Origin of the sequence: Pseudomonas sp. R2-7-07, from assembly GCF_003852355.1 — a bacterium.
GTDB lineage: Bacteria > Pseudomonadota > Gammaproteobacteria > Pseudomonadales > Pseudomonadaceae > Aquipseudomonas.
Genome location: NZ_CP027759.1, coordinates 4,521,185 through 4,635,914, shown reverse-complemented (window position 1 = coordinate 4,635,914; position 114,730 = coordinate 4,521,185). Strand labels below are relative to the sequence as shown.

Below are 114,730 nucleotides of genomic sequence, written 5' to 3'. Positions count from 1 at the left end.
GCGGTCATGGTAGTGGCCAGCAGCGAGGTGGTACCAAATCGCACATGGGTGCGGGTGATGGTCTCGAAGGCCTCGACGCCTTCCATGATGTCTTTGCCGCCGCCGCCGTGCACATGCAGGTCGATAAAGCCGGGCAGCAGGTAGGGCAGGTCGTTGTCGGCCGGATTGCAAGGCGTGCCTTCGATGGCGACGACCTTGCCGTGCTCGTGCACCAGGCGGCCGCGGATCCAGCCGCTGGGCGTAAGGATGTTGTCTTCGGACATGGGCAGTTCTCTAAAGCCGCGACGCGGCGGCAAGTCTTACCTACGCAGCTCTGCGACAAAGTCGTAGTAGTCGTTGCGGCAATAGGTGTCGGTGATTTCTATGGGGGTGTTATCCAGCGTGTAGCCGACCCGGGTCATCAGCAGCATGGCGGTGCCGGGGGCGATGCCCACCAGCTTGGCGAATTCATCCGATGCGTTGATCGCCTGTACATGCTGGAGGGCGCGGACGATGGGCTTGCCGATACTGTCGAAGTATTCGTACAGCGAGCTGCCCAAGGCCTGCGGCTGTGGCAGCACCGAAGCGGGAACAGCGGTCATTTCAATGGCCATGACCGTGTCGTCGGCTTTGCGCAGGCGCTTGAGACGCGCCACTTTGTCATTGGTCGACAGGCACAGGCGGATCAGTTCTTCATGGGTCGGCGGGGTGATGTCGCGTTCAAGCCATTGGGAGCCGGGCACAAAGCCCTTGAGGCGCAGCATCTCGCTGAACCCCGACAGACGCGACAGCGGCTGTTCCAGGCGTGGCGTGATAAAGGTGCCGGAGCCCTGGCTGCGGCGGATCAGGCCCTGCTCAAACAGCACTTCCAGCGCTTTGCGGGCGGTGACTCGAGAAATGCTCAACTGCTCGCTGAGCGCACGCTCCGACGGCAGGGCTTGCTCGGATGTCCACTGGCCGGCATGGATCGCCGCTTCGAGCTTGCGCGCCAATTGCAGGTACAGCGGCGTGGATTGTTTGTCGTCGGGGCGCAGGGCCAGAATGGGATTCATCTGTCAGGTTTCCGATGCGGTTATTGGAGTGTTGTCGCCCGGTATGGGTCGAAAATTAATACCACTTAAATACCATGTCAATGCAGCCACAACGGTGCATTCAATGGATTAAGGCACCGCAACGGTGCCTGGCACAAAGTGGTATTAGAAAGGTCTTCATAGCGCGCACGACGGCGCAGCCCGCACGGTGAACTGGTATTCACCGGCAGGTGCTGCTCGGGGCAGGAAATATTTTCGAATTATTTTACGAGTGGTCGCAGATCAGGGCCGAATCTCGATCAGGGTGCCGTCCTTGACCAGGCTCCAGACCTCACGCATATCCACATTGCGCATGCCGATGCAGCCGTCGGTCCAGTCCAGGGTGTGGAACCACTGTTCCGGGTAATCCTCGGTGTCCGGGGTGCCGTGGATCATGATCATGCTGCCCGGTTTGACCCCTTCGCGGCGGGCGCGGGCGGCGTCGCTGATATTGGGGTAGGAGATGTGCATGGCCAGATTGAAGCGCTCGCTGGTCTTGCGCCAGTCGATCCAGTAGAGGCCTTCGGGCGTGCGGCGGTCGCCCTCGAACAGCTTGTGGCCCTTGGGGTTTTTACCCAGGGAAATGCGATAGGTCTTGAGGGGCTTGCCGTCGTTGATCAACTGCAGTTGGTGGGCGGATTTGAGCACCAGGACTTTTTCGACGGTTTTGCCGCCGAGCGTTTCCACCGTGGAGGCCGAAGACAGGGTGGCGAACGACAGGCAGAGAAGAGCAAGCAACCAACGCATTGAAACGGTTTCCCTTTGGCGATGAGTGGCCGGCTTGTTATTGGGCGGGCTTGGACAGGGGTGGCACCGACTCGCTGCGTACCGGGAACAGCTGTTGCCGACGGTCAGCGAAGAAGCATTCTAAGGTACGCCCGACCGTGCGGAAAGCCAGCTCGGACCAAGGGATATCGGCTTCGGCGAACAGCTTCACTTCCAGGCTTTCCTGGCCCGCGGCGAAGTCCAGGTCGACCAGCTCGGCGCGATAGAAAATATGCACCTGGCTGATGTGCGGCACGTCAATCAGCGTATAGAGGCTCAGGTTGCGCACGCGGGCGCAGGCTTCTTCCAGGGTCTCGCGCATGGCGGCCTGGGCCACGGTTTCGCCGTTTTCCATAAAGCCTGCGGGCAGGGTCCAGTAACCCAGGCGCGGCTCTATGGCGCGGCGGCACAGCAGCACTTGGTCGCCCCATACCGGCAGGGTACCGGCGACGATATTGGGGTTCTGGTAGTGAATGGTCGCGCAGTGATCGCAGACATAGCGCAGGCGTGCGTCGCCTTCGGGGATGCGTTGGGTAACCGGTTTACCGCACTGGCTGCAGAAGTTCATGCTGGGGTTCCTGGAGAGTGGGCCTATCTTGGCTTGGCAGGCAGGGCGCTGCAAGTTGTCGTTTAGCGACATGCCGCTGGTTTTGGGGTTGGGCGCCCGCCCGCTTTGGTGCATGATGCAAGGTAGCCAACAGACCGAGATGACTCATGCTGGACGAGCTACTTCGCCGGGTAAGCAATCACACTCCCCACACCCTGGAGACTGACGGGCGTTTCCCCGAGGCCGCGGTGCTGGTACCCATTACCCGCAGTGACGAACCCGAGCTGATCCTGACCCTGCGCGCCAGCGGCCTGTCGACCCACGGTGGCGAAGTGGCCTTTCCCGGCGGGCGCCGCGACCCCGAAGACCCGGACCTGATTTTTACCGCCCTGCGCGAAGCCGAAGAAGAGATCGGCCTGCCGCCGGGGCTGGTCGAAGTCATCGGGCCGTTGAGCCCGTTGATCTCCCTGCACGGCATCCGCGTAACGCCGTACGTGGGCGTCATCCCCGACTACGTCGAATACCTGGCCAACGACGCCGAGATCGCAGCGGTATTCAGCGTGCCGCTGGATTTTTTCCGCCAGGACCCGCGCGAGCACACCCACCGCATCGACTACCAGGGCCGCAGTTGGTATGTGCCGAGCTATCGGTTCGGCGAATACAAAATCTGGGGCCTGACGGCAATCATGATCGTCGAGCTGATCAACCTGCTCTATGACGATGCCAAGATCAGCCTGCACCAGCCACCCAAGAGCTTCATCAATATCTAAGCCGTCGTTTGAATGGCAAGCCGTGAGGGAAAACCATGAAATACCGCCTGGGCGATGCCTGCGTCGAGACCCATCCACAGAGCTGGGTGGCGCCCAATGCCACGCTGGTGGGCAAGGTCAGGCTGGAGGAGGGCGCCAACGTGTGGTTCAACGCGGTATTGCGTGGCGACAACGAACTGATCCTGATCGGCAAGAACAGCAACGTGCAGGACGGCAGCGTGATGCACACCGACATGGGCTACCCACTGACCCTCGGCACCGGCGTGACCATCGGGCATAACGCCATGCTGCACGGCTGCACGGTGGGCGATTACAGCCTGATCGGTATTAACGCGGTGATCCTCAACGGCGCAAAGGTCGGCAAATATTGCATCATCGGCGCCAATTCGCTGATCGGCGAAGGCAAGGAAATCCCTGATGGCTCGCTGGTGATGGGCTCGCCGGGCAAGGTGGTGCGTGAGCTGACCGAGGCGCAGAAGCGCATGCTTGAAGCCAGTGCCGCGCACTATGTGCATAACGCGCAGCGGTATGCGCGTGACCTGGTTGAGCAGGCAGAATGAGTGCGGTTGAACGCCCGGTCGCCTCGCCGTGCGTGAGCATTTGCGCGCTGGATGATGACGATATTTGCATCGGCTGCCAGCGCAACGTGGATGAGATTACGCGCTGGAGCCGCATGGACAATGCCGAGCGCCGGGCGGTGCTGGGGTTGTGTCATGAGCGGGCGGTGGCGAGTGGTGTGGTGTGGATGATGCCCAAGCGCTCGGGTGGCTGATCGATTGCTATCGGGGGCAAGTCCCCTCCCACACTTGAATGTATTCACAGATCAAAATGTGGGAGGGGGCTTGCCCCCGATGAGGCCTTCCCAAACAACACATTTCCAAATCTTATCCACAGGTCCATCCCCCATGCTCTTCCTGGTCGCCTACATCAGCAGCGTCGTGCTGATCAACTTCGCCTTTTCCACCGCGCCGCACCTGGACGTCATCTGGTCCGCCTGGGGCGGCCTGGTGTTTATCCTGCGTGACATGGTGCAAACCCGCTTCGGCCACGGCGCGATCATCGCCATGCTGGCGGCGCTGGTGCTGTCGTATATCACCTCCGACCCGTCCATCGCCCTGGCCAGCGCCACGGCCTTTGCGGTGTCCGAATGCATCGACTGGCTGGTGTTCAGCATCACCCGGCGCCCGCTGCACGACCGCCTGTGGATAAGTTCGGCGCTGAGCATTCCCCTCGATACGTTTATCTTCTTCGGCTTGATCGGTGCGCTCACGCCGGCCGTGGCGGGCACGGCGCTGGTGTCGAAATTCGCCGGTGTCACCGTGGTGTGGCTGATCATGGCCTGGCGCATCCGCCGGCGCGCCGTCGCCAATTGAGGCCAACCTGTGCAGTTCATGTAAAATGCCGGCCTTTCTCCCCCTGATCCGCTCCCCTGAGGACCTGAGATGACCCGAATCGGAACTCCATTGTCGCCAACCGCGACCCGCGTTTTGCTGTGTGGCTGCGGTGAGCTGGGCAAGGAAGTGGTAATCGAACTGCAACGCCTGGGCGTTGAAGTGATTGCCGTGGATCGCTACGCCAATGCGCCGGCCATGCAGGTTGCGCACCGTAGCCATGTGATCAACATGCTCGATGGCGCCGCATTGCGCGCCGTGATCGAGGCGGAGAAGCCGCACTTTATCGTGCCGGAAATCGAAGCCATCGCCACCGCTACCCTGGTCGAGCTGGAAGCCGAAGGCTTCACCGTGATCCCGACCGCGCGTGCCACATCGCTGACAATGAACCGCGAAGGCATCCGTCGCCTGGCCGCCGAAGAGCTGGATCTGCCGACCTCGCCGTACCACTTCGCCGACACCTTCGAGGACTACAGCAAGGCCGTGCAAGACCTGGGCTTTCCCTGCGTGGTCAAGCCGGTGATGAGTTCCTCGGGCAAGGGCCAGAGCCTGCTGCGCAGCGCGGACGATGTGCGCAAAGCCTGGGATTACGCCCAGGAAGGCGGCCGTGCGGGTAAAGGCCGAGTGATCATCGAAGGCTTTATCGACTTCGACTACGAAATCACCCTGCTGACCGTGCGCCACATCGGTGGCACCACTTTCTGTGCGCCCGTCGGCCACCGGCAGGAGAAGGGCGACTACCAGGAATCCTGGCAGCCCCAAGCCATGAGCCCGATTGCCCTGGCCGAATCCGAGCGGGTTGCCAAAGCGGTGACCGAGGCCCTGGGTGGTCGTGGTCTGTTTGGCGTGGAACTGTTCATCAAGGGTGATCAGGTGTGGTTCAGCGAAGTGTCGCCGCGCCCGCATGACACCGGCCTTGTGACCCTGATATCGCAGGACCTGTCGCAGTTTGCGCTGCACGCTCGCGCCATCCTGGGGCTGCCGATCCCATTGATCCGTCAGTTCGGGCCTTCGGCGTCGGCGGTGATCCTGGTGGAAGGGCAGTCGACGCAGACGGCATTCGCCAACCTCGGCGCGGCCTTGAGCGAGCCGGATACGGCGTTGCGTCTGTTTGGCAAGCCTGAGGTCAATGGTCAGCGCCGCATGGGCGTGGCGTTGGCGCGGGATGAGTCGATTGAAGCGGCTCGAGCCAAGGCGACCCGGGCTTCCAAGGCGGTTGTAGTAGAGCTGTAACCTCAGCTTGATCGTTCCCACGCTCCGCGTGGGAATGCCTCTTGTGACGCTTTGCGTCATGCTTTGGGACGCAGAGCGTCCTGGGCTGCATTCCCACTCAGAGCGTGGGAACGATCAGTCAGGCCACCCTGTTCAAATCATTATCCCGCGTCTCTTTCAGGCACAGCACCGCAATCAGACTGAGCAACGCTGCCGCCGACACATACCCACCGACATAACTCAGCCCGCCCATCGCCACTAGCTTGGTCGCGAAGAACGGTGCCGCCGACGCCCCCACGATCCCACCCAGGTTATACGCCGCCGACGCGCCGGTATAACGCACGCGGGTCGGGAACAGTTCCGGCAGCAGCGCGCCCATCGGCGCGAAAGTCACGCCCATCAGGAACAGCTCCAGCGCCAGGAACAGCGCCACGGCCCAGGTTGAACCGTGGGTCAGCAGCGGCTCCATGGTAAAGCCGGACAGGATTGCCAGCACCGCGCCGACAATCAGCACCGGCTTGCGCCCGTAGCGGTCGCTGGCCAGCGCTGCCAGCGGCGTCGCCAGGCCCATGAACAGCACTGCGAAGCACAACAGGCCGAGGAAGGTTTCACGGCTGTAGCCGAGGGTCGACACCCCATAGCTCAGGGAAAACGCCGTGGTGATATAGAACAGCGCATAGCACACCACCATCGACGCAGCGCCCAGCAGCACCGGCAGCCAATGCTGGCTGAACAGTTCCACCAGCGGCACTTTCACCGGTTTTTCCTTGGCCACGGCATTGGCGAACACCGGCGTCTCGTGCAGCTTGAGCCGTGCGTACAGGCCCACCATCACCAACGCCGCGCTGAGGATGAACGGAATGCGCCAGCCCCAGCTGCGGAACTGCTCGTCGTTCAGGCTCATGGCCAGGATCAGGAACAAGCCATTGGCCGCCAGGAACCCGATCGACGGGCCCAGTTGCGGGAACATGCCGAACCAGGCGCGCTTGCCCTTGGGGGCATTCTCGGTGGCCAGCAATGCCGCGCCGCCCCATTCCCCGCCCAAGCCCAGGCCTTGGCCGAAGCGCAATACACACAACAGAATCGGTGCCCAGGCGCCAATGCTGTCGTAGCCCGGCAGCAAGCCGATCAGGGTGGTGCACACGCCCATCAACAGCAGGGAGGCCACCAACGTCGACTTGCGGCCGATACGGTCGCCAAAGTGGCCGAACAGCGCCGAACCCAGTGGGCGCGCTATGAACGCGATACCGAATGTCAGGAACGACGCGAGCATCTGTGCGGTGCCGGACGTTTGCGGGAAGAACACCGGGCCGATGACCAGTGCCGCAGCCGTGGCGTAGATATAGAAGTCGTAGAACTCAATGGCGGTGCCGACGATGCTCGCGGTGGCCACACGGGCCGTCGAGTTGGTCGGGGCGGCGGTTGCGGCCTCGTTATACGTGGTGCTCATGGCAGTATCCCGGATTGGTCATTGCGCGTTTGGACGCGGATTATTATTGGTCGAACACCCATGGATCAGGGTTGTGCGCGGGGTGGCTCGGGATGGGAGCAAACACCGCTCGGACAGGGTGAAGCGCTGCCTGGACGCGCTGAGTGCGGGTAGCACGCGGTCGGGCGGGGGCTTGGGTAAGCCGCAGGGATTATAGGAAGGGGTTTGGAATTACAACAAGTGGTTGGAGCGCCACAATTCAAATGTGGGAGGGTTATGCGGCTATTGGCACGTGGCTGGTATGCCAGATCAGCACCTTGCTCACCCGGTTGTCCTCGGTCTCGAGGATTTCCAGGCGGTAGCGGCCGATTTTCAGGCATACCGCGCAGTCCGGAATAGTCTCCAGCGCTTCGGTCACCAGGCCGTTGAGGGTCTTGGGGCCGTCGCTGGGCAGGTGCCAGCCCAGGCTTTTGTTCAGTTCGCGGATCGAGGCAGCGCCGTCGATGATGTAGCGGCCATCGGGTTGGGCTTCGACATGGGGGTTATCCACCGCCTGGTCGCTTTCGAATTCGCCGACGATTTCTTCGAGGATATCTTCCAGGGTCACGATGCCCAGCACTTCGCCGTACTCGTCCACCACCATGCCCAGGCGCCGCTGCTGCTTGTGGAAATTCAGCAGTTGCAGCTGCAGAGGCGTGCTCTCCGGTACGAAGTAGGGTTCGTGACAGGCGGCGAGCAGCGCTTCCTTGGTCAGGCTGGCATCGGGCAGCAGATGCTGGACCTGCCGGGTGTTGAGCACCGCTTCGACCTGGTTGATATCGCTGTGGAACACCGGCAGCCGCGTGCGCTGGGAGGTGCGCAGTTGCTCGATGATGTCTTCGATCGTGTCATCCAGGTTGATGCCGTCCACGTCGCTGCGTGGCACCAGGATGTCGTTGACGGTGATGTTGTCCAGTGCATGGATGCCCGGCATGCTGGGCATGCGCTCTTGGTCGGCGTCGTGCTGCGGCTCGTCGTCGTGGTCGGACGAAGGTTCGTCGCTCTTTTTCACTATGCCCGGCTTGCGCGCGAACGGGCGCAGCAACAGCAGGCTGATGCCATTGAGCAACCAGGCGGCGGGATAGAGGATTTTCAGCGGCACGCCCAGCAAGGCGTTACCGAAGCCCAGTATGGCCTGCGGATAACGGGTAGCCAGGGCGCGGGGCAGGTAGTCGGCGAGGATCAGCAGCAACGCGCACGAGATCAGCCAGCCGAGCCACGGCCCGTTCTGGGCCCAGGCATAGATCGCCAGCAGCGTGCAGAGAATCACGACGGCTGCGCGACACAGGCTGTTGCACAGGATCAGGCTGTGGCGCGGGAAGCTCAGGCGCGTGGCGGCCTTGTCGCCCTGGCGTGTGCCGGGGCGCAGGGCCAGCAGGTGTTGTTGCGCGGCTTCGATGGCGGTAAACAGTGCCGCCCATAAAATCAGCAGGGCAATTACGGCGAGCATCGGCCCAAGGGGCAAGTTGTCCATGATCGCCGCCCGTCAGATATGCAGGATGTATTCGCGAACCAGCTTGCTGCCGAAATAGGCCAGCATCAGCAGGCAGAAACCGGCCAGGGTCCAGCGGATGGCCTTGTGCCCGCGCCAGCCGAGGCGGTTGCGGCCCCACAGCAATACGCTGAACACCACCCAGGCCAGGCAGGCCAGCAAGGTTTTGTGCACCAGATGCTGGGCGAACAGGTTTTCGACGAACAGCCAGCCGGAAATCAGCGATAGCGACAACAAGGTCCAGCCGGCCCACAGAAAACCGAACAGCAGGCTTTCCATGGTTTGCAGCGGCGGGAAGTTCTTGATCAGCCCCGACGGGTGCTTGTGCTTGAGCTGGTGGTCTTGCAACAGCACCAGCAGCGACTGGAACACCGCGATGGTGAACATGCCGTAGGCCAGGATCGACAGCAGGATATGCGCGAGGATGCCCGGCTCTTCATCGATCACCTGGACGGTGCCGGTGGGCGCGAACTGCGCCAGCAGCACCGTGAGCATGCCCAGCGGGAATAAAAGAACGAGCAGGTTTTCGACCGGAATCCGGTAGCACGCCAGCAGCGTCAGTGCGATCACGGCGGCGGCGATCAGGCTGGCGGCGCTGAAAAAATCCAGGCCCAGGCCAACCGGGGTCAGCAGGTGGGTGAACAGACTGGCCGCATGGGCCAGCAGGGCCAGCACGCCAAGGCCGACCAGCAGACGTTTGTCCGCTTTAGTGCCTTGGGCCAGACGAGAGCCCTGATAGAGAGTCGCAGCGGCATACACGATGGCGGCGGCGAGGCTGGGTAGCAAACTGGGTGACAAGGGGAGCATAAATCCTGATAGGCAAGCCCGAAAGGCGCTGAGTTTGGCACACACCTGCGCTGCACGAAAGACTCCTGGGCCAGACAGCGGGTGTGCATGGACGCAGTCTTCGCTATAATCCGCGACCTGCCCACGCCGCAGGCTCGCCGAGCGCTGTTTTTAATAGCGATTTACCACAGCCTGGGCCGCCATTACCTCGGTCTACCAATGCATTTCGATGAATAGGGCCTGAAAGGATCGCGCATGTTTGAAAACTTGACTGACCGTCTCTCGCAGACGCTGCGCCACGTAACCGGCAAGGCCAAGCTGACCGAGGACAATATTAAAGACACCCTGCGTGAAGTGCGCATGGCGTTGCTGGAGGCCGACGTGGCCTTGCCGGTGGTGAAGGACTTCGTCAACTCGGTCAAGGAGCGTGCGGTCGGCACTGAAGTGTCGCGCAGCCTGACCCCGGGCCAGGCGTTCGTGAAGATCGTCCAGGCCGAACTCGAAAGCCTGATGGGCGCGGCCAACGAAGATTTGAACCTCAGCGCCGTGCCACCGGCCGTCGTGCTGATGGCTGGCCTGCAAGGTGCGGGTAAGACCACCACCGCCGGCAAGCTGGCGCGCTTCCTTAAAGAGCGCAAGAAGAAGTCGGTGATGGTGGTATCGGCCGACGTCTACCGTCCGGCCGCGATCAAGCAGCTGGAAATGCTCGCGGGCGAAGTGGGCGTGACCTTCTTCCCGTCGGACCTGAGCCAGAAGCCGGTTGATATCGCCACTGCGGCTATTAAAGAAGCCAAGCTGAAATTCATCGACGTGGTCATCGTCGATACCGCCGGTCGCCTGCACATCGATGAAGAGATGATGGGCGAGATCAAGGCGCTGCATGCCGCGATCAACCCGGTCGAGACGCTATTCGTGGTCGACGCCATGACCGGCCAGGATGCCGCCAACACCGCCAAGGCCTTCGGTGACGCACTGCCGCTGACCGGCGTGATCCTGACCAAGGTCGACGGCGACGCCCGTGGCGGTGCCGCGCTGTCGGTACGCGCCATTACCGGCAAGCCGATCAAGTTCATCGGTATGGGCGAGAAGAGCGAAGCGCTCGAACCGTTCCACCCGGAGCGTATCGCCTCGCGTATCCTCGGCATGGGCGACGTGCTCAGCCTGATCGAACAGGCTGAAGCCACGCTCGATAAAGGCAAGGCCGACAAACTGGCCAAAAAGCTGAAGAAGGGCAAGGGCTTCGACCTCGAAGACTTCCGCGACCAGCTGCAGCAAATGAAGAACATGGGCGGCCTCGGCGGCCTGATGGACAAGCTGCCGAACATCGGCGGCGTGAACCTGGCGCAAATGGGCAACGCCCAGGGTGCGGCAGAGAAGCAATTCAAGCAGATGGAAGCCATCATCAACTCCATGACCCCGGCCGAGCGCCGCGACCCTGAGCTGATCAGCGGTTCGCGCAAGCGTCGGATCGCTATGGGATCCGGCACCCAGGTGCAGGACATCGGCCGCTTGATCAAGCAGCACAAGCAGATGCAGAAGATGATGAAGAAGTTCTCCGCCAAGGGCGGCATGGCCAAGATGATGCGCGGCATGGGCGGTATGTTGCCCGGCGGCGGTATGCCGAAAATGTAAAGTATTCGAGCACAAGCCTTGGCTTGCGCTCCGACCCACAGGGATGTGGGATCTCCAGCAAACCCGCCGTTGGCGGGCGCTGACTTGCCGTTTTAACCGACGGCTCTATAGCAGATCTGAATGGCACGCTGATAGGCGCCGGAAAAAGACATTTGCAAAAGTCCGGATATTCCTTAGAATATGCGGCCTTTCGGGCACCTATGCCCGCTGTGCATTTAGATTTGCAGCACCGACTACAGGAACGATGTTCACATGCTAACAATCCGTCTTGCCCTTGGCGGCTCCAAAAAGCGCCCGTTTTACCACTTGACCGTAACCGACAGCCGCAACCCGCGCGACGGTTCGCACAAGGAACAGGTTGGTTTCTTCAACCCTGTTGCTCGTGGTCAAGAAGTTCGTCTGTCCGTGAACCAAGAGCGCGTAGCCTACTGGCTGAGCGTTGGTGCACAGCCATCCGAGCGCGTTGCAAAGTTGTTGAAGGACTCGGCTAAGGCCGCAGCCTGAGCAATATGAACGCGACGCCAGCTGTTGCTGATGATTTGATCGTTATCGGCAAGATTTACTCTGTTCATGGCGTTCGCGGCGAAGTGAAGGTGTATTCCTTTACTGATCCGACTGAAAACCTGTTGCAGTACAAAACCTGGACGCTCAAGCGCGAAGGTAGTGTGAAACAGGTCGAGCTGGTCAGTGGACGCGGGAACGACAAGTTCCTGGTCGCAAAGCTCAAGGGTCTTGATGATCGTGAAGAAGCACGTCTTCTGGCCGGTTATGAGATCTGCGTGCCGCGCAACCTGTTCCCTGAATTGACCGACGGCGAGTACTACTGGTACCAGCTGGAAGGTCTGAAGGTTATTGATCAACTCGGGCAATTGCTGGGGAAAATCGATCATCTTCTGGAAACCGGCGCCAATGATGTAATGGTGGTCAAGCCTTGCGCTGGCAGCCTGGATGATCGCGAACGCCTGTTGCCCTATACCGGGCAGTGCGTGTTGGCCGTCGACCTGGCAGCGGGCGAGATGAAGGTGGAATGGGACGCGGACTTCTAAGCGTGGCTACTTTGCGCATTGAAGTGATCAGTTTGTTTCCCGAGATGTTTTCCGCCATCAGCGAGTACGGCATCACCAGTCGGGCGGTGAAGCAGGGGCTGTTGCAGCTTACCTGTTGGAACCCGCGAGACTACACGACGGATCGGCATCACACTGTGGACGATCGCCCATTTGGCGGTGGTCCGGGCATGGTGATGAAGATCAAGCCCCTGGAAGACGCGTTGGTTGAGGCCAAGGCCGCCGCCGGGGAGAAGGCGAAGGTAATTTACCTGTCCCCTCAAGGCCGTCAGCTGAAACAGGCTGCGGTACGCGAACTGGCAAATGAGGAAGCACTGATCCTGATTGCCGGCCGCTATGAAGGCATTGACGAGCGGTTTATTGAAGCTCATGTCGATGAAGAGTGGTCGATTGGGGACTATGTCCTGTCTGGCGGTGAGCTGCCGGCGATGGTCCTGATAGATGCGGTTACACGACTGCTGCCTGGAGCTTTAGGGCATGCGGACTCTGCGGAGGAAGATTCCTTCACGGATGGTTTGCTGGATTGCCCGCACTACACCCGTCCGGAGGTGTATGCGGATCAGCGTGTTCCCGACGTATTGCTAAGTGGCAATCACGCACACATCCGGCGTTGGCGTTTACAGCAGTCCCTTGGTCGGACCTATGAACGACGCGCCGATCTTCTGGAAAGCCGCTCGCTTTCTGGAGAAGAGAAGAAGCTGCTCGAGGAATACATCCTCGCGCGGGACGATAGTTAACAACGTATCGATGGTAGGTCCATTGACTTACCTTAGGAGCACAGCATGACTAACAAAATCATCCTTGCACTCGAAGCAGAGCAGATGACCAAAGAGATCCCTACCTTTGCCCCGGGCGACACCATTGTCGTTCAGGTGAAAGTGAAGGAAGGCGACCGTTCGCGTCTGCAAGCGTTCGAAGGCGTGGTAATCGCCAAGCGTAACCGTGGTGTGAACAGTGCTTTCACTGTTCGTAAAATCTCCAACGGTGTTGGCGTAGAGCGTACTTTCCAGACCTACAGCCCGCAGATCGACAGCATGGCTGTGAAACGTCGCGGTGACGTACGCAAAGCCAAGCTGTACTACCTGCGTGACCTGTCCGGTAAAGCAGCTCGCATCAAGGAAAAACTGGCTTAAGTCCAGCTTCCCGATGCAGAAAGAAGCAGCCTACGGGCTGCTTTTTTGTGCCTGCGATTTGTGCAGTGCGCCCTGCTAGGCCTGACCAGGCTGAATGACTGCCAGTAATGTCCATCCCGCCAGCGGTTTCATATCGCTCTCTGGCGTGACCACATGCACCCAGCCGCTGCTATCGCGGGCAAACAGCAGTGTCGCCCGTTCCCCGTGCAGTGCCTGATAATCGCTCCAGCCAAACCCATCGGTCAGGTGGGTGGTATACAGTTCGGCGCCTTGCCCCAACAGGCTGGCAAGCTTGGTGTAGCTCAGCGGCTGGCTGCCCAGCAAGTGCCCGCGATGCTCGCCGCTGGCCCGGTGCTTGTCGGTGCGACGGCTTTCCTGGCTGTTGGCCAAGGCGAACAGGCGATGCCCGAAGTCATGACGAAAGCGCATGGTGGCCAACGTATTCAACTCGCCGGAAGGGGAAAGCGCGAGCAAATGCCCGAGACCGACCAGGTCCAGATGCGACTCGGCATGCTGTGATGCCGGGTTGCCGAAGTAGGTCGGCAGCCCTTCCATGCGGCTGGCCCGAATGTTTTCCCAGCTCGAATCGGTCAGCAGCACTCGGCTGCCAAGCTGTTGCAGGGCTTTGCCGAGGATGCGTGCCGGGCCGTTCGCACCGACGATCAGAAAGCCGCTTGGCGCGGGCTCGGCTACTTTCAGCAAGCGGGCCAGAGGACGCGCAGTCGCGCTTTGCAGCACCACCGTGCCGATAATCACCGCAAATGTCAGCGGCACCAGCAACAACGCACCTTCGTGGCCGGCCTCATCCAGGCGAATCGCAAAAATGGCCGACACCGCCGCGGCCACAATCCCGCGCGGGGCGATCCAGGCCAGCAGTGCGCGCTCGCGCCAGTTCAGTTTCGAGCCGACGGTGGATACTGCAACGTTCAGCGGGCGCGCAATGAACTGAATGATCAGCAGCAGAATCAGTACGAACGGCCCTAGGGCGATCAATGCGTTCAGGTCCAGGCGCGCTGCCAACAGAATAAACAAGCCGGAAATCAACAGTACGCTGAGGTTCTCCTTGAAGTGCAGGATGTGACGCACGTCCACCCCCTTCATGTTGGCCATCCACATGCCCATCAGGGTCACCGCCAGCAGGCCGGACTCATGCATGACCTGATTGGAGGCGATGAACACCCCCAGCACCGCCGCCAGGGTGGCCAGATTATGCAGGTATTCCGGCAACCACTGGCGGCGCATGACCAGGCCCAGCACCCAGCCCCCGACAATCCCGAACAGGCTGCCGCAGAGGATGACGCCGCCAAAGGTCAGCAGGCTGTGACTCAGGCCATCGCCCGAAGCACTGGCGATGATGAAGCTGTAGACCACCACGGCCAGTAGCGCACCGATGGGGTCGATGACGATGCCTTCCCAGCGCAGGATGTTGGCAATGGACGCCTTGGGGCGTACCACGCGCAGCATCGGCACGATGACGGTCGGGCCTGTGACCAGCGTCAGGGTGCCGAACAGCAGCGCCAGCAGCCAGTCGAAACCCAACAGCCAGTGGGTTGCCAGGGTGATCACCGCCCAGGTCGTCAGCGCGCCGAGGGTCACCAGTCGGTGCACCACGCTGCCGATTTCCTTCCATTCCGACAGATGCAGCGTCAGGCTGCCCTCAAACAGGATCAATGCGACGGCCAGCGACACTAATGGCATCAGCAATGGGCCGAACATTTCCTGCGGGTCGAGCCAGCCGAGTACCGGCCCCGCCAGAATTCCGCTCAATAACAGAAACAGAATCGCCGGCAACTTCAGGCGCCAGGCCAGCCATTGGCAGCCGAGCGCGGCCACACCGATACCGCCGAAAGCCAACAAGATCTGTTGTTCGTTCATTAAAGCTTCCTGTTCCTAGAAGTAGCGGGCTATGAAAGACTGGTGGCCCTTGCCACAGTTCACTAAATAAAATGGCGCCAAGCCCCTTGCCGCGTCGCCTGAGTAACCATGCCTGCCATTGACCACCCGCTGATCGACCGCTTCCTTGACGCCCTTTGGTTGGAAAAAGGCCTGTCGGACAACACTCGCCAGGCTTACCGCAGCGACCTGGCCCTGTTCAATGGTTGGTTGCAGGAGAAAAACCTGGAGTTGATCAATGCCGGGCGAGAGCTGATCCTCGATCACTTGGCCTGGCGCCTCGAGCAACATTACAAGCCGCGATCCACCGCGAGATTTCTCTCCGGTGTGCGCGGCTTTTATCGCTATCTGTTGCGTGAAAAACTCATCGCGATCGATCCAACTCTACAAGTCGATATGCCGCAATTAGGTAGGCCTCTTCCTAAATCTTTGTCGGAAACTGATGTGGAGGCTCTGTTGGCCGCGCCGGATCTCAGTGAAGCCATCGGCCAGCGCGATCGCGCCATGCTCGAAGTGCTCTACGCCTGCGGGCTGCGGGTGACCGAGTTGATCAGCCTGACCCTGGAGCAGGTCAACTTGCGCCAGGGTGTGTTGCGGGTGATGGGCAAGGGCAGCAAGGAGCGCCTGGTGCCGATGGGTGAGGAAGCGATTGTGTGGGTCGAGCGTTACATGCGCGATGCGCGCAACGAATTGCTCGGCGGCCGCCCCAGTGATGTGCTGTTTCCCAGCCTGCGCGGCGAGCAGATGACCCGCCAGACCTTCTGGCACCGCATCAAGCATCAGGCCAAGGTAGCCGGGATCGGCAAGACGCTGTCGCCGCACACTCTGCGCCATGCATTCGCCACGCACTTGCTCAACCATGGCGCGGATTTGCGTGTCGTGCAGATGCTGCTCGGGCACAGTGACCTGTCCACCACGCAGATTTACACCCATGTCGCGCGGGCGCGCTTGCAGGATATGCACGCCAAGCACCATCCGCGCGGCTGAAAAATCCCAATTTACCCTGCCACGGGCTGCCCTGCGGCCCAACTGTGGTAGGCTTTGTCGGTTCGCCAAGGCGACGGTCACACCCCCATTTTCCAATCGGCGTACCTGCACCGTCCCTGCATCTGCCTTCAGGAGTTCCCATGCGCTTGACCCAGATTATTGCCGCCGCAGCCATTGCGTTGGTTTCCACCTTTGCCGTCGCTGATGACGCAGCCGAGCAGGCCATTCGCAAGAGTCTGGTCAACCTGCAGCTCGACACCCCCATCGAAAGCATCAGCGCCAGCCCGATGGCCGGCCTGTATGAAGTCAAGCTCAAGGGCAGCCGCGTGCTGTACGCCAGTGCTGACGGCCAGTACATCGTTCAGGGCTACCTGTTCCAGCTCAAGGACGGCAAGCCGGTCAACCTGACCGAGAAAGCCGAGCGCCTTGGCGTGTCCAAGCTGATCAACGGTATTCCCGTGGCTGAAACCGTGGTGTACCCGGCAATCGGTGAAACCAAGACCCACATCACGGTGTTCACCGACACCACCTGCCCGTACTGCCACAAGCTGCACGCCGAAGTGCCTGCGCTGAACAAGCTGGGGGTGGAAGTGCGCTACGTCGCGTTCCCGCGCCAGGGCCTGGGCTCGCCGGGTGATGAGCAGTTGCAAGCGGTCTGGTGCTCGGCCGACAAGAAGGCGGCCATGGACAAGATGGTCGACGGCAAGGAAATCAAGGCGGCCAAATGCGCCAACCCGGTTTCCAAGCAGTTCGCCCTGGGCCAGTCCATCGGCGTGAACGGCACACCGGCCATCGTTTTGGCCGACGGCCAGGTGATTCCGGGCTACCAGCCGGCACCACAAGTTGCCAAACTGGCACTGGGTGCCAAGTAAGCATTTATCGTCGAGCCTTTGACGAGCATGGCCCGCCGAACCGTCGGCGGGTCATTAATTGAGAGCCGCAGTTGTGCGGCTGTGTTCCACGGCCGGCCTTGAGTCGGCCGTTTCATGGGGAGTTCTTCAGTGAAACCGGTCAAAGTAGGCATCTGTGGGTTAGGGACCGTCGGTGGCGGCACCTTCAACGTACTTCAGCGTAACGCTGAAGAAATTTCCCGCCGTGCAGGGCGCGAGATTGAAGTGGCGCAGATTGCCACGCGTTCGCCAAAGCCTCAGTTCGAAACGACCGGTATTGCGATTACCCACGATGTGTTCGCCGTGGCCACCAACCCTGAAATCGATATCGTCATCGAGCTGGTGGGCGGCTACACCGTGGCCCGCGAGCTGGTGCTAATGGCCATCGACAACGGCAAGCACGTGGTCACCGCCAACAAGGCGCTGATCGCCGTGCACGGCAACGAGATCTTCGCCAGGGCGCGTGAGAAGGGCGTGATCGTGGCATTCGAAGCGGCGGTGGCCGGTGGCATCCCTGTGATCAAGGCGATCCGTGAAGGCCTCTCTGCCAACCGCATCAACTGGGTGGCCGGCATCATCAACGGCACCGGTAACTTCATTCTCACCGAAATGCGCGAGAAGGGCCGTACCTTCGAAGACGTGTTGGCCGAAGCCCAGGCCCTGGGTTACGCCGAAGCCGACCCGACCTTTGACGTGGAAGGCATCGATGCGGCCCACAAGCTGACCATCCTGGCGTCCATTGCCTTTGGTATCCCGCTGCAGTTCGACAAGGCTTACACCGAAGGCATCACCAAGCTGACCACCGCCGACGTGAACTACGCCGAAGCCCTGGGCTATCGCATCAAGCACCTCGGTGTGGCGCGCAGCACCCCGGCCGGTATCGAATTGCGTGTGCACCCGACACTGATCCCGGCCGACCGCCTGATCGCCAACGTCAATGGCGTGATGAACGCGGTGATGGTCAACGGTGACGCCGCCGGTTCCACGCTGTTCTACGGCGCCGGCGCCGGCATGGAGCCGACCGCTTCATCGGTGATCGCCGACCTGGTGGACGTGGTTCGCGCCATGACCAGCGACCCGGAAAACCGCGTGCCGCACCTGGCCTTCCAGCCGGACTCGCTGTCGGCCCACCCGATCCTGCCGATCGAAGCCTGCGAAAGTGCCTACTACCTGCGCATCCAGGCCCAGGATCATCCGGGCGTGTTGGCCCAGGTGGCCAGCATCCTGTCGGAGCGCGGAATCAACATCGAATCGATCATGCAGAAGGAAGTCGAGGAGCAGAACGGCCAGGTGCCGATGATCCTGCTGACCCACCGCGTGCTCGAGCAGCATATCAACGATGCCATCGCTGCACTGGAAGCCTTGCAAGGTGTAGTGGGCCCGGTCGTTCGTATCCGCGTCGAGCACTTGAACTAACCGATTGTTCCAGGGGCCCCGAGCGTTCGGCGGCCCCTGTTCGAGAATGTTTTAGAGGAGCCAGTCATGCGTTACATCAGCACCCGCGGCCAGGCACCGGCCCTGAATTTCGAAGACGTTCTGCTGGCAGGCCTTGCCACCGACGGCGGCTTGTACGTGCCGGAAAACCTGCCGCGCTTCACCCAGGAAGAAATCGCTTCCTGGGCCGGCCTGCCGTACCACGAACTGGCGTTCCGGGTGATGCGCCCGTTCGTCACCGGCAGCATTCCGGATGCGGACTTCAAGAAGATCCTGGAAGAAACCTACGGCGTATTTTCCCACAGCGCCATCGCGCCCCTGCGCCAGCTGAACGGCAACGAATGGGTGCTTGAGCTGTTCCACGGCCCCACCTTGGCGTTCAAGGACTTTGCCCTGCAATTGCTCGGTCGCCTGCTGGACTACGTGCTGGAGAAACGCGGCGAGCGCGTGGTGATCATCGGCGCCACCTCCGGCGACACCGGCTCGGCGGCCATCGAAGGGTGCAAGCACTGCGAAAACGTCGACATATTCATCCTGCACCCACACAAGCGTGTGTCGGAAGTGCAGCGTCGCCAGATGACCACCCTGTTTGGTGAAAACATCCACAACATCGCCATCGACGGCAACTTCGATGACTGCCAGGAAATGGTCAAGAACAGCTTCGCCGACCAGAGCTTCCTCAAAGGCACCCGCCTGGTGGCGGTGAATTCGATCAACTGGGCGCGGATCATGGCCCAGATCGTCTACTACTTCCACGCTTCCCTGCAGCTGGGCGGGCCGGCGCGTTCGGTGTCGTTCTCGGTGCCGACCGGCAACTTCGGCGATATCTTCGCCGGCTACCTGGCACGCAACATGGGCCTGCCGATCAATCAGTTGATCGTCGCGACCAACCGCAACGACATCCTGCACCGCTTCATGAGCGGCAACCAGTACGTCAAGGAAACCCTGCACGCCACCCTGTCGCCGTCGATGGACATCATGGTCTCGTCGAACTTCGAACGCCTGCTGTTCGACATGCACGGTCGCAATGGCGCGGCGCTGGCCGAGCTGATGAACAGCTTCAAGCAAGGTGGCGGTTTCAGCGTCGAGCAAGAGCGCTGGACCGAAACCCGCAAGCTGTTCGACTCCTTGGCAGTGGACGACGCGCAGACGTGCGAAACCATCGCTGAAGTCTACGCCCAGACCGGCGAGCTGCTCGACCCGCACACCGCCATCGGTGTGAAGGCCGCCCGCGAGTGCCGTCGCAGCCTGGATATCCCGATGGTGATCCTGGGCACCGCGCACCCGGTCAAATTCCCGGAAGCGGTGGAGCAGGCCGGTGTCGGCAAGGCCTTGGAGCTGCCCAAGCACCTGACTGATCTGTTCGAACGGGAAGAGCGTTACACGGTGTTGGCCAACGACCTGAAGGCGGTGCAGGCGTTTGTCAGCCAGCATGGCAATCGGGGTAAGCCGCTGTAAGGCGCACCGCATAGACAAAAACGCCGCTTTCCCTTCCCAGGGTCAGCGGCGTTTTTTTGTTTCTGGCAGGCCCGCCAGTAATATCATCTACGTGAGTAGCTTATGGGCCAGCGCCATTACCGTGCCAACAGCCGTAAAGAAGCCTATTGCGATGCCCACGGGGTACCAGAAGATCTCACGGGTTATCTTGTGGACTTCAGCATTGAACTTGCGTTGTTCGGCATAGATGCGTGATATGTCCGCGTGAATTTTCTCGATCGACGCTTGTTGTTCATTGTGTTCCAGCATCCTCTTCATCCTTTGTGATAAGGGGCTCATGACATGCACTCTGCCCGCACGGCAGGGTGATCAGCGCTCACCGAGTATAGGATTCACTCCTGGCCTGCGCGCTCGGCGTACCCCAGAACCGCAACCCATTGCGTAAGCAGTTATGTGCTGCCGTTTTTTACCTGTCATGTTGCAAGCGCATGCTGGACACGTCATCCCCGCACAACCCTTGAAAGACGAAAAAGCGAACTTTCCTACGTTACGACCAGTCACTTAGGAGAGACGCAGCACCCGTTGAAACGATTGTTCCCGAACTATTGAGTGGTGATCGAGATGGAAAGTATCAGCCTGTTGCTCGAAGAAGCACTGAGCCCTTATCTGGTTACGCTGACCACCTCTGGTGTGCAGGGCGAATGCCTGGTGACCGTGAAGAACCCCGGTGGCGCCATCATGGTCGAGCGCGAAGTCAACCGCGCTCAGCTGACCGACAAGCGCGCGCTGGTGGATGTGGTGGATTGTCTGCTGCGCGATTTGAAAATCGCTGAAGGTCGACTCGAGCCCTCGGTTATCGCAGCCTTGCGAAATGCCGCCATGACGCGAACCCCGGTCTGCGCATGAAGAATTATTTATCCTTCGAAACTTCCTACAACACGGCCGGTCAGAGTTTGTAACAGCAAGAGCAAACATTGTGCTCCGGTGTTTGTGGCTTGTTGTACTGGTCTTTGTAGATCACGTTTAACCCCGAGTTGTCTCCCCACTCCTCGGGGTTTCTTTTTGTCTGGGATTTGGCACAGCGCGCCCTGCGAACGCAAACGGGTCATGGCTGGCGCGCAGTATTCGTTGAATGCCCTCGCCATCGGTTAGACTGGTCGCCTTTCCTTGTCCTAGAAGCCCGTTCATGGCCCAGCCGTCCACGACCTACAAATTCGAACTCAATCTCACCGACCTCGACCGTTCGGTGTACGAGAGCGTCAAACAGACCATCGCCCGTCACCCTTCGGAAACCGAAGAGCGCATGACCGTGCGCCTGCTGGCCTACGCCCTCTGGTACAACGAGCAATTGGCGTTCGGCCGTGGCTTGTCGGACGTCGACGAGCCGGCCCTGTGGGAAAAGAGCCTGGATGACCGGGTGTTGCACTGGATCGAAGTCGGCCAGCCGGATGCCGACCGCCTGACCTGGTGCTCGCGCCGTACCGAACGTACCAGCTTGCTCGCGTATGGCAGCCTGCGCGTGTGGGAAGGCAAGGTCGTGCCGGTGGCGAAAAATCTGAAAAACGTGCACATCGCCGCAGTGCCCCAGGAAATCCTCGAGGTTCTGGCCAAGGACATGCCGCGCGTGATCAAGTGGGATGTGATGATCAGCGAAGGCACGATCTTCGTCACCGATGACCGTGGCCAGCATGAAGTGCAGCTGGAATGGCTGGTTGGCGGACGTGATTGAACATGTGGGAGGGGGCTTGCTCCCGATAGCGGCGGATCAGTCACAACATCATTGACTGACACTCAGCTATCGGGAGCAAGCCCCCTCCCACATTTAATCTTTATAGCGTTTGAACTGTCGTTTTAACCCTTGTATCAGTAGAGAAGTTATCCCCACCGTATGCGTATCGAACCCCGTCCCTTGCCCGCCGTCCTGCCTTTCCTCGGTGAATTGCCACCGCTGCTGACCCGTCTCTACGCCGCGCGCGGGGTGCAATCGGAAGCCGAGCTGGACAAGAGCCTGGCGCGGTTGATTCCCTATCAGCAGCTCAAGGGCATCGATGCCGCTGTCGACCTGCTGGTCACGGCGCTGGAGCAGCGCCAGCGCATCCTGATCGTCGGTGACTTCGACGCCGACGGCGCTACCGCCAGCACCGTCGGCACACTGGGCCTGCGTTTACTCGGTGCGGCCCACGTCGATTACCTGGTGCCCAACCGCTTCGAATATGGCTACGGCCTGACGCCGGAGATCGTGGCGGTGGCGCTGCAGCGCGAGCCGCAATTGCTGATCACCGTGGATAACGGCATCTCCAGCGTCGAAGGCGTGGCGGCGGCGAAGGCGGCGGGGTTGAAGGTGCTGGTGACGGATCACCACTTGCCGGGCGATGAACTGCCGGCGGCGGACGCAATCGTCAATCCGAACCAGCCGGGCTGTACCTTCCCCAGCAAGGCGCTGGCCGGTGTCGGCGTGATCTTCTACGTGTTGATGGCCCTGCGCGCGCGCTTGCGCAGCCTGGGCTGGTACGACAACAGCCCGCAGCCGAACATCGGTGAACTGCTCGACCTGGTGGCCCTGGGCAGCGTTGCCGACGTGGTGCCGCTGGACGCGAACAACCGCATCCTCGTCCATCAGGGCCTGGAACGTATTCGGGCCGGTCGAGCGCGGCCGGGGATCAAGGCGATCCTTGAAGTGGCCAAGCGCGACCATGCCCGTATCACCTCCACCGACCTCGGTTTTATCCTTGGCCCGCGCCTGAATGCGGCCGGGCGCCTGGATGACATGAGCCTGGGCATCGAATGCCTGCTCACCACGGACATTGCCGCCGCACGGGAAATGGCCGCGCAACTGGACGGCATGAACCAGGACCGCAAATCCATCGAGCAAGGCATGCAGCGCGAAGCCCTGGCCCAGCTCAAGGATTTGCCGGTCGAATCGATGCCTTATGGCTTGTGCCTGTTCGACCCGGAGTGGCACCAAGGGGTGATCGGGATCCTGGCGTCGCGCATGAAAGAGCGCTATTTCCGTCCCACCATCGCGTTTGCCGATGCCGGTGACGGCCTGCTCAAGGGCTCCGGGCGTTCAGTACAGGGCTTTCATATCCGTGACGCGCTGGCGGTGGTTGCCAGCCAGCATCCCAACCTGATCGCCAAGTACGGTGGTCACGCGATGGCGGCTGGCCTGACCCTGCCCGAAGTGAATTTTCCGTTATTTGCCCAAGCTTTCGATGCCGAAGTGCGTCGGCAACTGCGCGAAGAAGACCTCACCGGTCGGCTGCTCTCCGACGGCACCCTGGCGGTGGAAGAGTTTCACCTGGAACTGGCCCGCGCACTGCGCCATGCCGGCCCGTGGGGGCAGCACTTTCCCGAGCCATTGTTTCACGGCGTGTTCCAGTTGGTGGAGCAGCGGGTGGTCGGCGAGCGGCACTTGAAGGTGGTGCTCAAGAGCGAATGTGGCTCGGTGAAGCTCGATGGCATTGCGTTTGGGGTCGACCGTGAAGTCTGGCCGAACCCGACGGTGCGTTGGGTGGAGCTGGCCTACAAGCTGGACGTGAACGAGTATCGCGGGAATGAAACGGTGCAGTTGATGATTGCGCATATCGAACCGCGTTAGAACCAACTGACACCGGGATACAAATGTGGGAGGGGGCTTGCTCCCGATAGCGGTGGATCAGTCACAGCATCATTGACTGACAGTCAGCTATCGGGAGCAAGCCCCCTCCCACATTTGGTTTTGTGTACTGCTTATTCGGCTTTGGCCTGATGCTTGACGATGATATCCACCAACCGCTTGGCCAGCGCCGGATAGTTCTCATCGAAGTGATGCCCGCCGGGCAGCTTCATGGCTTCGCCCACGGCGGTCTTGTCGGTGCAGCCGCTCTCGTCGACTTCCTCGGCGCCGTAGATGCACACCACTTTGTCTGCTGGCAGCTTGGCCATTTCCGGGCCGGTAGCGGCTTCTTTGCCGGCGTTGCCCAGCCAGCCTTCCACTTCAATCTCAAAGCTGCCGGTGCGGGCGAAGGCCAGCAGGATGATTGCGTCGACCCGTTGCTGTTCGTTTGCCGGCATGCGGTTATAGATGGCCGGCAGGACGTCGGCGCCAAACGAATAACCGGTCAGGACGAAGCGCTTGGTGCCCCATTTCTGCCGGTAGTGCTGCATCAGCTCGGAAAGGTCCTTGGCGCTTTGTTCCGGGGTCTTGTGCTGCCAGTAGTAGCGCAGGGTGTCGATGCCGACCACGGGGTAGCCGATCTTCGCCATCTCGCCGGCCACGTCGCGGTCCAGGTCACGCCAGCCGCCGTCACCGGAGAGGAACAGGGTCACGGTGTCCTTGGCCTGGCCTGCGGGCACTTCCACCACCGGAATCGCCAGGCCGCCGTTGTCCGAACCTACCAGTTGCTTGCGCAACTCGTTGTTCAGCACTTGCGGGTAATGAATGTCGTAGTCGCTGATGCTGGTAGTGGCACGCGGTGTGTCGCGTACGAAACTGGCGCTTTCATCGTCAGGGTTGTCGTTCCATGCCACCAGCCAGTTGCCATGGGCGGCGGTTTTCGGCAGCGGGTCGTTGCAGCCTTCCTGTTTCAGGGCGAAGCCGACGGAGATGGCGTTGGCCTTGTCGTCGGTCTGTGTGGCCAGCCAGCGCCAGGCGAGCGCCGCGCCAGGGCCGATGCCGCTGACCAGGGTCGCCGGGCCTTTAAGCTGGGCCAGGGCGCTTTGCAGCGCTTGCTCCTGCAGAGTGCAGTCATCTTTAGGCAGCACCACTTGCACGATCTGCGCCGAGCCGCCCTGGCTCAGGGCGACCAATTGGCTGTCGGTGAGGGTTTCGTCGGCCATCACGGCTACCGCCACGCGGGCTTTGGCGGCGCTGGCCGGAGTCACGCGGGTCATCATCGAACCGTCGGCCTGGGGCAATTGCTCCAGTGTCGGCTGTGGGGCAGGGCGGTTCCAGTACCAATAGCCGCCGCCCAGGATCAGCGCGAGCAGCACAACAAAGGCCAATACATACCGCCAGGAGCGTCGAATCATCAGCGTTTCACCAATCCAGTCAAGCCGCCCGCGATCAGGGCGGCGGTATCGGCCAGTGCCACCAGCGGATCAAGTCCTGCGGGCACGGCCATGTAACGGGGTTCCCAGTCAGGCTGGAACTTGTCTTTGAAACGGCGCAAACCTTGAAAGTTATACAGTTGCTCGCCACGGCGGAACACCATCGAGCCCAAGCGTTGGGTCAGTGGCGCGCCACGCCGTGGTTGCAGGCCCGACAACGGCACCATGCCGAGGCTGAAGCGGGCGTAGCCGTGGTTCTTATAATGTTGAATCAGGCCGACCATCATGAATTCCATGGTCAGCTTCGGCGCGTCCGGGTGGGCGCGCATCAGGTCGAGACTGGCCAAGTCATGGTTGTACGTCTCGAGCAGGTTGGCGAAGGCCACCGGGCGCCCTTCGAAGCGAATGATCGCGATCCGAAAGTGCTTGAGGTAGTCGTCGCTGAAGCGGCCCAGGGAGAAGCCTTTTTCACGCACATTCTTACCGGTTAGCCAGGCGTCCGAGATAACTTTTAATTCATCCATCGGCGCCGTGCCCGGCTCGCAGATCTCCAGGGACAAGCCGTCCCGGGTGCCACGGTTCCAGGTGTAGCGCAAATCCTTCATCTCTTTGCCCTTGGCTTCCAGGTCAAAGCGTTTCAGGTCGACCCGGGCTTCTTCGCCCAGCTTGATCGCAGTGAGGCCAATATCCATGTAGTACGGCAGGTTCTCGGCGCGCACCTGATAGAACACTGGCCGTGCGTGGTGAATGTCGCACAGGTCGCGGAACTGCCAGATCATCTCGGCGCGCGGTTGAGTCGGGCCGATCGGATCATACAGCGCCACCAGGCTGCGCCCGCGACGGGCGTACATCAGGAAGGCTTCATCGTTGGGGTGGAACAGCAACGCCTTGTCACCGGTCAGCGCCAGGCCGCCGTCGGGTTGGGAGGAGGCCATCAGGATCTTGCTGGCGCGTTCCAGCTCATCCGGGGTCGGCAGGTGGATCACCGGGCGCGCGGTACGCAGCAGCCAGGTCAGCGACACGATCACCAGCAATACGGCGGCACCCAGCAAGGAACGCAAGCCGCGCGGGGCGTTGGCATCGAGGGTGAACTGCCACCAGAGTTGATGGCTGTAAGGCACGTCCTGATAGGCAAACAGCAACAGCCAGATCGACGCGCCCAATACGCAGACGCTGGCCACCAGGTACAGCGGCGAGAAGGGCAGTTCGGTCAGGCGGCTGGCGCGGTAGAACGAGCGCCGGAAGATCGCCAGCAGCACGGCGGTCATGGTCATCAGGCTGGCTTCTTCCCAGTCGAAGCCCTTGAGCAGTGAGAGCAGGGCGCCGACCAGCAGCAGCACCATGGTCAGCATCCAGGCGGCTGACAAACGTCGACGCAGGCCTTGGGCCAGCAATAGGCACAGCACGCCGATCAGGCTGGCACCGAAGTGCGACGCGTCAATCAGGCGGTGGGGAATCAGGAAGCCGATGTTTTCCAGGCGTGAATCGATCTCCGGCGTGGCGCCGGAAAACAGCAGGACCACGCCGGACAAAAAAACCAGTACGGCCAGCACCGGTGCCGCAAGGCCGGATGCGACGCGCAGGCTCTGCTGAGTCTGGAACAGGCGCTGGGCCTCGTTGATCAGCAGGAAGATACAGGCGATCAACAGCGGCAACACCACGTAGATCATCCGGTATAAGAGCAGGGCAGCAGCCAGTGGCGCAGCGCCGAGGGTGTCGGCGAAGGCCGCCAGCAGGATCGCTTCGAAAACCCCCACGCCTCCCGGTACATGGCTGAGCACGCCGGCGGCCAGGGCCAACAGGTACACCAACAGGAATGGACCGAAAGGCGGTGCTTCGGGCAGCAGCATATAAAGGACAGCGGCGGCGGCGGCGACGTCCAGCGCGGTGATGACCAGTTGCAGGAACGTCAGGCGACGGCCAGGCAGGCGCAGGGTGCGGCGCCCGGCCTTGACCAGCAGGTTATCCGGGTAAGGTTGTTCCGGCAGGCGACGGCGATAGATACCGATGCACAGCATTGCCGACAACAGCAGCACCGCACCGGCGACACCGCCCAGCAGGCTCTGCGGTAAATGCAGGTAGGTCGATGCCGCCGGCAGGTTGCTCAGCGTAGCCAGCGCGGCCAGTGGCGGCAGCGCGCAGCCCAGCGCCAGGCTGGCGAACACGGTCATGTGGGCGACTTCCGACGCACCAATGCCGTGGCGTGCATATAAACGATAGCGCACCGAGCCGCCCGAGAGCATCGACAGGCCGATAGCGTTGCCGATGGCAAAGGCAGTGAAGCCGCCCAGGGCCAGGGTCTTGGCCGGCAGTTTCACACCGGCGTAACGTGCGCCGGAGAATTCATAGCCCAACAGAATGATGAAGCCGGCCACCGCTGCCGCGAACGCGCCGAGCAAGGCCGGTTTAGGCACCTCCAGGATCGAGTCGTGGAGCGCGTAGAGGTCGAGTTCCAACAACAGGTGTCGGCAGGCGATCAGGGCAATTGCAAACAGCAGCAACGTAACGGCCAGGCCGATGGGCTGACGGTATTTGCTCAACAGATCCAGCCAACGCAAACGGGTGGGTGCGATCGGTTGTTCCGCTGTGACAGTGTCATGTGGTTCAGACGAGTTGGCGCGCATCAATCACCTCGTGGATTGTGCGCGACAGGATGGAGGTATCCAGCCAAGTTACCAATCCCTATGGACAAAATAATTACAAATATTAACGCGGATCACCGAGTGGGGCGACTGCGGCCATTGGTCGTAGAAGGTAGCGCTTGAGCATCGAGCATAGCGTGCAATGGGATGGACTCTACAAACCGTCTACGGTTTCATGAAAGATGCCATGCCATTGTTTCAGAAGAACTTTTTCACCGGATACAAAAAAGGCCACTCTTTCGAGTAGCCTTTTTTGATGTTTGGTTGCGGGAGCCGGATTTGAACCGACGACCTTCGGGTTATGAGCCCGACGAGCTACCAGACTGCTCCATCCCGCGTCTGTGGGCGGCATTCTACAGTCCAGCGACGAGGTGTCAACCGTTAATGAGTCGATGGCTCAAATTAACGCTGATTTATTCAAAATCAAGGCCTTCGCTTTCATTGTAGGAGCGAGCTTGCTCACGAAAGGTGTCAACGATAACGCAGCGCTTCAGGTAGCCAGCGGTGTGTTGAAGTTTTTCGCGAGCAAGCTCGCTCCTACAGGGAGGGAGGTAAAACAGGCGCGCACAAAAAAGGCCACTCTTTCGAGTAGCCTTTTTTGATGTTTGGTTGCGGGAGCCGGATTTGAACCGACGACCTTCGGGTTATGAGCCCGACGAGCTACCAGACTGCTCCATCCCGCGTCTGTGTGTCGGCATTCTACAGAGGAACGCGAGCGTGTCAACCCGAAAATGGATGAAAAGCGCTTGTGGTTCAATCGGTTAGCTCTCCAAGGCGAGCGTGGTAGGGGCGCGGAGCCAGTCGGGCCGAGGCTTTCAGCTCTATTGGCGGGCCGAATTCGATTGAGAAAACAAATTCATCTGCGATATTTCGTACCGCTCAGGCAGAAGATTCAAACTACTGGTGCTATATACAGGGGTGAATGCGATACTGGCCACCCGTTGGTCCACACCCCGTTTATATGACGCAGCGCAAAATCATCCACGTCGACTGTGATTGCTTCTACGCCGCCATCGAGATGCGCGATGACCCGAGCCTGGCGCAAAAACCCTTGGCTGTCGGTGGCTCGGCAGACCGGCGGGGGGTGATCGCTACGTGCAATTATGAAGCGCGGGCGTACGGGGTGCGCTCGGCGATGTCATCCCGTCACGCGTTGAAGTTGTGCCCGGACCTGACGATCGTCAAGCCGCGCATGGATGCCTATAAAGAAGCGTCGAAGGAAATCCAGACGATCTTTCGCGACTACACCGACTTGATCGAGCCGTTGTCGCTGGATGAAGCCTACCTCGACGTGTCCGACAGCCCGCACTTTGGCGGCAGTGCCACGCGCATCGCCCAGGACATTCGCCGGCGTGTCTCCAATCAATTGCACATCACCGTGTCTGCGGGCGTGGCGCCCAACAAGTTTCTGGCCAAGATCGCCAGCGACTGGAAAAAACCCAACGGCCTGTTTGTGATTACCCCGGATCAGGTCGAAGATTTCGTCTCCCAGTTGCGGGTGAGTAAGTTGCATGGGGTCGGCAAGGTCACTGCCGACAAGCTGGCGCGCCTGGGCATTGAAGATTGCCTGCAATTGCGGGAGTGGAACAAGCTGGCGCTGGTGCGCGAATTCGGCAGTTTTGGTGAGCGCCTCTGGAGCCTCGCCCGTGGGATCGATGACCGCGTGGTGCAGAATGACAGCCGGCGGCAATCGATCAGCGTGGAAAATACCTACGATGTGGACTTGCCGGATCTTTCAAGCTGCCTGGCAAAGCTGCCCGAACTCATGGACACCCTGGCCGGGCGCATGGCGCGTATCGACAGCAGCTACCGGGCGGGCAAGCCGTTCGTGAAGGTCAAGTTTCATGACTTTACCCAGACCACTTTGGAGCAGGCCGGGGCAGGGCGGGACCTGGAGAGTTATCAACAGCTGATGACCCAGGCGTTCAACCGGGGTGGGAAGCCGGTGCGGTTGTTGGGGATTGGCGTGCGCTTGCTGGATTTGAGCAGCGGTAACGAACAGCTCGAGTTTTCCTGGTAGACACCGGAGCAAATGTGGGAGGGGGCTTGCTCCCGATTGCAGTGTGTCAGTCAGTACATCTGACACTGACACACCGCTATCGGGGGCAAGCCCCCTCCCACATTTGATCTCCAGCAGGCTTCAGATTTCAGCGTGCGCCAGGGTCTGCGACTAACCGCCCGGCATCCTTGGCCAGCGCCTGCAAAAACTCCTGCTGCAACTCCGGGTCATTGCGCGTCAGTTCAATCAGGCTTTGCTCCAGTTCGCTGGCTTCTTCTTCCAGGCCCAGCTCCGAGAGGCGCTTGACCCGGTGTACCCACTGGTTGACTTCGTCGTCTTCCAAATCGTCGTAGATCAGGCCATGGGCTTCCAGCAATTTTCCGCGCAGGGTGCTGCTGATCGCCAGGGTCGAATCCGTGTGCACGTCGTCCTGGCCGTCTTCCACGCTGATCTTCAAGGTGGTGATGCGGTTCAGGTCCTGTTCGGCAAACGGACTGTCCAGCAGGTTCAGGCGCAGGACGCCGTCGCGGTCGGTGGTCAGTTCATGGGTCTGCTTGCCGGCGGTGACCTGTACCGGGCGTTCGCTCCAGGGCAGGCTCGAATACTCCAGGCGCTTGTCACGCTGGACTTCATCGATGCCCGCGAGGTTCTGCTGCGCACGGCCGTGGGATTGCACGTTCATGAACGGGTTAATGCCGTCCACGCCGTAGCTCAGCCAATCGCGGGTCATGCTGGCGGGCAGGTTGCCGAGGGCGAAGATGTTCACCACATTGGCCCCCGCACCAGCCACCAGCGCCACGGCACCCAGGGGCATCTCGTAGAGTTTGCGCCAGGGCTGATAGGGCGTGTAGCGGTCGTAACGCCGAGTGACTTCGAATTCGGTGACTTCAAAGGTCTTTTGCTCGTGAATCCGAACCCGACGTTGCGGCAGCTCCAGCACTTTGGGCTCACCTACATCGATCTGCAGGCTGTGGTCGAGCAACTTACGCTCGACCCGCTCCTCGTGCTCACTGCGTTGCGACATCTGGTTGGCGCAGCCGCTGACCAGCAGGGCGCCGCACAAGGCGGCGCCCCCCAAGGCTCTGGTGTTTCGCTTGAACATGACTTCTCTTGATCTGGTTTTCAGCGACGAATACGCGCCTGAAGGAAAGACAGCACGTCAGCCACCGGCAACGGTTGGGCCTCGGCTTCGGTCCGGCTCTTGTATTCCAGATTGCCATCGGCCAGGCCGCGGTCACTGACCACGATCCGGTGGGGGATGCCAATCAGTTCCATGTCGGCGAACTTGATGCCCGGGCTGGTTTTCTTGTCCCGGTCATCGAGCAGCACTTCAAAACCGGCGGCCGTCAGTTCGGCATACAGTTTGTCGGTGGCTTCGCGCACTTGCTCGGTTTCATAGCGCAACGGCACCAGCGCAACCTGGAACGGCGCCAGGGCGTCGCTCCAGATGATGCCTTTCTCGTCGTTGTTCTGCTCAATGGCAGCGGCGACCACACGGGACACACCAATGCCGTAGCAGCCCATGTCCAGGGTGATCGGCTTGCCGTTCTCGCCCAGCACTTCGCACTTCATCGCCTTGCTGTACTTGTTGCCCAACTGGAAGATGTGCCCGACTTCGATGCCGCGCTTGATCTCCAGGGTGCCCTTGCCATCCGGGCTTGGGTCGCCGGCCACCACATTGCGCAGGTCGGCTACGGTCGGAACCGGCAGGTCACGCTCCCAGTTCACGCCGAAGTAGTGCTTGTCGTCGATGTTCGCACCGATAGCGAAGTCGCTCATCAGCTCGACCGAACGGTCGATGATGATCGGCAGCGGCAGGTTCAGCGGGCCGAGAGAACCGGCGCCGGCGCCAATGGCGTCGCGCAGTTCGGCATCGGTGGCCATGACCAGCGGGCTGGCCACGCCAGGTTGCTGGGCCGCCTTGATTTCGTTGAGCTCGTGGTCGCCACGGATCACCAGGGCGATCAGCTTGCCTTCTTCTTCGGCGCGCACGATCAGGGTCTTGATGGTCTTTTCAATCGGCAGATCGAATTTTTCCACCAGGGCCGCGATGGTCTTGGTGTCCGGGGTATCGACCAGGCGCAGTTCTTCGGCTGGCGCTGGGCGCGAGGTTTCCCGTGGGATGGCTTCGGCTTTCTCGATGTTTGCCGCGTAGTCGGAACCGTTGCTGAACGCGATGTCGTCTTCGCCGGATTCGGCCAACACGTGGAATTCGTGGGAGCCGGCGCCGCCGATGGAGCCGTTGTCCGCTTCAACCGGGCGGAACTTGAGGCCCAGGCGCGTGAAGATGTTGCAGTAGGCCTGGTGCATGCGGTCGTAGGTCGCCTGCAGGGACGCCTGGTCGGCATGGAACGAATAGGCGTCCTTCATGATGAATTCACGGCCGCGCATCAAGCCGAAGCGTGGGCGGATTTCATCACGGAATTTGGTCTGGATCTGATACAGGTTCAGAGGCAGCTGTTTATAGCTGCTCAACTCGTTGCGCATCAGGTCGGTGATGACTTCTTCATGGGTCGGGCCGGCGCAGAAATCGCGGCCATGACGGTCCTTGAAGCGCAGCAGCTCGGGGCCGTACTCTTCCCAGCGTCCGGATTCCTGCCACAGTTCAGCCGGTTGGGTGCTCGGCATCAACACTTCCAGAGAGCCGGCGGCGTTCATTTCTTCACGAACGATGGCTTCGACCTTGCGCATCACCTTCAAGCCCATGGGCAGCCAGGTGTACAGGCCGGAGGCCAGTTTGCGGATCATGCCGGCGCGCAGCATCAGCTGATGGCTGATCACAACCGCATCGGAAGGCGTTTCTTTCTGTGTGGCGAGCAAATATTGACTGGTACGCATGGTAGGCCGTTGTCGGTTGCTTGGACTTGAAATGACTTGGGATTGTACGGGCGGTTGCTGCTGGAGTACAGGCGTGACATTGCGGGGGATCTGACTGACTGTAGGAGATCCAAATGTGGGAGGGGGCTTGCTCCCGATAGCGGTGTGTCAGTGTCAGATGTACTGACTGACACGCTGCCATCGGGAGCAAGCCCCCTCCCACATTGACCGAGCCGTGTCAGTCTTCTTGCGGGGGATTCAACTGGGCGCGCCGATTCTCCTGGAACCAGTGCAGGGCAATCAGGAACAACGTCGGCACCCCCAGCAGGCAGGTGATCATGAAGAAGCTGTGATAGCCGAACTTCTCCACCATCACCCCCGAGTACCCGCCGATCAGGCGCGGCAGCAACAGCATGATCGAGCTGAGCAGCGCGTATTGGGTGGCGGAGAACTTGAGGTTGGTCAGGCTCGACAGGTAGGCGACAAACGCAGAGGTGGCCAGGCCGGAGCTGAAGTTATCCAGGGAAATAGTGACGATCAGCATCTGCAGGTCGGGGCCCATGTCGGCGAGCATCACGAACAACAGGTTGGTGCCGGCCGAGGCCACGCCACCGATGAACAGGATCGGCAGAATCCCGAACCGCACGATCAACAGGCCGCCCATGCCGGCGCCGAGCAGAGTCATGATCAGGCCGAAGATCTTGCTGACCCCGGCAATCTGGTCCTTGGTAAAACCCTGGTCGATATAGAAAACGTTGGCCATCACGCCCATGACGGTGTCGGACATGCGATAGGTGGCGATCAACCCGAGCAGCAGTAACGCCTGCCAGCGGTAGCGCAGGATAAAGTCGTTAACCGGCGTCAGCACCGGCGCCAGGCCACGGCGGCCCATGGCCGAGAGGCACAGGGCGGTGAGCAGGATATAAAGGATGGCCCGCAGAAAGGCACGGTCTTCCATCAGCAGTTCCCACAGGCTCACGCCCTGGAACAGCACGCTGGCGAAATCCGTGTTGTACAGCTGGGTAAACATGGCAGGCACCGACACCAGCAACACGATCAGTACGAACACTGACGCCAACTGATGCACGAAGCTATAGCGCCCGGCCTGCAACTGGGTGCGCAGCGGCACGTTGGGTTCGCGCATCAACAGGGTGGTGAGCAGGGCCGGAACCATCAACACGCCGAACAGCACATAGGTGCCGGTCCAGGCCGAGTGCTTATAGTTGAAACCGGTGGAGCCGAAGCCTTCGGCAAAGAACAGCGCGCCGGCCGTGGCCAGCAGGGCAGCGATGCGATAACCGGACATATAGCTGGCGGCCAGGGCGGCCTGGCGGCTGTCGTCGGCGATTTCCAGGCGGTAGGCATCGACGGCGATGTCCTGGGTGGCCGAGGCGAAGGCCACGACGACGGCAATGGCAATCAACCAGGACAAGTGTTTTTGTGGGTCACAAAAGCCCATGCCGATCAATCCGAGGATCACCAGCGACTGGGAAAGCACCAGCCAGGAACGCCGGCGCCCGAGTTTCCCGAGCAATGGCAGGCGCCATTGGTCGAGCAGCGGCGACCAGACCCATTTGAAGGCGTAGGCCAACCCGATCAGGCTTGCATAACCGATGGTCTCACGGGCAACACCCGCTTCACGCAGCCACACGGAAAGCGTCGAGAACACCAACATATAAGGCATGCCGGCAGCGAAACCGAGCAACAACAGCACTAACGTCGAGGGGCTGGCATAGGCGGCGAGCGCGGCGCGCCAGGTTTTACGGGGCATGGGCTGGAGTCTGCCTCAGATTTGCGGAAACAAAGCGCGCACTCTAACCGCTGTGCTCTACCGGGCGCCAGCCATGGCGCTGAATATCAACGCGATTGTTCAGGATGCTGACACCTTCGCTGCGTAAACGCGCACGTTGCTCGTCACCTGAGGCGCTGCCCACCGGCAGACTTATCCGACCACCGGCACCCAGCACCCGATGCCAGGGCAGTCGGGTGTCTGCGGGAAGCTGGCTCAGGGTACGCCCGACCCAGCGTGCGGCGCGCCCCAACCCGGCCAGGTGCGCCAACTCGCCGTAGCTTACGACGCAACCTGCGGGCACTTGCGCCAAGGTCAGGTACAGCGCGGTGCGGCGCATGTCGGCGGGGCTTTGCGGGGTGTCGGCAGGTTCATTCACTGTGGGGCTATCCGTTGAGAACGTCGGTGTTTTTGTAAGAAACGTCTGTAAACTTGGTGTCGCGTATTGAACTCAATATAAATAGTTGAGTCAGTTCAGGCTATCTCACACGATAGCGTCTTCCTTTCGCCAACCCCGAGCCCCGTATCTGCTTATGTTGTCCAGAACCCTGCTGTGCCTCGCTGTCCTCAGTGCTTCCACGCCCTTGCTCGCCGATACCGTCTGGTTGAAGAACGGTGACCGCCTGACCGGCAAGATCAAAGTCTTCGACGGCGGCAAGTTGCTGATCCAAACCAGCTACGGGGGCGCCATCCCGGTGGATTGGAAGCAGGTGAAAACCCTGGAGAGCGACCAGGAGTTGCTGGTCAAGCAGGACGCCTATGCCGGTGAAAAGGCCAAGTCCCTCAAGCCGGCGGAGGATGGCAAAGTCGTGCTGGCCAATGGCGAAGCGCCCAAGACCGTGGACCTGGCCAGTATCCAGCAGATCCTCAAGCCCAAGCCTGTGATCGAAGACCTGGTGTGGAAGGGCAACATCGACCTGGCGCTGGACTACAAGCGCGCCGACAAAGACACCAACGACTACGACGTCGACTTCAAGACCTCGGCCCGTCACGGCCAGTGGCGCCATACCGGCAAGGGCGAATACAACCGCGAATTCCAGGACGACGTCACCACCACCGATAACTGGGCCCTGGAATACGATCTGGACCGCTTCATCACCGAGCACTGGTTCTGGCAGGGCCGCCTGACCTACAAGCGCGACAAGGTTGAAGACCTGGCGCGCCAACGCACCGTCGGTACCGGCCCGGGCTATCAGTTCTGGGACGATGAACTGGGCGCGTTCTCCCTCGGCTCGCTGATCAACCGCACCGATTACGAATACGCCGATGGCGGCAAGGACAACTTCTATTCCCTGGCCATGAAGTGGAACTACAACCGCTACCTGGTAGGCAAGACCGTGGAATTCTTCACCAACGGCGAGCTGGGCAAGCCGATTGACGGTCCGGCCGAGTATGCCCTGGATGCCGAGATGGGCCTGCGCTACAAGGTCACCGAATGGGCCTCGCTCAATCTCAAGGCCGAGCGCGACGTCATCAGCGGCGACTCCGACAGCAGCTTGAGCAAGACCCGCTACACCGCAGGGTTTGGCGTGGCCTGGTAACGCGGCATCGAGCACCCTGGCAACCTGCGCGGATATTGATTACCTTGTGTTGAGATCCATTCCCATATGCCATGGGCGGCGAAACAACCCAGGAGTCATACATTGAGCGCGCACGTTGCCAGGAACGCCCGAGAGCTGTTGCTCAAGGAATACCGTGGGGCCTTGGCCACACAATCCAAAGCCATGCCCGGTTTTCCCTTCGGTTCGGTCGTGCCGTACTGCCTCGACGAGCAGGGCCGCCCGCTGATCCTGATCAGTCGCATCGCCCAGCACACCCACAACCTGCAGAACGACCCCAAGTGTTCGTTGCTGGTGGGTGAGCGCGAAGCTGACGATGTGCAGGCCGTCGGGCGCCTGACCTACCTGGCGCAAGCCGAAAAACTCGACGACGCCGCTGCGATCGAAGCCGCCGCCGAGCGCTATTACCGTTACTTCCCCGAGTCGGCCAACTACCACAAGGCCCACGATTTCGATTTCTGGGTGCTCCAGCCGGTGCGCCACCGGTATATCGGCGGGTTCGGCGCGATCCACTGGGTCGACCACCTGACCTTGGCCAATCCGTTCGCGGGCAACGCCGAACGCAGCATGATCGAACACATGGACAGCGATCACGCCAAGGCCATCGCCCATTACGTCAACCTTGCCGGTTTACCGACGACCGAGCCTGCGCAACTGGCCGGCATCGACAGCGAAGGCATGCACCTGCGTATCGGCCAAGCCCTGCACTGGCTGCCGTTTGGCGAACCTTGCAACACGCCGACACAAGTACGCGAAGCCTTGGTTTCATTGGCTCACGCCGGATCCTGGCCGAAAAAATCAGACGTTAGTGCTTGAATTCACGAAAAGGCGACGTCATCTAAGGTGAACTAGCAAGGCATTCTTGCGTTGAGGAACCATTTGATGCGCCCTTTTTTGTTGCTTTTTCTATTGTTTCCGGTGCTGGAGCTGTTCGTATTCGTTCAAGTCAGCGGTGCGATCGGATTTTTCCCGGCACTGCTGCTGATCATTCTCGGCTCGATGCTCGGCGTGCTGGTGCTGCGCGTCGCCGGGCTGGCGACGGCACTGCGTGCCCGTGAAAGCCTGAACCGCGGCGAGCTGCCCGCCCAGACCATGCTCGAAGGCCTGATGATGGCCCTGGCCGGTGGCCTGTTGATCCTGCCGGGTTTCATCAGCGACGTGGTGGGCCTGGTCATGCTGCTGCCGGTCACACGCAAATTGCTGGCCGGCAAGATGCGCCAGCGTGCCGAAGAAGCGGCCCTGCGCCAGCGTGCTTTTGCCGACGACCTGCAACCCCGTGGCGGCCCGGCCCCGCGCCAGCCCCTGGGGCGTGAAGGCGATGTGATCGAAGGCGAATTCGAACACCGCGACAACAAATAACCGCTTCACCGGCACGGCACCTTCGGGTGCCGTGTTGCATTTCATCCTTGGGCAAACACAAAAAATTTACTGCGCTGGCCCTTGTAATAAGCCTGGGCGCCCTTATGTAACGGTCACCGCAAGGTTTCTGGTGGTGACACTAGACAGACTTCCGCGGTTCGCCCAGCGAGCCGCGACCGGCACCGCCGGAATTTAACCCGCCGGAATTGATACCGGCCGATGAAAAACACAATTAGGAGAGATCGACAATGAAGCTTCGTCCTCTGCATGACCGCGTCGTCATCCGTCGCAGTGAAGAAGAAAAGAAAACCGCCGGCGGGATCGTTCTGCCAGGTTCGGCTGCTGAAAAAGCCAACCACGGTGTGATTCTTGCTGCGGGTCCAGGCAAGGCTCTGGAAAACGGTGAAGTACGTGCGCTGGCCGTGAAAGTGGGTGACAAGGTTGTTTTCGGCCCTTACTCCGGCAGCAACACTGTGAAAATCGACGGCGAAGACTTGCTGGTAATGGCTGAGAACGAAATTCTCGCCGTACTGGAAGACTGATTTCCCCGCTCATTTTCCCGTTTACTCCAAAGTATTTAAGGAATATCGATCATGGCTGCTAAAGAAGTTAAATTCGGCGACTCCGCCCGCAAAAAAATGCTCACCGGTGTCAACGTCCTGGCTGACGCAGTAAAAGCGACCCTGGGCCCGAAAGGCCGTAACGTGATCATCGAGAAGAGCTTCGGCGCTCCGACCATCACCAAGGACGGCGTTTCCGTCGCCAAAGAAATCGAACTGGAAGACCGTTTCGAAAACATGGGCGCGCAGCTGGTCAAAGACGTTGCCTCCCGTGCCAACGATGACGCCGGTGACGGCACCACCACCGCGACCGTACTGGCTCAGGCCATCGTCAACGAAGGCTACAAGGCCGTTGCTGCCGGCATGAACCCGATGGACCTCAAGCGCGGTATCGACAAGGCGACCATCGCCATCGTTGCCGAGCTGAAAAACCTGTCCAAGCCATGCGCTGACACCAAGGCTATCGCTCAGGTAGGTACCATCTCCGCCAACTCCGACAGCTCCATCGGCGACATCATTGCCGAAGCCATGGAAAAAGTCGGCAAAGAAGGCGTGATCACCGTTGAAGAAGGCTCGGGCCTGGAAAACGAACTGTCGGTTGTAGAAGGCATGCAGTTCGACCGTGGCTACCTGTCCCCGTACTTCGTCAACAAGCCAGACACCATGGTTGCCGAGCTGGACAGCCCGCTGATCCTGCTGGTCGACAAAAAGATCTCCAACATCCGCGAAATGCTGCCAGTGCTGGAAGCCGTTGCCAAAGCCGGCCGCCCATTGCTGATCGTTTCCGAAGACGTTGAAGGCGAAGCCCTGGCGACCCTGGTTGTGAACAACATGCGTGGCATCGTCAAGGTTGCAGCCGTCAAGGCTCCAGGCTTCGGCGACCGTCGCAAGGCCATGCTGCAGGACATCGCCGTATTGACCGGCGGTACCGTTATCTCCGAAGAGATCGGCCTGAGCCTGGAAAGCGCCACCCTGGAAAACCTGGGTAGCGCCAAGCGCGTGACCATCTCCAAGGAAAACACCATCATCGTTGACGGTGCTGGCGTTGAAGGTGACATCGAGTCGCGTATCGCTCAGATCCGCGCTCAGGTAGCCGAAACTTCCTCGGACTACGACCGTGAAAAACTGCAAGAGCGTCTGGCCAAGCTGTCCGGTGGCGTTGCAGTGATCAAGGTTGGCGCCGGTTCCGAAGTCGAAATGAAAGAGAAGAAGGCCCGCGTTGAAGACGCCCTGCATGCAACCCGTGCAGCCGTTGAAGAAGGCGTGGTACCTGGCGGTGGCGTTGCGCTGATCCGTGCTCTGGAAGCCCTGACCAACCTGACCGGCGACAACGCTGACCAGAACGTCGGTATCGCTGTACTGCGTCGTGCCGTTGAAGCACCGCTGCGCCAGATCGCTGCCAACTCCGGCGATGAGCCAAGCGTTGTGGTCAACGAAGTCAAGAACGGCAAAGGTAACTACGGTTACAACGCTGCGACTGGCGTCTACGGCGACATGATCGAAATGGGCATCCTGGACCCAACCAAGGTGACGCGTTCCGCGCTGCAAGCGGCAGCCTCCATCGGCGGTCTGATTCTGACCACCGAAGCTGCAATCGCCGACAAGCCTAAGGCTGAAGGCGCTGGCGGCGGTATGCCAGACATGGGCGGCATGGGTGGTATGGGCGGCATGATGTAAGCCAGCCTTACCCGGCTAGTTAAAAAACCCCGCCTGCAGCGATGCAGGCGGGGTTTTTTTATGGGTGTTGCGCAAGCCGTCAACGGGACGTGGCGGGCTTCGATGGCCGGTACAACAGTAGGCAATACATGCCCAGGCAGATCAGCCAGCAGAAAATCGCCGTCCACACGTTGTGGGAAAAAAAGTGCGCCCCTTGCAGCATGCGGCTCACTGAAAACACGCTGCCCAAGCCCAGCGCAAAGATAAACGCGTTGCGCGCCATGCGTGGCCGGCGATCGCGCAGGGCAAAAAACCAGGCGAACAAGGCAAACCCGGTTGCCGCATGTCCGCCGGGCCAGCAGCGACCGGGTTTATCGGTCGGCGGGCGAGGGCTAAGCAGTTCGCTGTAAATTTCCTGGCCACCGAATTCCTTGAGGCTCCAGGGGCATTGCACGGCGGTGATGGTCTTCAACGGCGCCACGAAAGCCGTCGCCATTGCCAGGGACAGCACCAGGCAGACCAGTTCGCGGCGGTAGGGCTTGAGTCGCTGCAGGATGAAGCTGCCGACCAGCCCGAGAATCGCCAGTACCGAAAACAGGATCACCAGTTGCTTGGCGCGATCATGCAGGATGTCTTCGAGAAAGAAGCTATAGCGGCCGATGAAGCCGCCTTGCTCGGCATCGTAGAAGCGTTTGGCCAGGTCCATGTCCAGCGAGGTCAGCTGCAGAAGCAGCAAGACCAATGCGGCGCCGACGGGGAGGCCCAGACACAGCCAAAAATTAAGCGGTTTAGAAACGGGTAGGGAGGCGGGGGGCTTCATGACGGACCTTGGTAAAAAACGTCCCGTACTCACCCGCACGGGACGTTTTGATTAGCGTGTGCTCAGGGCTGGGGCCTCTTCCTTGGGGGCTCTCCAACTCAGCAGTTGTTGCTTGTAGTCGTAGCTGGCGGCTTGGTAATAGGTGATCGCCCGCTGGATTAACGGGTCGTCGCTGCCGACGCGCAGTTCCTGGCTGTCCCCCAGCGCCTGGTCATGCCGACGCAGGCCTTTGCGCGGGCTGAGAATCGCCAGGTTCGTGCCGTCAAACAGGCCCAGGTGCTGGTAGTTGCCGACCACCACGCGCGGTGGCAGCGGGTTGTCTTGCAACAGGTTGCGGCCGAAGAACGTCGATTCGTAGCTCAGGTTGATCAAGCCCAGCAGCGTGGGCGCCAGGTCGATCTGGCTGGCCAGTTGCGCGGTTTCCCGGGCGTCGATCAGCTTCGGTGCATAGATGAACAGGGGGATCTGGTAGTTGGTGATGGGCAAGTCTTCCTTGCCTGCACTGCCGGCGGTGTGGTCGGCGACGAACACGAAGATCGTGTTATCGAACCAGGGCTTCTGACGCGCGGCGTCGAGGAACTGGCCGATGGCGTAGTCGGTGTATTTCACCGCGCCGTCACGGCCCTTGCCGGATTTGATATCGATACGCCCGTCCGGATAGGTGTAGGGACGGTGGTTGGAGGTGGTCATCAACTGCAGCAAAAACGGCTGCTGCTTGGCGTAGTCGGCATCGGCCAGATTCAGGGTTTGTTTGTACAGGTCCTCGTCGGCCATGCCCCAGGCGTTTTTAAACGAGATTTGCGCTTCGGGCACACTGCTCTGGTCGACGACGCGATAGCCATTGCCGCTGAAAAACGCATTCATGTTGTCGAAGTAACCGCGCCCGCCGTAGACGAACACGCTGTCGTAGCCAATGGCGGAAAGCTGCTGCCCCAGGCTGGCGAAACCGCTTTCGCGGCCGATGCGCTTGACGATAGAGCGCCCAGGCGTAGGAGGAACTGCCAGGGTGATGGCTTCCAGGCCACGGTCGGTACGCGTACCGGTGGCATAGAAGTTATTGAAGTACAGGCTCTGTTGGCGCAGCGCATCGAGGTTGGGCGTGAGGTGGCGCTCGTCGCCGTTGCTGCCCATGTATTTGGCGCTGAAACTTTCGATGGTGACCAGCACGATATTGGGCTTGCGCAGCGTGCCTGGGTTGGTGATGGCGCGGCGGATATCCAGGGGGTCCTGGTCGATGAAACGGGCGTTGGGCTCACTGAGTTCGGCGCGCAATTGCTTGGCGACGACATCGGTTGGCAGGCTTTTGTAGAACTGCGTGTAGTCCAGTTCGTTGTTACGGAACGCGGCAAAGAACTGATAGGGGCCATTGCTGGCCAGTTCGTTGTTGTAGGCGTTGCCACCTTGGGTGCGCGGGCTGTCCTGGCTGATCAATTGCAGGCTGAGGCCGGCGACCACCAGCAAGGCCACGGCATTCACCAACCGGCCACGCAGCGCCGGCAGGGGCGCGGCCATCGCGGCGTTGAAGGGCTTGCGCAGGGCCACGCTGAGGATCAGCGCGAGCATCGCCAGCAGGCTGAGCAGCTTGCCGATCGGGTAGGACTCCAGCAGGTTGTTCAACACCTCGTCGGAATACACCAGGTAATCAACGGCGATGAAGTTGAAGCGCACGCCGAATTCATCCCAGAACAGCCATTCGGCCACCGACGTGAACAGCATCGCGAACAGGCTCACCGTGAGCAGCGCTTGCAGGAACCAGCGATGACCGCGACGGCGCCACAGCGCCGGCGGGCACAGCAACAGGTACAGCCCCAGCGGCAACGCCGCATAGGCCAGGAAGCCGAGGTCGTAGAGCAGACCCACGCCGAACACCGGCAGCAGGTTACCGCCGACTTCATCCAGGTGAGTGATGAGCAGCACGCTACGGGTGAGCAGGAAAACAACCAGCCAGGCGCCGGTTATCAACAGCAAATAGCGCACAGGCGCGGTTTTGGGGAGCCCCATGTCAAATTTCCTTTTATCAATGGCGGCGATCTTCACGCTGACACTGTAGTCAGTTTGTGAAGCTATAGTGAAAAACTCGTTTGGCTGCCCAATCAGTTGAAAACCTTTATCGACGGGCCTCGCCGCTCTATCCCTGAGCCGCACTTGGCCTTAAGCTGCGCGAGCCAACACGGCCGTTACCGCGTACGGAGACACTGCCCATGCGAATTTTATTGGTTGAAGACAACCGCGATATTCTGGCCAACCTGGCCGATTACCTGGGGCTCAAAGGCTACACAGTGGACTGTGCGCAGGACGGTTTGTCGGGCCTGCACCTGGCCGCCACCGAGCATTACGACTTGATCGTGCTCGACATCATGCTGCCCGGCATCGATGGCTACACCCTGTGCAAACGCCTGCGTGAAGATGCACGCCGCGACACCCCGGTGATCATGCTCACCGCCCGCGACCAGTTGGATGACCGGCTGCAGGGCTTCAAGTCCGGGGCCGATGACTACCTGCTCAAGCCGTTCGCCTTGTCCGAACTGGCCGCGCGCATCGAAGCGGTGCTGCGCCGGGCCCAGGGTGGCGGGCGGCGTGTGTTGCAAGTGGGCGACCTGCATTACGACCTCGACACCCTGGAGGTCACGCGCGAAGGGCGCATGCTCAAGCTCAACCCGGTCGGCCTGAAGCTGCTGGCAGTATTGATGCAGAAAAGCCCGCACGTATTGCGTCGGGAAATTCTCGAAGAAGCCTTGTGGGGCGATGATTGCCCGGACAGCGACAGCTTGCGCAGCCACGTCCACCAATTGCGCCAAGTGATCGACAAACCTTTCGCCAAGCCGCTGCTGCAAACGGTGCACGGTGTGGGTTATCGCCTCGCCGAGGGCCGTGATGGAGTTTAAGCAAAGCCTTGCCCAGCGGATCATCATCGCCTTTGCCTTGATGAGCGCGTTGGTGGCGGGGGCTTTCGCCATGGGCATCGTCGCGACGGTGCACCTGGTGGAAGAGAAGTTGATTTCGGCGGGCCTGGGCGGCGATCTGCAACGGCTGCTGTTGATGGACAGCATGGAAGACTGGCGACACCGGCCGGAGCCTGACCAGTTGTTTTATTTCAGCGGCGGCCCCGGCGATTTCGAGCTGCCCAAGGACCTGCGGCATCTGGACCCAGGCTTTCATGAAGTGTTTCGCGAGTCGCTGTCATACCACGCCATGGTCGAGGTGATCGATGGCCGGCGTTATGTGCTGCTGCAGGACCAGAGCGATTTCGAAGAGCGCGAGCGCGTCCTGTTTGCCGTGGTGCTGGTGGGCTTCGTGCTCAGCCTGGCGTTGGCGGTGTTTCTCGGCTGGGTGCTGGCGCGCAAGGTGATGGCGCCGGTGGTACGGCTGGCGCGCCAGGTGCGCCATCGCGACCAGTTGCTCGGGCTTGCGCCGCCACTGGCACCGGATTATGCGGCCGACGAAGTGGGCGAGTTGGCGGTGGCGTTCGATGCCACCCTGGGTCGCTTGCGCCAGGCGCTGTCTCGCGAGCAGTTGTTTACCAGCGATGTGAGCCATGAATTGCGCACACCCTTGATGGTGCTGGCCAGTTCCTGCGAGCTGCTGCTGGAGAACCCGGCAATCGATCAACGGGGGCGCAACCAGGTCCAGCGAATCGCCCGGGCCTGTGAAGAAATGCGCGAGTTGGTGCAGACCTTCCTGATGCTGGCCCGTGCCCAGCATGACGATGCCGCCATGTCGGCCCAGGTCAACCTGACACAGGTGGCTGAGGACCTGCTCGGGATCTGGCGCGGGCCCATCGAGCAAAAGGGCCTTGAACTGATCTACTGCCCAGGCAATCCGCTGGATACCCGCTACAACACCACCTTCCTGCATGCGGTGATGGGCAATCTGTTGCGCAATGCACTGCATTACACCGAGCAAGGGTTTATCCGCCTCACCCTGGAGCCCAGCGGTTTTGTGGTGGAGGATTCCGGCGTGGGCATTCCTGAAGACAAGCGTGAGGCGATGTTCGAGCCGTTTGTGCGGGGCAGCGAGAAGCGCGGCGAGGGGCTGGGCTTGGGCTTGTCGCTGGTGCAGCGCATCTGTGAGAACCAGGGCTGGAGCGTGACCCTGAGCACCATGGAGCCCAATGGTTGCCGTTTTCATGTCGAATTGGATCAAGTCAAAACCTGACCGCTTAGTCTGACAATTTGCTGCTGCACGACGCCGGTTTTTCAGCGAAGATGGCCCGATGCTACTGAATGTTTCTGTAAAGTCTTGAAATGTATGCAATTGGACAGGACAAGTTTTTCACAACGAGTTGACTTGTTGATCACAGTTCGCTGCTTAGGGTTGTAGGCATCAGTAATTGGAGATGTAAGATGCCTTCGCCGATCAAGTTAGAGTTTTCTGAAAAGTACGACGATAACCACGCTCACCGCTATTTGCTCAAGCATCAGGACAATCTGGCCCGCCGGTGGTCCCACAAACGCGACGAGCAGCTGGCGCGCGCGGCGCTGGCCATGGCCGGTGAGCCAAGCCTGGTGTTAGACCTGCCGTGTGGTGCTGGCCGGTTTTGGCCGTTGCTGGCCGAGAAACCCAACCGCGTGATTATCGGGGCCGACAATTCGGCGTCGATGTTGAAGGTCGCCACGGTGGCCCAACCCCCGGAAGTGGTGAAACGGGTACGTCCTTTGCAGACATCTGCCTTTGATATCGATTTGCCAGATAATTCGGTCGACAGTATTTTCTGCATGCGCTTGATGCACCACATCGGTGACCCAGCGCACAGGATGACAATACTGCGGGAGTTTCAACGTGTTACCCGTGACAGCGTGATTATCTCGCTGTGGGTGGATGGCAATTTCAAGGCTTGGAAGCGTAAGCGCGCCGAAGTGCGTCGTCGTAAGAAAGGTGAGCAGGAAGGTTACCAAAACCGGTTTGTGTTACCGGCTGCTACTGTCGAGGCAGAATTCGAGCAGGCCGGTTTCCGGGTTCAGGAATCCCTGGACTTCATGCCGCTCTACGCCATGTGGCGAGTCTATGTATTGCGTAAGAGGTAACAGGATGGCAGTTGAGTGCGTAGTCGGCAGTCATGTAGCTCCCGAAGAACGATTTGATTTTTTCTGGCGCCAGCAGGGCGAATGGGTAGAAGAGCCCAATCGTCGGCGTGGCGGTGAAAGTGGCGTACAGCGGGTGGTCAGTTCCAATGGCCGTTTGCTCTACTGCAAGCGCCAGACCGGCCACATCTACCGCAGTTGGCTGCATCCGTTTGGACGTCCGACCGTGTTGCGTGAACGTGATGCCCTCAGGGGCCTGCGCTTGCTCGATGTACGGGTGCCGGAGATGGTGTTCTGCGAGGCGCGACGCGACCCCGAACATCAATGGAAAGCCTTACTGGTGACCGCTTCGCTGGACGGTTTCGACGAGATCGAAAACTGGTACGCCGCCGGTGGTCGCGAGCAATACGGCGAGGAGGTGCATGAACGCCTGCTCAAGGAGCTGGCCGGGACCCTGGCGCGCATGCACAAAGGGCGCTGGCAGCATGGTTGCCTGTATATCAAGCACATCTTCGTACGGGTCACCGGCGAGGGCGATGCGGTGACCGTGGAAGTGGCGTTGCTGGACTTTGAAAAATGTCGCCAGCGTCTGACCGCTTATCGGGCCGCCTCCCACGACATGCTGCAATTGCGCCGCCATTCGTCGTGGAACGACACCGACTGGAAAAAACTCAGCTACTTTTATGAGACGGCGTTTGGCAGCGCTATCAAGGGTTTAACCAAATGAAGCTAGAAATAGCACGAGGTGTGTTCCTGGTCGGGGCGTTGGGCATTGCAGCCCTCGCCCTGGCTGCGTGGGAACAGCCTCGCACACAGGTACTCAGTGCGGCGCAAGGCGGTGGGCTATGCCTGCAGCCACGTGTCGCCAAGGTCAGTGTGGCGGCCAAGCCCGATCATGAATTGCTGTTATTCATGTTCGGGATGTCTCAAGCGATGAGGCCGCAGAGTTGAAACGATTGAACCCCCCAGGAAGGGCTTCGCGATGCGAGGCCCTTTTTTTTGGGACTCAGCGGGGGCAATCGGGTGAGCGCAAGTCACTGCAGTGAACTGAAGGCGCACTCACCGATCACGCTATTGAAGGGGCACGTTGTCAGCTTTGGTCAGCGCCGTGTACACCGTCGGCAGGACGAACAGGGTGAATAGGGTACCAATCGACATGCCGGTGGCGATCACCATGCCGATATCGAACCGACTGACCGCACCCGCACCGCTGGAAAAAATCAGCGGGACGACGCCCATTACCGTTGCCAGCGTCGTCATCAGAATCGGCCGCAGGCGGATCGCAGCCGCTTGTTCGACCGCAGCGCGCGCACACAGGCCTTTTTCCTTGCGCAGTTGATTGGCGAACTCGACGATCAGGATGCCGTGCTTGCTGATCAAGCCGATTAACGTGACCAGCCCGATTTGCGTGTAGATATTCAGGGTGGACCAACCCAGAAACAGTGCGATCAATGCACCGCATACCGACAGCGGTACCGTCACCAGTATCACCAGGGCATCGCGCAGGCTTTCAAACTGCGCCGCCAATACCAGGCCGATGAATGCCAACGCCAGGCCAAACGTGCCCCATAGCGCATTTCCCTCCTGCACGAACTGACGTGTCGCGTTGCGGTAATCGAAGGTTTAGCCCGCTGGCGCCTCCTCCTGGGCGATGGTTTGCAGGGTCTGCAGTGCGTTGCTCATACCCACAATCGGAAAGGCCGACACCGTGACTGAATTGAGCTGTTGAAACTGATTCAACTGCCGTGGCCGAACCTGTGGGCTGGAGACTGTGGTCAGCGTCGACAAGGGCAGTAATTGACCCTTGGCGTTTTTGACTGCGTACTGGCTCAGCCAGGCTGGGTTGTCCCGATAGCTGCGCTCCACTTGAGCAATCACTTTGTAGAGATGACCGTCAATACTGAATCGGTTGATTTCCGCTTCAGCCAGCAGGGTGCTCAAGGTCAGGTCCAGATCCTCCATGGACACGCCCATCTGGGCGGCCTTGGTCCGGTCAATTTCGACCGTTACTTCAGGTCGGTCGAAGGCCAGGTCGATATCCACGTAGGCAAACTTTCCTGAGTCGATCGCGCGTTGTTTGATGCGCTCGGCCACGCCGATCATCGAGTTGTGGTCCTGCTGGGAGCTGATGACAAAGCCAAAGGGCAGCCCTTCACCTGTGCCTGGCAAGGAAGGCAGGTTGAACGCGAAGACTTGCAGGCCGGGGTTGTTGTCGAGTTTTTCACGCAAGGTTGTCAGGACGCTCATCTGTGTACGTTCACGTTCCTCCCAGGGTTTGAGCAGGAAGCCGCCAACGCCTGAATGTACGCCGTCCAGGCCGTTGATCTGGAAGGATGCCTGGTATTCGGGAAAGGTTTTGAACGGTTCGATAAAGTCCTGGGTGTAGCGGTTCAGGTACGCCAGGTTGGTCGGTTGGGGCGCATTGGACAGGATAAAAATCAGGCCCTTGTCCTCGTCGGGCGCCAACTCCGAGAGGGTGAATGTGAGCATGACTGGGATCAGGCAGAGTACGAGCGCGGCGAATACCACTACTACGGACTGCGCTTGCATGATCTGGTGCAGACGGCGCTGATAGCGCGTTTTCAACGCGTTGAAGAATCGGTCCAGCACCCGCGTCAGGCCCTGTGGCTGTGTTTCAGGGCGAAGCAAAATGGCACACATCATCGGTGACAGCGTCAACGCCACGATCCCGGAAATCACCACAGCGCCGGCCAGGGTCAGGGCAAACTCTTTGAACAGCGCCCCGGTCAGGCCCTGCATGAAACCGATGGGTGTATAGACTGCGGCCAGCGTGATGGTCATCGACACCACCGGGATGCAAACCTCTCTTGCCCCCTTGATCGCGGCCTCAAGTGGGGATTTACCCTGTTCGATGTGGCGGTGAATGTTTTCCATCATCACGATGGCGTCATCGACCACCAGGCCGATCGCCAGGACCATGGCCAGCAGCGTCAGGACGTTGATGGAATAGCCCATCAGCTGCATGAGGAACAAGGTGCCAATCAGCGACAGCGGAATGGTGATGACGGGAATGATCACCGAGCGCAAGGAGCCCAGGAACAAAAACACCACCAACACTACAATCAGTACGGCTTCTACCAGGCTGGACAGCACTTGGTCGATCGAGGCATTGATGTAAAGCGTCGAATCGTAAGCGATATCCGAATGCAAGTCGGGCGGGAGCTGCGATTGCAGGTGTGGGATCAGTTCGCGGACACGCTTGCCTAACTCCAGGGGGTTGGCGTCGGGTGTGGCTTGAATACTGATATAAACCGCAGGGGTGCCATTGAAGGTGCTGAAACTGTCGTAATTTTGCGAGCCCAGCTCCACGCGTGCGACGTCTCCCAGGCGCACCTGATTGTCGCCGTCGGTTTTCACGGGAATCGCACTGAACCCCTCGGCCGATTGCAGTTCAGTGTTGGTGGTCGCACTGGTGACGACATATTCGCCGGTAAGGTCCCCCGCGACAGATTGTACGTTGTAGCGTCTGATTGCCTGGGTCACGTCAGCGGCGCTCAGACCAAACCCTGCGAGTTTTATCGGGTCGAGCCACAGGCGCATGGCGAAGCTCTGGCTGCCGATGATCTGCGCTTGCGCCATGCCCGGCAGTGTCACCAGTCGCGGCTGGACCACGCGCTGCAGGTAGTCCGTGATCTGAGCATTGCTCATGGTTTTGCTGGAAAAACTCAGGTACATCAGCGCGGTGCTGTCCACTGCAACTTTGCTCAGCACCGGATCCTCAATCCCGCTGGGCAACTGGTTCCTGACTTCATTGGACTTGGCCAGCAGCTCGGTGAACAAGCGGTCACTGTCGGCGTCGAGCCGACTATAGATAGAGATAATCGAGATATTCTGGCGACTGGAAGACGTCATATAGTCGATGCCTTGTGCGCTGGCCAGGCTTTGTTGCAAGGGTTGTGTGATGTAACTCTGGATAGTGTGCGCACTCAGACCCGGGGCGACGGTGGTGACAGTGATCAGCGCGTTCTGCATCTGCGGAAACTGGCGCAGCTGCAGTTTTTCGTAGGCCTGCCAGCCCAGCAGCACGATCAACAGACTGACCACCACGGCCAGTACCGGGCGACGGATGAACCGGTCGGTGAAGGTCATTGTGCGCCCTCCTGATGTGGCATCGGTCGCCCATCCGGCTGGCTTCGGTCAATACTGATACGCACGGGGGTGCCGTGTTTCAGTTTGAGCTGGCCGGCGGTGACCACCTGTTCGCCCTTGTTCAACCCCTTGGAAACCACCACCAGGCCATTGCGACGCTCGCCCGTTTCGATCAAGCGCTGCTCGGCTATCAGTTGCGGTGTATCGCCGGTATCGGGGGCCTGCGGCTCGCCGTTGTTGCCTCGGGTTATCACGTAAACGTACTGACCATAAGGGTTGAAGGCGATCGCACTTTCCTGGATCACGGTTTGCGCAGTCGGTTCGTCCAGCAGCACCCGTAAATGGGCGAACATTCCCGGGAGCAGGTCGTCGCGTGGGTTGGGCAGCGTCGCGCGCACCAGCACATTTCGCGTGCTGTCATCGACGATCGGGTTGATGGCGCTCACCTCGGCGACGCTGAAGGTGCCTGGGCGTGCCGAGACCTCAACCTGAACCGGCTGCCCGATCCTGATCAGTTGAACGGCTTGCTCGGGCACATAAAAGTCCACGTAAAGGCGGCGTGTGTCCTGCAGGCTGGCGATAACCTGGGTACTTTGCAGGTAATCACCCACGTTGACCTGGCGGATGCCGATGGTGCCGGTGAAAGGGGCGGTGATGTGTTTCTTTTCCAGCGCTGCGGTGCGCTGTGCAACGAGGGCAGTGTTGCGGTTGAGTTCAGCACCGAGCCGATCGAATTCGCCTTTGGAGATGGCGCTGATGTCCACCAGTTTTCGACCGCGCTCAAAGTTCTGACGGGCCAGGCGCTGGTCGGCCTTTGCCACGTCCAACTCTGCCTGTTGGGTTTGGTGCTCGAGCTGCAGCAGGGTCTGTCCAGCCTCGACCCTTTGCCCTGACTCAAAGTGCAACTGTGTGACGACACCGGGCACCTCAGTGCTCAGGTTGATACCTTGCAACGCCTTGAGCGTGCCCGCGGCAGGCATTTGGCGCTGCCAGGGGATTTCAAAGGCATTGGACGTCGCCACACTGACGGGTGGCGTTGGCCCATGCAAAAGCTGCAGTTGCTGATAAACCCAGTACGTCTTGTAGCCGGCGAGCATCAGCACGACTGACAGAACGAGGCTGAGCATGATAATCATCCGGCGGCCCGGCATGGTCATAATGGAGTCCTTGTGAAGACGTGTGCAGGGTTAACGAAGCGCGAGCACGCACGACCAGGCGGCACTGCGCTGAGCGCCGCAGTCTTCGTCAGAACAAGGAAGGGGATAAGGGGTAGCTTCGCAAGTTGTTGTGGGACAAGTCTCTCGGATGAGAAGCAATTCCACAGACTGCGTAGGCGATGTGCCAGGCGTTGGTGGTTGTCGGCGGCTAGGCTCCTTGGCGTCGGCGCAGGAGCCTTGAGATCGAGGCGGGGGGTTACGTCATAAGGTGCAGGTGGTTATCCCATAACCCTGCAGGCAAGGTCAGCGGCGTCGCTACCGGCTGTTTCTGACGGCAATCGTATAGGCGGCAGCGCCCCTGGCCCGAGGTCACGACAAAGCCGTCCGCCACCGCGCCGACCCCGGCGCAATCGGGCAGCGGGCCGTCCAGGCGCAACTCGCCACTGTCCATGTCCCAGATAAAAAACCGATTACCACGCGGCGCCGTCAACGCCACCAGCCGCAGCTCACTGTGCACCGCGACGCTGGCGGTGTAGTGCCCCATCGCCTGCAACTGCGCATCGGCCACTGCAAAGGCCACGAATGGCTGGCCCGGACGCTTGATCGCGAGCAGCTCGGAGCGCTCCTGGGACGGCCCCATGAACTGCTGCCCGGTGAGGATGGTGCCATCGCTGGCGATTCCCATATGGCGCACGCTGTTCATCTGCTGGCCCAGGGTTTCCTTGCTGATCAGGCTGCCGTCGCGGTGCATCAGCACCAGGCTCGGCTCCATGGCATTGAGGTTCATCTCCACGCGGCTTTCGGCTTCGGTACGAATGCCGCCGTTGGCCACCACCAGGGTTTCGCCATCGGGCATCCAGGAGACCTGGTGCGGGCCGATGCCATGGGTGGAGATTTCCCCGCTGTGCACCAGCCGCTCGCCTTCGAACCGGTACACCCCGAGCAAGCCACGGCCGGGATCGGACGTGTCGTTCTCGGTGGCGTACAGCCAGTCACCGCTCTTGTGGATCACCGCGTGCCCATAGAAGTGGCGATTGGGGTTCGAGGTGATGGTCTGCAGGAGCGCGCCGTCACGCAGGTCTACCAGGTAACTCTCGGTGCCCGGGCGGCGGGCGACGAACAGCGCGATCGGCAGCGTCGGGTGGTTGACGATGTCGTGGCAGCGCTGGCCGACCTGGGTGGCGAACACCTGCGTGCCGTCCAGGCGATAACCGACGGCGTAGTGCTTGCCGTCGGCGTCATCGCGCGCCGACAGCAGCAGGGGGCTCTTGTCTTTCTGCTTGAACAGCGTCCAGCCGCCCAACGTCAATGCACTGAGCAGCACGCTGCCTACCGCCAAAGCCTGTCGCCTGAGCATCATCAGTCACCGTCGTTGGCGTTGAAGCCCAGTTGGATGCCCAGCGCCTTGGCCAACTCGCCTTCATGCAGGCGATGGACCACGTTGAGGCTGTCGTAGAGATCATTGAGCTGCTGGCGCCCGGCGTCATCGTTCAACAGTTCGTTGAGGGAGCGCTGGTTGCTGGCGAACAGTTTCAATGACGCGGCATACGCGGCGTCGATCTTGTCGGCCAGGGCTTTCTGATCGGCCGGCAACAGGCCGCGCAGGCCTTTGTTGTCGACGCCTACCCATACGGTCTGGGCCGCCGCGAGGCTGGCTTCCAGGCTCTGCAGGGACGACTGGCTGCGCCACGCATCGGCCTGGAACGGTTGCGGGATGCCCTTGGTCTGGCGGCCCATCGGCGTGCCGAGTTTTTTCTTCAGGGTATCCAGGGCGGTCACTTGCACGCGCAGCAGGTCGGCAATCGCTTCGTGGGAATCGGCGTAGCGCTGGTTCGGAAACTTGCTCATCTGCGCCAGCATGCCGTCGGTGCTGTTCCAACTGGCCAGGATCTCTTCGGCCAGGGCTTTCTGGCGTTCGCCGATGGCCATCAGCAGCGGGCAGTAACGGGCTTTCTGGGCTTCGTCGGCGACGTCAGGCTTGGCGTCGTAGAGGATATATTCGTAGGCCGACAGGCCTTGCACCACCACGCTGGATTTAGCGAGGGCGGCGCCGTCGATCTGTGGCTGGCTGGCGACCAACTGTTCGACCTGGCGACCCACCAGATTTTTCTTGTCCGGCCAGAACTGCACTTGCCATGCGCGGTTGCCTTCAGCCAGCGGGCCGATCAGCAGCGGTTGCAGCTCGGCCCAGGCTTTTTGCGCGTGGAGGAAGTCGGCACGGGCGGTGTCCAGGCTTTCCTTGCCCTGGCAGTAGGCCAGGGCGCTGACGGCCAGTTGGCGGTCGGCTTCAACCCAGCGGCTGTAAGTGGGCAGGATGACTTGCTTGGCGATGGCCGCCGAAGTCACCGCTTGCGGGTCCTGGGGCGAGCAGGCGCCGAGGGCGAGGGCGGCCAGGCTGGTGAACAACAACTTGGGACGGAACATGTCGAGCTCCCTTCTGTAATTGGGGCAAAGCTTATAGAGAATTCAGAAATGCCAGCAACGCGGCGCGCTGCTCGGCGTTGAACGACAACACATGCTGCTGCGCCGCTTGCGCTTGCCCGCCATGCCAGAGCACGGCTTCGAGCAGGTTGCGGGCGCGGCCGTCATGCAGGAACTGGGTGTGACCACTCACGGTTTGCGTCAGGCCGATGCCCCACAACGGCGGGGTACGCCAGTCGCGGCCACCGGCCTTGAATTCGGTACGGTTGTCGGCAAGCCCTTCGCCCATGTCGTGCAGCAGCAAGTCGCTGTAGGGGCGGATCACTTGATTGGCCAGCTCAGGTTCGGCGGCGTTGGCGGCCGTGGTGAACGTCGGCTTATGACAGCCCTGGCAGCCGGCCTGGTAAAACAGGTTTTTGCCGGCCAGCACCTGCGGCGCATCGACGTCGCGGCGCACCGGCACGGCGAGGTTACGCGTATAGAACAGCACCAGGCGCAGGATGTTGTCGCTGACTTCCGGCTCGCCTTCGGGGCCGTTGCCGTTTGGTGCCTGTTTGCAGGCGACTTGGGCGTCGGTGCAGTCATCGAAGGGTCTCAGGGAGGTGGTGAGGCCCATATCACCAGAAAACGCGTGAACATTTTGTTGATTGAGGTTGGGTTGCCCGGCTTTCCAGCCAAATCGCCCCAGCACGGTTTTTTGCGCGGCGTCATCCCACACCCGATTCGCCCGGCCGACGATGGCCTCACGGTCAGCGGTTTTCGGGCCGGTGTTGCGCAGAATATCGGCGTCGCTGATGGCTTCGAGCAGCCCCAGGCCGATCATCGGCGGGGCGATGCGTGCAGAGAAACGTGTGTCGGGGTGCATCGGGCCGTAGCCGAGCTGGGTGATCTGCAGGTCGGGCTTGCGTAACTCGACCACCGTGCCGTCCTTGAACTGGACGTTGACCGGTGTGTAATCGACCCGCACCTTGCCTTCCGGCGCCACGCCGGGCACGGCCATGTCCTGCAGTTGCCCGCCGTAGACCGGCTCGGGCACTACGCCGAGCTGTTCGATGAGTTTGGCGTAAGGTGCAGCATCAGGGATAGATAAGCGGACCAGCATCGACACGGCATTGGGCGCATCGGCCAGCGGCGGGTGGCCCCGGCCGTCCTTGATATGGCAGTTCTGGCACGCGTTGGTATTGAACAGCGGGCCCAAGCCGTCACGTGCGGTGGTGGTCGAGGGCGCGATCACCCAGGGGCTGCGAAAGAAACTGTTGCCGACGCTGAAGTCCAGGCGGCGGGTGGGCGCCAGGTTGGCCGAGGGCAGGGAGAAAGCGTTCTGGTCGCGCTTGTTCACCGTGGTAGCACCGCCAGCGCGCGCTTCACCCGGCTCGGCCTGGGTAAACTGCGGGGCGTCGTCGCAGGCGGTCAGGCCCAGGGCCATCAACGCTGCGCACAGGTGAAGTAGCGAACGGAACATCGAGTTTCCTGAACGAAGGCGGAAAATGTGGGGGCAAAGTCTAACAGGGCGGGGCAGTTTGAATAAGAGCAATTATCGTTTGGTGGCATCCCGATTCATTCCGCTAGAATGAGCGCACATTTTTTTCTGGAGGTGGCCAATGCAGGCTCTCGACGCTTTGCTCAACCGTGTTTCCGTGCCGCGTTTGCTGGAACCGGCACCGACCCAGGAGCAGCGCGACGTGCTGTTCGCCGCCGCCATGCGTGCGCCCGACCACGGCCAACTGCGCCCGTGGCGCTTCCTCACCGTGGAAGGCACGGCCCGTGAGCAGATGGGCACGCTGCTCGCCGAAGCCGCCCGCCTGCAAGACGCTGATGCCCCGCAAGCCGCCATCGACAAAGCCCAGAACGGCCCGTTGCGCGCGCCGCTGGTAGTGGTGGTGATTGCCCGTCTGCAGGAGCACTTCAAGGTGCCCAAATCCGAACAACTGCTGGCAGCCGCCTGCGCGGCCCACGGCATTCTGCTGGCGGCCTACGCCCAGGGGATTGGCGCGGTGTGGCGCACGGGTGAGTTGTCCTACTCGGCCCACGTCGCCAAAGGCCTGGGGCTGGTACCCGGCGAGGAAGTGATTGGCTTCCTCTACCTGGGCACCCCCCAGAACCCGCCGCGCACCGCGCCGAAGGAAGACCTGACTCCATTCGTCCAAGCCTGGACCGGTCTCTAAGGTTTTTGTAGGAGCGAGCTTGCTCGCGAAGAACTCAGGCCCACTCGTTTATCCAGAATGAACGCGTTGTCTGGGCGTTTTTCGCGAGCAAGCTCGCTCCTACAAGTAGTAGGATTGGCTCCCGATAGCGCGGGTACATACCAGGCAGCTCTTGGTGAGTCCGAGTTTCACTAGGGCTGCGCGATTGTCGCGTTCTGCCTGCCAGGAACAGCGTCAGACGTTGGCTTCAAGGCGCGAGTCAACTGATAAGCAATTGCCAGCCACACGAACCATCCCGGCATGACCATCAGGGCGATACGGGTATCAGGTCGCAACGCCAGCAAGCAGAGCACAAAGCCCAGGAACGCCAGGGAAAACCAGGCCATCGGCACCCCGCCAGGCATCTTGTAAGCCGACTTTTCATGCAGGTCAGGGCGTTTTTTGCGATAGGCAATATAAGACGCAAGGATCGTCGACCAAGTGAAAATTACCAGGATCGCCGACACGGTAGAGACGATAGTAAATGCTGTCATGACTTCCGGAACGACGAACAGCACCAATACACCCACCAGCATCAGCAACGTCGTGAACGCCAGGCTTAACAGCGGCACGCTGTTACTCGATAGCCGTCGGAATACTCGTGGTGCGTTATCTTGGTTGGCCAACCCGAACAGCATACGGCTCGATGAAAATACGCCGCTGTTTGCCGATGATGCCGCAGAAGTCAGTACCACAAAGTTGACGATACCGGCTGCTGCGGGGAACCCTGCTACAAGAAACAGCTCGACAAAGGGGCTCTTGATTGCAGACACCTGCTGCCAGGACGTCACAGCAATGATGCAGATCAGGGCCAGCACGTAGAACAAGATGATCCGTAGCGGAATCGAGTTGATTGCCTTGGGCAGGGTTTTCTCCGGAGATCGAGTTTCGGCGGCGGCTGTGCCGATCAACTCGGTGCCAGCGAAGGAGAAAATCGCCATTTGAAAGCCGGCGAAGAAGCCGAACAATCCGTTAGGGAACGCCGCCTGTTTATCCACCAGGTGACTCAGGGACGCGGTGACGCCACTGGGGGAAACGAAGGAGTTGGCAATCAGCACGCTGCTGACGCCGATCAGGGTCACCACCGCAATAATCTTGATGATTGCGAACCAGAACTCCACCTCACCGAACAACCTGACCGTCAACACGTTGAGCGCGAAAAGGGTCGCCAGCATCCCGACGGCGGGTATCCATGCCGGTACGTCGGGAAACCAATACTGGAAAAATCCGCCGACCACGACGGCATCGCCAATCACCGCCACGCTCCAGCTCAGCCAGTACGACCAGCCGAGGAAGAATGCCGCGCGCGGGCCGAGGTAGGCACCGGCGAAGTCGGCGAAAGTTTTGAAGTTGAGGTTGGACAGGAGCATTTCGCCCATGGCACGCATGACGAAAAACACGAACAGTCCGATGATCATGTAGATGAGGATGATCGACGTCCCGGAGAGGGCGATGATCTTCCCGGAGCCCATGAACAGGCCGGTACCGATGGCACCGCCCATGGCCATCAACTGGATGTGACGATTGCTCAGCGTGCGCTGCAGCGCGGGCTGTTCAAGCAGCCCGGAGGGATTCGATTTCATTGCAAAACCTCTTGATTTTATGTTTTTGAGTTTTGGCAGAAAGTAGGTATCGGGCGTTCTTGTTAGAAAGGCAGCGGCCAATCACAGACATGCCTGGAGGGTGAATGGCCCCCTCGCCAAGTGGCTGGGGGCGGTCATTACCGATCAGTTGACGGTGCGCAGACGCGAGGCTTTGGCCGGTTGCGGATCCAGCAGTTGAAAGAGATTTTTGATGTTGGCCGGCGTCGGTACCAGGTGGATGCGTTGACCGATTTGCTGTGCCTGAGCCAGATCATTGAGGTAGCGCAGTGACGAAAAGTCTTCCAAGGCAAAGCCCACCGAATCGAAGACAGTCACCTGCATATCGTTTTCGCGTCCGGCCACTTCGCCCTGCGCAATCCGGAAAAATTCGATCACGGGGGAATCGGCTTCCAGTTGCTGAATGTCGCCCTCAATGCGTGTTTGCGGCTCGAATTCGACGATGACCCGAGCTTTGCGCAGGATATCGGCATGCAGTTCGGTTTTACCTGGGCAGTCACCGCCGACCGCATTGATGTGCATGCCGGGCTCGATCATGTCGGGGGTCAGAATCGTTGCATAGGCTTTGTCGGCGGTGACCGTGGTGACGATATCTGCGCCTTTGACCGCTTCCTTCACGGAGCTGGCCAGAATGACTTCAATGTCCGGGAACATCGCGAGGTTGTGCTTCAACTTGAGGGACGCGTCGTGATCGATATCGAAGATGCGGATTTCGCTGATGCCCAACATTTCATGGAAAGCGAGCGCCTGAAATTCACTCTGGGCACCGTTACCGATGAGAGCCATCGAGGTCGCATTCGAGCGAGCCAGCGATTGCGCCACCAGCGCGGACGTTGCGGCGGTACGCACGGCGGTGGTCAAGGTCAGTTCGCTGAGCAGGGTGGGATAGCCACTCTGCACCTCGGCCAGAACACCGAAGGCCATGACCGTCAGCAGGCTCTGCTGGCCGTTGTGCGGGTGGCCGTTCACGTATTTGAATGAATACTGCTGGCCATCGTCGGTGGGCATCAGTTCGATGACACCTGCTGCCGAGTGGTTGGCGGTGCGTGGCGATTTATCAAATTGCGACCAGCGTGCGTAATCGGCGTTGATGTAGGTCGCCATGTCACGGATAGCGCGTCGGATGCCTACTTGTGTGAACAGGCGTGCAGCATCATCGACATCTATAAACAGCGTCATGTTTTTATTCTCCGTTGCAGAATTGAAGGCCGTTTAGCGAGGGATGGCTCAGTTGCGTTTGCTCTCGAATCCGTGCAGCACGTTGACGGCGTTGATGCCGATTTCATCGACCATGTAACCCCCTTCCATCACGAACAGGGTGGGGCAGCCAACGCTGGCAATAAGCTCTCCGATCCCGATGAAATCCTCGCTTTCCAGCAGGAAGTGGCTGATGGGATCGTCCTTGAATGTGTCGACTCCCAGTGAAATCACCAGCACCTCTGGCGCAAAGTGCTGGAGCTTCTTGCAGGCATGGAGCAGGGCGTTGCAGTAGCTTTCCCAGGTGGTGCCTTTGGGCAAGGGGTAGTTGTGGTTGAACCCCTCGCCGAGGCCGGCGCCGACTTCGGTGCTGAAGCCTGAGTAGTAGGGATAGGAAACGGCCGGCTCGCCATGCAGCGAGACGAACATCACGTCACTGCGGTCGTAGAAAATGTTCTGAGTACCATTGCCATGATGAAAATCGACATCCAATACCGCGACACGTTTGGCGCCTTGGGTAATGGCTTGCTGTGCGGCAATGGCCGCGTTATTGAGGTAGCAGTAGCCACCCATGTATTCGCGCGCTGCGTGATGTCCCGGCGGGCGACACAGTGCGAAAGCGCTGTCGTGGCCTTCATCGATCAGGGCAAGGCCGGTGAGGGCGATATCGGCACTGGTTTTTACGGCTTGCCAGGTGGTTGCAGTAATCGGGGAGCCGGCATCCATGGCGTAGAAACCCAGCTTGCCGTCGATGAAGGTCGGTACTTGATCATTGGCCAGGTCGCGCACGGGCCATACCAGCGGCAAAGCATCGTGAGTACGTCCGGTTGCGCACCATTGTGTCCACGCGCTTTCCAGAAAACTGACATAGCGCTCGCTGTGCGCGTTGACGTAGCACGATCGGTCAAATGCGCGCGGTTCGATGATCTGGCCAAGGCCGACCTGCTTGACGCGGTCATGGACGGTATCGGCTCGACTGGGCTGTTCGAACGACGGTTTGAGTACGCCGTCTTTTAATTCTGTGCCGTGGTGCAAACGGTGGGAATCACTAAAAACTGTAAACATTCTGCGCATCCGTTAATGTGAGCCAGTGCAAATATTCTGTTCTGGCCAGGAGGCGATTTCTTTGCTTTGTTTTCGATGATTAGTAGATTTATCGGGTGTTTTTACTCAGGAATGGCGTTATGCAGAAAAAAATTTCCAAACGCATCAGCCTCGACCAAACCGACCTCGCTATCCTTGAGCTGCTGCAGGAGGATGCGAGTATTTCCAACGCCGAGCTCAGTGAACGACTGTCGTCAAGCCTGACGCCTTGTTGGCGAAGGCGTAAGAGAATGGAGGAGGCGGGCGTCATAACGAGCTATCAAGCCAACCTTGATCGACGCATGCTGGGGTTGGATATCATGGCGTTTGTGCATATCCGTTTTTCGACCCACGCCGACCATGCGCCCGACGCCTTTGAGGCAGTGATTGCGCAATTACCGCAGGTGTTGGCCTGTCACAAGATCACTGGCGATGCCGATTATGTGTTGCAGGTGTTGGCGAAGGATCTTGATAGCTACAGCGACTTCGTCGAGCAGGTGCTCAGGCGTCAGGTGGGGATTGCGTCCATCCAGTCCAGCCTGGCTTTGCGTGAAGTCAAGTCCAGTAGCCGCATTGCGATACCAACACTGGGAAAGGATTGAGCGAGGGCCAGCCCCCTCCCACAGTGAGGTGTGGTGTTATTTAGACCTTGAACTGATCCATCAACTTCATTTGCTGGCTGGCCAAAGCATTGAGCTGGCTGCTGATGGCTGCCGATTCGGTGGCTTGGCCGGTGAGGGTTTCGGTGACGGTTCGGATCGCGGAGACGTTGCGATTGACCTCTTCTGCCACCGCGCTTTGCTGTTCGGCGGCGCTGGCGATTTGCAGGTTCATGTCGCTGATCACCGTCACCGCGTCGCTGATTTTGCCCAGGGCCTGCACGGCCTGGTGGATCTGCCCGGCATTGCTTTGGGCCTGGTGCTGGCTCGAATGCATGGTCGCCACCACGCCACGGGTGCCGCTCTGGATACGTTCGATCACCAGGCGAATTTCCTCGACCGAATCCTGGGTGCGCTTGGCCAGGTTACGCACCTCATCGGCCACCACCGCAAAACCACGTCCGCTTTCCCCGGCGCGCGCCGCTTCGATCGCCGCGTTCAACGCCAGCAGGTTGGTCTGTTCGGCGATGCTGCGGATCACTTCCAGGACTGAACCGATCTGTTCGCTGTTGACGGCCAACGCTTCGACTTCGCCGACGGCCTTGCTGACTTCTTCAGCAAGCGTGGTGATATCACGAGTACTTTGTTCGATGATCGACATGCCTTCGCGGGCCGACTGATCCGCACCGCGTGCCGCGCTGGCGGCGTTGGAGGCGCTGTTGGCGACGTCATGGGCGGTGGCGCTCATCTCGTTGGACGCGGTGGCCACCTGGTCGATTTCGCGAAATTGCACCTGCATGCCTTCGCTGGTCTGGCGCGCAATGGCCGAGGATTGGTCGGCAGTGCCGCGCGCTTCGGTGATGCTTTGTTTGATCTGCGCGATGGTCGGTTGCAGCTTGTCGAGGAAGCGGTTGAACCAGTTCACCAGCTCGCCCAGTTCGTCTTTTTTGCTGTAGGCCAGGCGCTGGGTGAGGTCGCCGTCGCCGCTGGCGATGTCTTTGAGCATGGCCGCCACGCTGTTGATCGGGCGGGTCACGCCGGTGGCCGTCAGCCAGATCAGCAGCAGGCCTACCAGGGCGGCGGCAGCCGCTACCAGCAAGGCCTTGAGGGTGCCTGTGGCCTGTGCGTCATCAAGCACAGCTTGCAGCTTCACGTTATCGGCCAGCATCACCGCTTTGGGCAGTTTGATCACCACGCCCCAGGATTTGGCGTCGGGTATCGGCTTGACGGGGTACACGGCGCGAATAGTCTCGTCCTGTTCGCGGATCATGGGGCGGTCGTTGGCGAGCAGTTGTACGATCTCCTTGCCTTCGGCGCCGAGCGTGTCGATCAGGTTCTTGCCCACTCTGGCCGGTTCACCGCTGTAGGCCGCGATCAGGCCGGTGCTGGACAGCACCTCCAAGTGCGCCGCGCCGTTGAACAAGTCTTTCTGCGCCGCGTCGGTGACCGCTTGCAGGGCGTTGAGGGCGATATCGACACCGACGACGCCGATAACCTTGCCATCCACGATCAAGGGCAGGGAGATGGTGGTCATCAGCACGGGTTTGCCGGCCACCGTGTCTTCGTACGGGTCCAACAGGCACGTAGTCCGAGTGTCCCGTGGGCAGGTGTACCAAATGTTGTAGGGCGTGCCGCTGAGGTTGAGGCTGGTTTTCGTCAGGTCATCTTCAACCATGATCGTGTTCAGGCTGTCGCCGCCGGCCCGGCTCCAGTAGCTGGAGAAGCGGCCTTTTTCGTTGGAAACGCGCGCTTTGTCGTCGATGAACTCGCTGTCCTTGCCATCCAGTCCGTTGGGTTCGAACGACAGCCAGATGCCCAGCACCTTGGTGTTACGCTCAAAAGCGGTTTTTACGCTCTGGTTGATGTCTTCGCGCAGGGCACCCGCGTCCAGCGAACGCTTGGCCCCCAGGTTACGTAGGTCTTTGACTTGATCGGCGAGGGCGGTGACCACCAGCAGGTTTTCGTTGAAGGTTTTCTGCAACTGCACGGCCTGTTCGGCCGCCTTGGCTTGCAGCAGTTGTTCTACGCTGGCAGTCAGCATTCGTGAGCTTGAGTCACTGACCAACTGATCGTTCTGGTTGGTGTTGTAGATATTGATGCCAACCACCAGTGCGATCACCCCTAACAGGCAGAGGCCGGACAGCAGCACGATTTTCAAGCGGATGGAGAGGGTGTCGAACATAGGTTCACTCACAAATGGACTTGTTGAGATGCGCAGAGCCAAGTCCATTCGGCGCCATGTCTGAAACATCGGCGTAACAAATCAATTCATGAGTGACAGGCGATAAGCGGTAGGAAAACCCCTACACGCAGCGTTATACGGGCCGTGCAAGCCGTTCGGGGCGCGACCAGATCCACAGGTTGCCCAGGCTCATGCCGGCGATTGCCAGGTAGATCGGCCAGCCGTGATCAAGCATTACCAGCATCAGGACGGCGCACAGCAACATGCTGACGGTGGCGCTGACTTTGGCCCGGCGCGCGATGATCTTGCCATTGCGCCAGTTGAACAGGATCGGCCCGAACAGGCGGTGGTTTTCCAGCCAGGCGCTGAGGCGTGGCGAGCTTTTGGTCGCGGCCCAGGCGGCAAGCAGGATGAATTCGGTGGTGGGCAAACCCGGTATGACAATCGCCACCAAGCCGATCCCCAGGCTGACGTAGGCCAGCAGGCCGTAGAGGATCTGCGCGATTTTCGAGGTGGATTGGGTTTTGCCGGTCATGGTGTGTGCAATCAGGAGGTCACAAGAAATCAGCTTGAAATAGGGTCGAAGTGTGGGAGGGGGCTTGCTCCCGATGAGGGCGTGTCAGTCACTGAATGCGTCGACTGATACGCCGCCATCGGGACAAGCCCCCTCCCACAGTTGATTGCATTTCAATTCAAGATCAGGCCAGTTCAGGGGCGCTAGCGTACGCCTGTTCCAGCAAGACGGTGAAGCGCACAAACGCATCGATGGCGCCTTTATCCATGGCGGCTTCTTCCTCGACGCTCAATTGCATTGCATCGAGGGTGCGAGTGAAGCTTTTCCAGCCTTCGGCGCGGCCGCCCGCCGGCTCGCCCAAGTGACGCGCGCCGAAGGTTTCGCTGAGGCCCAGGCCCACGGCCCGTTTGATCAGGAAGGCAGCACCCAGTTTGGAGCCTTCGGAGACGAACAGCCAGCCCAGGGATCGGGCCACACTCGGGTTGTTCACCGCCCCGGCAACCGGGGCCGGCACCTCGGTGTCGAGGTCGCCCAGGTCGAGTCTGGCGGCATCTGCGCGGCAGCGTTCGGCCAGGTTGGGAATGATCCGGTTCAGTTCGGCATCGTTGTACAGCGCCACCAACTCCGATTGGAACAGGTACTGCGCCACCACGAAGCGGGCAAAGTTGGCCTGGGTTGCAAACGGCGCGTGGGCCTTTACCAACGCGTCGAGCCTGGTGTGTGGCGCGTGGGTGATCTGGTTCAGGCGCTGGGAGCGCAGGCTTGGACGTTCTGCGGTAGGAGAAGCGGTCATGAAAAAGTCCTTGAGAGGGGGAGCGCCTTTCTGGCTCTGAAGAGAGCGGTTATCAACTAGACGAACAGGAAGACGCGGCACAGTAAAAATTCCGCACCTCGCCGCTCGATCATCGCGGCGAGATGCAGCAGGTGGCGTCAGATGTCCCAGATCACATTGATCGCGAAGTTGCGACCCGGCTGGGTCAGGCGGTCAAGGTTGGCCGGGCCGGTCACCGCGGCTTCGCCGACGCTGTCGTAGCTGCGCACGTCGTCCCAGTTCCAGTACTTCTTGTCGGTGAGGTTGTAGACGCCGCCGTTGATGGTCACGTCGTGGGAGACCTTGTAGTAAGCGCTCAGGTCGAGAATGCCGAACCCCGGCGTCTTGAACGGGCCGCTGGTGTCGCCGTCCGGGGCGTGGAAGGTGCTGCTGTCGACGCGATTCTGTTTCTTCACCAGGGTCCAGCTCAGCAGGCCGCCGTAGCTGTCCTGATCGTAGCCCAGGCCGAAGACGCCCTTGAGCGGGTTGACGCTGTTGAGCGGCTGGCCGTTGTCGTCGTTGCGGCCATGGGCGTAGGACACCGCTCCCTGGGTATACAGGCCTTGCGGTGCACCGAAGGCATCCAGGTTCAGGCGGCCCTTGGCTTCGGCGCCCTTGATGGTGGCGCGTTTGATATTCACCGCCTGGAACTGCTCGACGGTGCCGCCGACCACCGCGTTGTCTTCGTCGATGAAGTCGCGGTATTTGTTATAGAACACCGCGATTTCAAACGAGCCCTCGTCGAACTTGCCGCGAAGCCCGGTTTCGATGCCCTTGCTGGTTTCCGGCTTGAGGTCGGGGTTGGGCTCCACGGTGTAGCCCAGGTTGAGGTTTTCGAAGCGGCCGTACAGCGCTTTGGCGGACGGTGTGCGGAAACCTTCGGCGTATTGGCCGAACCAGGTGTATTGATCGGTCAGGGCGTAGGTCAGGCCGAACTTGGGCGTGACGCGGTGCCAGGTTTTGTCCTTGCCGTCGACCGCATATTCACCGGTGGGGTTCACGGTGCTGAGGAATTCCTCGGTCAGCTTGGGCTTGAGCCGGGTGTAGTCGTAGCGTACGGCGGGCAGGAAGGTCCATTTATTCCAGCTGATCTGGTCCTGGGCGAACAGCGAATAGGTGTTGATGGTCGGGTCGGGGAAATCGCTGGATTTCTTCACGCTGTCGCCGGCCGACGGGCTGGGCGCGCCGATGGCGGTGCAGCCGCTGCCGACCGCCAGGCAAGTGGCGCTGCCTTCACGCGAACCGGTGACTTTCTGCTGCTTGAGGGTGGTGCCGTAGGTCACCTGGTGCTCGGTGTCGCCAAGGCTGAAGGCCTTGTCCAGCTGTGCATCGAAGACCCACTGCTTTTCTTCGTACAGGGTGTCGCGGGTGCGCAGTACGCGACGGCCCGACTGATAGATTTCAGCGGTGGTCTGGTCGGTCTTGGCGATCTGGTAATTGAGGCTGGTCTTGATGCGGTCGGCGACCGGCGACTCAAGGGCGAAGCTGTTTTCCAGGCCGAAACGTTCACGGGTAATGGTGTCGTTGCCGCGACGGTCACGGTAAAGGTTGAAGCCGCGCCCACCAATGAACGGGCCGCCCACCGCGTTCTTCAGGTTGATGTCGCGATCATCCTTGTACTTCTCGTACGTCAGGCCCAGGCGGTTATCGTCGCCATAATTCCAACCCAGTTTGGCCAGCACGTTGGTAGTGCGCGCGTCTTCGGGGTTGGCGCCGGTGCGGGCCAGGCCGGTGGCGTTGTTGCCATCATAGGACTCGGTTTCGTGACCGTTGCGCTGGCTCAGGTGCAGCAAACCGTCGACGTCCTGCACACGGCCGGCTACGGTGGCGGACGTCAGCCAGCTTTCGTCGGCGGAGCTGTAGCCGGTCTTCAGGCGGGCGCCGACGTCCTGCCCGGGCTGGATGATGTCATCCGGGTCGAGGGTGAAATAGCTCACCGCGCCGCCAATGGCGCTGCTGCCGTACAGGGCCGAGGCCGGCCCGCGCAGGATCTCCACGCGCTTGACGATTTCCGGGTCGACGTAGTTGCGCCGGGTCTTGGCGTAGGGGCCGTTGAAGAAGTTGTCGGGCACCTCCACGCCGTCGACCTGGGTAAGAATGCGGTCGCCGTCGATACCGCGAATGTTGTAGCCGGCATTGCCCGAGCGCGTGCCGGCGCCGCCCACCGACACGCCCGGTTCGTAGCGCACCAGCTCACGGGTAGTGTTGACGTTCTGGCGGTCCAGTTCCTGGCGGTCGTGCACGCTGACCATGCTCGGTACGCTGTCCACATCCTGCTCGGTACGGGTGGCGCTGATGGTCACCTGCTGCAGGTTGAGGGCGTCTCCGGCGGCACGTTTCTCCAGGACGATGTTGTTGTTGCCCAGCTTGCGATAGCTCAGGTTGGTCCCCACCAACAGCCGTTCCAGCGCCTTCTCGGGCGACAACGCACCGCGCACCCCAGGGGACGACACACCCTGGCCCAACTCAGCCGGCAGGCCGACTTGCCAGCCGGTCACGCCGGTGAAAGCGTTCAGCGCCGACACCAAGGGCTGCTGTTCGATGCTGAAGGTGTAATTGCCTTGGCTGCGCGGCGCCGGTTCTGCGGCAGTGGCGGCCATTGCCGGCGCGCCGGCCATCAGCACGGCGGCGGTCAGCAGGGACAGGACGGGCGAACAAGACCGGCGGTTGAAACGAGAGGACATCGAGAGCGCTCCGGAGATACGAATCTTATAGTTGCGAACTGAACCAAATAGGAATCAGTTGCATTGGCTATAACGAGACGTATCGCCGGTCAGCATCGAGTAAAAATAATTCTCATTTAGTTCAAGATCACCAGCGCTGGGTATTCCGACAGCTTGGCCGAGGTGATGTGGGCCAGGGAACGCACCACGTCCAGCGGTTGGTCGAGTCGATAGTTACCGGTGACGGCGACACTGGCGAGCCTGTCGTTGGTGTTGACGATCCAGCCTGGGTAATAGCGACGCAGCTCCGCCAGCACTTCGCCCATCGGGCAGTTTTCGAACACCAGTCGGCCCTGGACCCAGGCCAGGTCCTTGCCGGCGTCCAGCTTGGCCGGCTGACCAAAGCCTTTGGGACCGATGCGGATACTTTCACCGGCACTCAGGCGCACCCGGGCGTCGTCGACGGTGTTGCTCAGGTCGACATCGCCGCGCTGCACCTGCACCTGGGCTTCGCCGTCGAGATAGCGCACGGCAAACGCGGTGTCGCGCACGCTGGCGCGCACCGGGCCGGCGTCGATTTCCAGCGGCAGGCCACGGCTGGGGGCGATGTCGAAAAACGCTTCGCCCTGGTAGAGGCGGGCGATGCGTTGGTGGTCCTTGATGCGGCTGGAAAACGCCGAATTGGTGTTCAGCAGTACATTGGCGCCCTCGTCCAGTTGCAGGCGCTGGCGTTCACCGACCACGGTGAGGTGGTCGGCCTGCAGGCGTACCGGCAGGTTGCTGAAGCTGAACAGGCCGAGCAGCAGCACGGCGGCGGTGGCCAGGGGTTTCCAATGCGGTTTGATCCGGCGCCAGGCGCTCGGTTTGCGTGGTGCGGCCAGAGCCACGGCGGCGCTGTGTACGGGCGCGGCACCCCAGGCGGCCTGGGCTTTGCTGAAGGCGTGGGCGTGCGCGGGGTCCTCGGCCAGCCAGGCTTGGAACGCAGCTTGCTGGCCGGGTTGCGCGCACTGCAAGGCGATCAGCCAATCGAGGGCTTGGTCCATGGCCGTGTCTTGCAGCACCTCGTGAGCCAGCTCGTGGGGGCGCAGTTTATTCGGGTCCGTCACGGTGTTCCTCGGGTCTTCGCCACGTTCTATTCATTTTTCCTACAGCCTGGATCGACACTTCTGTCGGCGTGAAGCTTAAGGCTGATCCAGCCGTTCGGCCACACCTACACAGATGGCCATGATCAACTTCAGTTCCTTTTGTACGGTGCTCAAGGACACCTGCAGCTGATCGGCGATTTCCTGGTAGCTGCAACCGTGCAGGCGGCTGAGGATGAAGATCCGCTGCTGGCGAGCACTCAACTGGCCCAGGCTGACGCTCAGGTGCTCGAGCAACTGCTCGGCCTGAGTCGCGTCTTCGGGTGTGCTGATCGGGGCGGCAACGCTTTGCAGGATATCCAGCGGGACATCTTCCTGCAGGGTGCGGGCCTGGATCCTGCGCGAACGCAAATGATCCAGCGCCAGGTTGCGCGCGGTCTGGTAGACGAAGGGTTCAAGGTGGTCGATCGGCCGCTCGCTCAGGGCCCGGGTCACGCGCAGGTAGGTTTCCTGCAACAGGTCCTCGGCGGTGCTGTGGTTATTCACCATGCGTTGCAGCGTGCGCAGCAGAATCACCCGTTGGGTGAGAAAGACGTGGTTGAAGCGAGATTGGCTCACAGTGATACCAGACCGATTTGCAGTTAATGATAATGCTTATCATCAACTGAAATGGCAAGTGGCTATTTCTGCAGCCTTGCACCGCTCAAATGTGGGAGGGGGCTTGCCCCCGATAGCGGTGTATCAGTCATGAACAGGCTGACTGACACACCGCCATCGGGAGCAAGCCCCCTCCCACACGAGCCCCATTCCAAATGGGATTACTCGGCGTTACACAGCGCCAGGCAGTTATCCAGCATCCGGTTCGAGAAGCCCCACTCGTTGTCATACCAGGCCAGCACTTTAAGCAACTTGCCGCTCACCTTGGTGTGATTGGCATCGAAGATCGATGACAGCGGGTTATGGTTGAAGTCACTGGAAACCAGCGGCAGGGTGTTGTAGCCGAGGATCTTCGAGTGCTGGCTGGCGTGCTTCAACAGCGCGTTGACTTCATCGGCCGTGGCTTCTTTTTTCAGCTGCACGGTAAGGTCCACCAGCGACACGTTGATCACCGGCACGCGCACCGCCATGCCGGTCAGCTTGCCCGCCAGTTCCGGCAATACCAGGCCGACGGCTTCAGCGGCGCCGGTCTTGCTCGGGATCATGTTCTGGGTGGCCGAACGCGCACGGTACGGGTCGGTGTGGTAGACGTCGGTGAGGTTCTGGTCGTTGGTGTAGGCGTGAATCGTGGTCATCAGGCCGCTTTCGATGCCCAGTTCGCGGTGCAGCACCTGGGCCACCGGCGCCAGGCAGTTGGTGGTGCACGACGCGTTGGAGATGATCTGGTGCGATTGACGCAAAATGTCATGGTTTACGCCGTAGACCACGGTCGCATCCGCGCCCTTGGCCGGGGCAGAGATGATCACCTTGCGCGCACCGGCGCTAATATGGGCGGCGGCCTTGTCACGATCGGTGAACAGGCCGGTGCATTCGAACACCACGTCAATCTTGTGCGCGGCCCACGGCAGGTCGGCCGGGTTGCGAATGGCACTCACGGCGATCCGGTCGCCATTGACGGTCAGGCTTTCCTGATCGTGGGCGACCTCTGCTTCGAATGTGCCATGCACGGTGTCATATTTGAGCAGGTGGGCATTGATCGAGCTGTCGCCCAGATCATTGATGGCGACGATCTGCAAATCCTGGCGGTAGCCTTGGGTATACAGTGCGCGCAGAACATTACGGCCGATACGGCCAAAACCGTTGATTGCGATACGTAGAGTCATTGGAAAGTGCCTATCGTCGATTTGTTGTAAGAATTACAAGATTATTCGCATAAAAATAGAAAACAAGCCTTTTTAGTGGCAATATTTTGTTCAATCTACAACGAGTGACCTGAATCAACTGGTCCGATGATCCAAACGACTGCCTGCCATCCATGCGCTGCGGGCGTTTGATCAGCATAGACACTCAGGTCGCCACATCCGTTAGCCTGGAGTTCTATACATGCATCCCCGCGTCCTTGAGGTCACCGAACGGCTTATCGCCCGCAGCCGCGCCACCCGCGAGGCTTACCTTGCGCTCATTCGCGGCGCAGCCAGCGACGGTCCGATGCGCGGCAAGCTGCAGTGCGCCAACTTCGCCCACGGCGTGGCCGGTTGCGGCACCGAAGACAAAAACAGCCTGCGCATGATGAATGCCGCCAACGTGGCAATTGTTTCTTCGTATAACGACATGCTCTCGGCGCATCAGCCGTACGAACATTTCCCTGAACAAATCAAGAAAGCCCTGCGCGAAGTCGGCTCGGTCGGCCAGTTCGCCGGCGGCACGCCCGCCATGTGCGATGGCGTGACCCAAGGCGAGCCGGGCATGGAGCTGAGCCTGCTCAGCCGTGAAGTGATCGCCATGTCCACGGCGGTCGCGCTGTCCCATAACATGTTCGACGCTGCGTTAATGCTGGGCATCTGCGACAAGATCGTCCCCGGGCTGATGATGGGCGCGCTGCGCTACGGCCACCTGCCGATGATCTTCGTGCCCGGCGGGCCAATGCCGTCGGGCATCTCCAACAAGCAGAAAGCCGATGTGCGCCAGCGCTACGCCGAAGGCAAGGCCACCCGCGAAGAGCTGCTGGAATCGGAAATGAAGTCCTACCACAGCCCTGGCACCTGCACCTTCTACGGCACCGCCAATACCAACCAACTGTTGATGGAAGTGATGGGCCTGCACCTGCCGGGCGCTTCGTTCGTCAACCCGTATACGCCGCTGCGCGATGCACTCACCCGCGAGGCCGCGCACCAGGTCACACGCCTGACCAAGGCCAACGGTAATTTCACGCCGATCGGCGAGATCGTCGACGAGAAGTCACTCGTCAATTCCATCGTCGCCCTCAACGCCACGGGCGGGTCCACCAACCACACCCTGCACATGCCGGCCATCGCCATGTCGGCGGGCATCATCCTGACCTGGCAGGACATGGCCGACCTCTCCGAAGTGGTGCCGACCCTGTCGCACGTGTACCCGAACGGCAAGGCTGACATCAACCACTTCCAGGCGGCGGGCGGCATGTCGTTCCTGATCCGCGAACTGCTCGAAGCCGGCCTGCTGCACGAGGACGTCAACACCGTGGCGGGCAAGGGCTTGAGCCGTTACACCCAGGAGCCGTTCCTGGTCGACGGCGAACTGATCTGGCGCGACGGCCCCATCGAAAGCCTCGATGAAACCATCCTGCGCCCCGTGGCCCGTGCGTTTTCGCCGGAAGGCGGCCTGCGGGTGATGGAAGGCAACCTCGGCCGTGGCGTGATGAAAGTCTCGGCAGTAGCGCCCGAGCACCAAGTGGTCGAAGCGCCGGCGGTGGTGTTCCAGGATCAACAGGACCTGGCCGATGCCTTCAAGGCAGGCCAGCTGGAAAAAGACTTTGTCGCGGTGATGCGCTTCCAGGGCCCGCGCTCCAACGGCATGCCCGAATTGCACAAAATGACGCCGTTCCTTGGCGTGTTGCAGGACCGTGGGTTCAAAGTCGCCCTGGTGACAGACGGGCGTATGTCCGGCGCCTCGGGTAAGATTCCCGCCGCGATCCACGTCAACCCCGAAGCCCAGAGCGGCGGGCCGCTGGCGCGGGTCCAGGATGGCGATATCATTCGCGTCGATGGCGTTACCGGCACCCTGGAGCTTAAGGTGGACGCCGAAGAATTTGCCGCGCGCACGCCGGCCACGGGCCTGCTGGGCAATAACGTGGGCGCCGGTCGCGAGTTGTTTGCATTCATGCGCTTGGCCGCAAGCTCCGCAGAGCAAGGCGCCAGCGCCTTTACCTGTGCCTTGGAGACGCTTAAGTGAAGTTAGCGCTGGTCGGTGACATCGGGGGTACCAACGCCCGTTTTGCGTTGTGGCGGGATCAGGCACTGCATTCGATCCGCGTGCAGGCCACGGTGGATCACGCAAGCCCTGAGGAGGCCATCAAGGTCTATCTCAGGGAGGTAGGCCTGGCGCTGGGTGACATTGGCGCGGTGTGCCTGTCGGTGGCCGGCCCGGTGAGCGGCGATGAATTCAAGTTCACCAACAATCACTGGCGCTTGAGCAAGACGGCTTTCTGCCAGGCGTTGCAGGTAGACGAACTGCTGCTGGTCAATGACTTCTCGGCCATGGCCCTGGGCATGACCCGCTTGCAGCCCGATGAATTTCGCGTGGTGTGCGAAGGTATCCCGGAGCCGTTGCGCCCGGCCGTGGTGATCGGCCCGGGCACCGGCCTGGGCGTCGGTACCTTGCTGGACCTCGGCGCAGGCCGTTGGGCGGCGTTGCCGGGGGAGGGCGGCCATGTCGACCTGCCCCTGAGCAGCCCGCGTGAAACGCAGTTGTGGCAACACATCTACAGCGAGATCGGCCACGTCAGCGCTGAAACCGCGTTGAGCGGTGGCGGTTTGCCGCGCCTGTACCGGGCGATCTGTGCGGTGGACGGGCACACCCCGGTGCTGCACACGCCCGAGGCCATCACGGCGGCGGGCCTGGCGGGCGATCCGGTGGCGCTGGAAGTGCTCGACCAGTTCTGCATCTGGCTGGGCCGAGTGGCCGGCAACAATGTGCTGACCACGGGCGGGCGTGGCGGTGTGTATATCGTGGGCGGGGTGATACCGAGGTTTGCCGACTTCTTTATCCGCAGCGGTTTCGCCAGGAGTTTTGCCGACAAAGGCTGCATGAGTGACTACTTCAAAGGCATCCCGGTGTGGCTGGTGACCGCGCCGTATTCCGGCTTGACCGGTGCGGGTGTGGCGCTTGAGCAGGCATTTGCTTAGGCTGTGACGGCCTCATAACAACAAGGAGGACCCCGTGAGCGTAATCAGTAAATCGATTCTCCTCGTCGACGACGACCAGGAAATCCGCGAATTGCTGCAAACCTACCTCAGTCGCGCCGGCTTCCAGGTCCGTGGCGTGGCTGATGGCGCGGGGTTCCGCCAGGCGATGAACGAGGCGCCGTGCGACCTGGTCATCCTGGATGTGATGTTGCCCGATGAAGACGGTTTCAGTCTTTGCCGCTGGATCCGCCAGCACCCGCGCCAGGCGCAGGTGCCGATCATCATGCTCACCGCCAGTTCCGACGAAGCCGACCGCGTGATCGGCCTGGAACTGGGCGCCGATGACTATATCGGCAAGCCGTTCAGCCCCCGCGAACTGCAGGCGCGGATCAAGGCGCTGCTGCGGCGCTGCCAGTTCGGCCAGGAGCGCAGCAATGGCGGCGAGGTGTTGGCGTTCGATGAATGGCGCCTGGATATGATCAGCCATCGCCTGTTTCACGTGGACGGCGAAGAGGTGATCCTCTCCGGCGCCGACTTTGCCTTGCTCAAGTTGTTTCTCGACCACCCGCAACAGATCCTCGACCGCGACACCATCGGCAACGCCACCCGGGGCCGCGACCTGATGCCGCTGGACCGCATTGTCGACATGGCCGTCAGCCGCCTGCGCCAACGTCTGCGCGATACCGAAAAACCACCCCGTCTGATCCGCACCGTGCGCGGCAGCGGCTATCAACTGGCAGCCAGCGTGGTTGCCGGCAATGCCCACTGAACGTCTGCGTGAACTACGCCGGCGGATCCCGGTACCGCGTTCGCTGCTGGGGCGGATGTTACTGCTGACCCTGTTGGCGGTGCTGTTTGCCCAGGCGTTATCCAGCGTGATTTGGGTGTCGCAACTGCGCGCTACCCAGCTTGAAGGCCTGGTGACGGCTGCCCGTAGCCTGGCGCATTCGATGACCGCCAGCGTGAGTTACTTCCGTTCATTACCAGTGGCCTATCGCCCGCTGGTGCTCGACCAGTTGCGCAGCATGGGCGGCACGCGTTTTGTGGTGACCCTCAACGATCGCCCGCTGGATATGCAGGTATTGCCCGAAACCCCGCGCAAGCAGGCGGTGCTGGTGGCCGTGGACGACGTGCTGCGCCAGACCCTCGGCGCCGATGTGCATATCTCGGTGGAATTCGTCAGCGCCGAAGACCTGCGCATTTTCAATGCCGGGCTTAAGCTCGACGAACTGCCGCGCTCCTGGGCTCACTACGCGCTGACCCTCGAGCCGGTCAACCCGCCGGTGCTGGTCACCCAGATCCAGCTCGCTCCCGGTGAATGGTTGTACATCGCCTCGTTGTTGCCCGAACCCTATACCAGCCTTGAAGAGCAAGGCCTGCCAGCCCAGCAGGTGTGGTTTATCGTGTTGACCAGCGGTTTCCTGCTGCTGTTCATCGGCTTGCTGGTGCATTGGCAGAGCCGCCCGCTCAAGCGCCTGGCGCGGGCGGCGCGGGACATGTCCCTGGGGGCGGATGTTGAGCCGGTGGCCGAAGGCGGCGGCAGTGAAGTGGTGGAAGTCGGCCGTGCGTTCAACGCAATGCGTGAGCGCATCAGCCGTTACCTCACCGAGCGCAGCCAGCTGTTCAGCGCGATTTCCCACGACCTGCGCACACCCATCACACGCCTGCGCCTGCGCGTGGAATTGCTCGAAGACGAAAACCTGCAAGCCAAATTCGGCCGCGACCTGGATGAGCTGGAATTGCTGGTCAAGGGCGCGTTGCAATGCGTGAAAGACACCGATATCCACGAGAACATCCAGCCGGTGGACCTCAACCACGTGCTCGAATGCCTGGTGGAACCCTACCTTGCGCCCAACGGCAATGGGCGGGTGACCCAGCATGGGCAGGCCCTGACCACCTATCCGGGCAAGCCGCTGGCGCTCAAGCGCTGCATCGGCAACCTGATCGACAACGCACTGAAATACGGGCAGAACGCGCATTTGCACATCGAGGACGATGGCGCCGAGTTCATCCTGCATGTGGACGACGAAGGCCCCGGCGTGCCGGAACAGCGGTTGGAGCAGGTGTTCGAACCGCACTTTCGCCTGGCCGGGCAGCAGCAGGGCTATGGGCTGGGGTTGGGGATTGCACGCAATATCGCCCATAGCCATGGTGGTGAGGTGAGTTTGCAGAATTTGCGCGAGGGTGGGTTGCGGGTGACCCTGCAGCTGCCCCGCGGCCTCGACTGAACATACGCAGGACCCAATGTGGGAGGGGGCTTGCTCCCGATAGCAGTGTGTCAGTCAGCTGATGTGTAGCTGATACACCGCCATCGGGAGCAAGCCCCCTCCCACATTTTGATCTTCATTGCATCAGATGCTTTGGCGTAACCGGGCCAAGTCGCGCAAAGGCGGCGCGCCAAACAACCGGCTGTACTCCCGGCTGAACTGCGACGGGCTTTCATATCCCACCCGATACCCCGCCGCCGAGGCCTCCAGCCCTTCGGCAATCATCAGCCGCCGAGCTTCCTGCAAGCGCAGTTGTTTCTGGTATTGCAGCGGACTCATGGCGGTGATCGCCTTGAAACGGTGGTGCAGGGTCGAGACGCTCAGGTTCACTTCCCGCGCCAAGTCATCGATTCGCAGCGGCTGTTCGTAGTTGCCGTTCAACCACTTGATCGCCTGGCTCACCCGGTGGCTCTGGCTGTTGGCCACGGCAATTTCATACAGGCGATAGCCTTGGGGCCCGCGCAACAAGCGGTAGAGAATTTCGCGGTTGATCAGCGGGGCGAGCATCGCGATATCTTTGGGCGTATCCAGCAGGCGGGTCAGGCGTAGCACGGCATCAAGCAATTGATGGTCGATGCGGTCGACGTACATGCCTCGGGATGTCGGACGTGACGGCACGCCCATCGGGCCGGCTTCGGCAATCAGTGCAGTGAGCTGGGCCGGGTCGATATTGATGCGAACCGACAGGTTGGGGTCTTCGGGGGTGGCGTCGATAATTCGCCCGGCCACCGGCATGGCCACCGAGAACACCAGATAATTGAGGGGGTCGTAGGCAAAGATTTCGTCGGCCAGGCGCACTTCCTTGCTGCCACTGGCGAGGATGCACAGTGCCGGCTCCACCAGCACCGGCATGAAGTCACGCGGCGTGTTGTGGCGGTTCAGGTACAGCGAAGTGATCGCCGTGCCGTAGGAGCCATCTTCCCAGGTATGGCGGTGCACGATGCTGGCCAGTTCGGCACGCTGCTTTTCCATCTCGGCATCGAGGGGCATGGACTTGAGGTCGGGCGACGACATGGGGCGTCCTCTACACACTGGTTGAATGGTGCTCAGCTTAGTGGTGGGTATTCAAAAAGTGTTACGTCGATTCTGCACAATCCTTGCCTGATCCTGCGGCTTAGCGTGAATCAGGCAAGCAAGGCGGCTGTCATCTCCCTGAAATATGCCGTTCGGGGCTGGAATAAATCCAGCGCTGGAACGTCCTGCCTACGCTTCTCGCAGGATTGTGCAATAAGCCTGCAGGAATTGACTAACCGTGCCCACACCGGCGCCGCTATCTTTGATCCTGTGGCAACACGCCCTCACAGTGCTTGCCGAGCATCACTTCTCAACGGGAGAGTCGAACATGTCCACCCCCATTCCCGCGAGCCATATGGCCTTTGTCCGTGCCCGTACCGGGTACAGCACCGAACTCGGTGCACGCTTGAGCAGTTTGATCGAACCGGGCCGACAGGCCCAGGGTTGCCTGCAATTTACCGTGCAGCATTCCCAGACCGACCCCGATGTATGGCTGATCTCGGGCTTCTGGAGCAGCGAGCAGGCGATGAGCGCCTACTTCAATTCCCCGGCCCTGATGATCTTCACCGAGTTGCTGAACGACATGGTCGTGCGCAGCATGGACTTCCAGACCTTCACCGATGCATCCGCCGTCAAAGCCTACGGCGAGTACCTGCAACTGGCCGGCTAGAACGTTAGAATGGCCGACTTTTCATTGGCCAGGACGTTCAAACATGGCACGTAAACAATTCGCCCGCCACGAAGCCGTTTCCGCCGTAGTACCGGGAGAGGGCGGCTACAGCGCCGCCGTCGCCGTCAAGGCACTGGACGGCATGGGCGCACCGCGTTTTCACAAGATTCTCGATGGGCAGACGTTCAAGACGGCTTCCGACGCCGATGATGCGGCGGCGGTGCAGCTTGAATGCCTGGTCGATGTGGACGCAGACGGTCAACTTGCCTGGGCAACTGCCTCCAACTAAAGACCACCGACGATCCAAATGTGGGAGGGGGCTTGCTCCCGATAGCGGTGTATCAGCTACACATTAGTTGACTGACACACCGCTATCGGGAGCAAGCCCCCTCCCACATGTTTATTGCATTTCAGTCAGGGCTTTGTGGCGCCTGGGCGGTACATCTTGAACAGCGCCTCCGGCCCCAGCTGGAAATAATCCGCCGGGCCGCCACCGCGCAAAATCGGCTCGGCGGCGGCGGTGTCGTAGATCCCGTCCTTGAGCAGCCATTTGGCGATGTGCACCGCGACCACTTCGCCCAGCACCAGCCAGCTGGGTACCAACTGCTGGTCGGCGCGTTGCAGCTGGATAATCTGCGTCACCTTGCATTCGAACGACACCGGGCTCTCGCCTACTCGCGGTACGCCGACGACTTTCGACGCCACCGGCGTCAGGCCGGACAACTCGAATTCATTCACGTCCGGCGAAACGGCCGCGCAACTCTGGTTCATCTGCTCGGCCAGTGGGCGGGTCGCCAGGTTCCACACGAACTCGCCAGTCTGCTCGATATTGTTCAGGCTGTCTTTGCGCCCCACGCTGGAAAATCCAATGATCGGGGGAATGTAGTTGAACGCATTGAAGAAACTGTAGGGCGCCAGGTTCAGGCGGCCTTCGCGGTCGTGGGATGAGATCCAGCCGATCGGGCGTGGGCCGACGATGGCATTGAACGGGTCATGGGGCAGGCCGTGGCCGTTGGCGGGTTCGTAGAAGTGGATATCGTCGGACATGGGCCAGTTCTGCTCTCGGTTTCGGGGCAAACATCATACCCAATGTGGGAGGGGGCTTGCTCCCGATAGCAGGGTGTCAGTCAGTAATATATTGATTGACCCACCGCTATCGGGAGCAAGCCCCCTCCCACAGGTTTTATCTCATCATCCAGTTAGTCGGTGGTGATGCGCGAGTGTTTGCGTGTGTCCTTCATGGTCACATAGACCACCAACGACACCGCGATACACGCGGTCACGTACCAGTAATAGCCGGTTTCCATGCCGATGCTCTTGAACCACAGCGCGATGTATTCAGCGGTGCCGCCGAAGATCGACACGGTCAGGGCATACGGCAGGCCTACGCCCAAGGCGCGGATTTCGGTCGGGAACAGCTCGGCTTTCACCACTGCGTTGATCGAGGTATAGCCGCTGACGATGATCAGCGCCGCCATGATCAGGAAGAACGCGCCCCACCAGCTCTGGATGGTGTGCAGGGTGGTGAGGATCGGCACCGTGAACAGGGTACCGAGGATGCCGAAGGCGATCAGGATCGGTCGACGGCCAATCTTGTCCGACAGGCCGCCCACCAGGGGTTGCAGGCACATGAACAGGAACAGCGTCGCCGCTGAGATGGTGGTGGAGTCGGAGATGCTCATGCCGACGGTGTTCACCAGGTATTTCTGCATGTAGGTGGTGTAGGTGTAGAACGCCAGGGTGCCGCCCATAGTCAGGCCGACCACGGTGAGCAGTTCCTTGGGGTGGCGCATCAAGGTGCGCATCGCGCTTTCCTTGGCTTTTTCCTTCTTGGTGAACGACTCGGTTTCTTCCATGCCGCGCCGCAGGTACAGCGCAACCACTGCGCACAGCGCGCCGATGGCGAACGGGATGCGCCAGCCCCAGGCATACAGTTGCTCGGTGGTCAGCACTTGCTGCAGCACGATCAGCACCGCCAGGGCGATGAGCTGGCCCGAGATCAGGGTGACGTACTGGAAGCTGGAATAGAAACCACGGCGCTCCTTGGTCGCCATCTCGCTGAGGTAAGTGGCGGAGGTGCCGTATTCGCCACCGACCGACAGCCCCTGCAGCAGGCGGGCAAACACCAGCAGGATGGGCGCACCGATACCGATGATTTCATAGCCTGGGCTCAGGGCAATCAACAGTGAGCCGAAGCACATCAGGTAGACCGAGGCCATCAGGGCTTTCTTGCGCCCGACCTTGTCGGCGTACAGGCCCATCAGCCAGCCGCCGATCGGGCGCATCAAAAAGCCCACGGCGAAGATCGCGGCGGTATTGAGCAATTGGGCGGTGGTGTCGCCTTTGGGAAAGAAGGCTTTGGCGAAGTACAACGAGAAAGCGGCGTAGACGTACCAGTCGTACCACTCGACCATGTTGCCGACGGAGCCGCTGAAGATCGATCTGATCCGGCTGGAGGTTGTGCGTTCTTTTGCCGGCGCAGCCGCCGACCCCAGAGGCAAGGTGTTGGAGTTATCCATTGAAGGATCCTTCATCTAGTTGTTTTTATGGAGCGTGCCTGAGCACTGCCTGGCTTGGGCTGTAGCAGAAGCTGTGCCAGGTGGAGGAAGGCCCGGAATAGAAGGGTTTCAAGGTTTTTTTGAGCGGAAAGTTGCTGATGGTTTTGGAGTGATGAGCGGAAATCCGCTTATGGCAGCTTGCCCCCGATGGCGATCGGAAGACCGCTAGAGAAACATCTCCCTTACCAACCCATGCCGCTGCATCTTTTCATTGAGAGTCCGGCGCGGCAGTTGCAGTTCGGCCAGCACCGCCTTGATATCGCCTTTATGCCGGGTCAGCGCAGCTTTCAGGCAATGCGCCTCGAAGGCTTCCTGCTGCGCCGCCAAGGATTGCCCGGCCTCGATGCCCTCCGGTTCCGGCTCGCCAAGCCCCAGCACCTGGCGTTCGGCCGCGTTGGCCAGCTCGCGTACGTTGCCTGGCCAGTCATGACTGAGCAGGCGTCCCAGCGCGGGGCCGCTCAGCGGCTCGGCGCTGCGTCCCAGGCGCTGGGCAGCGTCCTGGGCAAAATGTTCATACAGCAGCGGAATGTCTTCGCGCCGCTCGCGCAGCGGCGGCAGGCGCAGTTGCGCGACGTTGAGCCGATACGCCAGGTCTTCGCGAAAGCGCCCGGCGCGGGCCTCTTCCAACAAGTCCGGCTTGGTGGCGGCGATGATGCGTAAATCCACATGAATGCTCTGATTGGAACCCAGGCGCTCCAGCTTCTGTTCTTGCAACACGCGCAGCAGTTTTACCTGCTGGGCCAAGGGCATGCTTTCGATTTCATCGAGGAACAGCGTGCCGCCGTGGGCGTATTCCAGTTTGCCGATCCGCTTGCCCTGAGCGCCGGTGAACGCGCCGCTTTCATGGCCGAACAGCTCGGCTTCGAACAGCTGCTCGGGGATCGCTGCGCAGTTGAGCGCGACAAACGGCTTTTTCGCCCGTGGGCCGAAATCATGCAGGCAGCGCGCAACCAGCTCCTTGCCGCTGCCGGTCTCACCGCGGATCAACACATTGACCGGCAGCGTCGCCAGGTCCAGCACCTGGCGTCGCAGGGTTTGCAGGCTCTTGGATACCCCGAGCAGACTGGATTCCAGCTGGGCGCGATGATCGGCTTGGCGATGCAGGCGGCGGTTTTCCAGGATCAGCCCGCGTTTATCCAACGCGCGGCGCAGGCTATTGAGCAGCGCATCCGGGCTGAAGGGTTTTTCCAGGAAGTCGTAGGCGCCGTCGCGCATGGCTTCGACGGCCATCGGCACGTCGCCGTGGCCAGTGAGCAGGATGACCGGCAAGTCGGCATCGCGCCGCTGCACTTCGGCCAGCAGCTCCAGGCCGCTGAGGCCGGGCATGCGCACGTCGCTGAGGATCACGCCGGGAAAGTCCCTGGGCAACTGCGCCAGGCATTCCTCGGCACGGCTGAACAACTGCACCGCAAACCCGGACAGGCTCAACCATTGTTCGACGGCCGTACGAATGCTGGCTTCGTCATCCACCACAATCACCGCGTTCAACATAGGTCGGGCGTCTCCAGCGCGACAGGCAAGGTCAGGGTAAATATCGCGCCGTCGCCCCGGTTGCCGGCGATCAGGCGTCCGCCCAGTTCATGCACGATAGCGTAGGACACCGCCAGCCCCAAGCCGAGCCCGTCACCCACCGGCTTGGTGGTGAAGAAGGGGTCGAAGACATTGTTCAAGTGTTCTTCGGCAATCCCGCCGCCGCTGTCGCTGACGCTCAACTGCCAGAGCTGCTGGTCGGCGTGCAGGCGGATTTCCAGGCGTTTGCGCGGCTTGTCGGCCATGGCATCCAGGGCATTGCGCAGCAGGTTGATCAGCACTTGTTCCAGGCGGATCGCGTCGCCGCGTACCCACGCGGGGCGGGTCAGGTCCAGCACCACGCCGATGGCTTCATCGCGCAAGCGTGCGTCGAGCAGGTGCAGGGATTGATCGACCACGGTGGCCAGGTCCAGGCGTTCGCGCAGGCCGCTGGGGCTTTTACGCGCGAAGGTCTTGAGATGGCCCGTCAGCGCGGCCATGCGGGTGAGCATGTCATCCAGCGGTGTGAGTGCCTTGTAGGCATCGTCCACGCGGCCGTGGTCGAGCAACAGCCGCAGGGTCGCCAATTGCATGCGCTGGGCGGTCAGCGGTTGGTTGATTTCATGGGCGAGGGCAGCGGACATCTGCCCCAGTGCCGCCAGCTTCGCCGACTGCACCAGGCCATCCTGGGCGGTGCGCAGGGCCCGGGTGCGTTCCTCGACCAATTGCTCGAGCTCTTCACGGCTGCGTTGACGCAGACGCGCCAGGCGCCAGCGTTGGCTCAAAAACAGCACGAGGAACACCAATGCCAGCCAGGATCCGGCGGCGGCCAGGCCGGCGTTGCGTTGGTCTTCAAACGGGAACTGAGGTTTGCGCAGCAGGTGCAGGGTCCAGCCTTCGGCTTTGAGCGGCAGCGATTCCCAGATGTAGTTGGCGTTGCCGTCGGGGCCGTTGACGCGCATCAGGTGACTGTTGTCGCCGAAGCGCTGCAAGGTGCTGGTCTCCAGCGGCTGCAGGTGTTTCTTGTCGTATTGGCGGGTGGCCTTGAGTTCGGCCAGGTCGCTGGCCGACAGCGCACGCAGGTTGCGGTAGCGCCAGCCCGGCTGGTTGGCGATGAACACGATCCCGCGCGCGTCGCTGACCAGCAACAGGTCGTTACCCTGGGCCCATTCACGCTCAAGCTCAGGGAATTCGAGCTTGACCACCATGGCGCCGAGGAACTGCTCGTGTTCGTCGACCACGGCGCTGGAAAGAAAGTAACCCGGTATGCCGGTGGTCACCCCCACCGCGTAAAAGCGCCCGGTGCCCTGGCTCAGGGTCTGGCTGAAATACGGTCGAAACGCATAGTTGTGCCCCACATAACTGCTGGGCAGGTTCCAGTTGCTGGCGGCCACGGCCAGGCCGGTGCGGTCCATCAATTCGAGGGTGGAAGACTGGGCGGCGCCATTGATGCGTTCCAGCTTGCGGTTGAGCAGGTCCTGGGTGGCGGCATCCAGCGGGCCTTTCAAGGCGTTGATCATCTCCGAGTCCAGCGCCAGCACGGCGGGCAGGGCACGGTAGCGTTCGATCAGGGTGTGCAGCGAGTTGGCATACAGCGCCAGCTGTTGATTGGCACGGGCGGCGTCGTCCACCAAGGCCTGGCGTTCGGCATGGCGCGTGGCCAGAGCCGCAGCCAGCACCGCACCGGCGACGATCAGCAGGGAATAGAAGGTCAGGCGCAGGGGGCGAGGGATTGCGATCATACGAGGATGAACAGGCGCAGTGGGGGCGAGCACCATAGCATGGGCTGCCCGAAACTTGTGTGGGAGGGAGCAAGGCCCCCCTCCCACCCTTACTTACTGAACTTCCACCGCCAGGCTTTCACTGATCTTCTTCTGCCAGATCGCAGGACCGGTGATGTGTACGGATTCGCCCTTGCTGTCCACCGCAACGGTGACCGGCATGTCTTTCACGTCGAACTCGTAGATCGCTTCCATGCCCAGTTCGGCGAAAGCGACGACGCGCGATTTCTTGATGGCCTGCGCCACCAGGTAAGCGGCGCCGCCCACGGCCATCAGGTACACGGCCTTGTGGTCCTTGATCGCTTCGATGGCGGTCGGACCGCGCTCGGATTTGCCGATCATGCCCAGCAGGCCGGTTTGCTCGAGGATCTGACGGGTGAACTTGTCCATCCGCGTCGCAGTGGTCGGGCCCGCCGGGCCAACCACTTCTTCGCGCACCGGATCAACCGGGCCGACGTAGTAGATGAAACGGCCCTTGAGGTCCACCGGCAGGGTTTCGCCCTTGTTCAGCATCTCGACCATGCGCTTGTGCGCCGCGTCGCGACCCGTGAGCATCTTGCCGTTGAGCAACACCGTTTCGCCCGGCTTCCAGCTCTGCACTTCTTCGGGTGTCAGGGTATCGAGGTTGACGCGACGGGCCGATGGGCCGGCTTCCCAGACGATTTCCGGGTAGGCGTCCAGCGGTGGCGCTTCCAGCGATGCAGGGCCCGAACCGTCGAGCACGAAGTGCGCGTGGCGGGTGGCGGCGCAGTTGGGGATCATGCACACCGGCAGGGACGCGGCGTGGGTCGGGTAGTCCATGATCTTCACGTCGAGCACGGTGGTCAGGCCACCCAGGCCCTGGGCGCCGATGCCCAGTTGGTTGACCTTTTCGAACAGCTCCAGGCGCATCTCTTCGATGCGGTTCTGCGGGCCGCGCTTTTTCAGCTCGTGGATGTCGATGGATTCCATCAACACTTCCTTGGCCATCACCGCGGCTTTCTCGGCGGTGCCGCCAATGCCGATGCCGAGCATGCCCGGTGGGCACCAGCCGGCGCCCATGGTCGGAACGGTCTTGAGCACCCAGTCGACGATCGAGTCGGACGGGTTGAGCATGGCCATTTTCGACTTGTTCTCGGAACCACCGCCCTTGGCGGCCACGTCCACTTCCACGGTGTTACCCGGGACGATGGAGTAGTGGATCACCGCCGGGGTGTTGTCCTTGGTGTTCTTGCGCGCGCCCGCCGGGTCAGCAAGGATGGAAGCGCGCAGGACGTTTTCCGGCAGGTTGTAGGCGCGACGCACGCCTTCGTTGATCATGTCGTCCAGGCCCATGGTGGCGCCATCCCAACGTACATCCATGCCCACGCGCACGAACACGGTCACGATACCGGTGTCCTGGCAGATCGGGCGATGGCCGGTGGCGCACATGCGCGAGTTGATCAGGATCTGGGCGATGGAGTCACGGGCGGCCGGCGATTCTTCGCGCAGGTAGGCCTCGTGCATCGCCTGGATGAAATCAACGGGGTGGTAGTAGGAAATGAATTGCAGGGCGTCGGCAACGCTCTGAATCAGGTCGTCTTGCTTGATCACGGTCATGAGTCGCGCTCCTCTATAAGGGAACATTCAATAAGGTGGCTTCAGTGAGGGTGCATCGGTCGGCTGAAACCACCTTTCCAAGGCACGCCACTGGTGCAGGCGCGACGCTAAAAAGGCGCGGCAGTATAACCCGGCACGGTGGCTGATACACCCGACTATGGTCAAACTGTCGCAGGCATGATTCCCTGTGCGCGCCCCTTGTGATTGAGTCCTTGTATGCCTGAACTGTACGTCGGCGAACGCCATTGGCCGGTGACTACCGGCAGCAACCTGCTGGACGCCTTGAACCAGGCGGGGGTGGCCGTGCCCTTCAGTTGCCGCGCCGGAAGTTGCCATGCCTGCCTGGTGCGTTGCCAGGGCGAGGTTGAAGACAAGCAACCTCAGGCGTTGAGCCCGGCGCAACGCCAGGACGGCTGGCGCCTGGCGTGCCAGTGTCGGGTGGTCGGCGACCTTCGGGTCGAAGCCTTTGACCCGCTGCGCGACGGCATGGCGGCACAGGTGGTGGGTGCGGATTGGCTGAGTCCGACGGTGCTGCGCCTGCGCCTTCAACCCGAGCGTGGCCTGAGGTACCGCGCCGGGCAGCATCTGGTGTTGTGGGCAGGGCAGGTGGCACGTCCCTATTCCCTGGCGAGCTTGCCCCAGCAGGACCCGTACCTGGAGTTTCATATCGATTGCCGTCAACCCGGGGCATTCAGTGATGCCGCTCGCCACTTCAAGATCGGTGATGCTTTAAACCTGGGTGAGTTACGGGGCGGGGCGCTGCAGTATGATCCCGACTGGCAAGCCCGGCCGCTGTGGCTGCTGGCCTCCGGCACTGGGCTGGGTCCGTTGTGGGGGGTGTTGCGTGAAGCGTTGCGCCAGGATCACCAAGGTGCGATCCGCGTCATTCACCTGGCTCATGATGCCCAGGCTCACTACCTGGCCGAACCCCTGACGGCGCTGGCCGCGCAGCATCAGAACCTTAAGGTGGAGTTGTGGACCGCAGATGAGTTGGCCCAGGCATTGGGGCAACTACGGCTTATTTCGCGGCAAACGCTGGCCTTAGTCTGCGGGCATCCTGACAGCGTCGAAGCCCTTTCCAAGCGCTTGTTTCTGGCAGGACTGCCGCGCAATCAACTGCTGGCCGATGTGTTCCTGCCTCGTGGTTGAACGACTGACAGTCGAGCACATGCTTTGCGGGTGTACGCGATTACCTGTGGGAGGGGGCTTGCCCCCGATGAGCATAGATATCTACACAACTTTGGCGTAGCCCTGAACCTGTGGCGAGGGAGCTTGCTCCCGTGGCGACCTGGCGGCCTATAGCTATCTGACTGATGCCGCGCGATCCAAATGTGGGAGGGGCGGTGCGACGATTCGACTTGCTCCCGATGGCGGCCTGACAGCCGACCAGGATGCTGGATCAGGGCGAGTACATATCCGTTGCTGCGGTAACGGCTGCTATGGGTTCCGCCCTTACGGCGTCTCACTTGTGCGCCCGGCATGGGCGCCATCTTGGAGGTGAAAGTCCTCTCGTAAGCTGGCCACAGCGAACGAAGCGAAGCGCAACTGCAGAAGGGTGACCGACTGTGGGGAGGAAGCGTGGAGCATAAACCTCGAGCCGAGGTACACGAATCGCATCTGAGGCGGATTCGGTCAGGGCGAGCAGCCAAGTGCCTGCGAAGCTCTTGTGGCCTAAAGGCCGGATACGTAAATGCGGCGGTTGTGAGGTGAAGGATGGCGTTCTTACCCGGGGAGATCTCGCCTCATGCCTGAAAGGGCGACGGTGTGAGCCGGAGCGAGAAGTCAGCAGAGGTCGTAGTAGCTGCTTGGCAGTGAAGGACCAAACGAGAAGAAAAGCGGTTTGACATGACGATACAGCAGGCCATGCAACAGATGCCCGGGCAACCGGGGCGGGAAGCGACGGCGAAGGGTGAATCTCCAAGCTGCGCGTCCAGCGTTGAAGCTGGCTGTCCGCGACATGATCCAAACCCCACAGGAGAGGGGCTGCTACAAGCAGCCCTTAGCAAAGAAAACTTACTGCTTGCCCTCAAACGGGTGCGTTCTAACAAAGGTGTTGCGGGTGTGGACGGTCTGACGATCGACGAAACCGTGCAACACCTGAAAACGGCATGGCCGGGAATACGCAGCCAGTTACTGGCAGGTGAATACCGGCCTGCTCCCGTGCGCAGGGTCCTGATCCCGAAACCGGATGGTGGCGAGCGCAAGCTTGGCATCCCGACGGTCACGGACAGACTCATTCAGCAGGCACTATTGCAGGTTCTCCAGCCGTTGCTGGATCCTGGTTTCAGTGAACACAGCTACGGCTTTCGTCCGGGGCGCAGCGCTCACCAGGCCGTTCTGGCGGCGCAGCAATATATCCATTCGGGGCGTCAGGTTGTGGTGGATGTCGATATCGAGCAGTTTTTCGATTGCGTCAACCATGACCTGCTGATCGCCCGACTGAGCAGGAGGGTGACTGATCGGGGCGTACTGTGCCTGATCCGGGCCTACCTGAACTGCGGGACGTTGATCGGAAAAGACGTAGTGATCAACAGGCAGGGGACGCCGCAAGGCGGCCCGCTTTCACCGCTGTTGGCGAATGTGGTGCTGGATGAAGTGGACAAGGAACTGGAACGAAGAGGTCATTGCTTCGTCAGGTATGCGGACGATGCCAATGTTTATGTACGCAGCCCCAAAGCCGGCCTGCGGGTGATGGCAGTGCTCCAACGCCTCTACGGTCGCCTTGGGTTGCGCATGAACGAAGGCAAGAGCGCAGTTGCCAGTGTGTTCGGTCGAAAATTCCTTGGGTACGGCTTCTGGCTGACACCCGACGGAAAGATCAGGCGCTGGGCAACAAACAAGGCACTCCAGGCTTTCAAACAACGCATCCGGGAATTGACTTCGCGTAACGGCGGTCGAAGCCTGGAGCAGGTCATTGGAAGATTGAGGCCGTACCTACTGGGCTGGAAGGCGTATTTCTGCCTGTCGCAAACCATAGCGATGTGGAAACGGCTGGATGGATGGATACGTCGAAGACTCAGGGCAATCCAGCTCAAGCAGTGGAAGACCGGCAGGACGACCTATCGTGAGCTGTGCAGGATGGGGGCGACCCCGGATCTAGCTGCGCAAATAGCGGTGGATAGCCACAGGATCTGGCACAACAGCGCCGGGCTGATTCATAGCGTTCTGACGGTCGCGTGGTTTGATCGGCTGGGGCTTCCCCGCCTCAGTTAACCTGAACTTCTCGAACCGCCCGGTGCGGACCCGCATGCCGGGTGGTGTGGCAGGGGAGCGGCCAGATGGCCGCCCCCTATGCCGATTTGAAAAGCGCAAAAGTAAGCAAAACGCTCTTGCCCCACCACTCGGCACCTCGCTTAGGCTCGGTGTGCCCGTAATCCGACAGCGATTTGGGGGGCCGCCGCCACGCGCCATCCATGGCGCGGGGCGGCTAAACCGGCATCCCTGCCGGTTTACCCCCCAAATCACTGTCGAATTCCGGCCAGCGTGGTTTAACGGGGCGCTTAAGATCAAGAGCAAGATCAAGAGCGGCTCGCTTCGCATCGTGGTTACTGTTGGCTGCTACAAAGTTGTGTAGATACCTATGCCCCGATGAGGCCTGATGGTTCAACACCTCAACCGGCATTTGAAATGCAAAAAAGCCCCGCCATTCTCATGGCAGGGCTTTTGTTTTTTCAGCGTGTCACTCAGAACTGCGGGTCGCCCACGTGCAGGATCTTCATGCCATTGGTGCCGCCGGTGGTGTGATAGCTGTCGCCCTTGGTCAGGATGACCCAATCACCTTTCTCGACGACGCCGCGTTTGACCAACTCGTCGATAGCTTTCTGGCTGACTTCGTTCGGGGCCAGCGAAGCCGGATCGAACGGAATGGTATAGACGCCACGGAACAGCGCCGCACGGGCCTGGGCTTCGCGGTGGGGGGTGAACGCGTAGATCGGCACCGACGAGCGGATGCGCGACATGATCAACGGCGTATAGCCACTTTCGGTCAAGGCGATGATCGCTTTAACGCCTGGGAAGTGGTTGGCGGTGTACATGGCGGCCAACGCGATGCTCTGGTCGCAGCTCTCGAATACCTTGCCGATGCGGTGGCTGGAGGTCTTGCTGGTGGGGTGCTTTTCAGCACCGACGCAGATACGCGCCATGGCCTGGACGGCCTCCAGCGGGTACGGGCCAGCGGCACTTTCAGCCGAGAGCATCACGGCGTCGGTGTAGTCGAGCACGGCGTTGGCCACGTCGGACACTTCGGCGCGGGTCGGCATCGGGTTCTGGATCATCGACTCCATCATCTGGGTCGCAACGATCACCGCTTTGTTGTGGCGGCGTGCGTGCAGGATGATCTTCTTCTGGATACCGATCAGCTCGGCATCGCCGATTTCCACGCCCAGGTCGCCACGGGCAACCATGACGGCGTCGGAAGCCTTGATCAGGCCGTCAAGGGTTTCGTCATCAGCCACGGCTTCGGCACGTTCGATCTTGGCCACCAGCCAGGCGGTACCACCGGCTTCGTCGCGCAGTTTACGCGCGTATTCCATGTCGGCGGCGTCGCGCGGGAAGGACACGGCGAGGTAGTCGACTTCCATTTCGGCGGCGAGCTTGATGTCGGCCTTGTCTTTTTCAGTCAGGGCCGGTGCCGTCAGGCCACCGCCGCGACGGTTGATGCCTTTGTGGTCGGACAGCGGGCCGCCGATGATCACGGTGCAATGCAGTTCGGTCGGGGTAGCGGTGTCGACGCGCATTACCACGCGACCGTCGTCCAGCAGCAGTTCGTCGCCGACGCCGCAGTCCTTGACCAGATCCGGGTAGTCGATGCCTACGACGTCCTGGGTGCCTTCGGTCAACGGATGGCTGGTGGAGAAGGTGAATTTGTCACCGATCTTCAGCTCGATCCGCTTGTTGGCGAATTTGGCGATACGGATCTTCGGGCCTTGCAGGTCACCCAGCAGCGCCACGAAGCGGCCGTGTTTGGCGGCCAGGTCCCGCACCAGCTTGGCGCGAGCCTTGTGCTCGTCCGGGGTGCCGTGGGAGAAGTTCAGACGGGCAACGTCCAAACCAGCCAGAATCAGCTGTTCGAGGACTTCCGGCGAGTTGCTGGCCGGGCCAAGGGTGGCGACGATTTTGGTACGACGGACGGACATGCACAGACTCCTGAGTTCAAGCGCTGGGGAAGGCTACTATGCTCTTTCGTTGTAGTCATTGTTCGTTTGCACTACTTATCGACGATCGGCTTGTTTTTGCTGCAGTGGAAAGGTGAACGCCCTTGAAGATTTTGGACGATAGGTCGATACACTGCACAAGACAGGAGAACCCCATGCGAATTTTGCTCGTTGCTGCCCTGGCCGTCAGTGTTGTCGGCTGCACCCGCTGGTCGATGGACCATCATTTGAACAACGCTTACCGCGCCTATGGGGTGGGTGACTGCGCACGGGTCACCCTGGAATTGTCCCAGGTAGACCGTGAAAGCCGCACCCGCCGCTATGTGCAGCCCGAGGTTTCGATGTTGCGCGGGCAGTGCCTGGAGCGCCAGAAACTGTTCGTCGATGCTGCGCAAACCTACCAATTCATCATCAGCCAATACCCATCAAGCGAGTACGCTTACCGAGCCCAAGCCCGGCTCGATACCCTGCGCCAGCTGGGGCATTTCTCTGGCGTGACCGCGGCGCAACCACGGCCGGCGTCTTTATGATGGCATTCGTCGCTTCATAACTGGCCTCTTTCCAGTCTTGGGTTATTCTTTGAATAGATGTTTGTACAACTTTCTGTTCAAAAGAATGTAATGCCCGGATTCGGCAGCTGTCTCGTGGCAACGATTTCTTGTCACACCGATATCCAGGGAGAGCGAGCGATGGGCTTGTTCCGAATCACTGGCTTTATTGGATGGCGACCTCACCATGTTTATCGAACGACGGATCGAACGGCATCAGCTACCTTATTTCCTGCAGGTGTTCAATCGGCTTACGGACAAGCCAATCGGCTATCTGGGCGACGTTTCTGAAGAAGGGCTGATGCTGATCAGTCAGTTGCCAATGATGATCGGCGCAGATTTTGAGCTGCGCCTGAAGATTCCAGGGCCGGACGGCGAGTTCCAGGCTGTTGACCTTACCGCGACCTGTTTGTGGAGCCGTGAAGATGTCAACCCGCAGCATTACGACTCGGGGTTCCGCGTGCGTCAGGCGTGCGAAGAATACGCGCAACTGATCAGCGCCTTGTTGCATTACTTCAGTTTCGATCCTTTACAGGCCCCCGTTTGACTATCATCTGCAGTCGGCCATGGGGGACCTGTGTCTACCGTGGCCGTGCGCTTGCCGTCAGAACACCCCGGCTTTTTTCCAGTGCAGGTAACGTGTCACCAACGCGGCGCCCAACTCTGACGGCAGGCTATCCAACACCGACAACCCATGAGCGCCCAGGCGATCATGCAGTTGGTTGCGCATGTTGAGGTAGTCAATCGCGCCGCTGTAAGCCAGTGCTTCGGGTAGGGTTTGTACCGGGGCCTGGCGCAGTTGGTCGAGTACTTCCTCTCGCAGACTGGCGACCAGTACCCGATGGTGTCGACCGATCCGCTTGATGGCACTCATCAGTGCTTCATCGTCTTCATCGCGCAGGTTGGTCACCACGATCACCAAGGCGCGGCGCTTTTGCCGAGCAAGCAATTGGCTGGCGGCGGCTTCATAGTCAGCGGTCTGGCGTGTGCTTTCCAGGTCATAGACGGCATTGAGCAAGACGTTCAATTGGCCGCTGCCCTTGACCGGCGCCAAGTAACGCGGCTGGTCGCTGGCAAAGGTACAGAGCCCGACTGCATCGCCTTGGCGCAAGGCGACATAACTCAGCAACAGGCAGGCGTCCAACGCGTGGTCGAAGTGGGACAACTCGTCGTCCTGGCTGCGCATGCGTCGGCCGCAATCGAGCATGAATACAATCTGCTGGTCGCGCTCATCCTCATACTCGCGGGCAATCGGCGTGCGCTGGCGTGCCGTGGCTTTCCAGTCGATCTGACGCAGGCTGTCACCGTCGCGAAATTCGCGTAATTGATGAAACTCCAGGCCTGGTCCGCGCCGCTGGTGCTGACGTACGCCCAGTTGACTCAGCCAGTTATCCACACCCTGCAACCGGGCACCGGATAAACGCGCGAAGTCCGGATACACGCGAGTGGCATCCGAGGCTTCGATCCAGCGTCGCGCCGACCACAGCCCCAAGGGGCTGGGCAAGTGGATTTCGCAGCGGCTGAAATTGAAATGCCCACGTCGCAGGGGGCGCACGCGATAGCCCAACTCGCCGCGCTCACCGGGGCGCAGTGAGATGGATTGCGGCAGGTTATCCACTACCAGTCCTTCGGGCACGTGATCGAACACCAGCACGGTCAGCGGCTGTGGATAATCGTGTTCCAGTGACAGGCGCACTTCTCCCCAGCGCCCCAGCGCCAGGCTACCGGGCAACATCCGCTGTACACGTGCCGAAGGGCGGCGGCGCAAGCGCATGGCATCCAGCATCGCCAGCAACAGCAGGGCCAACAGCAGGCCCCAGGCGATTGCGTGCAACGTATCAGGCACCTTGAACTGCAACGCCGCCGACGCGCCCAGCAGGATATCGAGGGCCATCAGAACACCCAGCCAGGTCAGGAGCAGACGGGTCGGTTTCATGCCGGCGTTACTGCCTGGGGGCCGCGATCTGGTCGAGCAACTGCTTGATCACCTGGTCCACCTCCAAACCATCGATATCCAGCTCCGGCGAAAGACGCACTCGGTGACGCAGTACCGCCAGGGCGCAACCCTTGACGTCATCCGGGATCACGAATTCGCCGCCGCGCAACAGCGCCCGCGCACGGGCGCCGCGAACCAGGGCGATAGACGCTCGTGGACCGGCACCGATGGTCAGGCCCGGCCAACTGCGCGTCGCCCGCGCCAGGCGCACGGCATAGTCGAGGACCTGTTCATCCAGAGGCATGCCGCTGGCAATCTGCTGCATCTGCACCACGTCTTCGGCTTGCAGCACGGTGCGCAAAGGCTGCACATCGAGCATGTCGGCCCTGGACGAGCGGGTCACTTCGCGCACCATATCCACTTCCTGTTGCGCCTCGGGATAGTCCATGCGCACCTTGAGCATGAAGCGGTCCAGCTCGGCTTCGGGCAATGGGTAGGTGCCTTCCTGCTCGATGGGGTTCTGGGTGGCCAGCACCATGAACGGCTCGCCGATGGGCAATGCCTCGCCCTCCAGGGTGACCTGGCGCTCCTGCATGGCTTCGAGCAGTGCCGCCTGGGTTTTGGCCGGGGCGCGGTTGATTTCGTCGGCGAGCAGCAGGTGAGTGAATAACGGCCCCTTGCGCAGCTTGAACTGTTCGGTCTGCAGGTCGTACACCGCGTGGCCGGTGACATCGCTGGGCATCAGGTCCGGGGTGAACTGGATGCGGGCGAAATCACCGTCAAAACAACGGGCCAGCGCACGCACCAGCAACGTTTTGCCAAGGCCGGGTACGCCCTCGAGCAACACATGGCCACCGGCAATCAATGCGGTGAGTACGTCATCGATCACCGCGTCCTGGCCAATGACTGCCTTGCGCAATTCAACGCGCAGGGCCTGGGCCTGTTGGCTGGCGTATTGAACGTTTTTTTCGGCGTTCAGGGCTGTGGCCATTGGAGAGTCGCTCATAGGGCATTCCTGAGGGTTTGCAGGCACGCCACCTGTCGGCTGAAGTCGGCGCTGGACAGCCGTTTCAGCGCAGGTGCGCCGAGTGCCTGGCTGATGATAGGGGAAGGTTGTCGCGTCAGAAGTGCCAGCACCTGGCATTGTTCTGCCGTGTCGAGGTGTTCAAAGCCGGGGTGGCGTCGTCGGGCGGTGCGCAGGAGGTCGTGCTGCAAGGCCTGCAGTAATGCACCCTGGCCGTTGCGGCGTAGCAGGAAGTCGGCGCTGGCGCGCAAATGCTCTTGCAGCTGTCGACGCGCCTTGGGCACGGGTGCCCGAATCGGGCCCTGGCGCATGCCGGCTTGCCAGAGGGCCAGGGCAATCAGTGCAACAAGCGCGACAAGGGCCTGGGGGAAGTAACGGATCAGCAGGGTAAACAGGTTGTCCACGTCGCTGTTGAACAGCAGCGTGACGTCGGTACCCTGGTTCAGGTACCACAGCAGCCAGGCGTTGTCGTGTTTGCCGATGCTCGGGGTTTTCCACAGGTCGCTGTCGGTGATCACCGTGACGCGGCCCAGCCCCAGGTCCAGTTGCATCAGGTGGCTGGACTTGGCGCTGTTGGCTGAAAACTGCGCAAGGTGCCGGGGGTCGATAAGGTTGAAGTCGGTATCGAAACTGAAATAGGCCGGCTTGGTTTCATTGTCGACATACAGTTTGGTGAGGTCTGGCGCGCTCTTTTTGCGCGGTGGCGCCGGCTCGTCGAAGTCATCACTCAAGGCCTGGCGAAGCTCGAGACGATCAAGCAGCAGGTCGCCGCTTTTGCCGGTTTCTTCATCCCATAACGCTTCGGCCACCAGTAGCAGGTGGCCCCCGGCTTTGGCCCAGGCCAGCAACTGTTCGACCTGGCGTGGGGTCATGTTGCCGCGTTCTCCCAGCAACAGCAGGCTATGGCCTGGGGCAGGCAGGTCGGCAAGCCGCTCAAGGCCGTTGGCATGCGCTACCGTCAAACCTTGCTGGCCCAGGAAATGCTCGGCCGCGAGGTAAGGATTAGCCAGCGCGTCCGGCGCCGGGCCGTGATCCACAACCTCCTCATAGGGAATTGCCTTGTGCCAGGCATACAGACCGCCCACTCCCAACAGGCAAGCCAGCAGCAGGGCCATCCACAGTAAGGGTCGCTTCATTGGCTGGCCCCCCCACTGAAGAGTGCGCGCCAGTCGCTGCAGAGCTTTTGCTGGGCTGCGCCGGGAGGCAGCCGGTGGCCATAGGCGAGGTTTTGCCAGTGCCGGGTCAACTCGTGACTGAATGCCAGCAACTGCGGTTGCTGCAACTGATGGACGCGCTCCAGTACCTGGCCCTCGGTGTCGGCACTTTTGAGCGGCAGGTTGAACTCATGCAGCAGCCGGCTGAGCAGGCCGCGATACAGCAGGCCAAGGGCTTCCCTCGGTTGGGTGGGCCACAGTTGTTCGGCGGTGCTGGCGATGTCGTCGGGCAACGTCTCGACCCCCAGCTCCAACCCGAATAACTGGGCAGGCGCAGGTTTTGCGGCGTTGGGGCGAGGTTGCCGCCTGCGGCTGACAAACGTGCGCAGCCATTCACGGTAGCGCCACACCACCCAGGCCAGCCCGCCGATCAGCAAGCCCCATAGCAGTATCTCCAGGCCTTGGGCCACGTGCTTGAAGGTGTTGCTGTTGAGGTTGTCGAGCAAGTGCTGGAGCCAGCCAGGTAGCTTACCGTCGCCGCCCTGGGCTTTGGGGGCAGTGGCGGGTTTTTCTTCGCCAAAACGATAGCGGGTGACGGTTTGCGGATTCTTGAACGGCGGTTTTTCCAGTAATGCCTTGATCGATTGGCTGGCCGCCTGGGTGCTGAGCGGCTTTGGATCAGCCGGTTCATCCGCCATCGCCATTGGGCTCAGTTGCGCCAGCGTCAGCCCGACGACCAGCAGCAACAGCGGCGCGACACTGCTCAGGCGTTGGCGCAATCGGCGAAACACCAGCTCCAGGTCCCAAGCCTCCAGGACGGTGCGACGGTTGAGATACAGGCTGAAACCGCAGGCGACGTAGATGGGTTCCCAGAACACCAGGATCAGCGCATAGAAGGCATTACTCAGGTGCTCCAGCCATAGACCCTGCGGGCCGGTCGCCAATGCCAGCCGCTGCCAGTCCCAATCCAGTTCGACCTGCTCCGGGATGAATAGATAGAACAGCGCCATGCAACCGAACCACAGGCCGATTTCCAGGTGCACCCCGATGATCGTCAGCCAGCGCGCGCCACCCGCGTTGCGCTGTTGCAGTACGCCCAGGCGCTGTTGACGCGCTTGACCCTCCAGGCCTTCAAGCTGGCTCACGGGCATCACGAAGCTGCGGCTCAGGCTCAGCCGGCGCCAGGTGAGGCTGGCGAGCAGTTGCCCCTTGAGCAGGCGCGGCCATTGGCGAACAGCTTGTTTCAGGCTTGGCGTTTCACCAAACAGCGCCTTGGAAAGAATGTACAGCGGCAAGCGCTCGAAGGCCGGCTTCAGCCACCAGAACAAGAAGATAGCGTAGGACGGGTACTGCCACAGCAGCGCAGTGAGCAGCACGAACACCGGCAGGCTGACCAGCGCCCAGCTGCTCATCAGCAATAGACGATGTTCCCGGGCCATCAGTACGCCGAGGTCCATGGCTTCCCAGGAGGTGCGGGGGCGGATGACCACGCTGGAGTCAGTCAGGCGCATGGCGAGTCCTGCCGGCGAAGATCAGATAGGCGGCCACGAACAGCCAAAGTGCGCTGCCCACGAGGTATTTGATCCAGGGCGCAATGCTCGTGGTGGATGACCAGTAGGCTTCGATGAATGCTGCGATCAGCAGCAATAACATGACCCCGCATAGCATCTGCACACTTTTGCGGGCCGCCAGGCGCAGGGATTCGCTACGTGCCAGGGGCCCGGGCGCGATCAGCGACCAACCCAGTTGCAGGCCTGCTGCACCGGCCAGTGCGATGGCGCTGAGTTCGAAGGCGCCATGACCGATCACGAACGACCAGAACGTCTGGCCGTAGCCGATTTCACTGAGATGCCCGGAAACCGCGCCGATGATCAAGCCGTTGAATACCAGGAAGAACACGCTGCCCAGGCCGAACAGCAAGCCGGCGGCAAAGGTCTGGAAGGCGATGCCGATGTTGTGCATCACGTAATAGCCAAACATCATCCAGTCTTCACTGGAAGCCCGTTCGGCCGCGCGCCCCAGGCGGCTGGCGGCGGGGTCGTACATGCTTTGCATCTCGGCCACTTGTTGCGGGCTGACGATGCTGTAGATCAGCTCGGGGAACAGGTACACCAGTAACCCGATGCCCAGCAGGCTACCGAAGAACAACAGGCTGGCAATCAGTACGAAGCGCCATTGTTCGCGTACCAGGCGCGGAAAACCGGCGAGGATGAACGCCAGTATATTGGCTGTCGTTTGACTGCGATGGCGATACAGTTGTTGGTGACCACGCAGCGCCAGTTGTTGCAGGTGGTCCACTAGGTAACTGCTATAGCCGCGCGCCTGGGCCAGGGCCAGGTGCTGGCACAGGCGTCGATATTGATAAGGGAAGTCGGTTGCCTCGCAGGCTTTGCCTTGCTCTACCTGTTTGAGCAGTTCGGCGAAGGTTTGCCATTGCTGCTGGTGGCGGCTTTCAAAAAGGCTCTGCTTCATGTCGGCCCCAACAAACCGTGGGCCACACCGTTGAGTTGCTCCACGGCGCGAGCCGGAGACACCTGCAAGGGCGCGGCGAGGATGGCAGCCAGTTCATGGACCCGCTCGGCAGACAATTCAGCCTGGCGTTCGGCGAAACCGAGTATGGCCCGCTGTTCGCTCAGCTCCAGTGCGAAGGGCAGGCGCAGGGCGGCTGCCTGAGGGATGCGCGGGCGGGCCGACGCCTGATCGCGGTAGACCACCAGCGTACCCGCTGCCAGGTCGCCGAGGCGCTTGAAGTGTGGATGTTGCAGACAACTGATGGCGCCGAAGAAGTAGCCGAAGGGCAGCATGTCGACAAAGCGCAGCAGGTTGCGGATCAGCGACGCCGACCAGCCAATGGGGGTGCCGTCGTCCTGTACCACCCGCAGGCCCATGACCTGCTTGCCGGGAGAGCAGCCCTGATTGAACACTTCGAACAGCACCATGTACCACCAGCTGACCAGGAACAGCAGCAGGGAGCCCAAGCCGAGCCCGAGGTTGCCAAGCAGCGCCAGGGGCACCAGCAGGACGCTCATGATCACGCCGCGCACGAGCAGGTCGAAGGCAAAGGCCACGGCCCTTGGCAGCAGGCCGGCAGGGCGCAAGGGCAGGTCGATACCCTCGGGGGTCTCGATCTGGTAGCAGGTATCCAGAGGAGCTGTTGGCATTGCGATCCTTGGCAGTGCAAAGCGACTGAGAGAGACGGATGCTAGCAGTGTCGAGGCTGGAAGCAACCCTTCAAGCTTTTGCTGGATGTTTGTCCAGTAAGGTATCGCTGGCCCCTGACACCTTGCAGCGCCTAGACTTTGCCGGTCTTCAGCACAGGAACAGCCCGTGACCTCTATTTTCTGGTACGACTACGAAACCACCGGGATCAACCCACGCAGCGATCGCCCGCTGCAGGTGGCCGGCATTCGTACCGACCTCGAGCTCAACGAGGTCGGTCCGCCGATCAATCTTTATTGCCAGCCAGGCGACGATATCCTGCCCCACCCGGCGGCGTGTGCGATCACCGGTATCACGCCGCAGGTCCTGGCGCAGAAGGGCCTTGCCGAAGCGGATTTCATGACGCGGGTGCATGCCGAACTGTCTGCCCCCGGTACGTGCGGCGCGGGTTATAACACCCTGCGATTTGACGATGAAATGACGCGCTACAGCCTGTACCGCAACTTTTTCGACCCTTACGCGCGCGAATGGCAAGGCGGTAACAGCCGCTGGGATCTGATCGATGTGATGCGTACCGCCTATGCCCTGCGCCCGGAAGGGCTTGTGTGGCCCGAGCAGGACGGGCGCGTGACGCTCAAGCTCGAGCGCTTGACCCAAGCCAATGGCATCGACCACGGCCAGGCCCACGATGCATTGTCTGATGTGCGTGCAACTATTGCCCTGGCGCGATTGGTGCGGGAGAAACAACCCAGACTGTATGAATGGCTGTTCCAGCTGCGCAGCAAGCAACGGGTGATGGACGAGGTGCGATTGCTGCAGCCGCTGGTGCACATTTCCGGACGCTTCAGCGCCGAGCGCCATTACCTCGGTGTAGTGTTGCCTCTGGCTTGGCACCCGCGCAATCGCAATGCATTGATTGTCTGTGACCTGGGGCTCGACCCGCAGGGCCTGCTCGAACTGGATGCCGACACGTTGCGCAAGCGCCTCTATACGCGGCGTGATGAACTGGCGGAAGGTGAGCTGCCGGTGCCCCTGAAGTTGCTGCACATCAACCGCTGCCCGGTCGTCGCGCCCTTGAAGGTGCTTCGCGCGCAAGATCGCGAGCGCCTGCAATTGGATATGGACGTTTATCAGGCGCGGGCGCTGCGACTAACTGACGCACAGGAAGTTTGGCGTGACAAGTTGGCGAGCGTTTACGCCGAGGAGGAATTTGCGCCGAATGCCGATCCGGAGCAGCAGCTCTACGAGGGTTTTATCGGCGACCGTGACCGACGCTTATGTGAACAAGTTCGCCTGGCAGAGCCGCTGCAACTAGGGCGTCAGCAATGGCCTTTCGATGATCATCGGTTGCCGGAATTATTATTTCGCTACCGCGCGCGTAACTTTCCTGAAACCTTGAACAATGAGGAACAACAGCGCTGGAGACTTTTCTGTCAGCAACGTTTGTCAGACCCGGTGTGGGGCGCACCCAATACCCTGTCGGCATTTAAGGCGGCGCGCCAGGAGTTGCAAAACAATGCGACAGCGTTTCAGTGCCAGGTACTGGGTGAATGGCAAGACTATGCCGACTCTTTAGCGGCTCGCCTGAGTCTGTAGCTGCATAACTGCAAAACATCCAGACAATAAAAAACGCCAGCAAGCTGGCGTTTTTAATGTATCGCGTATCGGGTGTGACGCCGACCAGGCTTAGCCCAGCAGGGTCGCCCAACCTTCAACCACGTCACCGCCCCACTTGGCTTTCCACTCTTTCAGCGTCTTGTGGTTGCCACCTTTGGTTTCAATCACTTCACCGTTGTGCGGGTTTTTGTATTGCTTGACCTTGCGAGCACGTTTGGTGCCGGTAGTTTTCACAGCGCCGCGAGGTGCTTTAACTTTCGATTCCGGATCCAGCAGTGCGATGATGTCACGCAGGGATTTGGAGTATTCGCCCATCAGGGTGCGCAGTTTGCCTTCGAATTCCAGCTCGGTTTTCAGCTTGTCGTCTTGCGACAGGTTCTTCAAACGGGCTTGCAGCTCTTTGATAGCTTCTTCGGTGGCGCGGTATTCGTTGATCAGGGACATGTGGACTACCTTATGTAGAACGCTGATTGACAGGGTGAGTGGCCTAATAATAGTCAGGCAATTTCACCAAGTAAACATTTAAGCAGCTATTTATGTGAATTACATTGAATGTTTGTGGCAATGCGCTGCAGTCGAGTTAATTATCAGGTGAGTGGCTGAGAATAATCAGCTTAATGCGGCTAAGTGCTGAGCTTAGCCGTGCACGTACATATAGCGGTGGTAAAACCTTACGCTATTAAGGGCTGTTGCCACGGCCGGGGCTCAGAATAAGCCGCAAGGAGTACTGCAGTTTTTCTGCGCAATCGCTAGAATGGCGGCCTTTGCGAAGTTCTGGAGTTTCCCCCTAATGCGCACTTTTCGGCTGGTGATTGCTTGCCCGGACCGGGTAGGCATCGTTGCCAAGGTCAGTAACTTTCTGGCTTCTCATAACGGTTGGATCACCGAGGCGAGCCATCACTCGGATGATCTCAGCGGTTGGTTCTTCATGCGTCACGAAATTCGTGCCGATACATTGCCTTTTGGTCTGGAAGCCTTTCGTGAGGCGTTTGCGCCGATCGCCGAAGAGTTTTCGATGACCTGGCACATCACCGACACGGAGCAGAAAAAACGTGTCGTCCTGATGGCCAGCCGTGAATCCCACTGCCTGGCGGACCTTCTGCACCGCTGGCACAGCGATGAGCTCGATTGCGAGATCGCCTGTGTGATCTCCAACCATGATGACCTGCGCAGCATGGTCGAATGGCACGGCATCCCGTATTACCACGTGCCGGTCAACCCGCAGGACAAGGAGCCCGCGTTCGCCGAGGTGTCGCGCCTGGTCAAGCAGCACAACGCCGATGTGGTGGTGCTGGCGCGCTACATGCAGATCCTGCCGCCGGAACTGTGCCGCGAATATGCCGGGAAGGTGATCAACATTCACCACAGCTTCCTGCCTTCGTTCGTGGGGGCCAAGCCTTATCACCAGGCGTCCCTGCGCGGCGTGAAACTGATCGGAGCGACCTGCCACTACGTCACCGAGGAACTGGACGCCGGTCCGATCATCGAGCAGGACGTGGTACGCGTCAGCCACAGCGACAGCATCGAAGACATGGTGCGTTTCGGGCGTGACGTCGAGAAGATGGTGCTGGCGCGCGGCCTGCGTTATCACCTGGAAGATCGCGTGTTGGTGCACGGCAACAAGACCGTGGTGTTCTGATCGACGCGTGTTGATTGAATAAGCGGGGGCCCGGGAGTAAAACTCTTCGGGCCCTTTTTTATTTCAGGACGCGACCATGACCGACCCACTCGATAAGGCGACTTCCAGGCCACCGGCTACCCTGGGCGAGGGGTGTCTGAGTCGCTACGACCCGGACGCGCTGGGTGCCGATGATGGTACTGACTTTCCTGGCGCTGCCCAGTTGTGGGAGCAGTTACAGGCACCTGAGAAGGCGCCTCCTGCCCCTGAAAAAGACGTTTGAGCAGCGGTTTGCCCACCATCAGCAAAAACACTGGCGCACCGGCCAGCAGATAGAAGTAGTAGGTCACTGCCCGCCAGATCAGAATTGCCGCCGCCGCCGTGGATTTGCCCACCATCGGCGCCAGCAATGCCGCCGACGTCAACTCCGCCGCCCCGGCCCCGCCTGGCAACAGGCTGAATTGCCCTGCGGTCAACGACAGCATCTGGATCAGGAAACTCCAGGCCCACTGCACATCACCCCCCAGGCCGCGCAGCGCCAGGTACAACACGCTATAGCGTAATAGCCAATGCAGGCTGGTCAGCGCAAACACCCCGAGCAGCGTGTGCCAGGGCAATTTCAGGGTTTGGGTGAATGCCGCCAGGAAGCGCAGCAACCGGCGAGCCCAGCGCCGACGGGTGCTGACACGCACGTGCAAGGCTTTGAGTGCCAACCCGGCCAGGCGAATCAGCCGACGATGAAAGCGCACCACCAGCAGGCCAACGACGACGCCACCCACCATCGACACGGCACTGAGCCCCAGCAGCCATTCCAGGCGCGGGCTGAGACTGTGGAACAGCGCATACAGCACGATGCCCACCAGTGCGCAGAGAAAAAACAGCAAGTCGCTCAGTTGGTCCATGGCGAACACCGCGCTGCCGTGGGCGGGTCGTATGCCATTGCGTGCCAGCAGGCCCATCAACGTCAGTGGCCCGCCGCTGCCCCCAGGCGTCGCACACATCGCGAACTCGGTCGATATCACCACGCCCAGGCTTTTACGCCATCCCAACCGGCCGCGCTGTTCGCCAAGCAACAAGCGCAGGCGCAGGCTGTTGATCAACCAGCAGCCGATGATCATGGCAAACATCGCCAGTAACTGGGGCAGGGGGAACTGCCGCAGGCGCGCAACGGTTTCGCCGCCCCCGAGCCACACGGGAATCACCAGCGCGACTATCAGCGCCAGCACCAGCCAGATCAGTCGGCGCATGGCAGCGTCGACAGCCAGGCGGCCTTGGTCCGTGGCGTGCGTCCGTCGTCGAGCAGGCGCTGCAGGGTTTGCAGCCAATAATGACGGGAAAACCCGTGGCGCATGTCCACGGGGTGCAAGCCGAGCCGAATCACCGGGGCCGTCTGCCAGCGCTGTTCGCGGCGGTCGCTGAGCACTTTGGACAGGCCACGGCGCCACGCACTGCGCGCGCTCCACACCAGGCCCGGGGCATGGATGCGTGTGAAGTCAGGCAGCCGATACAAATGCTGCGGGTCGCTGGTATAGCCGAGCGGCAACTGGCGCAACGCCAGCCGGGTGCCTTCGCTCATCAGCCAGGCGGGTGCGACAAACCCTTTCAGCGGCCACTCATTGCGCTGGAATACCTCAATGCCGTCAGTCAGGCGCTGCAACGCCTCGGCCTCGGACAACTGGTAGAACTCGCCCTCATGGGTATAGATGCGTCGCATGAACCATTCTTTTGGCGTGCGCGGCCGGGGTTGTTCGTCGCAGTGGTAGTAACCGTGCAAGGTCAGTTCATCGCCTCTGGCTACGCGACTATCAAGCAAGCGCCGGAAGTCACCGTGGGCGCCCAGGGCGTTATGGTGATGGAAGTCCGGGACGACCAGCCAAGTGATAGGGATATTGCCGATGGCATCGACGGCCTCGACAAAAGGCCGGTAATCGGCCCAGGTGTTCGGCGCCACATCGTGCAGCACCAGCATGACCGAACGTTCAGCCATGGGCGAGCATCGGTTTGTGCGTGCCCAGCACGGCGTGGTAGTGCCCTAAAAGGCTGTCCACCACCGCATCCCACGCGTACTGCTGTTCGACATGGCGCCGAGCCTGTTCCCCGAGGCGGCGACTGTCGGCGCCGAACAGTTCGCGTACCGCATCGGCCATCGCCTTGGGGTTGTTGGGCGCGCAGAGCAGGCCACAGCGCTCGTCGACGATCTCAGTGAAGGCGCCCGCCGCAACGGCGATCACGGGGATACCACAGGCCATGGCTTCCAGAATCACCAGGCCGAAGGTTTCCTGGTCGCCAGCGTGCAACAACGCGTCGGCGCTGGCCATCAAGCGGGCAACATGATTGGCCGGTACGAAGCCATCGACTACGGTGACGTTGTCCGGCACGCTGGCCGGCATGCCGGAGCCCACCAGCAACAAGTGGTAACCCTCACCCAGGCGTTTCATGCAATTGAGCAGCACCGGCAGGTTTTTCTCCTTGGAACCACGCCCGGCGAAAATCAGCAGCCGGGTGTCTTCAGCAATCCCCAGTTCGGCGCGCAGGCCGGGGTCGCGCACGGCGGGGGTGAAGGTTTGCAGGTCGACGCCCAGGGGTTGTACGAAGACGTTTTTCACCCCAAGCCCGGTGAGTTTGTCGGCCATCACCTGGCTGGGGGCCAGTACTCGGTCAAAATTCCCATAGAGTTTGCTGACATAGGCTTCGACGTTGGGGGTAAACCAGGCGCCCATGCGGTTACGCACCAGCAGCGGTAGATCGGAGTGGTAAAAACCGATGACTGGCACATCCAGCTGGCGCCGTGCGTCGAGGGCGGCCCAGGCGGTCAGGTACGGATCGCCGACTTCGATCAGATCAGGCTGTAAATCGTGCAGGACGTTTCGCCAAGGCGCCAGGCGCAGGGGGAAGCGATAACCTTTGCCGAAGGGCAGCGGTGGTGCCGGCACCTCGAAAATCCCGTCCCGCTCGCTCAAATGGGCGCCAGGCACCAACAGGCTGTGGCGAATCCCGGGCTTGAGCGCCAGGCGCCGGTGCTTGGCGTCCAGATAAGTGCGTACGCCACCGCTGGCCGGGGCGTAGAACATGGTTATGTCAGCGATATGCACGATGAACATCCCTCCGATCCATTGCTCTCTTAACGTGGACCTGAGCTAAGGATAGATGTTCGATCGGGATTGGCTGTGGGAGGGCGCAAGCCCCCTCCCACCATCGCCTCAGATGCGGAAGCTGCCCACCATTTGCTTCAAGCGTGCGGCTTGCCGTTCGAGGTCCGAGCAGGCGCGCAAGGTCGATTGCAGGTTTTCCACGCCTTCCTGGTTGAGGGTGTTGATTTCGGTGATGTCCATATTGATCGACTCCACCACCGAGGTCTGCTCCTCGGTGGCGGTGGCCACGGACTGGTTCATGCCGTCGATCTCGCCAATGCGCTGAGTCACACTGTTCAAGCGCTCGCCGGCCAGGTTGGCGATCTCCAGGCTGTCCTGGCTGTGGCGCTGGCTTTCACTCATGGTGCTCACCGAATCCCGGGCGCCGACTTGCAACTCCTCGATCATCTTCTGCACCTGTTGCGCCGATTCCTGGGTGCGATGCGCCAGGTTGCGCACTTCATCGGCCACCACCGCGAAGCCGCGGCCGGCCTCACCGGCACGCGCGGCTTCGATGGCAGCGTTGAGCGCGAGCAAGTTGGTTTGCTGGGAAATACTGGTGATCACTTCAAGAATCTGGCCGATATTCACCGTCTTGCTGTTCAGCGCCTCGATATTGGTGCTGGAGGCGCTGATCATGGTCGACAGCTGGGTCATTGCCTTGATATTGCGCTCTACCACCTGCTGGCCGTCTTCGGCCAAATGCCGCGCATCACTGGCCTGATTGGAGGCTTGCGCGGCGTTGCGGGCGATTTCCTGGGCAGCGGCGCCCAGTTGGTTGATGGCAGCGGCGACGCTGTTGGTGCGGTTGGCCTGTTCGTCTGAATTGACCATCGACGAGTTGGACGCGCTGACCACCCGCAGTGCCACTTCATTGACTTGCTCGGTAGCCGACGACACTTCGCGGATCGAGGTATGAATGCGCTCCACGAAACGGTTGAACGCAGTACCCAAGGTGCCGAACTCGTCGTTGTTCTGGATGGTCAGGCGTCGGGTCAGGTCGCCTTCGCCGTCGGCGATGTCCTGCATGGCTCGGGTCATCACGTGCAGCGGTTGCAGCAACACACGGATCAACATGCCCAGCAAGGCGATGATGATCACCACGGCGATGATGGTAGCGATGACCGCCGAGGTGCGAAATTCACTGAGCATGGCGAACGACTTGGCCTTATCCACCGAAATACCCAGGTACCAGTTCACCGAAGGCAGGCCCTTGATCGGGGTGAACGTGACGATATTGGTCTTGCCATTGGCCTGCACTTCGCTGAAGGCAGCGCTGATCTTCGGTGTGTCTTTCGGGTACACGTCAGCCAGAGTCTTCATCACCAGGGCCTTGTCCGGGTGCACCAGTACTTTGCCGTCGGCGCTGACCAGAAATGCGTAACCCATGCCGCCGAAATCCAGCGCGCCAATGTTGTCCACCAGGGTTTGCAGGCTCAGATCGCCGCCCACCACGCCGATGCTCTGGCCGGCCTTGGCACTCGGAGTGGCGATGGAAATAATCAGTTGCCCCGTTGCCGCGTCGATATAGGGTTCGGTCAAGGTCGAGCCGTTGCTGGTCTGGGCGCCTTTGTACCAGGGGCGAACGCGCGGGTCGAAACCGTCGGGCATCTTGGTGTCAGGGCGGATGGTGAAGGTGCCCTGGCTGTCGCCGACGTAGGTTGCCATGAACGACGATGTCAGCGCTTTCTGTTCCAGCAGGCTGGCAACCACCGATGGTTCGGGGTTGAGGGCAATATTCTGCGCGGCATTTTCTACCAGGGCGATGCGCCCGGTGAGCCAGGTCTGAATACTGCCGGCGGTGACGTCGCCCATTTCATGCAGGTAATTATCGAGGTCGTCACGGATCGCGTTGCGTTGGAGGTAGTCGTTATAGAGGGTAAATAACGCGAAGGCGGCGATGACGATAAGGGAGGCTGCAAGCAAAATTTTATGGCTGAAGCGCAGGTTTTTATTCATGGCTTGTAGGGTCCGCTAAGGTCTTGATATCCGAGGCGCGTCTTTAGGGGATGCGCAAAAATGGCAGCGTCAAAAAAAGGTGTGATACTTCTGGTGCTGGCGCCAGGGGGCTCTGTGGGAAATATCTGTCCTGTTTTTAGATTTTGTGGGTCTCACAGTGTCTGTATCGACCTGGCTGCATTAAAGATTAACCAAAGGTGACGAAATGCCTGACTCCACACAACTGCTTATCGGTGCCGGCCCAGACGGCCAGCCCATCGCCCAGCCCATGCGCCTGGCCAACCGGCATGGGTTGATCGCCGGCGCCACGGGCACCGGCAAGACCGTCACCTTGCAGCGCCTGGCGGAAGCCTTCAGTGATGCCGGCGTGGCGGTATTCGCCGCCGACATCAAGGGTGACCTGTGCGGCCTGGGCGCAGCGGCCAATCCCCAGGGCAAAGTCGCCGAACGCATTGCCGGGATGCCCTTCCTTAATTACGCACCGAAGGCTTATCCGGTTACGTTGTGGGATATCCACGGGCAGTCCGGTCATCCATTGCGCACGACCATCAGCGAAATGGGCCCGTTGTTGCTCGGCAGCCTGCTGGAACTCACCGACAGCCAACAATCGGCGCTGTACGCGACCTTCAAGGTGGCCGACCGTGAAGGCCTGTTGCTGCTGGACCTGAAAGACCTCAAGGCACTGCTCAACCACCTGCGTTATCACCCTGAACTGCTGGGCGACGATGCGGCGTTGATGACCACCGGTTCCAGTCAGGCGTTGTTGCGGCGCCTGGCGGTGCTGGAGCAGCAGGGTGCCGAAGCCCTGTTTGGCGAGCCGGCCCTGCAGCTCGAGCACATCCTGCAGCCCGCCAGCGACGGGCGCGGCCGTATCCACCTGCTGGACGCCAGCCGCCTGGTGCATGACGCGCCGAAGGTCTATGCCACGTTCCTGCTGTGGCTGTTGGCGGAGCTGTTCGAGCAGTTGCCGGAGCGCGGTGATGCCGAAAAGCCGCTGCTGGCGCTGTTTTTCGACGAGGCGCACCTGTTGTTCGCCGATACGCCCAAGGCGTTGCAGGACCGTCTGGAGCAGGTGGTGCGGTTGATTCGCTCCAAAGGGGTGGGGGTGTACTTCGTCACTCAGTCTCCGGGAGATTTGCCTGACACGGTGCTGGCGCAGCTGGGGCTGCGTATCCAGCATGGCCTGCGCGCATTCACCACCAAAGAGCAAAAATCCCTGCGGGCGGTGGCGGACGGTTTCCGCCCCAACCCGACATTCGATGCCTTGGCGGTGCTGACCGAGTTGGGCACCGGTGAGGCGCTGGTGGGTACCTTGCAGGAAAAAGGCACGCCGGAGGTGGTCCAGCGCGTATTGGTCGCACCGCCACAGTCGCGGATCGGGCCGCTCACCGAGGCCGAACGTGCGGCATTGGTCGCCAGTTCGCCGTTGCAGGGCCGCTATGACAAGCCGATTGACCGCGAGTCAGCCTACGAAGTGCTGATGGCGCGTAAAGACTTGGGGCCGACCGAGGAGGCCAAGCCGGCGACCGAAGAACCCAGCTTCACCGACAAAGCCGGTGCTTTCCTGGGCACCACGGCAGGCAAGGCGCTGAAATCCGCCATGCAGCAAGCCGCCAATCAGATGGGGCGGCAGTTGGTGCGCGGCTTGTTGGGCTCGTTGCTGGGCGGCAGCAAGCGCAAGTAAGGCTCAGGGTTTGGGCCTGGCATGGGCGGCCAGCCGCTCCAGTGCCGCGCGCAAACCCGGATCGCTGATCCCTTCGGCGGTGGCCTGGAGGGTTTCGGCTGCCTGTTCCGACAGGTCCAGCGTATGCCCGGCCGGGCTTCGCAGCACGGTAGGCGGCTGCACTTTGAACTGGATGCGCGTCAGACCGGCAAACTCATCAAACACCATCAATTGGCGCTGCAAGCGTTTTTGCTGATAACGCAAACGGGTGGCCCAATGCCCGTCAGTGACAATTAATAGCAAGTTGCCTTCGCGCCAGGACGCCACATGACAATGTTCGCGTGCGGCCGGTTGCAGCTGGCTTTCGAGCAGGCGTTGCAAATGCGCCAGGCGTTGCGCGTGGCCAAAGATGGCTTTCAGCGGCTTGGCTTCGCGAAGCAACACGCCGGGAGCGCGGGCTGTAAGAGGGCGAAATGCCATGTCTAGACACCTAAAGTAACAGAGCCGTCATCTTAGCAGAAAGCGCCGGTGAGCCCCGAGACCCTGCAAGGGCAGGGCTTTTCTCATGAAATCAATAAGTAACTTCTGCCTTTCATGGGTTGAAGTTCCGCCAAAAGCCCTTATTTTAAACAAGCCCTCTCACAGCGCCGTGCCCGCATCGGGGAACAACGCCACTTTCCTCACCCACGATTCCGGGTAGAATGCGCGTTCGCATGCGGCCGTGAGGGCTGCTCGGGCCACTCACGGTGCGCCCTCCATCCCTATGTGTGGAAGAACCTGCCGATATGTTTGCGCCTTTGTTAAAGAAACTTTTTGGAAGCAAGAATGAGCGCGAAGTCAAACGCATGCTCAAGACGGTGCAGCTGGTCAATGCCTTCGAAGAGCAGATGGTTGCCCTGTCGGATGAGCAATTGCGCGCCAAGACCGAAGAGTTCAAGGCCCGCATAGCCAAAGGTGAAACCCTCGACAAGCTGCTCCCCGAAGCCTTTGCGGTCGCCCGTGAAGCCGGTAAGCGCGTCATGGGCATGCGCCACTTCGACGTCCAGTTGATCGGCGGCATGACCTTGCACGAAGGCATGATTGCCGAAATGCGTACCGGTGAAGGCAAGACCCTGGTGGCAACCCTGGGTGTTTACCTCAACGCACTGTCCGGCAAGGGCGTGCACGTTGTGACGGTGAACGACTACCTGGCTCGCCGGGATGCCAACTGGATGCGCCCGCTGTATGAATTCCTCGGCCTGACCGTCGGCGTAGTGACGCCGTTCCAGCCGCCCGAAGAAAAGCGCGCCGCCTACGCTTGCGACATTACCTACGGTACCAACAACGAATTCGGTTTCGACTACCTGCGCGACAACATGGCGTTCAGCATGGATGAAAAATTCCAGCGCGAACTCAACTTTGCCGTGATCGACGAAGTCGACTCCATCCTCATCGACGAAGCCCGTACCCCGCTGATCATCTCCGGCCAGGCCGAGGACAGCTCGCGCCTGTACACCGAGATCAACAAGTTGATCCCGCGCCTTGAGCAGCACATCGAGGAAGTCGAAGGCGTGGTGACCAAAGAAGGTCACTTCACCATCGACGAGAAGACCCGCCAGGTCGAACTCAACGAGGCCGGCCACCAGTTCGTTGAAGAAATGCTGACCCAGATCGGTGAGCTGGCCGAAGGAGAAAGCCTGTACTCGGCTCACAACCTGGGCCTGCTGACCCACGTATATGCCGGCCTGCGCGCCCACAAGCTGTTCCACCGCAACGTCGAATACATTGTCCAGGACGGCCAGGTCGTCCTGGTCGACGAACACACCGGCCGTACCATGCCCGGTCGTCGCTTGTCCGAAGGCCTGCACCAGGCCATCGAAGCCAAGGAAATGCTCAACATCCAGGCCGAAAGCCAGACGTTGGCGTCCACCACGTTCCAGAACTACTTCCGTCTGTACAACAAACTGTCCGGCATGACCGGTACGGCCGACACCGAAGCGTTCGAATTCCATCAGATCTATGGCCTGTCGGTGGTGGTCATCCCGCCGAACAAGCCACTGGCGCGTAAAGACTATAACGACTTGGTGTTCCTGACCGCCGAAGAGAAATACGCGGCGATCATCAATGACATCAAGGACGGCCTGGCCAAGGGCCGTCCGATCCTGGTGGGTACCGCGACCATCGAGACGTCCGAGCACGTGTCCAACCTGCTCAACAAGGAAGGCATCGAGCACAAGGTGCTCAACGCCAAGTTCCACGAAAAAGAAGCCGAGATCATCGCCCAGGCCGGTCGCCCCGGCGCGCTGACCATCGCCACCAACATGGCCGGTCGTGGTACCGACATCCTGTTGGGCGGCAACTGGGAAGTGGAAGTGGCCTCGCTCGACAATCCGACCCCTGAACAGATCGCCCAGATCAAGGCCGACTGGCAGAAACGCCACCAAGCCGTGCTGGAATCCGGCGGTTTGCAGGTGATCGCGTCCGAGCGTCACGAATCGCGCCGTATCGACAACCAGTTGCGCGGTCGTGCCGGTCGCCAGGGTGATGCCGGTTCCAGCCGTTTCTACCTGTCCCTGGAAGACAGCCTGATGCGTATCTTCGCCTCGGATCGAGTGAAGAACTTCATGAAGGCCCTGGGCATGCAGTCCGGTGAAGCGATCGAGCACCGCATGGTGACCAACGCCATCGAGAAGGCCCAGCGCAAGGTAGAAGGGCGTAACTTCGACATTCGTAAACAACTGCTCGAGTTCGATGACGTCAACAACGAACAGCGTAAAGTGATCTATCACATGCGTAACACGTTGCTGGCCGCCGACAACATTGGCGAGACCATCGCTGACTTCCGTCAGGACGTGCTCAATGCCACCGTGAGCGCACATATCCCGCCACAGTCGCTGCCTGAGCAGTGGGATGTGGCCGGTCTGGAAGCCGCGTTGAAGAGCGATTTTGGCGTCGACTTGCCGGTTCAGCAGTGGCTGGACGAAGACGATCACCTGTACGAAGAAACCCTGCGCGAAAAACTGATGGCCGAATTGCTGGCCGCGTACAACGAGAAAGAAGAGCAGGCGAGTGCCGAAGCCCTGCGCACCTTCGAGAAGCAAATCGTGCTGCGCGTGCTGGACGACTTGTGGAAAGACCACCTGTCGACCATGGACCACCTGCGCCACGGTATCCATTTGCGTGGCTACGCCCAGAAAAACCCGAAGCAGGAGTACAAGCGCGAGTCGTTCACGTTGTTCTCCGAGCTGCTGGATTCGATCAAGCGCGATTCGATCCGCGTGCTGTCCCACGTTCAGGTGCGTCGCGAAGACCCGATCGAGGAAGAAGCGCGCCTGCGCCAGGAAGCCGAGGCACTGGCTGCACGCATGCAGTTCCAGCACGACGAAGCGCCGGGCCTGGATGCGCCTGAGGTGTTGGGTGAAGAGGTCGATGTGGCCCTGGCTCAAACCCCGGTACGCAATGATCAGAAGCTGGGCCGCAACGAGCTGTGCTACTGCGGTTCGGGCAAGAAATTCAAACACTGCCACGGCCAGATCGAATAAGATTTTCGCCTGACGCTGCAACACCCCACGCCGCGACCGGCATCAGCCGTCGCGGCGTTTTGCCATTAATCCTCCCGTCGACAGCGACGGCACACACATCATCTCTTCAAGGAGCGCATACATGGCTGTTGGTCTTGGTCCTTTGCCCACATTGCACCCGGTCGCCGGTTTTGAACTCGGTATCGCTTCGGCCGGCATCAAGCGTGCGGGGCGCAAGGATGTGGTGGTGATGCGCTGCGCCGAAGGCTCGACAGTCGCCGGTGTGTTCACCCTCAACGCTTTTTGCGCCGCGCCGGTGATCCTGGCCAAGCAACGTGTGGCCGGGTCGATTCGTTACCTGCTGACCAACACCGGCAACGCCAACGCCGGTACCGGCGAGCCTGGCCTGGTGGCTGCTGCGCGCACGTGCGCCAAGCTGGCCCAACTGACCGGCGTGGACGCGAGCCAGGTGCTGCCGTATTCCACCGGCGTGATCGGTGAGCCGCTGCCGGTGGAGAAAATCGAAGGCGCCCTGCAAGCCGCGCTGGATGACCTGTCTGTGGATAACTGGGCGGCTGCAGCCACCGGCATCATGACTACCGACACCTTGCCCAAAGGCGCAAGCCGGCAGTTCGTGCACGATGGCGTGACCGTCACCGTGACCGGTATCAGCAAGGGCGCAGGCATGATCCGTCCGAACATGGCCACCATGCTCGGCTATATCGCCACCGACGCCAAAGTCTCCCGTGATGTATTGCAACGCCTGATGCTGGACGGCGCCAACAAGTCGTTCAACCGCATCACCATCGACGGTGACACTTCCACCAACGACTGCTGCATGCTGATCGCCACCGGCCAGGCCAACCTGCCGGAGATCACCTCCACCGAAGGCCCGCTGTTCGCCGCATTGAAGCAGGCGGTTTTCGAGGTGTGCATGGACGTGGCCCAGGCCATCGTGCGTGACGGCGAGGGCGCGACCAAGTTTGTCACCGTTGAAGTCAACGGCGGCGCCAATCACCAGGAGTGCCTGGACGTGGGTTATACCGTGGCGCACTCGCCGCTGATCAAGACCGCCTTGTTCGCTTCCGACCCGAACTGGGGCCGTATCCTCGCAGCCGTTGGTCGTGCCGGCGTGCCTGACCTGGATGTGAGCAAGATCGACGTCTTCCTCGGCGACGTGTGCATTGCCAGCCGTGGCGCCCGCGCCGACACCTACACCGAAGCCCAGGGTTCGGCGGTGATGCAGCAGGAAGAAATCACCATCCGCATCGAGTTGGGGCGCGGCGACTGCAGCGAAACCATCTGGACCACGGACCTGTCCCACGAATACGTGAAGATCAACGCGGAATATCGCACCTGAAGGTAGGAGCAAGCTTGCTCGCGAAAAACTCAATGCCACCGCGTTTATCCAGGATGTACGCGTTATCGTTGACGTTCTTCGCGAGCAAGCTCGCTCCTACAAGGGCAATAACGGGAGGAAGCAGTGGCGGTGAAACGAGTGCATGTAGCAGCAGCGGTGATTCGCGGTGTGGATGGCAGGATCCTGCTGGCACGCCGCGCCGATACCCAGCATCAAGGCGGCCTCTGGGAGTTTCCCGGCGGCAAGGTGGAGGCTGACGAGTCAGTCGCCACGGCCTTGTCCCGTGAGTTGCAGGAAGAGCTGGGCATCCAGGTCACCACGGCGCGGCCGTTGATCCAGGTGCAGCATGACTACCCGGACAAGCAGGTGTTGCTGGATGTCTGGGAAGTCTCGGCCTTTACCGGCGAGCCCCACGGCGTCGAAGGGCAGCCTCTGGAGTGGGTGGCCCCGCGAGACCTGGTCAACTATGAGTTTCCAGCGGCTAACGCGCCCATTGTCGCGGCAGCGCGTCTGCCTGCCGACTACCTGATCACGCCCGGTGAGCTGGAAACCGCGCCCTTGTTGCGTGGCCTTCAAACAGCCATTGCCGGTGGCATCAAGCTGGTTCAACTGCGCGCACCCAACGGTTACGACCCTAAATACCGAGACCTTGCCGTAGACGCCGTGGGATTGTGTGCGGGCAAGGCGCAGTTGATGCTCAAGGGGCCGTTCGAATGGCTGGGGGATTTTCCAGCGGCCGGCTGGCACATGACCTCGGCGCAATTGCGTAAATACGCGAGCAAGGGCCGACCGCTGCCGAAGGACCGTTGGTTGGCGGCCTCGTGTCACAACGCTGAAGAACTGGCGCTGGCGCAGTTGATGGATGTGGACTTCGTCACGCTGTCGCCGGTTCAGCTGACCGAAACTCATCCCGAAGCCCAGCCGTTGGGTTGGGAACAGGCAGCCGAGCTGATCCGTGGGTTCAGCAAGCCGGTGTTTCTATTGGGCGGGGTTGGGCCTGAGCAGCGGGAGCAGGCTTGGGCGGTGGGTGCTCAGGGTGTTGCAGGGATCAGGGCGTTCTGGCCGCAGGTTTGAGGTTGCTCTGGCGGGCCTCATCGGGGGCAAGCCCCCTCCCACACTAGACGGTATTCACAAATCAAAATGTGGGAGGGGGCTTGCCCCCGATGGGGCCCTGCCAGGCACCCAGTAATCCTCAGTGAGGCTTCGCCGCCGCCTGCCACAACACCTCGGCAACCCCCTGACGCCTGGCAATCACCCGGGCCGCGACAAACAGCAAGTCCGACAACCGATTGATATACGCCAACCCCACCCCTTCCAACGGCTCCACCGCATTCAATTGCTGACAGCGGCGTTCGGCACTGCGCGCCAGGCTGCGGCACACATGGGCCTGGGCGATCAGCGCTGAGCCGCCGGGCAGGATGAAATTTTCCAGTGGCCCCACCTCTTCATTCCAACGATCGATCGCCGCTTCCAGCCGATCCACTTCCGCTGCATTCAACGCCTTGTACACCGGCATGGCCAGCTCGCCGCCCAGATCGAACAAGCGATGCTGGCAGGGCGTGAGCACCTCCACCACATCGTTCAGTTCGGGGTGCTTGCCGCTCTGCTCCTCCAGGTTGGCCAATAACAACCCCAACTGGCTGTTCAGCGTATCCACCTCGCCAATGGCCTCCACCCGTGGGTGGTCCTTGGGCACGCGGCGACCGTCGCCAAGGCCGGTTTCGCCCTGGTCACCGGTGCGGGTGTAGATCTTCGACAGGCGAAAGCCCATGGTCATTGCTCCAGTTGGGTGAGTTCTGCGGGGGACAATTGGCTGCCGGCCAGTGGCAGGCGCAAAGTGAAACAGGTGCCTTGGCCCAGGGTGGAGTGCACTTCCATCTGGCCCTTGTGGTTATTGGTGATGATGAAATACGACACCGACAGCCCAAGCCCGGTGCCCTGGCCGATCTCCTTGGTGGTGAAGAACGGCTCGAAGGTGCGTTTGCGCACGTTTTCGCTCATGCCGATGCCATTGTCTTCCACCTGGATCTCGGCCCAGGGCGGGTTGAGGCGGGTGCGCAGGATGATGCGCCCCGGTTCGCTGCCGTCTTCACGCAGGTGAATCGCCTGGGCGGCGTTTTTCAGCAGGTTGAGCAGCACCTGTTCCAGTTCGTTGGCCGTGCCGGGTACCGGCCCCAGTTGCGGATCGAACTGGCGGATGATCGCCTGGCCCTTGAAATCGAAACCGATGGCCAGGTCGAAATCGTTACCGGCGATCTCCACGGCCTGGTCGATCAGGGCTGGCAAGTCGCAGGGGGCCATTTGCCGGTTGCTGCGCCGGCTGAAGCTGAGCATGTGCGTGACGATTTTCGCGGCACGCGCGCCGGCCTGTTGAATCCCATCCAGCAACTGCGGGACTTCGCGCGCTTGCAGGTATTGATTGACCAGCGCCAGCTCGATGCCCGCCTGTTCGGCATGTTCCAGGTTCTTGGGCAGCTCGGGTGACAGGCGGCGCCGGATGTTCTGCACGTTGTGCAGGATCGCCCCCAGCGGGTTGTTGATTTCGTGGGCCATGCCGGCAGCCAGGCCGCCGACCGAGAGCATTTTCTCCGATTGCACCATCATTTCTTCCAGGGACAGGCGCTGGGTGATGTCATCGATACGGATCACCACGCCGCGCCCGGCACCGCCCATCAACGGGTAGAACGTCAGGGCGTAATGCTTTGGCTCGTCGTCCTTGACCCAGGTGACCCGCTCGATCCGCTCAACTGTGTGCTGCTCCACCGTGGCCTTGATTTGCGGCAGGTAGGGCTTGAGCGGTTGGAACGCGAGGAAGATCGGCTGGTTGAGGGCTTCATCCAGGCGTGTGCCCGAAAGCGCGGTGGCTTCCTGGTTCCACTGGGTGACGTAGAGCTGTTCATCCAGGGCGATCAGTGCCGAGGGCATCGAGTCGATAATGCTGTTGAGGTAGTTCTGAAAGCCGGTGAGCTTTTTCTCGATCTTGCTGCGCACCTGCACTTCCAGTTCCAGCTTGCGGTTAGTGTGGCGGGTTTCTTCGGCCAGGCCCTGGGCCTGGTCGTAGGCGGCCTGGGAATCATCCCGCGCGCGCTTGAGCTGCTGCTCACGGGCCTCGATGCGCGACAGCATGGTGTTGAACGCTTCCGCCAGGCTGCCGATTTCATCGTGGTTGCCGGGGCCTGCGCGCAGGGCGTAGTTCTCTTCGCGAGTCACCTGGCGCGACAGTTCCTCGAGTTCATGGATCGGCCGGGTGATCAGGCGTTTGATCTGCCGGGCGATGACCAGCCACAGCAACACACTGAAAATCAGGATGCCCAGGCTTGCGGTGAGGGTGCCGGTATAGAACGCCACCGGCAGCTCGCTGCTGGCCACCAGCAGCAAATGCCCCGAAGGCTGGTCGGTGCGGGGCAGGGTGATGACCTGGTTGCTGCGAAACTCGGTGAGGCGCCAGGCCTCGATATGCCGGTAGTTGTCGGGCAGGTGCAGGCGGTCGCCGTGTTGCATCTGCGCCAGGCGATTGCCTTCGCCGTCGTACAGGGCGGCGGCGCGCAGCGGTGAATAGCTGGTCAGCTCATTGAGCAGTGCATTGGCCTTGGCCGGGGATTGCAGGGCTTCGGCCGCGAGTGCCGGGTTGGACACCAGCCGACCGATGGCCTGCAAGGCCTGGGGCGCCATGCTTTCTTGGGAGATCCAGTAGGCGGCGCTGATAAAGGTCAGGTTGGCCACCAGCAACACGGTGGTCAGCAGTACCAGCAGGGCGGCCAGCAGTTTCTGCCCTACCGGTAGGTTTTCAAGACGCTGGCGCAGTGGCATCAGGTTTTTCGCAGGCAATAGACATACGGCAGGGTAGCGCGTGCCTCAGTCGCTGGGCAATCCGCGTGCAACCAACTGCTCGACCAAGCGCGTTTGCA

Annotated in this window: 99 protein-coding genes, 2 tRNA genes and 3 pseudogenes (2 of these 104 cut by a window edge); 46 read left to right on the top strand and 58 right to left on the bottom strand. The window is 60.9% G+C overall.

Annotated features, from left to right (window positions below):
- The 4 genes from nagA to C4J86_RS21285 form a co-directional block, all read right to left on the bottom strand.
- Positions 1-263, bottom strand: partial view of an N-acetylglucosamine-6-phosphate deacetylase gene (gene nagA / locus C4J86_RS21300; protein WP_124371752.1) — the 5' end (the start) only. Its footprint begins 844 nt before the window's first position; the window shows 263 of its 1,107 coding nt (coding positions 1-263); it begins with the start codon at positions 261-263; the stop codon falls past the left edge of the window.
- A 36-nt stretch (positions 264-299) separates the two neighbouring features.
- Entirely contained in the window at positions 300-1,031 is a 732-nt protein-coding gene (locus tag C4J86_RS21295; protein WP_124364270.1) for a GntR family transcriptional regulator, read from the bottom strand.
- A 261-nt stretch (positions 1,032-1,292) separates the two neighbouring features.
- The gene (locus C4J86_RS21290) at positions 1,293-1,796 is read right to left on the bottom strand and encodes a murein L,D-transpeptidase family protein (protein WP_124371751.1); all 504 of its coding nucleotides are present in this window, start codon (positions 1,794-1,796) and stop codon (positions 1,293-1,295) included.
- Between the two features lie 37 nt (positions 1,797-1,833).
- A complete protein-coding gene (locus C4J86_RS21285; RefSeq protein WP_124371750.1) occupies positions 1,834-2,382 on the bottom strand; it encodes an NUDIX hydrolase in 549 nt (182 codons plus the stop codon).
- 146 nt (positions 2,383-2,528) lie between these two features.
- Here C4J86_RS21285 and C4J86_RS21280 point away from each other — a divergent pair, with 146 nt between their 5' ends.
- From C4J86_RS21280 to purT, 5 genes are all read left to right on the top strand, one after another.
- Positions 2,529-3,131 carry a CoA pyrophosphatase gene (locus tag C4J86_RS21280; RefSeq protein WP_016971944.1) on the top strand — a complete coding sequence of 201 codons (603 nt, stop codon included), beginning with the start codon at positions 2,529-2,531 and terminating at the stop codon, positions 3,129-3,131.
- Between the two features lie 35 nt (positions 3,132-3,166).
- Entirely contained in the window at positions 3,167-3,691 is a 525-nt protein-coding gene (locus C4J86_RS21275) for a gamma carbonic anhydrase family protein (protein WP_124371749.1), read from the top strand.
- The gene (locus tag C4J86_RS21270; protein WP_124371748.1) at positions 3,688-3,903 is read left to right on the top strand and encodes a DUF1289 domain-containing protein; all 216 of its coding nucleotides are present in this window, start codon (positions 3,688-3,690) and stop codon (positions 3,901-3,903) included. Before C4J86_RS21275 ends, C4J86_RS21270 begins: the two co-directional genes overlap by 4 nt.
- Before the next feature lie 133 nt (positions 3,904-4,036).
- Positions 4,037-4,504: a VUT family protein gene (locus tag C4J86_RS21265; RefSeq protein WP_124371747.1), complete on the top strand. Its 468-nt coding sequence runs from the start codon at positions 4,037-4,039 to the stop codon at positions 4,502-4,504.
- A 69-nt stretch (positions 4,505-4,573) separates the two neighbouring features.
- Entirely contained in the window at positions 4,574-5,755 is a 1,182-nt protein-coding gene (gene purT / locus C4J86_RS21260) for a formate-dependent phosphoribosylglycinamide formyltransferase (protein ID WP_094951941.1), read from the top strand.
- Positions 5,756-5,873: 118 nt separating this feature from the next.
- On the opposite strand, the gene C4J86_RS21255 is transcribed toward purT, so the two are convergent.
- The 3 genes from C4J86_RS21255 to C4J86_RS21245 form a co-directional block, all read right to left on the bottom strand.
- Entirely contained in the window at positions 5,874-7,184 is a 1,311-nt protein-coding gene (locus C4J86_RS21255) for an MFS transporter (protein ID WP_124364262.1), read from the bottom strand.
- Positions 7,185-7,437: 253 nt separating this feature from the next.
- Positions 7,438-8,676 carry a transporter associated domain-containing protein gene (locus C4J86_RS21250; protein ID WP_124371746.1) on the bottom strand — a complete coding sequence of 413 codons (1,239 nt, stop codon included), beginning with the start codon at positions 8,674-8,676 and terminating at the stop codon, positions 7,438-7,440.
- A gap of 12 nt (positions 8,677-8,688) precedes the next feature.
- The gene (locus C4J86_RS21245) at positions 8,689-9,501 is read right to left on the bottom strand and encodes an inner membrane protein YpjD (protein WP_124364260.1); all 813 of its coding nucleotides are present in this window, start codon (positions 9,499-9,501) and stop codon (positions 8,689-8,691) included.
- 234 nt (positions 9,502-9,735) lie between these two features.
- On the opposite strand from C4J86_RS21245, the gene ffh reads away from it, so the two are divergent.
- From ffh to rplS, 5 genes are all read left to right on the top strand, one after another.
- Positions 9,736-11,112: a signal recognition particle protein gene (gene ffh / locus C4J86_RS21240; RefSeq protein ID WP_124371745.1), complete on the top strand. Its 1,377-nt coding sequence runs from the start codon at positions 9,736-9,738 to the stop codon at positions 11,110-11,112.
- A gap of 252 nt (positions 11,113-11,364) precedes the next feature.
- Entirely contained in the window at positions 11,365-11,616 is a 252-nt protein-coding gene (gene rpsP, locus C4J86_RS21235; RefSeq protein ID WP_003175899.1) for a 30S ribosomal protein S16, read from the top strand.
- Positions 11,617-11,621: 5 nt separating this feature from the next.
- Positions 11,622-12,158 (top strand): ribosome maturation factor RimM, encoded by a 537-nt coding sequence (rimM, locus tag C4J86_RS21230; RefSeq protein ID WP_124364258.1) that lies wholly within the window; start codon positions 11,622-11,624, stop codon positions 12,156-12,158.
- Positions 12,140-12,913, top strand: coding sequence for a tRNA (guanosine(37)-N1)-methyltransferase TrmD (gene trmD / locus C4J86_RS21225; RefSeq protein WP_177412756.1), 774 nt, complete (start codon positions 12,140-12,142; stop codon positions 12,911-12,913). The genes rimM and trmD overlap by 19 nt, the downstream gene beginning before the upstream one ends.
- Before the next feature lie 45 nt (positions 12,914-12,958).
- A complete protein-coding gene (rplS, locus tag C4J86_RS21220) occupies positions 12,959-13,309 on the top strand; it encodes a 50S ribosomal protein L19 (protein WP_003175895.1) in 351 nt (116 codons plus the stop codon).
- 75 nt (positions 13,310-13,384) lie between these two features.
- Here the strand turns inward: rplS and C4J86_RS21215 are convergent, their stop codons facing one another.
- Complete coding sequence (locus C4J86_RS21215) at positions 13,385-15,184, bottom strand: sodium:proton antiporter (RefSeq protein WP_124371744.1); 1,800 nt, start codon at positions 15,182-15,184, stop codon at positions 13,385-13,387.
- 108 nt (positions 15,185-15,292) lie between these two features.
- On the opposite strand from C4J86_RS21215, the gene xerD reads away from it, so the two are divergent.
- The 4 genes from xerD (at position 15,293) to thrC (ending at position 19,971) form a co-directional block, all read left to right on the top strand.
- On the top strand, positions 15,293-16,189 hold the full coding sequence (gene xerD, locus C4J86_RS21210) for a site-specific tyrosine recombinase XerD (RefSeq protein ID WP_124368231.1): 897 nt from the start codon (positions 15,293-15,295) through the stop codon (positions 16,187-16,189).
- 140 nt (positions 16,190-16,329) lie between these two features.
- The gene (locus tag C4J86_RS21205; protein ID WP_057723916.1) at positions 16,330-17,061 is read left to right on the top strand and encodes a thioredoxin fold domain-containing protein; all 732 of its coding nucleotides are present in this window, start codon (positions 16,330-16,332) and stop codon (positions 17,059-17,061) included.
- Positions 17,062-17,190: 129 nt separating this feature from the next.
- Positions 17,191-18,495 (top strand): homoserine dehydrogenase, encoded by a 1,305-nt coding sequence (locus C4J86_RS21200; protein WP_124368230.1) that lies wholly within the window; start codon positions 17,191-17,193, stop codon positions 18,493-18,495.
- Positions 18,496-18,561: 66 nt separating this feature from the next.
- On the top strand, positions 18,562-19,971 hold the full coding sequence (gene thrC / locus C4J86_RS21195) for a threonine synthase (RefSeq protein WP_124368229.1): 1,410 nt from the start codon (positions 18,562-18,564) through the stop codon (positions 19,969-19,971).
- 87 nt (positions 19,972-20,058) lie between these two features.
- Here thrC and C4J86_RS21190 read toward each other — a convergent pair whose 3' ends face one another.
- Complete coding sequence (locus C4J86_RS21190) at positions 20,059-20,259, bottom strand: hypothetical protein (protein WP_057723913.1); 201 nt, start codon at positions 20,257-20,259, stop codon at positions 20,059-20,061.
- A 312-nt stretch (positions 20,260-20,571) separates the two neighbouring features.
- Here C4J86_RS21190 and C4J86_RS21185 point away from each other — a divergent pair, with 312 nt between their 5' ends.
- From C4J86_RS21185 to recJ, 3 genes are all read left to right on the top strand, one after another.
- Positions 20,572-20,856, top strand: a complete 285-nt coding sequence (locus C4J86_RS21185; RefSeq protein ID WP_065896367.1) for a DUF3509 domain-containing protein — start codon at positions 20,572-20,574, stop codon at positions 20,854-20,856.
- Positions 20,857-21,136: 280 nt separating this feature from the next.
- Positions 21,137-21,679 carry a YaeQ family protein gene (locus C4J86_RS21180; RefSeq protein ID WP_124368227.1) on the top strand — a complete coding sequence of 181 codons (543 nt, stop codon included), beginning with the start codon at positions 21,137-21,139 and terminating at the stop codon, positions 21,677-21,679.
- A 159-nt stretch (positions 21,680-21,838) separates the two neighbouring features.
- Positions 21,839-23,548: a single-stranded-DNA-specific exonuclease RecJ gene (gene recJ / locus C4J86_RS21175; protein ID WP_124371743.1), complete on the top strand. Its 1,710-nt coding sequence runs from the start codon at positions 21,839-21,841 to the stop codon at positions 23,546-23,548.
- 131 nt (positions 23,549-23,679) lie between these two features.
- Here recJ and C4J86_RS21170 read toward each other — a convergent pair whose 3' ends face one another.
- The 4 genes from C4J86_RS21170 to C4J86_RS21150 all read right to left on the bottom strand — a co-directional run bounded on the left by C4J86_RS21170 (position 23,680) and on the right by C4J86_RS21150 (position 28,303).
- The gene (locus C4J86_RS21170) at positions 23,680-24,960 is read right to left on the bottom strand and encodes a virulence factor family protein (RefSeq protein ID WP_124371742.1); all 1,281 of its coding nucleotides are present in this window, start codon (positions 24,958-24,960) and stop codon (positions 23,680-23,682) included.
- On the bottom strand, positions 24,960-27,602 hold the full coding sequence (mprF, locus tag C4J86_RS21165) for a bifunctional lysylphosphatidylglycerol flippase/synthetase MprF (RefSeq protein WP_124371741.1): 2,643 nt from the start codon (positions 27,600-27,602) through the stop codon (positions 24,960-24,962). The genes C4J86_RS21170 and mprF overlap by 1 nt, the downstream gene beginning before the upstream one ends.
- 279 nt (positions 27,603-27,881) lie before the next feature.
- Positions 27,882-27,958: transfer RNA gene (locus tag C4J86_RS21160), tRNA-Met, on the bottom strand.
- A 268-nt stretch (positions 27,959-28,226) separates the two neighbouring features.
- A tRNA-Met gene (locus C4J86_RS21150) sits at positions 28,227-28,303 on the bottom strand.
- A gap of 278 nt (positions 28,304-28,581) precedes the next feature.
- Here C4J86_RS21150 and dinB point away from each other — a divergent pair.
- Positions 28,582-29,640, top strand: coding sequence for a DNA polymerase IV (dinB, locus tag C4J86_RS21145; RefSeq protein ID WP_124371739.1), 1,059 nt, complete (start codon positions 28,582-28,584; stop codon positions 29,638-29,640).
- A 127-nt stretch (positions 29,641-29,767) separates the two neighbouring features.
- Here the strand turns inward: dinB and C4J86_RS21140 are convergent, their stop codons facing one another.
- From C4J86_RS21140 to C4J86_RS21125, 4 genes are all read right to left on the bottom strand, one after another.
- Positions 29,768-30,721 (bottom strand): hypothetical protein, encoded by a 954-nt coding sequence (locus C4J86_RS21140; protein WP_124364247.1) that lies wholly within the window; start codon positions 30,719-30,721, stop codon positions 29,768-29,770.
- Between the two features lie 20 nt (positions 30,722-30,741).
- Positions 30,742-32,457 (bottom strand): proline--tRNA ligase, encoded by a 1,716-nt coding sequence (locus tag C4J86_RS21135; RefSeq protein WP_124371738.1) that lies wholly within the window; start codon positions 32,455-32,457, stop codon positions 30,742-30,744.
- A gap of 217 nt (positions 32,458-32,674) precedes the next feature.
- A complete protein-coding gene (locus C4J86_RS21130) occupies positions 32,675-34,207 on the bottom strand; it encodes an AmpG family muropeptide MFS transporter (RefSeq protein ID WP_124368222.1) in 1,533 nt (510 codons plus the stop codon).
- A 43-nt stretch (positions 34,208-34,250) separates the two neighbouring features.
- Positions 34,251-34,565, bottom strand: a complete 315-nt coding sequence (locus C4J86_RS21125) for an MGMT family protein (protein WP_256657927.1) — start codon at positions 34,563-34,565, stop codon at positions 34,251-34,253.
- A 193-nt stretch (positions 34,566-34,758) separates the two neighbouring features.
- Between C4J86_RS21125 and C4J86_RS21120 the strand changes: the two genes are divergently transcribed.
- From C4J86_RS21120 to groL, 5 genes are all read left to right on the top strand, one after another.
- Positions 34,759-35,766, top strand: coding sequence for a DUF481 domain-containing protein (locus C4J86_RS21120; protein ID WP_124368221.1), 1,008 nt, complete (start codon positions 34,759-34,761; stop codon positions 35,764-35,766).
- A 102-nt stretch (positions 35,767-35,868) separates the two neighbouring features.
- Positions 35,869-36,600 carry a HugZ family protein gene (locus C4J86_RS21115; protein WP_124371737.1) on the top strand — a complete coding sequence of 244 codons (732 nt, stop codon included), beginning with the start codon at positions 35,869-35,871 and terminating at the stop codon, positions 36,598-36,600.
- Between the two features lie 66 nt (positions 36,601-36,666).
- On the top strand, positions 36,667-37,143 hold the full coding sequence (locus C4J86_RS21110; RefSeq protein WP_124364241.1) for an FxsA family protein: 477 nt from the start codon (positions 36,667-36,669) through the stop codon (positions 37,141-37,143).
- A gap of 248 nt (positions 37,144-37,391) precedes the next feature.
- Positions 37,392-37,685, top strand: a complete 294-nt coding sequence (locus C4J86_RS21105) for a co-chaperone GroES (RefSeq protein ID WP_124364240.1) — start codon at positions 37,392-37,394, stop codon at positions 37,683-37,685.
- 51 nt (positions 37,686-37,736) lie between these two features.
- Positions 37,737-39,380 (top strand): chaperonin GroEL, encoded by a 1,644-nt coding sequence (gene groL, locus C4J86_RS21100; protein ID WP_057723897.1) that lies wholly within the window; start codon positions 37,737-37,739, stop codon positions 39,378-39,380.
- A gap of 79 nt (positions 39,381-39,459) precedes the next feature.
- On the opposite strand, the gene C4J86_RS21095 is transcribed toward groL, so the two are convergent.
- Together C4J86_RS21095 and C4J86_RS21090 are read right to left on the bottom strand one after the other, a co-directional pair.
- Positions 39,460-40,179, bottom strand: coding sequence for a phosphatase PAP2 family protein (locus C4J86_RS21095; RefSeq protein WP_124371736.1), 720 nt, complete (start codon positions 40,177-40,179; stop codon positions 39,460-39,462).
- 51 nt (positions 40,180-40,230) lie between these two features.
- Positions 40,231-42,180 carry an LTA synthase family protein gene (locus C4J86_RS21090; protein ID WP_124371735.1) on the bottom strand — a complete coding sequence of 650 codons (1,950 nt, stop codon included), beginning with the start codon at positions 42,178-42,180 and terminating at the stop codon, positions 40,231-40,233.
- A 200-nt stretch (positions 42,181-42,380) separates the two neighbouring features.
- Between C4J86_RS21090 and colR the strand changes: the two genes are divergently transcribed.
- From colR to C4J86_RS21065, 5 genes are all read left to right on the top strand, one after another.
- Positions 42,381-43,064 carry a two-component system response regulator ColR gene (gene colR, locus C4J86_RS21085; RefSeq protein ID WP_124364237.1) on the top strand — a complete coding sequence of 228 codons (684 nt, stop codon included), beginning with the start codon at positions 42,381-42,383 and terminating at the stop codon, positions 43,062-43,064.
- Positions 43,054-44,334: a HAMP domain-containing sensor histidine kinase gene (locus C4J86_RS21080; RefSeq protein WP_124368216.1), complete on the top strand. Its 1,281-nt coding sequence runs from the start codon at positions 43,054-43,056 to the stop codon at positions 44,332-44,334. Before colR ends, C4J86_RS21080 begins: the two co-directional genes overlap by 11 nt.
- A gap of 188 nt (positions 44,335-44,522) precedes the next feature.
- Positions 44,523-45,203: a class I SAM-dependent methyltransferase gene (locus C4J86_RS21075; protein ID WP_124364235.1), complete on the top strand. Its 681-nt coding sequence runs from the start codon at positions 44,523-44,525 to the stop codon at positions 45,201-45,203.
- 4 nt (positions 45,204-45,207) lie between these two features.
- Positions 45,208-45,927 (top strand): lipopolysaccharide kinase InaA family protein, encoded by a 720-nt coding sequence (locus C4J86_RS21070; RefSeq protein WP_124371734.1) that lies wholly within the window; start codon positions 45,208-45,210, stop codon positions 45,925-45,927.
- Positions 45,924-46,151 (top strand): hypothetical protein, encoded by a 228-nt coding sequence (locus tag C4J86_RS21065; protein WP_124364233.1) that lies wholly within the window; start codon positions 45,924-45,926, stop codon positions 46,149-46,151. Before C4J86_RS21070 ends, C4J86_RS21065 begins: the two co-directional genes overlap by 4 nt.
- 120 nt (positions 46,152-46,271) lie before the next feature.
- Here C4J86_RS21065 and C4J86_RS21060 read toward each other — a convergent pair.
- From C4J86_RS21060 to C4J86_RS21040, 5 genes and pseudogenes are all read right to left on the bottom strand, one after another.
- Positions 46,272-49,310: pseudogene (locus C4J86_RS21060) on the bottom strand (multidrug efflux RND transporter permease subunit).
- Positions 49,307-50,461, bottom strand: coding sequence for an efflux RND transporter periplasmic adaptor subunit (locus C4J86_RS21055; RefSeq protein WP_124372469.1), 1,155 nt, complete (start codon positions 50,459-50,461; stop codon positions 49,307-49,309). The pseudogene C4J86_RS21060 and the gene C4J86_RS21055 overlap by 4 nt, the downstream one beginning before the upstream one ends.
- 262 nt (positions 50,462-50,723) lie before the next feature.
- Positions 50,724-51,824: a DUF1513 domain-containing protein gene (locus C4J86_RS21050; protein WP_124369017.1), complete on the bottom strand. Its 1,101-nt coding sequence runs from the start codon at positions 51,822-51,824 to the stop codon at positions 50,724-50,726.
- 2 nt (positions 51,825-51,826) lie between these two features.
- The gene (locus tag C4J86_RS21045) at positions 51,827-52,891 is read right to left on the bottom strand and encodes an imelysin family protein (protein ID WP_124364232.1); all 1,065 of its coding nucleotides are present in this window, start codon (positions 52,889-52,891) and stop codon (positions 51,827-51,829) included.
- A gap of 31 nt (positions 52,892-52,922) precedes the next feature.
- Complete coding sequence (locus C4J86_RS21040) at positions 52,923-54,350, bottom strand: di-heme oxidoredictase family protein (RefSeq protein ID WP_124371733.1); 1,428 nt, start codon at positions 54,348-54,350, stop codon at positions 52,923-52,925.
- 139 nt (positions 54,351-54,489) lie between these two features.
- Between C4J86_RS21040 and C4J86_RS21035 the strand changes: the two genes are divergently transcribed.
- Positions 54,490-55,053: an NAD(P)H nitroreductase gene (locus C4J86_RS21035; protein WP_124371732.1), complete on the top strand. Its 564-nt coding sequence runs from the start codon at positions 54,490-54,492 to the stop codon at positions 55,051-55,053.
- A gap of 170 nt (positions 55,054-55,223) precedes the next feature.
- Here the strand turns inward: C4J86_RS21035 and C4J86_RS21030 are convergent, their stop codons facing one another.
- From C4J86_RS21030 to C4J86_RS21020, 3 genes are all read right to left on the bottom strand, one after another.
- Positions 55,224-56,654, bottom strand: a complete 1,431-nt coding sequence (locus C4J86_RS21030; RefSeq protein WP_124372468.1) for an amino acid permease — start codon at positions 56,652-56,654, stop codon at positions 55,224-55,226.
- A 144-nt stretch (positions 56,655-56,798) separates the two neighbouring features.
- On the bottom strand, positions 56,799-57,851 hold the full coding sequence (locus C4J86_RS21025) for an ornithine cyclodeaminase (RefSeq protein WP_124371731.1): 1,053 nt from the start codon (positions 57,849-57,851) through the stop codon (positions 56,799-56,801).
- Positions 57,852-57,899: 48 nt separating this feature from the next.
- Positions 57,900-58,934, bottom strand: coding sequence for a histone deacetylase family protein (locus C4J86_RS21020; protein WP_124371730.1), 1,035 nt, complete (start codon positions 58,932-58,934; stop codon positions 57,900-57,902).
- A 119-nt stretch (positions 58,935-59,053) separates the two neighbouring features.
- On the opposite strand from C4J86_RS21020, the gene C4J86_RS21015 reads away from it, so the two are divergent.
- A complete protein-coding gene (locus C4J86_RS21015) occupies positions 59,054-59,554 on the top strand; it encodes an Lrp/AsnC family transcriptional regulator (RefSeq protein WP_124371729.1) in 501 nt (166 codons plus the stop codon).
- 40 nt (positions 59,555-59,594) lie between these two features.
- Here C4J86_RS21015 and C4J86_RS27455 read toward each other — a convergent pair whose 3' ends face one another.
- The 8 genes and pseudogenes from C4J86_RS27455 to gap form a co-directional block, all read right to left on the bottom strand.
- A complete protein-coding gene (locus C4J86_RS27455) occupies positions 59,595-60,350 on the bottom strand; it encodes a methyl-accepting chemotaxis protein (RefSeq protein WP_372238023.1) in 756 nt (251 codons plus the stop codon).
- Between the two features lie 102 nt (positions 60,351-60,452).
- Positions 60,453-61,592: pseudogene (locus C4J86_RS27450) on the bottom strand (HAMP domain-containing protein); the annotation flags it as partial.
- A 274-nt stretch (positions 61,593-61,866) separates the two neighbouring features.
- The gene (locus tag C4J86_RS21005) at positions 61,867-62,268 is read right to left on the bottom strand and encodes a YbaN family protein (RefSeq protein WP_124371728.1); all 402 of its coding nucleotides are present in this window, start codon (positions 62,266-62,268) and stop codon (positions 61,867-61,869) included.
- Positions 62,269-62,431: 163 nt separating this feature from the next.
- Positions 62,432-63,040, bottom strand: coding sequence for a biliverdin-producing heme oxygenase (locus C4J86_RS21000; RefSeq protein WP_124371727.1), 609 nt, complete (start codon positions 63,038-63,040; stop codon positions 62,432-62,434).
- Between the two features lie 137 nt (positions 63,041-63,177).
- Positions 63,178-65,742 carry a TonB-dependent receptor gene (locus C4J86_RS20995; protein ID WP_124371726.1) on the bottom strand — a complete coding sequence of 855 codons (2,565 nt, stop codon included), beginning with the start codon at positions 65,740-65,742 and terminating at the stop codon, positions 63,178-63,180.
- Positions 65,743-65,858: 116 nt separating this feature from the next.
- Positions 65,859-66,827 carry a FecR domain-containing protein gene (locus C4J86_RS20990; RefSeq protein ID WP_124371725.1) on the bottom strand — a complete coding sequence of 323 codons (969 nt, stop codon included), beginning with the start codon at positions 66,825-66,827 and terminating at the stop codon, positions 65,859-65,861.
- A 75-nt stretch (positions 66,828-66,902) separates the two neighbouring features.
- On the bottom strand, positions 66,903-67,421 hold the full coding sequence (locus tag C4J86_RS20985) for an RNA polymerase sigma factor (protein WP_124368204.1): 519 nt from the start codon (positions 67,419-67,421) through the stop codon (positions 66,903-66,905).
- A gap of 200 nt (positions 67,422-67,621) precedes the next feature.
- Positions 67,622-68,623 (bottom strand): type I glyceraldehyde-3-phosphate dehydrogenase, encoded by a 1,002-nt coding sequence (gene gap, locus C4J86_RS20980; RefSeq protein ID WP_124364224.1) that lies wholly within the window; start codon positions 68,621-68,623, stop codon positions 67,622-67,624.
- A gap of 220 nt (positions 68,624-68,843) precedes the next feature.
- Here gap and edd point away from each other — a divergent pair, with 220 nt between their 5' ends.
- The 4 genes from edd to C4J86_RS20960 are packed head-to-tail and all read left to right on the top strand — an operon-like array spanning position 68,844 to position 73,851.
- Complete coding sequence (gene edd / locus C4J86_RS20975; protein ID WP_124364223.1) at positions 68,844-70,670, top strand: phosphogluconate dehydratase; 1,827 nt, start codon at positions 68,844-68,846, stop codon at positions 70,668-70,670.
- A complete protein-coding gene (locus C4J86_RS20970; RefSeq protein WP_124371724.1) occupies positions 70,667-71,623 on the top strand; it encodes a glucokinase in 957 nt (318 codons plus the stop codon). The genes edd and C4J86_RS20970 overlap by 4 nt, the downstream gene beginning before the upstream one ends.
- A 34-nt stretch (positions 71,624-71,657) precedes the next feature.
- Positions 71,658-72,392, top strand: a complete 735-nt coding sequence (locus tag C4J86_RS20965; RefSeq protein WP_124371723.1) for a response regulator — start codon at positions 71,658-71,660, stop codon at positions 72,390-72,392.
- Positions 72,382-73,851 (top strand): ATP-binding protein, encoded by a 1,470-nt coding sequence (locus C4J86_RS20960; RefSeq protein WP_124364220.1) that lies wholly within the window; start codon positions 72,382-72,384, stop codon positions 73,849-73,851. The genes C4J86_RS20965 and C4J86_RS20960 overlap by 11 nt, the downstream gene beginning before the upstream one ends.
- A 123-nt stretch (positions 73,852-73,974) precedes the next feature.
- Here C4J86_RS20960 and C4J86_RS20955 read toward each other — a convergent pair whose 3' ends face one another.
- Positions 73,975-74,904: an AraC family transcriptional regulator gene (locus tag C4J86_RS20955; protein WP_124371722.1), complete on the bottom strand. Its 930-nt coding sequence runs from the start codon at positions 74,902-74,904 to the stop codon at positions 73,975-73,977.
- A 328-nt stretch (positions 74,905-75,232) separates the two neighbouring features.
- Between C4J86_RS20955 and C4J86_RS20950 the strand changes: the two genes are divergently transcribed.
- On the top strand, positions 75,233-75,574 hold the full coding sequence (locus C4J86_RS20950; RefSeq protein ID WP_124368198.1) for an antibiotic biosynthesis monooxygenase family protein: 342 nt from the start codon (positions 75,233-75,235) through the stop codon (positions 75,572-75,574).
- 43 nt (positions 75,575-75,617) lie between these two features.
- Positions 75,618-75,863, top strand: a complete 246-nt coding sequence (locus C4J86_RS20945; RefSeq protein WP_124371721.1) for a hypothetical protein — start codon at positions 75,618-75,620, stop codon at positions 75,861-75,863.
- 125 nt (positions 75,864-75,988) lie between these two features.
- On the opposite strand, the gene C4J86_RS20940 is transcribed toward C4J86_RS20945, so the two are convergent.
- From C4J86_RS20940 to C4J86_RS20920, 5 genes are all read right to left on the bottom strand, one after another.
- Complete coding sequence (locus tag C4J86_RS20940) at positions 75,989-76,621, bottom strand: flavin reductase family protein (protein ID WP_124371720.1); 633 nt, start codon at positions 76,619-76,621, stop codon at positions 75,989-75,991.
- 152 nt (positions 76,622-76,773) lie between these two features.
- The gene (locus C4J86_RS20935; protein ID WP_124368195.1) at positions 76,774-78,093 is read right to left on the bottom strand and encodes an MFS transporter; all 1,320 of its coding nucleotides are present in this window, start codon (positions 78,091-78,093) and stop codon (positions 76,774-76,776) included.
- A gap of 204 nt (positions 78,094-78,297) precedes the next feature.
- A complete protein-coding gene (locus C4J86_RS20930) occupies positions 78,298-79,623 on the bottom strand; it encodes a sigma-54 dependent transcriptional regulator (protein WP_124371719.1) in 1,326 nt (441 codons plus the stop codon).
- On the bottom strand, positions 79,617-81,383 hold the full coding sequence (locus C4J86_RS20925) for an ATP-binding protein (RefSeq protein WP_124371718.1): 1,767 nt from the start codon (positions 81,381-81,383) through the stop codon (positions 79,617-79,619). The genes C4J86_RS20930 and C4J86_RS20925 overlap by 7 nt, the downstream gene beginning before the upstream one ends.
- 93 nt (positions 81,384-81,476) lie before the next feature.
- Positions 81,477-83,000: a fumarate hydratase gene (locus C4J86_RS20920; RefSeq protein ID WP_010208051.1), complete on the bottom strand. Its 1,524-nt coding sequence runs from the start codon at positions 82,998-83,000 to the stop codon at positions 81,477-81,479.
- A gap of 216 nt (positions 83,001-83,216) precedes the next feature.
- Between C4J86_RS20920 and C4J86_RS20915 the strand changes: the two genes are divergently transcribed.
- Both C4J86_RS20915 and ltrA read left to right on the top strand, forming a co-directional pair.
- Positions 83,217-84,149, top strand: coding sequence for an iron-sulfur-binding ferredoxin reductase (locus C4J86_RS20915; protein WP_124371717.1), 933 nt, complete (start codon positions 83,217-83,219; stop codon positions 84,147-84,149).
- 696 nt (positions 84,150-84,845) lie between these two features.
- Positions 84,846-86,213: a group II intron reverse transcriptase/maturase gene (ltrA, locus tag C4J86_RS20905; RefSeq protein ID WP_124370008.1), complete on the top strand. Its 1,368-nt coding sequence runs from the start codon at positions 84,846-84,848 to the stop codon at positions 86,211-86,213.
- Between the two features lie 470 nt (positions 86,214-86,683).
- Here the strand turns inward: ltrA and pyk are convergent, their stop codons facing one another.
- Positions 86,684-88,135, bottom strand: a complete 1,452-nt coding sequence (pyk, locus tag C4J86_RS20895; RefSeq protein WP_124371716.1) for a pyruvate kinase — start codon at positions 88,133-88,135, stop codon at positions 86,684-86,686.
- A 173-nt stretch (positions 88,136-88,308) separates the two neighbouring features.
- Between pyk and C4J86_RS20890 the strand changes: the two genes are divergently transcribed.
- Entirely contained in the window at positions 88,309-88,683 is a 375-nt protein-coding gene (locus C4J86_RS20890; protein WP_124364211.1) for a tol-pal system YbgF family protein, read from the top strand.
- Between the two features lie 205 nt (positions 88,684-88,888).
- Positions 88,889-89,248: a PilZ domain-containing protein gene (locus C4J86_RS20885; protein WP_124364210.1), complete on the top strand. Its 360-nt coding sequence runs from the start codon at positions 88,889-88,891 to the stop codon at positions 89,246-89,248.
- A 57-nt stretch (positions 89,249-89,305) separates the two neighbouring features.
- On the opposite strand, the gene C4J86_RS20880 is transcribed toward C4J86_RS20885, so the two are convergent.
- The 6 genes from C4J86_RS20880 to C4J86_RS20855 are packed head-to-tail and all read right to left on the bottom strand — an operon-like array spanning position 89,306 to position 95,976.
- The gene (locus tag C4J86_RS20880; protein WP_124371715.1) at positions 89,306-90,637 is read right to left on the bottom strand and encodes a DUF58 domain-containing protein; all 1,332 of its coding nucleotides are present in this window, start codon (positions 90,635-90,637) and stop codon (positions 89,306-89,308) included.
- 7 nt (positions 90,638-90,644) lie between these two features.
- A complete protein-coding gene (locus tag C4J86_RS20875) occupies positions 90,645-91,643 on the bottom strand; it encodes a MoxR family ATPase (RefSeq protein WP_124371714.1) in 999 nt (332 codons plus the stop codon).
- Positions 91,640-92,797, bottom strand: a complete 1,158-nt coding sequence (locus C4J86_RS20870) for a DUF4350 domain-containing protein (RefSeq protein WP_124371713.1) — start codon at positions 92,795-92,797, stop codon at positions 91,640-91,642. The genes C4J86_RS20875 and C4J86_RS20870 overlap by 4 nt, the downstream gene beginning before the upstream one ends.
- Positions 92,794-94,326, bottom strand: a complete 1,533-nt coding sequence (locus C4J86_RS20865) for a DUF4129 domain-containing protein (RefSeq protein WP_124371712.1) — start codon at positions 94,324-94,326, stop codon at positions 92,794-92,796. Before C4J86_RS20865 ends, C4J86_RS20870 begins: the two co-directional genes overlap by 4 nt.
- Positions 94,313-95,287 carry a stage II sporulation protein M gene (locus tag C4J86_RS20860; protein ID WP_124371711.1) on the bottom strand — a complete coding sequence of 325 codons (975 nt, stop codon included), beginning with the start codon at positions 95,285-95,287 and terminating at the stop codon, positions 94,313-94,315. The genes C4J86_RS20865 and C4J86_RS20860 overlap by 14 nt, the downstream gene beginning before the upstream one ends.
- Entirely contained in the window at positions 95,284-95,976 is a 693-nt protein-coding gene (locus C4J86_RS20855; RefSeq protein WP_124364204.1) for an RDD family protein, read from the bottom strand. Before C4J86_RS20855 ends, C4J86_RS20860 begins: the two co-directional genes overlap by 4 nt.
- A 166-nt stretch (positions 95,977-96,142) precedes the next feature.
- Here C4J86_RS20855 and sbcB point away from each other — a divergent pair, with 166 nt between their 5' ends.
- A complete protein-coding gene (gene sbcB, locus C4J86_RS20850; RefSeq protein WP_124371710.1) occupies positions 96,143-97,570 on the top strand; it encodes an exodeoxyribonuclease I in 1,428 nt (475 codons plus the stop codon).
- 90 nt (positions 97,571-97,660) lie between these two features.
- Here the strand turns inward: sbcB and mvaT are convergent, their stop codons facing one another.
- The gene (gene mvaT / locus C4J86_RS20845) at positions 97,661-98,035 is read right to left on the bottom strand and encodes a histone-like nucleoid-structuring protein MvaT (RefSeq protein ID WP_003175830.1); all 375 of its coding nucleotides are present in this window, start codon (positions 98,033-98,035) and stop codon (positions 97,661-97,663) included.
- Between the two features lie 346 nt (positions 98,036-98,381).
- On the opposite strand from mvaT, the gene purU reads away from it, so the two are divergent.
- Positions 98,382-99,230, top strand: coding sequence for a formyltetrahydrofolate deformylase (gene purU, locus C4J86_RS20840; RefSeq protein ID WP_124371709.1), 849 nt, complete (start codon positions 98,382-98,384; stop codon positions 99,228-99,230).
- A 116-nt stretch (positions 99,231-99,346) separates the two neighbouring features.
- Here purU and C4J86_RS20835 read toward each other — a convergent pair whose 3' ends face one another.
- The 5 genes and pseudogenes from C4J86_RS20835 to C4J86_RS27440 form a co-directional block, all read right to left on the bottom strand.
- Positions 99,347-100,456 (bottom strand): lysylphosphatidylglycerol synthase transmembrane domain-containing protein, encoded by a 1,110-nt coding sequence (locus C4J86_RS20835; protein ID WP_124371708.1) that lies wholly within the window; start codon positions 100,454-100,456, stop codon positions 99,347-99,349.
- Positions 100,444-101,196, bottom strand: a complete 753-nt coding sequence (locus tag C4J86_RS20830; RefSeq protein ID WP_124371707.1) for a DUF2334 domain-containing protein — start codon at positions 101,194-101,196, stop codon at positions 100,444-100,446. The genes C4J86_RS20835 and C4J86_RS20830 overlap by 13 nt, the downstream gene beginning before the upstream one ends.
- A complete protein-coding gene (locus tag C4J86_RS20825) occupies positions 101,189-102,301 on the bottom strand; it encodes a glycosyltransferase family 1 protein (RefSeq protein WP_164487802.1) in 1,113 nt (370 codons plus the stop codon). Before C4J86_RS20825 ends, C4J86_RS20830 begins: the two co-directional genes overlap by 8 nt.
- A gap of 108 nt (positions 102,302-102,409) precedes the next feature.
- Positions 102,410-103,174, bottom strand: coding sequence for a methyl-accepting chemotaxis protein (locus C4J86_RS27445; protein WP_372237509.1), 765 nt, complete (start codon positions 103,172-103,174; stop codon positions 102,410-102,412).
- 93 nt (positions 103,175-103,267) lie between these two features.
- Positions 103,268-104,299, bottom strand: a pseudogene (locus tag C4J86_RS27440) (cache domain-containing protein); the annotation flags it as partial.
- Between the two features lie 205 nt (positions 104,300-104,504).
- Between C4J86_RS27440 and C4J86_RS20815 the strand changes: the two are divergent.
- Complete coding sequence (locus C4J86_RS20815) at positions 104,505-105,983, top strand: helicase HerA-like domain-containing protein (protein WP_124371705.1); 1,479 nt, start codon at positions 104,505-104,507, stop codon at positions 105,981-105,983.
- A 3-nt stretch (positions 105,984-105,986) separates the two neighbouring features.
- Here the strand turns inward: C4J86_RS20815 and C4J86_RS20810 are convergent, their stop codons facing one another.
- Positions 105,987-106,442, bottom strand: coding sequence for a DUF721 domain-containing protein (locus C4J86_RS20810; RefSeq protein WP_124371704.1), 456 nt, complete (start codon positions 106,440-106,442; stop codon positions 105,987-105,989).
- Between the two features lie 305 nt (positions 106,443-106,747).
- Between C4J86_RS20810 and secA the strand changes: the two genes are divergently transcribed.
- The 3 genes from secA to C4J86_RS20795 all read left to right on the top strand — a co-directional run bounded on the left by secA (position 106,748) and on the right by C4J86_RS20795 (position 111,896).
- Positions 106,748-109,483, top strand: a complete 2,736-nt coding sequence (gene secA / locus C4J86_RS20805) for a preprotein translocase subunit SecA (protein WP_124368176.1) — start codon at positions 106,748-106,750, stop codon at positions 109,481-109,483.
- Positions 109,484-109,604: 121 nt separating this feature from the next.
- Positions 109,605-110,822 (top strand): bifunctional glutamate N-acetyltransferase/amino-acid acetyltransferase ArgJ, encoded by a 1,218-nt coding sequence (gene argJ / locus C4J86_RS20800; protein WP_124371703.1) that lies wholly within the window; start codon positions 109,605-109,607, stop codon positions 110,820-110,822.
- 129 nt (positions 110,823-110,951) lie between these two features.
- Positions 110,952-111,896, top strand: a complete 945-nt coding sequence (locus C4J86_RS20795) for a Nudix family hydrolase (protein WP_124372466.1) — start codon at positions 110,952-110,954, stop codon at positions 111,894-111,896.
- Between the two features lie 118 nt (positions 111,897-112,014).
- On the opposite strand, the gene C4J86_RS20790 is transcribed toward C4J86_RS20795, so the two are convergent.
- The 3 genes in view from C4J86_RS20790 to C4J86_RS20780 are tightly spaced (at most 45 nt apart) and all read right to left on the bottom strand, a layout consistent with a single transcriptional unit that may run on beyond the window.
- A complete protein-coding gene (locus tag C4J86_RS20790) occupies positions 112,015-112,593 on the bottom strand; it encodes a cob(I)yrinic acid a,c-diamide adenosyltransferase (protein ID WP_124371702.1) in 579 nt (192 codons plus the stop codon).
- Positions 112,594-112,595: 2 nt separating this feature from the next.
- Positions 112,596-114,632, bottom strand: a complete 2,037-nt coding sequence (locus C4J86_RS20785; protein WP_124368172.1) for an ATP-binding protein — start codon at positions 114,630-114,632, stop codon at positions 112,596-112,598.
- Positions 114,633-114,677: 45 nt separating this feature from the next.
- Positions 114,678-114,730, bottom strand: partial view of a putative 2-dehydropantoate 2-reductase gene (locus C4J86_RS20780; RefSeq protein WP_124371701.1) — the 3' portion only. The gene runs 865 nt beyond the window's last position; the window shows 53 of its 918 coding nt (coding positions 866-918); its start codon lies beyond the right edge, outside the window; the stop codon is at positions 114,678-114,680.

Bases quoted from the DNA above. Each gene is read 5' to 3' on its own strand.
- C4J86_RS21075 (WP_124364235.1), top strand. From the start codon at position 44,523: ATGCCTTCGCCGATCAAGTTAGAGTTTTCTGAAAAGTACGACGATAAC.
- C4J86_RS21190 (WP_057723913.1), bottom strand. From the start codon at position 20,259: ATGCTGGAACACAATGAACAACAAGCGTCGATCGAGAAAATTCACGCG.
- C4J86_RS21090 (WP_124371735.1), bottom strand. From the start codon at position 42,180: ATGGGGCTCCCCAAAACCGCGCCTGTGCGCTATTTGCTGTTGATAACC.
- C4J86_RS21130 (WP_124368222.1), bottom strand. From the start codon at position 34,207: ATGCCCCGTAAAACCTGGCGCGCCGCGCTCGCCGCCTATGCCAGCCCC.
- C4J86_RS21105 (WP_124364240.1), top strand. From the start codon at position 37,392: ATGAAGCTTCGTCCTCTGCATGACCGCGTCGTCATCCGTCGCAGTGAA.
- C4J86_RS21015 (WP_124371729.1), top strand. From the start codon at position 59,054: ATGCAGAAAAAAATTTCCAAACGCATCAGCCTCGACCAAACCGACCTC.
- C4J86_RS21000 (WP_124371727.1), bottom strand. From the start codon at position 63,040: ATGACCGCTTCTCCTACCGCAGAACGTCCAAGCCTGCGCTCCCAGCGC.
- secA (WP_124368176.1), top strand. From the start codon at position 106,748: ATGTTTGCGCCTTTGTTAAAGAAACTTTTTGGAAGCAAGAATGAGCGC.
- C4J86_RS21280 (WP_016971944.1), top strand. From the start codon at position 2,529: ATGCTGGACGAGCTACTTCGCCGGGTAAGCAATCACACTCCCCACACC.
- C4J86_RS20815 (WP_124371705.1), top strand. From the start codon at position 104,505: ATGCCTGACTCCACACAACTGCTTATCGGTGCCGGCCCAGACGGCCAG.
- edd (WP_124364223.1), top strand. From the start codon at position 68,844: ATGCATCCCCGCGTCCTTGAGGTCACCGAACGGCTTATCGCCCGCAGC.
- C4J86_RS21140 (WP_124364247.1), bottom strand. From the start codon at position 30,721: ATGTTCAAGCGAAACACCAGAGCCTTGGGGGGCGCCGCCTTGTGCGGC.
- C4J86_RS20925 (WP_124371718.1), bottom strand. From the start codon at position 81,383: ATGATCGCAATCCCTCGCCCCCTGCGCCTGACCTTCTATTCCCTGCTG.
- C4J86_RS21005 (WP_124371728.1), bottom strand. From the start codon at position 62,268: ATGACCGGCAAAACCCAATCCACCTCGAAAATCGCGCAGATCCTCTAC.
- C4J86_RS21270 (WP_124371748.1), top strand. From the start codon at position 3,688: ATGAGTGCGGTTGAACGCCCGGTCGCCTCGCCGTGCGTGAGCATTTGC.
- C4J86_RS20930 (WP_124371719.1), bottom strand. From the start codon at position 79,623: ATGTTGAACGCGGTGATTGTGGTGGATGACGAAGCCAGCATTCGTACG.
- C4J86_RS20995 (WP_124371726.1), bottom strand. From the start codon at position 65,742: ATGTCCTCTCGTTTCAACCGCCGGTCTTGTTCGCCCGTCCTGTCCCTG.
- dinB (WP_124371739.1), top strand. From the start codon at position 28,582: ATGACGCAGCGCAAAATCATCCACGTCGACTGTGATTGCTTCTACGCC.
- C4J86_RS21205 (WP_057723916.1), top strand. From the start codon at position 16,330: ATGCGCTTGACCCAGATTATTGCCGCCGCAGCCATTGCGTTGGTTTCC.
- recJ (WP_124371743.1), top strand. From the start codon at position 21,839: ATGCGTATCGAACCCCGTCCCTTGCCCGCCGTCCTGCCTTTCCTCGGT.
- purU (WP_124371709.1), top strand. From the start codon at position 98,382: ATGCGCACTTTTCGGCTGGTGATTGCTTGCCCGGACCGGGTAGGCATC.
- mvaT (WP_003175830.1), bottom strand. From the start codon at position 98,035: ATGTCCCTGATCAACGAATACCGCGCCACCGAAGAAGCTATCAAAGAG.
- C4J86_RS21215 (WP_124371744.1), bottom strand. From the start codon at position 15,184: ATGAACGAACAACAGATCTTGTTGGCTTTCGGCGGTATCGGTGTGGCC.
- C4J86_RS21065 (WP_124364233.1), top strand. From the start codon at position 45,924: ATGAAGCTAGAAATAGCACGAGGTGTGTTCCTGGTCGGGGCGTTGGGC.
- C4J86_RS21125 (WP_256657927.1), bottom strand. From the start codon at position 34,565: ATGCGCCGCACCGCGCTGTACCTGACCTTGGCGCAAGTGCCCGCAGGT.
- C4J86_RS21025 (WP_124371731.1), bottom strand. From the start codon at position 57,851: ATGACGCTGTTTATAGATGTCGATGATGCTGCACGCCTGTTCACACAA.
- C4J86_RS20935 (WP_124368195.1), bottom strand. From the start codon at position 78,093: ATGGATAACTCCAACACCTTGCCTCTGGGGTCGGCGGCTGCGCCGGCA.
- C4J86_RS21020 (WP_124371730.1), bottom strand. From the start codon at position 58,934: ATGTTTACAGTTTTTAGTGATTCCCACCGTTTGCACCACGGCACAGAA.
- groL (WP_057723897.1), top strand. From the start codon at position 37,737: ATGGCTGCTAAAGAAGTTAAATTCGGCGACTCCGCCCGCAAAAAAATG.
- purT (WP_094951941.1), top strand. From the start codon at position 4,574: ATGACCCGAATCGGAACTCCATTGTCGCCAACCGCGACCCGCGTTTTG.
- C4J86_RS20955 (WP_124371722.1), bottom strand. From the start codon at position 74,904: ATGTCGTCGCCCGACCTCAAGTCCATGCCCCTCGATGCCGAGATGGAA.
- C4J86_RS21120 (WP_124368221.1), top strand. From the start codon at position 34,759: ATGTTGTCCAGAACCCTGCTGTGCCTCGCTGTCCTCAGTGCTTCCACG.
- argJ (WP_124371703.1), top strand. From the start codon at position 109,605: ATGGCTGTTGGTCTTGGTCCTTTGCCCACATTGCACCCGGTCGCCGGT.
- C4J86_RS21080 (WP_124368216.1), top strand. From the start codon at position 43,054: ATGGAGTTTAAGCAAAGCCTTGCCCAGCGGATCATCATCGCCTTTGCC.
- C4J86_RS20880 (WP_124371715.1), bottom strand. From the start codon at position 90,637: ATGAAACCGACCCGTCTGCTCCTGACCTGGCTGGGTGTTCTGATGGCC.
- C4J86_RS20945 (WP_124371721.1), top strand. From the start codon at position 75,618: ATGGCACGTAAACAATTCGCCCGCCACGAAGCCGTTTCCGCCGTAGTA.
- C4J86_RS21285 (WP_124371750.1), bottom strand. From the start codon at position 2,382: ATGAACTTCTGCAGCCAGTGCGGTAAACCGGTTACCCAACGCATCCCC.
- C4J86_RS21290 (WP_124371751.1), bottom strand. From the start codon at position 1,796: ATGCGTTGGTTGCTTGCTCTTCTCTGCCTGTCGTTCGCCACCCTGTCT.
- C4J86_RS21250 (WP_124371746.1), bottom strand. From the start codon at position 8,676: ATGGACAACTTGCCCCTTGGGCCGATGCTCGCCGTAATTGCCCTGCTG.
- mprF (WP_124371741.1), bottom strand. From the start codon at position 27,602: ATGCGCGCCAACTCGTCTGAACCACATGACACTGTCACAGCGGAACAA.
- C4J86_RS21275 (WP_124371749.1), top strand. From the start codon at position 3,167: ATGAAATACCGCCTGGGCGATGCCTGCGTCGAGACCCATCCACAGAGC.
- rimM (WP_124364258.1), top strand. From the start codon at position 11,622: ATGAACGCGACGCCAGCTGTTGCTGATGATTTGATCGTTATCGGCAAG.
- C4J86_RS21255 (WP_124364262.1), bottom strand. From the start codon at position 7,184: ATGAGCACCACGTATAACGAGGCCGCAACCGCCGCCCCGACCAACTCG.
- C4J86_RS20860 (WP_124371711.1), bottom strand. From the start codon at position 95,287: ATGAAGCAGAGCCTTTTTGAAAGCCGCCACCAGCAGCAATGGCAAACC.
- C4J86_RS21110 (WP_124364241.1), top strand. From the start codon at position 36,667: ATGCGCCCTTTTTTGTTGCTTTTTCTATTGTTTCCGGTGCTGGAGCTG.
- C4J86_RS20890 (WP_124364211.1), top strand. From the start codon at position 88,309: ATGCGAATTTTGCTCGTTGCTGCCCTGGCCGTCAGTGTTGTCGGCTGC.
- C4J86_RS21095 (WP_124371736.1), bottom strand. From the start codon at position 40,179: ATGAAGCCCCCCGCCTCCCTACCCGTTTCTAAACCGCTTAATTTTTGG.
- C4J86_RS27445 (WP_372237509.1), bottom strand. From the start codon at position 103,174: ATGGTCAATTCAGACGAACAGGCCAACCGCACCAACAGCGTCGCCGCT.
- C4J86_RS20940 (WP_124371720.1), bottom strand. From the start codon at position 76,621: ATGTCCGACGATATCCACTTCTACGAACCCGCCAACGGCCACGGCCTG.
- C4J86_RS20885 (WP_124364210.1), top strand. From the start codon at position 88,889: ATGTTTATCGAACGACGGATCGAACGGCATCAGCTACCTTATTTCCTG.
- C4J86_RS21040 (WP_124371733.1), bottom strand. From the start codon at position 54,350: ATGTTCCGTTCGCTACTTCACCTGTGCGCAGCGTTGATGGCCCTGGGC.
- C4J86_RS21180 (WP_124368227.1), top strand. From the start codon at position 21,137: ATGGCCCAGCCGTCCACGACCTACAAATTCGAACTCAATCTCACCGAC.
- thrC (WP_124368229.1), top strand. From the start codon at position 18,562: ATGCGTTACATCAGCACCCGCGGCCAGGCACCGGCCCTGAATTTCGAA.
- C4J86_RS21030 (WP_124372468.1), bottom strand. From the start codon at position 56,654: ATGAAATCGAATCCCTCCGGGCTGCTTGAACAGCCCGCGCTGCAGCGC.
- C4J86_RS21050 (WP_124369017.1), bottom strand. From the start codon at position 51,824: ATGCTCAGGCGACAGGCTTTGGCGGTAGGCAGCGTGCTGCTCAGTGCA.
- C4J86_RS21170 (WP_124371742.1), bottom strand. From the start codon at position 24,960: ATGATTCGACGCTCCTGGCGGTATGTATTGGCCTTTGTTGTGCTGCTC.
- C4J86_RS20835 (WP_124371708.1), bottom strand. From the start codon at position 100,456: ATGCGCCGACTGATCTGGCTGGTGCTGGCGCTGATAGTCGCGCTGGTG.
- xerD (WP_124368231.1), top strand. From the start codon at position 15,293: ATGCCTGCCATTGACCACCCGCTGATCGACCGCTTCCTTGACGCCCTT.
- C4J86_RS21055 (WP_124372469.1), bottom strand. From the start codon at position 50,461: ATGCCGGGCCGCCGGATGATTATCATGCTCAGCCTCGTTCTGTCAGTC.
- C4J86_RS20960 (WP_124364220.1), top strand. From the start codon at position 72,382: ATGCCCACTGAACGTCTGCGTGAACTACGCCGGCGGATCCCGGTACCG.
- C4J86_RS21295 (WP_124364270.1), bottom strand. From the start codon at position 1,031: ATGAATCCCATTCTGGCCCTGCGCCCCGACGACAAACAATCCACGCCG.
- C4J86_RS20785 (WP_124368172.1), bottom strand. From the start codon at position 114,632: ATGCCACTGCGCCAGCGTCTTGAAAACCTACCGGTAGGGCAGAAACTG.
- C4J86_RS20875 (WP_124371714.1), bottom strand. From the start codon at position 91,643: ATGAGCGACTCTCCAATGGCCACAGCCCTGAACGCCGAAAAAAACGTT.
- C4J86_RS21070 (WP_124371734.1), top strand. From the start codon at position 45,208: ATGGCAGTTGAGTGCGTAGTCGGCAGTCATGTAGCTCCCGAAGAACGA.
- C4J86_RS20810 (WP_124371704.1), bottom strand. From the start codon at position 106,442: ATGGCATTTCGCCCTCTTACAGCCCGCGCTCCCGGCGTGTTGCTTCGC.
- C4J86_RS20790 (WP_124371702.1), bottom strand. From the start codon at position 112,593: ATGGGCTTTCGCCTGTCGAAGATCTACACCCGCACCGGTGACCAGGGC.
- colR (WP_124364237.1), top strand. From the start codon at position 42,381: ATGCGAATTTTATTGGTTGAAGACAACCGCGATATTCTGGCCAACCTG.
- C4J86_RS20920 (WP_010208051.1), bottom strand. From the start codon at position 83,000: ATGACCGTGATCAAGCAAGACGACCTGATTCAGAGCGTTGCCGACGCC.
- C4J86_RS20830 (WP_124371707.1), bottom strand. From the start codon at position 101,196: ATGGCTGAACGTTCGGTCATGCTGGTGCTGCACGATGTGGCGCCGAAC.
- C4J86_RS20855 (WP_124364204.1), bottom strand. From the start codon at position 95,976: ATGCCAACAGCTCCTCTGGATACCTGCTACCAGATCGAGACCCCCGAG.
- ltrA (WP_124370008.1), top strand. From the start codon at position 84,846: ATGACGATACAGCAGGCCATGCAACAGATGCCCGGGCAACCGGGGCGG.
- C4J86_RS20865 (WP_124371712.1), bottom strand. From the start codon at position 94,326: ATGCGCCTGACTGACTCCAGCGTGGTCATCCGCCCCCGCACCTCCTGG.
- C4J86_RS20870 (WP_124371713.1), bottom strand. From the start codon at position 92,797: ATGAAGCGACCCTTACTGTGGATGGCCCTGCTGCTGGCTTGCCTGTTG.
- pyk (WP_124371716.1), bottom strand. From the start codon at position 88,135: ATGTCCGTCCGTCGTACCAAAATCGTCGCCACCCTTGGCCCGGCCAGC.
- C4J86_RS20915 (WP_124371717.1), top strand. From the start codon at position 83,217: ATGCCTGAACTGTACGTCGGCGAACGCCATTGGCCGGTGACTACCGGC.
- C4J86_RS21035 (WP_124371732.1), top strand. From the start codon at position 54,490: ATGCAGGCTCTCGACGCTTTGCTCAACCGTGTTTCCGTGCCGCGTTTG.
- C4J86_RS21185 (WP_065896367.1), top strand. From the start codon at position 20,572: ATGGAAAGTATCAGCCTGTTGCTCGAAGAAGCACTGAGCCCTTATCTG.
- trmD (WP_177412756.1), top strand. From the start codon at position 12,140: ATGGGACGCGGACTTCTAAGCGTGGCTACTTTGCGCATTGAAGTGATC.
- ffh (WP_124371745.1), top strand. From the start codon at position 9,736: ATGTTTGAAAACTTGACTGACCGTCTCTCGCAGACGCTGCGCCACGTA.
- C4J86_RS27455 (WP_372238023.1), bottom strand. From the start codon at position 60,350: ATGCAGGTGCAATTTCGCGAAATCGACCAGGTGGCCACCGCGTCCAAC.
- C4J86_RS21135 (WP_124371738.1), bottom strand. From the start codon at position 32,457: ATGCGTACCAGTCAATATTTGCTCGCCACACAGAAAGAAACGCCTTCC.
- C4J86_RS21245 (WP_124364260.1), bottom strand. From the start codon at position 9,501: ATGCTCCCCTTGTCACCCAGTTTGCTACCCAGCCTCGCCGCCGCCATC.
- C4J86_RS21045 (WP_124364232.1), bottom strand. From the start codon at position 52,891: ATGTTCCGTCCCAAGTTGTTGTTCACCAGCCTGGCCGCCCTCGCCCTC.
- C4J86_RS20950 (WP_124368198.1), top strand. From the start codon at position 75,233: ATGTCCACCCCCATTCCCGCGAGCCATATGGCCTTTGTCCGTGCCCGT.
- rplS (WP_003175895.1), top strand. From the start codon at position 12,959: ATGACTAACAAAATCATCCTTGCACTCGAAGCAGAGCAGATGACCAAA.
- rpsP (WP_003175899.1), top strand. From the start codon at position 11,365: ATGCTAACAATCCGTCTTGCCCTTGGCGGCTCCAAAAAGCGCCCGTTT.
- C4J86_RS21265 (WP_124371747.1), top strand. From the start codon at position 4,037: ATGCTCTTCCTGGTCGCCTACATCAGCAGCGTCGTGCTGATCAACTTC.
- gap (WP_124364224.1), bottom strand. From the start codon at position 68,623: ATGACTCTACGTATCGCAATCAACGGTTTTGGCCGTATCGGCCGTAAT.